The 115,343-nt window shown below is 56.3% G+C and carries 110 protein-coding genes, 2 tRNA genes and 1 pseudogene (2 of these 113 cut by a window edge); 82 read left to right on the top strand and 31 right to left on the bottom strand.

Annotated elements, in window-relative coordinates; genetic code table 11:
- Both KJ970_13525 and KJ970_13520 read right to left on the bottom strand, forming a co-directional pair.
- Positions 1 to 646: the 5' portion of a J domain-containing protein gene (locus KJ970_13525; protein MBU2691934.1), read on the bottom strand. It extends 434 nt beyond the left edge of the window; 646 of the gene's 1,080 nt are visible here — the first part of the coding sequence; its start codon is at positions 644 to 646; its stop codon lies off the left edge, out of view.
- Positions 643 to 999: a hypothetical protein gene (locus KJ970_13520; GenBank protein ID MBU2691933.1), complete on the bottom strand. Its 357-nt coding sequence runs from the start codon at positions 997 to 999 to the stop codon at positions 643 to 645. Before KJ970_13520 ends, KJ970_13525 begins: the two co-directional genes overlap by 4 nt.
- A 346-nt stretch (positions 1,000 to 1,345) precedes the next feature.
- Between KJ970_13520 and KJ970_13515 the strand changes: the two genes are divergently transcribed.
- The 6 genes and pseudogenes from KJ970_13515 to glgP all read left to right on the top strand — a co-directional run bounded on the left by KJ970_13515 (position 1,346) and on the right by glgP (position 7,137).
- The gene (locus KJ970_13515) at positions 1,346 to 1,918 is read left to right on the top strand and encodes an RNB domain-containing ribonuclease (protein ID MBU2691932.1); all 573 of its coding nucleotides are present in this window, start codon (positions 1,346 to 1,348) and stop codon (positions 1,916 to 1,918) included.
- Positions 1,915 to 2,625 carry a response regulator transcription factor gene (locus KJ970_13510; GenBank protein ID MBU2691931.1) on the top strand — a complete coding sequence of 237 codons (711 nt, stop codon included), beginning with the start codon at positions 1,915 to 1,917 and terminating at the stop codon, positions 2,623 to 2,625. Before KJ970_13515 ends, KJ970_13510 begins: the two co-directional genes overlap by 4 nt.
- A 172-nt stretch (positions 2,626 to 2,797) precedes the next feature.
- On the top strand, positions 2,798 to 4,276 hold the full coding sequence (locus KJ970_13505) for a B12-binding domain-containing radical SAM protein (GenBank protein MBU2691930.1): 1,479 nt from the start codon (positions 2,798 to 2,800) through the stop codon (positions 4,274 to 4,276).
- Positions 4,162 to 4,548, top strand: coding sequence for a VIT1/CCC1 transporter family protein (locus tag KJ970_13500; protein MBU2691929.1), 387 nt, complete (start codon positions 4,162 to 4,164; stop codon positions 4,546 to 4,548). Before KJ970_13505 ends, KJ970_13500 begins: the two co-directional genes overlap by 115 nt.
- Positions 4,549 to 4,557: 9 nt before the next feature.
- The gene (pgm, locus tag KJ970_13495; GenBank protein MBU2691928.1) at positions 4,558 to 6,252 is read left to right on the top strand and encodes a phosphoglucomutase (alpha-D-glucose-1,6-bisphosphate-dependent); all 1,695 of its coding nucleotides are present in this window, start codon (positions 4,558 to 4,560) and stop codon (positions 6,250 to 6,252) included.
- Between the two features lie 45 nt (positions 6,253 to 6,297).
- A pseudogene (glgP, locus tag KJ970_13490) lies at positions 6,298 to 7,137 on the top strand (alpha-glucan family phosphorylase).
- A 129-nt stretch (positions 7,138 to 7,266) separates the two neighbouring features.
- Here glgP and KJ970_13485 read toward each other — a convergent pair.
- Positions 7,267 to 9,417, bottom strand: coding sequence for a serine hydrolase (locus tag KJ970_13485; protein ID MBU2691927.1), 2,151 nt, complete (start codon positions 9,415 to 9,417; stop codon positions 7,267 to 7,269).
- A gap of 232 nt (positions 9,418 to 9,649) precedes the next feature.
- On the opposite strand from KJ970_13485, the gene KJ970_13480 reads away from it, so the two are divergent.
- Together KJ970_13480 and KJ970_13475 are read left to right on the top strand one after the other, a co-directional pair.
- The gene (locus KJ970_13480; protein ID MBU2691926.1) at positions 9,650 to 10,372 is read left to right on the top strand and encodes a hypothetical protein; all 723 of its coding nucleotides are present in this window, start codon (positions 9,650 to 9,652) and stop codon (positions 10,370 to 10,372) included.
- Positions 10,369 to 10,524, top strand: a complete 156-nt coding sequence (locus tag KJ970_13475) for a hypothetical protein (protein MBU2691925.1) — start codon at positions 10,369 to 10,371, stop codon at positions 10,522 to 10,524. The genes KJ970_13480 and KJ970_13475 overlap by 4 nt, the downstream gene beginning before the upstream one ends.
- Positions 10,525 to 10,733: 209 nt before the next feature.
- On the opposite strand, the gene KJ970_13470 is transcribed toward KJ970_13475, so the two are convergent.
- A complete protein-coding gene (locus KJ970_13470; GenBank protein ID MBU2691924.1) occupies positions 10,734 to 11,117 on the bottom strand; it encodes a hypothetical protein in 384 nt (127 codons plus the stop codon).
- Positions 11,118 to 11,497: 380 nt separating this feature from the next.
- On the opposite strand from KJ970_13470, the gene KJ970_13465 reads away from it, so the two are divergent.
- The 4 genes from KJ970_13465 to KJ970_13450 all read left to right on the top strand — a co-directional run bounded on the left by KJ970_13465 (position 11,498) and on the right by KJ970_13450 (position 17,115).
- Positions 11,498 to 14,257: a hypothetical protein gene (locus KJ970_13465; protein ID MBU2691923.1), complete on the top strand. Its 2,760-nt coding sequence runs from the start codon at positions 11,498 to 11,500 to the stop codon at positions 14,255 to 14,257.
- A 191-nt stretch (positions 14,258 to 14,448) separates the two neighbouring features.
- Positions 14,449 to 16,071: a T9SS type A sorting domain-containing protein gene (locus KJ970_13460; GenBank protein ID MBU2691922.1), complete on the top strand. Its 1,623-nt coding sequence runs from the start codon at positions 14,449 to 14,451 to the stop codon at positions 16,069 to 16,071.
- Between the two features lie 32 nt (positions 16,072 to 16,103).
- The gene (locus KJ970_13455) at positions 16,104 to 16,316 is read left to right on the top strand and encodes a hypothetical protein (GenBank protein MBU2691921.1); all 213 of its coding nucleotides are present in this window, start codon (positions 16,104 to 16,106) and stop codon (positions 16,314 to 16,316) included.
- Positions 16,317 to 16,350: 34 nt separating this feature from the next.
- Entirely contained in the window at positions 16,351 to 17,115 is a 765-nt protein-coding gene (locus KJ970_13450; protein MBU2691920.1) for a hypothetical protein, read from the top strand.
- Between the two features lie 99 nt (positions 17,116 to 17,214).
- Here KJ970_13450 and KJ970_13445 read toward each other — a convergent pair whose 3' ends face one another.
- The 5 genes from KJ970_13445 to KJ970_13425 all read right to left on the bottom strand — a co-directional run bounded on the left by KJ970_13445 (position 17,215) and on the right by KJ970_13425 (position 23,717).
- On the bottom strand, positions 17,215 to 18,324 hold the full coding sequence (locus KJ970_13445) for a hypothetical protein (GenBank protein ID MBU2691919.1): 1,110 nt from the start codon (positions 18,322 to 18,324) through the stop codon (positions 17,215 to 17,217).
- A 75-nt stretch (positions 18,325 to 18,399) separates the two neighbouring features.
- Positions 18,400 to 19,503 (bottom strand): hypothetical protein, encoded by a 1,104-nt coding sequence (locus tag KJ970_13440; GenBank protein MBU2691918.1) that lies wholly within the window; start codon positions 19,501 to 19,503, stop codon positions 18,400 to 18,402.
- 23 nt (positions 19,504 to 19,526) lie between these two features.
- A complete protein-coding gene (locus KJ970_13435) occupies positions 19,527 to 22,436 on the bottom strand; it encodes a protein kinase (GenBank protein MBU2691917.1) in 2,910 nt (969 codons plus the stop codon).
- Between the two features lie 268 nt (positions 22,437 to 22,704).
- Complete coding sequence (locus KJ970_13430; GenBank protein ID MBU2691916.1) at positions 22,705 to 23,148, bottom strand: hypothetical protein; 444 nt, start codon at positions 23,146 to 23,148, stop codon at positions 22,705 to 22,707.
- A gap of 14 nt (positions 23,149 to 23,162) precedes the next feature.
- On the bottom strand, positions 23,163 to 23,717 hold the full coding sequence (locus KJ970_13425) for a sigma-70 family RNA polymerase sigma factor (protein ID MBU2691915.1): 555 nt from the start codon (positions 23,715 to 23,717) through the stop codon (positions 23,163 to 23,165).
- 413 nt (positions 23,718 to 24,130) lie between these two features.
- On the opposite strand from KJ970_13425, the gene KJ970_13420 reads away from it, so the two are divergent.
- Together KJ970_13420 and KJ970_13415 are read left to right on the top strand one after the other, a co-directional pair.
- A complete protein-coding gene (locus KJ970_13420) occupies positions 24,131 to 24,523 on the top strand; it encodes a BlaI/MecI/CopY family transcriptional regulator (GenBank protein MBU2691914.1) in 393 nt (130 codons plus the stop codon).
- Positions 24,523 to 26,049 carry a hypothetical protein gene (locus tag KJ970_13415; protein MBU2691913.1) on the top strand — a complete coding sequence of 509 codons (1,527 nt, stop codon included), beginning with the start codon at positions 24,523 to 24,525 and terminating at the stop codon, positions 26,047 to 26,049. Before KJ970_13420 ends, KJ970_13415 begins: the two co-directional genes overlap by 1 nt.
- Positions 26,050 to 26,087: 38 nt before the next feature.
- Here KJ970_13415 and KJ970_13410 read toward each other — a convergent pair whose 3' ends face one another.
- The 9 genes from KJ970_13410 to KJ970_13370 all read right to left on the bottom strand — a co-directional run bounded on the left by KJ970_13410 (position 26,088) and on the right by KJ970_13370 (position 39,517).
- A complete protein-coding gene (locus KJ970_13410; GenBank protein ID MBU2691912.1) occupies positions 26,088 to 28,130 on the bottom strand; it encodes an ankyrin repeat domain-containing protein in 2,043 nt (680 codons plus the stop codon).
- 33 nt (positions 28,131 to 28,163) lie between these two features.
- Entirely contained in the window at positions 28,164 to 29,582 is a 1,419-nt protein-coding gene (locus tag KJ970_13405; GenBank protein MBU2691911.1) for a hypothetical protein, read from the bottom strand.
- 266 nt (positions 29,583 to 29,848) lie between these two features.
- Complete coding sequence (locus KJ970_13400; protein MBU2691910.1) at positions 29,849 to 32,029, bottom strand: T9SS type A sorting domain-containing protein; 2,181 nt, start codon at positions 32,027 to 32,029, stop codon at positions 29,849 to 29,851.
- A 141-nt stretch (positions 32,030 to 32,170) separates the two neighbouring features.
- Positions 32,171 to 33,499 carry a sigma-54 dependent transcriptional regulator gene (locus KJ970_13395; protein MBU2691909.1) on the bottom strand — a complete coding sequence of 443 codons (1,329 nt, stop codon included), beginning with the start codon at positions 33,497 to 33,499 and terminating at the stop codon, positions 32,171 to 32,173.
- 4 nt (positions 33,500 to 33,503) lie between these two features.
- Complete coding sequence (locus KJ970_13390; GenBank protein ID MBU2691908.1) at positions 33,504 to 34,838, bottom strand: hypothetical protein; 1,335 nt, start codon at positions 34,836 to 34,838, stop codon at positions 33,504 to 33,506.
- Between the two features lie 42 nt (positions 34,839 to 34,880).
- Positions 34,881 to 36,287 (bottom strand): TolC family protein, encoded by a 1,407-nt coding sequence (locus KJ970_13385; GenBank protein MBU2691907.1) that lies wholly within the window; start codon positions 36,285 to 36,287, stop codon positions 34,881 to 34,883.
- Entirely contained in the window at positions 36,284 to 37,501 is a 1,218-nt protein-coding gene (locus KJ970_13380; protein ID MBU2691906.1) for an ABC transporter permease, read from the bottom strand. The genes KJ970_13385 and KJ970_13380 overlap by 4 nt, the downstream gene beginning before the upstream one ends.
- Positions 37,498 to 38,256, bottom strand: a complete 759-nt coding sequence (locus KJ970_13375) for an ABC transporter ATP-binding protein (GenBank protein ID MBU2691905.1) — start codon at positions 38,254 to 38,256, stop codon at positions 37,498 to 37,500. Before KJ970_13375 ends, KJ970_13380 begins: the two co-directional genes overlap by 4 nt.
- A 13-nt stretch (positions 38,257 to 38,269) precedes the next feature.
- A complete protein-coding gene (locus tag KJ970_13370; GenBank protein MBU2691904.1) occupies positions 38,270 to 39,517 on the bottom strand; it encodes an efflux RND transporter periplasmic adaptor subunit in 1,248 nt (415 codons plus the stop codon).
- A 916-nt stretch (positions 39,518 to 40,433) separates the two neighbouring features.
- Between KJ970_13370 and KJ970_13365 the strand changes: the two genes are divergently transcribed.
- On the top strand, positions 40,434 to 41,624 hold the full coding sequence (locus KJ970_13365) for an ATP-binding protein (GenBank protein ID MBU2691903.1): 1,191 nt from the start codon (positions 40,434 to 40,436) through the stop codon (positions 41,622 to 41,624).
- Positions 41,625 to 42,059: 435 nt separating this feature from the next.
- Here KJ970_13365 and KJ970_13360 read toward each other — a convergent pair whose 3' ends face one another.
- Together KJ970_13360 and KJ970_13355 are read right to left on the bottom strand one after the other, a co-directional pair.
- A complete protein-coding gene (locus KJ970_13360; protein ID MBU2691902.1) occupies positions 42,060 to 42,851 on the bottom strand; it encodes a type IV toxin-antitoxin system AbiEi family antitoxin in 792 nt (263 codons plus the stop codon).
- A 562-nt stretch (positions 42,852 to 43,413) separates the two neighbouring features.
- On the bottom strand, positions 43,414 to 43,923 hold the full coding sequence (locus tag KJ970_13355) for a DinB family protein (GenBank protein MBU2691901.1): 510 nt from the start codon (positions 43,921 to 43,923) through the stop codon (positions 43,414 to 43,416).
- A 115-nt stretch (positions 43,924 to 44,038) separates the two neighbouring features.
- On the opposite strand from KJ970_13355, the gene KJ970_13350 reads away from it, so the two are divergent.
- The 44 genes from KJ970_13350 (at position 44,039) to KJ970_13135 (ending at position 79,462) form a co-directional block, all read left to right on the top strand.
- The gene (locus KJ970_13350) at positions 44,039 to 44,404 is read left to right on the top strand and encodes a hypothetical protein (protein MBU2691900.1); all 366 of its coding nucleotides are present in this window, start codon (positions 44,039 to 44,041) and stop codon (positions 44,402 to 44,404) included.
- A 224-nt stretch (positions 44,405 to 44,628) separates the two neighbouring features.
- Positions 44,629 to 45,234: a type IV toxin-antitoxin system AbiEi family antitoxin domain-containing protein gene (locus KJ970_13345; protein ID MBU2691899.1), complete on the top strand. Its 606-nt coding sequence runs from the start codon at positions 44,629 to 44,631 to the stop codon at positions 45,232 to 45,234.
- A gap of 104 nt (positions 45,235 to 45,338) precedes the next feature.
- Entirely contained in the window at positions 45,339 to 46,151 is an 813-nt protein-coding gene (locus KJ970_13340) for a nucleotidyl transferase AbiEii/AbiGii toxin family protein (protein MBU2691898.1), read from the top strand.
- Positions 46,152 to 46,366: 215 nt separating this feature from the next.
- On the top strand, positions 46,367 to 46,600 hold the full coding sequence (locus tag KJ970_13335) for a hypothetical protein (protein MBU2691897.1): 234 nt from the start codon (positions 46,367 to 46,369) through the stop codon (positions 46,598 to 46,600).
- A 294-nt stretch (positions 46,601 to 46,894) separates the two neighbouring features.
- On the top strand, positions 46,895 to 47,080 hold the full coding sequence (locus KJ970_13330) for a hypothetical protein (protein MBU2691896.1): 186 nt from the start codon (positions 46,895 to 46,897) through the stop codon (positions 47,078 to 47,080).
- 2 nt (positions 47,081 to 47,082) lie between these two features.
- Positions 47,083 to 47,598, top strand: a complete 516-nt coding sequence (locus KJ970_13325; protein ID MBU2691895.1) for a hypothetical protein — start codon at positions 47,083 to 47,085, stop codon at positions 47,596 to 47,598.
- A gap of 263 nt (positions 47,599 to 47,861) precedes the next feature.
- On the top strand, positions 47,862 to 48,221 hold the full coding sequence (locus KJ970_13320) for a hypothetical protein (protein ID MBU2691894.1): 360 nt from the start codon (positions 47,862 to 47,864) through the stop codon (positions 48,219 to 48,221).
- Positions 48,199 to 48,912, top strand: a complete 714-nt coding sequence (locus KJ970_13315; protein MBU2691893.1) for a hypothetical protein — start codon at positions 48,199 to 48,201, stop codon at positions 48,910 to 48,912. The genes KJ970_13320 and KJ970_13315 overlap by 23 nt, the downstream gene beginning before the upstream one ends.
- A 102-nt stretch (positions 48,913 to 49,014) precedes the next feature.
- Positions 49,015 to 49,158, top strand: coding sequence for a hypothetical protein (locus KJ970_13310; protein ID MBU2691892.1), 144 nt, complete (start codon positions 49,015 to 49,017; stop codon positions 49,156 to 49,158).
- A 24-nt stretch (positions 49,159 to 49,182) separates the two neighbouring features.
- Positions 49,183 to 49,302, top strand: a tRNA-OTHER gene (locus KJ970_13305).
- A gap of 62 nt (positions 49,303 to 49,364) precedes the next feature.
- Positions 49,365 to 49,778 (top strand): hypothetical protein, encoded by a 414-nt coding sequence (locus KJ970_13300; protein MBU2691891.1) that lies wholly within the window; start codon positions 49,365 to 49,367, stop codon positions 49,776 to 49,778.
- A 28-nt stretch (positions 49,779 to 49,806) separates the two neighbouring features.
- Positions 49,807 to 50,148, top strand: a complete 342-nt coding sequence (locus KJ970_13295; GenBank protein ID MBU2691890.1) for an ASCH domain-containing protein — start codon at positions 49,807 to 49,809, stop codon at positions 50,146 to 50,148.
- 11 nt (positions 50,149 to 50,159) lie between these two features.
- Positions 50,160 to 50,603, top strand: a complete 444-nt coding sequence (locus KJ970_13290) for a hypothetical protein (protein MBU2691889.1) — start codon at positions 50,160 to 50,162, stop codon at positions 50,601 to 50,603.
- Positions 50,600 to 50,812, top strand: coding sequence for a hypothetical protein (locus KJ970_13285; GenBank protein MBU2691888.1), 213 nt, complete (start codon positions 50,600 to 50,602; stop codon positions 50,810 to 50,812). Before KJ970_13290 ends, KJ970_13285 begins: the two co-directional genes overlap by 4 nt.
- The gene (locus tag KJ970_13280; GenBank protein ID MBU2691887.1) at positions 50,805 to 51,179 is read left to right on the top strand and encodes a hypothetical protein; all 375 of its coding nucleotides are present in this window, start codon (positions 50,805 to 50,807) and stop codon (positions 51,177 to 51,179) included. The genes KJ970_13285 and KJ970_13280 overlap by 8 nt, the downstream gene beginning before the upstream one ends.
- Positions 51,180 to 51,182: 3 nt before the next feature.
- The gene (locus KJ970_13275) at positions 51,183 to 51,389 is read left to right on the top strand and encodes a hypothetical protein (protein MBU2691886.1); all 207 of its coding nucleotides are present in this window, start codon (positions 51,183 to 51,185) and stop codon (positions 51,387 to 51,389) included.
- 274 nt (positions 51,390 to 51,663) lie between these two features.
- Positions 51,664 to 52,641: a hypothetical protein gene (locus tag KJ970_13270; protein ID MBU2691885.1), complete on the top strand. Its 978-nt coding sequence runs from the start codon at positions 51,664 to 51,666 to the stop codon at positions 52,639 to 52,641.
- 413 nt (positions 52,642 to 53,054) lie between these two features.
- Complete coding sequence (locus KJ970_13265; protein ID MBU2691884.1) at positions 53,055 to 54,596, top strand: hypothetical protein; 1,542 nt, start codon at positions 53,055 to 53,057, stop codon at positions 54,594 to 54,596.
- Positions 54,597 to 55,160: 564 nt separating this feature from the next.
- Positions 55,161 to 55,538 (top strand): hypothetical protein, encoded by a 378-nt coding sequence (locus KJ970_13260; GenBank protein ID MBU2691883.1) that lies wholly within the window; start codon positions 55,161 to 55,163, stop codon positions 55,536 to 55,538.
- Entirely contained in the window at positions 55,538 to 55,768 is a 231-nt protein-coding gene (locus KJ970_13255) for a hypothetical protein (protein MBU2691882.1), read from the top strand. Before KJ970_13260 ends, KJ970_13255 begins: the two co-directional genes overlap by 1 nt.
- Complete coding sequence (locus KJ970_13250) at positions 55,765 to 56,541, top strand: phage Gp37/Gp68 family protein (protein MBU2691881.1); 777 nt, start codon at positions 55,765 to 55,767, stop codon at positions 56,539 to 56,541. Before KJ970_13255 ends, KJ970_13250 begins: the two co-directional genes overlap by 4 nt.
- A gap of 11 nt (positions 56,542 to 56,552) precedes the next feature.
- Positions 56,553 to 56,783, top strand: a complete 231-nt coding sequence (locus KJ970_13245) for a helix-turn-helix domain-containing protein (GenBank protein MBU2691880.1) — start codon at positions 56,553 to 56,555, stop codon at positions 56,781 to 56,783.
- A gap of 133 nt (positions 56,784 to 56,916) precedes the next feature.
- Positions 56,917 to 57,366, top strand: a complete 450-nt coding sequence (locus tag KJ970_13240; GenBank protein MBU2691879.1) for a terminase small subunit — start codon at positions 56,917 to 56,919, stop codon at positions 57,364 to 57,366.
- 97 nt (positions 57,367 to 57,463) lie between these two features.
- Positions 57,464 to 59,227, top strand: a complete 1,764-nt coding sequence (locus KJ970_13235) for a phage terminase large subunit family protein (GenBank protein ID MBU2691878.1) — start codon at positions 57,464 to 57,466, stop codon at positions 59,225 to 59,227.
- Between the two features lie 113 nt (positions 59,228 to 59,340).
- Positions 59,341 to 59,907 carry a hypothetical protein gene (locus KJ970_13230; GenBank protein MBU2691877.1) on the top strand — a complete coding sequence of 189 codons (567 nt, stop codon included), beginning with the start codon at positions 59,341 to 59,343 and terminating at the stop codon, positions 59,905 to 59,907.
- Positions 59,904 to 61,469, top strand: coding sequence for a phage portal protein (locus tag KJ970_13225; GenBank protein ID MBU2691876.1), 1,566 nt, complete (start codon positions 59,904 to 59,906; stop codon positions 61,467 to 61,469). Before KJ970_13230 ends, KJ970_13225 begins: the two co-directional genes overlap by 4 nt.
- Positions 61,435 to 63,402 (top strand): phage major capsid protein, encoded by a 1,968-nt coding sequence (locus KJ970_13220; GenBank protein MBU2691875.1) that lies wholly within the window; start codon positions 61,435 to 61,437, stop codon positions 63,400 to 63,402. The genes KJ970_13225 and KJ970_13220 overlap by 35 nt, the downstream gene beginning before the upstream one ends.
- 87 nt (positions 63,403 to 63,489) lie before the next feature.
- Positions 63,490 to 63,885, top strand: a complete 396-nt coding sequence (locus tag KJ970_13215; protein MBU2691874.1) for a hypothetical protein — start codon at positions 63,490 to 63,492, stop codon at positions 63,883 to 63,885.
- Positions 63,886 to 63,933: 48 nt separating this feature from the next.
- Positions 63,934 to 64,437: a hypothetical protein gene (locus tag KJ970_13210; GenBank protein ID MBU2691873.1), complete on the top strand. Its 504-nt coding sequence runs from the start codon at positions 63,934 to 63,936 to the stop codon at positions 64,435 to 64,437.
- Between the two features lie 9 nt (positions 64,438 to 64,446).
- Positions 64,447 to 64,752 (top strand): hypothetical protein, encoded by a 306-nt coding sequence (locus KJ970_13205; protein MBU2691872.1) that lies wholly within the window; start codon positions 64,447 to 64,449, stop codon positions 64,750 to 64,752.
- Between the two features lie 2 nt (positions 64,753 to 64,754).
- On the top strand, positions 64,755 to 65,732 hold the full coding sequence (locus KJ970_13200; protein MBU2691871.1) for a hypothetical protein: 978 nt from the start codon (positions 64,755 to 64,757) through the stop codon (positions 65,730 to 65,732).
- A 2-nt stretch (positions 65,733 to 65,734) separates the two neighbouring features.
- Positions 65,735 to 66,292, top strand: a complete 558-nt coding sequence (locus tag KJ970_13195) for a hypothetical protein (GenBank protein ID MBU2691870.1) — start codon at positions 65,735 to 65,737, stop codon at positions 66,290 to 66,292.
- Complete coding sequence (locus KJ970_13190; protein ID MBU2691869.1) at positions 66,279 to 66,737, top strand: hypothetical protein; 459 nt, start codon at positions 66,279 to 66,281, stop codon at positions 66,735 to 66,737. The genes KJ970_13195 and KJ970_13190 overlap by 14 nt, the downstream gene beginning before the upstream one ends.
- Positions 66,738 to 66,750: 13 nt before the next feature.
- Entirely contained in the window at positions 66,751 to 66,981 is a 231-nt protein-coding gene (locus KJ970_13185; GenBank protein ID MBU2691868.1) for a hypothetical protein, read from the top strand.
- Between the two features lie 2 nt (positions 66,982 to 66,983).
- The gene (locus KJ970_13180) at positions 66,984 to 67,976 is read left to right on the top strand and encodes a hypothetical protein (GenBank protein MBU2691867.1); all 993 of its coding nucleotides are present in this window, start codon (positions 66,984 to 66,986) and stop codon (positions 67,974 to 67,976) included.
- A gap of 52 nt (positions 67,977 to 68,028) precedes the next feature.
- Positions 68,029 to 68,469 (top strand): hypothetical protein, encoded by a 441-nt coding sequence (locus KJ970_13175; GenBank protein MBU2691866.1) that lies wholly within the window; start codon positions 68,029 to 68,031, stop codon positions 68,467 to 68,469.
- Between the two features lie 8 nt (positions 68,470 to 68,477).
- On the top strand, positions 68,478 to 68,816 hold the full coding sequence (locus tag KJ970_13170; GenBank protein ID MBU2691865.1) for a hypothetical protein: 339 nt from the start codon (positions 68,478 to 68,480) through the stop codon (positions 68,814 to 68,816).
- Between the two features lies 1 nt (position 68,817).
- Positions 68,818 to 71,469 carry a phage tail tape measure protein gene (locus KJ970_13165; protein ID MBU2691864.1) on the top strand — a complete coding sequence of 884 codons (2,652 nt, stop codon included), beginning with the start codon at positions 68,818 to 68,820 and terminating at the stop codon, positions 71,467 to 71,469.
- 398 nt (positions 71,470 to 71,867) lie between these two features.
- On the top strand, positions 71,868 to 72,548 hold the full coding sequence (locus KJ970_13160) for a hypothetical protein (GenBank protein ID MBU2691863.1): 681 nt from the start codon (positions 71,868 to 71,870) through the stop codon (positions 72,546 to 72,548).
- Entirely contained in the window at positions 72,548 to 76,498 is a 3,951-nt protein-coding gene (locus KJ970_13155) for a hypothetical protein (GenBank protein MBU2691862.1), read from the top strand. Before KJ970_13160 ends, KJ970_13155 begins: the two co-directional genes overlap by 1 nt.
- Positions 76,498 to 77,919 (top strand): hypothetical protein, encoded by a 1,422-nt coding sequence (locus KJ970_13150; GenBank protein ID MBU2691861.1) that lies wholly within the window; start codon positions 76,498 to 76,500, stop codon positions 77,917 to 77,919. The genes KJ970_13155 and KJ970_13150 overlap by 1 nt, the downstream gene beginning before the upstream one ends.
- Before the next feature lie 12 nt (positions 77,920 to 77,931).
- Complete coding sequence (locus KJ970_13145; protein ID MBU2691860.1) at positions 77,932 to 78,285, top strand: hypothetical protein; 354 nt, start codon at positions 77,932 to 77,934, stop codon at positions 78,283 to 78,285.
- 1 nt (position 78,286) lies between these two features.
- Positions 78,287 to 78,832, top strand: coding sequence for a peptidoglycan-binding protein (locus KJ970_13140; GenBank protein MBU2691859.1), 546 nt, complete (start codon positions 78,287 to 78,289; stop codon positions 78,830 to 78,832).
- A gap of 264 nt (positions 78,833 to 79,096) precedes the next feature.
- A complete protein-coding gene (locus KJ970_13135) occupies positions 79,097 to 79,462 on the top strand; it encodes a hypothetical protein (GenBank protein ID MBU2691858.1) in 366 nt (121 codons plus the stop codon).
- A 168-nt stretch (positions 79,463 to 79,630) separates the two neighbouring features.
- Here KJ970_13135 and KJ970_13130 read toward each other — a convergent pair whose 3' ends face one another.
- Positions 79,631 to 80,350, bottom strand: coding sequence for a hypothetical protein (locus KJ970_13130; GenBank protein ID MBU2691857.1), 720 nt, complete (start codon positions 80,348 to 80,350; stop codon positions 79,631 to 79,633).
- 375 nt (positions 80,351 to 80,725) lie between these two features.
- Here KJ970_13130 and KJ970_13125 point away from each other — a divergent pair, with 375 nt between their 5' ends.
- From KJ970_13125 to KJ970_13115, 3 genes are all read left to right on the top strand, one after another.
- Positions 80,726 to 81,598: a site-specific integrase gene (locus KJ970_13125; GenBank protein ID MBU2691856.1), complete on the top strand. Its 873-nt coding sequence runs from the start codon at positions 80,726 to 80,728 to the stop codon at positions 81,596 to 81,598.
- A gap of 405 nt (positions 81,599 to 82,003) precedes the next feature.
- Positions 82,004 to 82,465 (top strand): DUF2335 domain-containing protein, encoded by a 462-nt coding sequence (locus KJ970_13120; protein MBU2691855.1) that lies wholly within the window; start codon positions 82,004 to 82,006, stop codon positions 82,463 to 82,465.
- 286 nt (positions 82,466 to 82,751) lie between these two features.
- A complete protein-coding gene (locus KJ970_13115; GenBank protein ID MBU2691854.1) occupies positions 82,752 to 83,282 on the top strand; it encodes a hypothetical protein in 531 nt (176 codons plus the stop codon).
- A 292-nt stretch (positions 83,283 to 83,574) separates the two neighbouring features.
- On the opposite strand, the gene KJ970_13110 is transcribed toward KJ970_13115, so the two are convergent.
- The 3 genes from KJ970_13110 to eno form a co-directional block, all read right to left on the bottom strand.
- Positions 83,575 to 83,648, bottom strand: a tRNA-Met gene (locus KJ970_13110).
- A 48-nt stretch (positions 83,649 to 83,696) separates the two neighbouring features.
- Positions 83,697 to 84,161 carry a septum formation initiator family protein gene (locus KJ970_13105; GenBank protein ID MBU2691853.1) on the bottom strand — a complete coding sequence of 155 codons (465 nt, stop codon included), beginning with the start codon at positions 84,159 to 84,161 and terminating at the stop codon, positions 83,697 to 83,699.
- Between the two features lie 4 nt (positions 84,162 to 84,165).
- Positions 84,166 to 85,476 carry a phosphopyruvate hydratase gene (gene eno, locus KJ970_13100; GenBank protein ID MBU2691852.1) on the bottom strand — a complete coding sequence of 437 codons (1,311 nt, stop codon included), beginning with the start codon at positions 85,474 to 85,476 and terminating at the stop codon, positions 84,166 to 84,168.
- Between the two features lie 268 nt (positions 85,477 to 85,744).
- On the opposite strand from eno, the gene KJ970_13095 reads away from it, so the two are divergent.
- The 4 genes from KJ970_13095 to KJ970_13080 all read left to right on the top strand — a co-directional run bounded on the left by KJ970_13095 (position 85,745) and on the right by KJ970_13080 (position 89,488).
- On the top strand, positions 85,745 to 86,311 hold the full coding sequence (locus tag KJ970_13095) for a sigma-70 family RNA polymerase sigma factor (protein ID MBU2691851.1): 567 nt from the start codon (positions 85,745 to 85,747) through the stop codon (positions 86,309 to 86,311).
- 103 nt (positions 86,312 to 86,414) lie between these two features.
- Complete coding sequence (locus KJ970_13090; GenBank protein ID MBU2691850.1) at positions 86,415 to 87,038, top strand: hypothetical protein; 624 nt, start codon at positions 86,415 to 86,417, stop codon at positions 87,036 to 87,038.
- A complete protein-coding gene (locus KJ970_13085; GenBank protein ID MBU2691849.1) occupies positions 87,025 to 88,353 on the top strand; it encodes a hypothetical protein in 1,329 nt (442 codons plus the stop codon). The genes KJ970_13090 and KJ970_13085 overlap by 14 nt, the downstream gene beginning before the upstream one ends.
- A gap of 142 nt (positions 88,354 to 88,495) precedes the next feature.
- Complete coding sequence (locus tag KJ970_13080; GenBank protein ID MBU2691848.1) at positions 88,496 to 89,488, top strand: T9SS type A sorting domain-containing protein; 993 nt, start codon at positions 88,496 to 88,498, stop codon at positions 89,486 to 89,488.
- Here KJ970_13080 and KJ970_13075 read toward each other — a convergent pair.
- The 6 genes from KJ970_13075 to rlmN all read right to left on the bottom strand — a co-directional run bounded on the left by KJ970_13075 (position 89,439) and on the right by rlmN (position 95,790).
- Positions 89,439 to 90,113, bottom strand: coding sequence for a DUF4390 domain-containing protein (locus KJ970_13075; GenBank protein ID MBU2691847.1), 675 nt, complete (start codon positions 90,111 to 90,113; stop codon positions 89,439 to 89,441). The two genes, KJ970_13080 and KJ970_13075, sit on opposite strands and share 50 nt — an antisense overlap.
- 2 nt (positions 90,114 to 90,115) lie before the next feature.
- A complete protein-coding gene (locus KJ970_13070; protein ID MBU2691846.1) occupies positions 90,116 to 91,399 on the bottom strand; it encodes an outer membrane protein assembly factor in 1,284 nt (427 codons plus the stop codon).
- 287 nt (positions 91,400 to 91,686) lie between these two features.
- Complete coding sequence (locus KJ970_13065) at positions 91,687 to 92,622, bottom strand: sigma-54 dependent transcriptional regulator (GenBank protein ID MBU2691845.1); 936 nt, start codon at positions 92,620 to 92,622, stop codon at positions 91,687 to 91,689.
- Entirely contained in the window at positions 92,535 to 93,152 is a 618-nt protein-coding gene (locus KJ970_13060; GenBank protein MBU2691844.1) for a response regulator, read from the bottom strand. Before KJ970_13060 ends, KJ970_13065 begins: the two co-directional genes overlap by 88 nt.
- Positions 93,153 to 93,190: 38 nt before the next feature.
- The gene (locus KJ970_13055; protein MBU2691843.1) at positions 93,191 to 94,759 is read right to left on the bottom strand and encodes a HAMP domain-containing histidine kinase; all 1,569 of its coding nucleotides are present in this window, start codon (positions 94,757 to 94,759) and stop codon (positions 93,191 to 93,193) included.
- Positions 94,696 to 95,790 (bottom strand): 23S rRNA (adenine(2503)-C(2))-methyltransferase RlmN, encoded by a 1,095-nt coding sequence (gene rlmN / locus KJ970_13050; protein ID MBU2691842.1) that lies wholly within the window; start codon positions 95,788 to 95,790, stop codon positions 94,696 to 94,698. Before rlmN ends, KJ970_13055 begins: the two co-directional genes overlap by 64 nt.
- 298 nt (positions 95,791 to 96,088) lie before the next feature.
- Here rlmN and KJ970_13045 point away from each other — a divergent pair, with 298 nt between their 5' ends.
- The 6 genes from KJ970_13045 to KJ970_13020 all read left to right on the top strand — a co-directional run bounded on the left by KJ970_13045 (position 96,089) and on the right by KJ970_13020 (position 104,368).
- Positions 96,089 to 96,505 carry a metalloregulator ArsR/SmtB family transcription factor gene (locus KJ970_13045; protein MBU2691841.1) on the top strand — a complete coding sequence of 139 codons (417 nt, stop codon included), beginning with the start codon at positions 96,089 to 96,091 and terminating at the stop codon, positions 96,503 to 96,505.
- A gap of 205 nt (positions 96,506 to 96,710) precedes the next feature.
- On the top strand, positions 96,711 to 96,980 hold the full coding sequence (locus KJ970_13040) for a hypothetical protein (GenBank protein ID MBU2691840.1): 270 nt from the start codon (positions 96,711 to 96,713) through the stop codon (positions 96,978 to 96,980).
- A 33-nt stretch (positions 96,981 to 97,013) separates the two neighbouring features.
- Entirely contained in the window at positions 97,014 to 100,106 is a 3,093-nt protein-coding gene (locus tag KJ970_13035; protein ID MBU2691839.1) for a sigma 54-interacting transcriptional regulator, read from the top strand.
- 1,020 nt (positions 100,107 to 101,126) lie between these two features.
- Positions 101,127 to 102,023, top strand: a complete 897-nt coding sequence (locus KJ970_13030; GenBank protein ID MBU2691838.1) for a hypothetical protein — start codon at positions 101,127 to 101,129, stop codon at positions 102,021 to 102,023.
- Between the two features lie 71 nt (positions 102,024 to 102,094).
- Positions 102,095 to 103,279, top strand: coding sequence for a hypothetical protein (locus tag KJ970_13025; GenBank protein MBU2691837.1), 1,185 nt, complete (start codon positions 102,095 to 102,097; stop codon positions 103,277 to 103,279).
- Positions 103,280 to 103,429: 150 nt separating this feature from the next.
- Positions 103,430 to 104,368 (top strand): PorV/PorQ family protein, encoded by a 939-nt coding sequence (locus KJ970_13020; GenBank protein MBU2691836.1) that lies wholly within the window; start codon positions 103,430 to 103,432, stop codon positions 104,366 to 104,368.
- Here the strand turns inward: KJ970_13020 and KJ970_13015 are convergent.
- Positions 104,355 to 105,194 (bottom strand): UDP-2,3-diacylglucosamine diphosphatase, encoded by an 840-nt coding sequence (locus KJ970_13015; protein ID MBU2691835.1) that lies wholly within the window; start codon positions 105,192 to 105,194, stop codon positions 104,355 to 104,357. The genes KJ970_13020 and KJ970_13015 overlap by 14 nt on opposite strands.
- A gap of 157 nt (positions 105,195 to 105,351) precedes the next feature.
- Between KJ970_13015 and KJ970_13010 the strand changes: the two genes are divergently transcribed.
- From KJ970_13010 to KJ970_12965, 10 genes are all read left to right on the top strand, one after another.
- Positions 105,352 to 105,810, top strand: a complete 459-nt coding sequence (locus KJ970_13010) for a hypothetical protein (protein MBU2691834.1) — start codon at positions 105,352 to 105,354, stop codon at positions 105,808 to 105,810.
- 30 nt (positions 105,811 to 105,840) lie between these two features.
- Complete coding sequence (locus KJ970_13005; protein MBU2691833.1) at positions 105,841 to 107,499, top strand: trypsin-like peptidase domain-containing protein; 1,659 nt, start codon at positions 105,841 to 105,843, stop codon at positions 107,497 to 107,499.
- 221 nt (positions 107,500 to 107,720) lie between these two features.
- Complete coding sequence (locus tag KJ970_13000; GenBank protein MBU2691832.1) at positions 107,721 to 108,647, top strand: M23 family metallopeptidase; 927 nt, start codon at positions 107,721 to 107,723, stop codon at positions 108,645 to 108,647.
- A 28-nt stretch (positions 108,648 to 108,675) separates the two neighbouring features.
- Positions 108,676 to 109,125: a DUF523 domain-containing protein gene (locus KJ970_12995; GenBank protein MBU2691831.1), complete on the top strand. Its 450-nt coding sequence runs from the start codon at positions 108,676 to 108,678 to the stop codon at positions 109,123 to 109,125.
- A gap of 3 nt (positions 109,126 to 109,128) precedes the next feature.
- Entirely contained in the window at positions 109,129 to 110,238 is a 1,110-nt protein-coding gene (locus KJ970_12990) for an N-acetylmuramoyl-L-alanine amidase (GenBank protein MBU2691830.1), read from the top strand.
- Positions 110,239 to 110,361: 123 nt separating this feature from the next.
- Complete coding sequence (locus KJ970_12985) at positions 110,362 to 111,204, top strand: HDOD domain-containing protein (GenBank protein ID MBU2691829.1); 843 nt, start codon at positions 110,362 to 110,364, stop codon at positions 111,202 to 111,204.
- 110 nt (positions 111,205 to 111,314) lie between these two features.
- Positions 111,315 to 112,910, top strand: a complete 1,596-nt coding sequence (locus tag KJ970_12980) for a PAS domain-containing sensor histidine kinase (protein ID MBU2691828.1) — start codon at positions 111,315 to 111,317, stop codon at positions 112,908 to 112,910.
- Positions 112,911 to 112,978: 68 nt separating this feature from the next.
- Positions 112,979 to 113,764 (top strand): MotA/TolQ/ExbB proton channel family protein, encoded by a 786-nt coding sequence (locus tag KJ970_12975; protein ID MBU2691827.1) that lies wholly within the window; start codon positions 112,979 to 112,981, stop codon positions 113,762 to 113,764.
- 22 nt (positions 113,765 to 113,786) lie between these two features.
- The gene (locus KJ970_12970; protein MBU2691826.1) at positions 113,787 to 114,548 is read left to right on the top strand and encodes an OmpA family protein; all 762 of its coding nucleotides are present in this window, start codon (positions 113,787 to 113,789) and stop codon (positions 114,546 to 114,548) included.
- Positions 114,549 to 114,700: 152 nt separating this feature from the next.
- Positions 114,701 to 115,343: the 5' portion of a tetratricopeptide repeat protein gene (locus tag KJ970_12965; GenBank protein ID MBU2691825.1), read on the top strand. It continues 509 nt past the right edge of the window; the window shows 643 of its 1,152 coding nt (coding positions 1–643); the start codon lies at positions 114,701 to 114,703; its stop codon lies off the right edge, out of view.

Raw genomic sequence — 115,343 nt, 5'->3', positions numbered from 1 at the left:
ACTCCGGGCATTCCTTAGCGGGATCGACGCCGGTGCCGTGACAGGCCGCGCAGGGGCGGGTCATGGTAAAGAACTGCCCCTTATCCCGGGACTGCGCGGTGACCCGCCCACTCCCCCGGCATGTTGTACATTCCGGATGGTCACCCACGGCGCCCCGTCCACGGCAGCGCGGGCAGGCGACCGCGCTTGAGAGTGAGACAGAAACCTTTCCCCCCAGGGCCGCCGTGCGGAAGTCGACCTCGAGTTGGACCTCGGCATCATACCCGGGGCGGGCCGCGCCGCGCGAGCGGTGGATCGTCTCGCCGAACTCTCCGCCGAAAATGCCGCCGAAACGGCGCAGGATCTCGTCGATCGACATCGACGGCGCATCCGACGCGTAAGTGGCCGATCCGTCAGCCCCGAAGGGGCCGCCTTGTCCGGTTCCGGATGGCGCCCGGCCCGCCAAGGTGTCGTCATACTCTCGGCGCTTCTCCGGATCGGAGAGAATCTCGTAAGATCCGGCCAGTTCCTTGAACTTTTCCTCGGCGCTCTTGTCATCAGGGTTTCTGTCCGGATGGTATTTGAGGGCGAGGGTGCGGTACGCCTTCTTGATTTCCGCGGGGGTGGCGGAGCTCGCAACACCAAGGATCTCGTAGTGGGTCTTCATCGCGACCCCCCGGAACGGACGCGCCGGATCCGCACTTCCAGAGTCTCCTCGGTAAATCGGATGATCGGGTGCTCGGGATCGAATCCGGGAGGCACGGGAAGGATACCTATCAGGATCGCGGGTTCGGGCCAGGTCCTGTTGGCGCGAACAATGAGAACTTCACGCGTGATCTCCACGTCGATGTCGGATTCGACCACATCTTCAAGAGGCACAAACCAGCAGAGGCCGGTGGCCTGAGCGGCCCACCGGGCGATGACCTCCCGCACGCCGGTCCTCTCACGCATGAGCATCGCGTACCGGCGGCGCAGCCGTGTGATCTCTCTCTCAATCTCCTCCAGCATCTCCGGTCGCATGCGGGTCCTCCTTGGGTTGCTGTTCCCTTCCTTCATCCTCTACACTAATTTTCGAGGTGAAGAAAGGATTTCACCGAAAGAGGCATTTGAGGATTCCAGCATGATGAGATAAAATCGATCCCATTGAGGGAGGGAGCCTGTACATTAAAGAGGTTGCGATCATAACAAAGCCCGCTGGGCTTTCAGGAGACCGGAAAAGCCGGTGGGTGACGCACCCCTCAAGGGATCGTATGAAGCACAGCAAGTTCCGGCCGACGACAGTCGCGAGAAATCGCTTACCGGACACTTGAACAAATACTACGATGCGATCATCGCTCGCCTGCGTGACGCGGAGTCTATATACATTATGGGTCCCGGAGAAGCAAAGGGCGAGTTCAAGAGACGCATGGAACAAGTCCACCTCGGCGAACGCATCGTTGGTATGGAAACATTTGACCGCATGACGGATCGGCAGGAAATACGCCGGCGCGGGCTCGAACCCGATTTTCCGGCCCCGGCGCTCCCGGGAGGCGGCGTCAAGGTGATGGTGGCCGTTGCTGATGTCAGCACCCTGGTGCCATCGGGCTCGGCGGTGGATGCGCATGCCGCCGCCAACACGACCTCGATCTACACACCGCCCCAGAATTTTCCCATGCTGCCGGAGCGGTTGAGCACGGATCTCATGACGCAAAGGCTGGTCAAGACGGCGGCAGCCTGCCTGCTTGATCGTCGAATCGGACACCTGTTCGACGGCGTCGTCACCGGCACCTCTCCCAAGGGGACGTGGGCGCGCATCTTCAACCCACCGGTGGAGGGGCGCATCACCGAAGGAATGCAGGGGCTCGATGTGGGGGATCGGGTGCGGGTGAAGCTCATCCACACCGATCCGGAGCGCGGCTTTATCGATTTCGCCCGCGCTGGGAGGGAGAATCACTCATGACCAGGATTCGGGTACTGCTGATCGAAGACAATCGCCTGCTGCGCGAAGGGATCACGGCCATGCTCAATGAACAGCCCGACATTAAGGCCGTGGCAACGACCGGCAATGGAGATGCTTTAACAAAGGCGAGGAAACTGAAGCCCCAAGTGGTCCTGCTGGATACCGGTCTAAGGAGCCAGAACAGCGTGCGCGTGGTGCATTCGATCAAGACGGAGTTGCCTGAGACTCAAGTGATCGTGATGGACCTGATCCCTGTCCAGGTTGACGTCGTTACCTTCGTCAAGGCCGGCGTTTCGGGATTCATTCTCAAGGATGCCAGTCTTGATGACTTCCTGCATACCATCAGGGAAGTCGCCACCGGCAAGAAGGTTCTGCCGCCGCCTCTGGCGGGCTCGCTCTTTTCCCAGATCGTGGAGCACGCGATCCAACATGGAAACCCGGACCAGTTGCTGCGGGCGGTCAGGCTGACCAAGCGGGAACGCGAGGTCATGGATCAGATTGCCGGTGGAAAGAGCAACAAAGAGATCGCCGCCAAACTCCACATCGCGGTCCATACGGTCAAGAGCCATGTCCATAATATTCTGGAGAAACTGGCCTTGCATACGCGCTTGGAGCTGGCCAGCTTTGCCCACCGAGAGCGGCTGACCGAAATCCCCGCGGATCGTCCACCGGCGGAATCTGCCGGACCCATCCACCCAAAGGACTAGCTCCTTTATCCATCCTTTGGCCGATTGCCTTCCTCAGCGGCCGCGTCGAAGATTCTTATGGTATGAAGAGTCTTGACGCCGCGCGGCACAACGGGAAAAGGCGCCATGAATGTCTTGCCGACTCACTGTATAAAAGACTCCACCGCCGCGCGGTAAAGCAGGAAAGGGCGCCATGAATGTATTACTGATTTACCCGCAGTTTCCCGACACCTTTTGGAGCTTTAAGTACGCGCTGGCCTTTGTGCGCAAGAAATCCGGTCACCAACCCCTTGGCTTGATCACCGTGGCGGCCCTGCTGCCGAAAGCTTGGAACAAACGCCTGATCGATACCAACGTTACCGGCCTGACCCGGGAAGACCTCGCCTGGGCCGATCTGGCTCTGGTCAGCGCGATGAACATCCAGCGCGAATCGGCCCTCTCCCTGATGACGCGCTGCAGAGAGGCCGGTGTCAAAGTTGTTGCGGGGGGGCCGCTCTTCACCGCTGAGCATGAGACCTTCGAACAGGTTGATCATTTCGTTCTCAATGAGGCCGAGTTGACCTTGCCCCCCTTCATCCGGGATTTCGAGGACGGCTGCGCCAAAGAGATCTACAGCACGAAAGAGTTCGCTGATCTCCGGCAATCGCCCACGCCCCTATGGGATCTCGTCGATTTGAGACATTACGCATCAATGAGCATTCAGTACTCCCGAGGCTGCCCCTTTGGTTGTGAGTTCTGCAATGTCACCACCTTGTTCGGCCATCGTCCCCGCACCAAATCAGCGGCGCAGGTCATCGCTGATCTTCAACACTTGTATGACCGGGGCTGGCGCCGGGGAGTCTTCATTGTCGACGACAACTTCATCGGCAATCGCAAACAACTCAAGCAGGAGCTCCTGCCGGCGCTGATCAGCTGGCGCCGGGGACGAACCGGCATGCCCTTCAATACGGAAGTCTCCATTAATCTGGCTGACGATGAGGAACTGATGGCCATGATGGTGGCGGCTGGTTTCGAAACGGTGTTTGTAGGGATCGAAACGCCCGATGATAGTGCCTTGCGCGAGTGCAACAAGGCTCAAAACCGGAACCGCGACCTGGTTGAAAGCGTCAAGCAGATACAGCGCGCCGGTCTCGAGGTGCAGGGAGGGTTCATCGTCGGCTTCGACAGTGATACGCCTTCGATTTTCCAGCGTCAGATCGATTTCATCCAGCGCAGCGGCGTCGTCACGGCCATGGTGGGCCTGCTCCAGGCGCCCCATGGAACACGACTTTATGAGCGCTTGAAGAAGGAGGGGCGCCTGATTGATGAGATGTCCGGGGATAACACCGATGGATCCACGAATGTTATACCACGGATGACGATGAAGACGCTGAAGGAAGGATACGAGCGCGTCCTGTCTCACATCTACGCGCCGAAACCTTACTACAGGCGCATCCGGACCTTCTTGAAGGAATACAATCCCCCCAAATTCGCCGCCCATCTCGATATGAACGACCTGCTGGCGGTCTGCCGCTGCGCCTATCGACTGGGCATCGCCGGAAAGGGGCGCAAGCAGTATTGGTCCCTGATATTTTCCACGGCCTTCATCCGGCCGCGATCTCTGCCTCTGGCCATCCGGCTGGCCATCTACGGATTCCATTTCCGCCGGATCTGCGAACTGAACATACGGTAGCATGGGATGTGCGCGGATCGGCTCAGCAGGGCACCATCGCCGCCGCGTATATTGCCGGAGGTTTTGTGCTGCTGGGGCCCTATTTTCTTTTCTCCAACGCGCGGACAGGTTTGGTATTCTCAGCAGCGGCGACCCTGGCGGCGCTGGCGGCATTTGGATATATAAAAGGTCGCTTCACTGGTACGCGACTGCTGCGCAGTGCGATTCAGAGCATGCTGATCGGCGCTCTCGCCGCAGCCGCAGCTTTCGCCATAGCCAAGATCATTGCATAGGAGGGCTCGATGAAAGTAAGTCCGCTGGCAGGAAAGCGGCCTTCACCCGGAATGCTGGTTGATGTGACGAAGTTGGTCACAGCTTACTATACGGAGACGCCTGATCCTGCCATTCCTGAGCAGCGCGTGGCGTTCGGTACATCCGGCCATCGCGGCTCCGCATTCGACAGGGCCTTCAATGAACGGCATATCCTAGCCATCACTCAGGCGATCTGCCTGTATCGAATGCGGCAGCAGATCGACGGTCCTCTCTTTATCGGCATCGATACGCATGCGCTCTCAGCGCCGGCGCTCGCGGGCGCGCTTGAAGTGCTTGCCGCCAACGAGGTGGATGTGATGATCGCGGAGGGTGACGAATACACACCGACACCGGCCGTTTCCCACGCGATTCTTATGTACAACCTGGGGCGCAAGACGGGACTTGCCGACGGCATCGTGATCACGCCGTCGCACAATCCGCCCCATGACGGCGGCTTTAAGTACAACCCACCCAATGGCGGTCCGGCGGAGACCACGGTGACCGGCTGGATCGAGGCCAAGGCGAATGAGCTCCTCGAGAATAACCTCCGGGGTGTGAAGAGGATTCCCCATGAGAAGGCTCTTCGCGCCTCAACGACCCATCGGCATAACTATCTCGAAGCGTATATCAGCGACCTCGGATCTGTGATCGACATGGAGGTCATCCGCGACGCGAAGATCAATCTGGGGGTGGATCCGCTCGGCGGCGCCGGCGTTCATTACTGGGGGCGGATTGCCGAACGCTACGGACTGAACTTGACCGTCGTCAATGAAACCGTCGATCCGACCTTCCGGTTCATGACGGTGGATTGGGACGGCCAGATCCGCATGGACCCCTCCTCGCCTTATGCAATGGAGAGCCTGATCGGTCTGAAAGATCGCTTCGATATCGCCTTCGCTTGCGACACCGACCATGACCGGCATGGGATCGTCACCCGAGGGGCGGGATTGCTGCCGCCCAACCACTACCTTGCCGTCGCCATCCATTATCTTTTTCAGCATCGGCCGCGGTGGAACGAGCGGGCGGCGGTGGGAAAAACAGTCGTGAGCAGCCGGATGATCGATCGCGTCGCTGCGCGGCTGGGGCGGAAGCTCCACGAGGTGCCGGTCGGTTTCAAGTGGTTCGTGGATGGTCTCCTCGACGGCTCGCTGGGTTTCGGCGGAGAAGAAAGCGCGGGAGCCTCTTTTGTTCGTCTGAACGGCGGCGTCTGGACGACGGACAAGGATGGTATCGTCGCGGCGCTGCTCGCCGCGGAGATCACGGCGCGGATGGGCCGCAATCCCGGCGAGATTTACCAGGAGCTGACGCGCGAGCTGGGTGAGCCTGTCGCGGAGCGCGTGGAGGCTCCGGCGGACCGCACGCAAAAGGAAATCCTGAAAAATCTATCGGCACAACAAGTCCGGCGTTCCGATCTGGCCGGGGAGAAGATCCAAACCATCCTCACGCAAGCGCCGGGGAACGGCGCTTCTATCGGTGGTTTGAAAGTCGTAACAGAGGGCGGATGGTTTGCGGCGCGTCCGTCGGGCACAGAGGATATTTATAAGATCTATGCGGAGAGTTTCCGTGGAAAGGATCATCTGCATCGGATCATTGAAGAAGCCCAGGCGATTGTCAGCGATGCCTTGGCGATAGTGGTGCGCGGGGCAAAGGCTTCGCCGGGCGCAAAGCCGGAGGAGAAACGATGAGTAAAAGAGCACAAGGTGACGGTTCTATCCGCAAGGCCGCCGCTCCGCAGACAGATCGATGTGCTTGTACAAGCAAGCCGTGAGGCGGCGCAGGCGCCCACCTGGTTCGGCGGAGCGTATCCGCAGGCTCCCTTGAGTTGCGTGGCGTATTTCAGCATGGAATTCATGTTGAGTGAAGCGCTGCCGATCTACTCGGGCGGACTCGGCAATGTGGCAGGCGATCAGCTCAAGGCGGCCAGCGATCTGGGCGTGCCGGTTGTGGGCGTGGGGCTGCTTTGCCAACAGGGATATTTTCGCCAGATCATTGACCAAGACGGCGCGCAACAGGCCCTCTTCCCATATAACGACCCCGGGCAGTTGCCGATCACGCCGTTGCGCCAGCCGAATGGCGAGTGGTTGCGCCTGGAAATCGCCTTGCCCGGTTACAAGGTCTGGCTGCGCGCCTGGCAGGTCCAGGTGGGAAGGGTCAAACTTTTCCTGCTGGACAGTAATGATGCGGCCAACCTCCCCGTTCATCGAGGGATCACCAGTGAGCTCTATGGGGGCGGGCCGGAGCTGCGTCTCAAGCAGGAATTGTTTCTGGGGATCGGCGGATGGCGGCTGCTGAGGGCGCTCGGCATCCAGCCGGAAGTCTGCCACCTGAATGAAGGGCATGCGGCTTTCGCCGTACTGGAGCGCGCCCGCAGTTTTATGGAAGAGAGCGGGCAGCCTTTCGAAGTCGCCCTGGCCGTCACTCGCGCCGGGAACCTCTTCACCACCCACACGGCGGTGGCCGCGGGATTCGACCTGTTCGCCCCGGCTCTTATTGAACAATACCTCGGGGGGTATGCCGAACAGAAACTCGGTATAAAGCTCCAGGAGTTGCTGGCCCTGGGTCGCCGGAATCGATGCCGGGCACATTGTACAATCCGTCCGGGAGTGTTTGCGCATCCTGAACAGATGACAGGGGAGGTCTGGTCATGAACAGGGCTTGCACGCTGGATTTTTGCAGAAGGCTCTGATGGCGCCGAAGGATCACCTCTTCGCCGCCGGCTTGGCCGAGAAGACACCGTTCGGCTGGTTGAAACGCACTTCTTCCACCCTGTCATCCTTGTCCAGGATGAAGGTCACGCTGTATCCGCTAATCCCCTTGAGATTGAATTCGGTGCCGCGGTCCGGAATCAGCTCGTAGGGGGGCTGGCCGGGGACGACCAGGATCAATCCGTTTCCTTTCAACTCGAAGCGGATGGTCTCATCCACCAATGTGTAAGAGCCGGCGAGGTGGGCGAGGAAGGCGGGATCCGAGAGCCGGGCATCGGGCCGCCGGTGAAAGATGATCTCTTCCACCAACGGCTCGAGCGCGATCCGTAATCCGTCGACGTTCCCTTTGAAGTTCATTGTGAACTGGATCTTCGTCTCCTCGAAGACCGGGTCGGAGGCGTCTTTCACGCAGTTGAAGACGTCGTAGTGCCAGTGCTCGAGCGGATTGGCGATGTGGTTGATCACGACGGCGAGGTTCTTGTCCCGCAGGTCGACCTGGATGACGCCGTATCCCGGGTTCTCGTATTCGCCCGCGTAATCGGACAGCGGATGCGACGGTTTGGTCCCCTTGACCCGGATCAGCTCGGCCTTTTCCTCCGCCTCCTTCCCGGCTTGCTCCTCCTGCGTTTTCAGGGTCAGAAACTCCCCGATCCAGTCGCGGCCCTCGAGGTTGAAGATCCGGTCGAGCGCGACTCTTTCCAGCAACACCGGCAAGGTTGCATCGTTCTTATTCGCCAGGAAGACGCATCCGATGCCGTCCTGGGGGAGGAAGGAAACATGCGCGGTGAAACCGTCGATATTGCCGCCGTGCTGCAGCCGGTAGTGCCCTCGATACGGTTGTACAAACCAGCCCATAGCGTAACTCGTCTGCGGAAGCTCCGGGTGCCGCGGGTCGGGCGGCGCCGCGATGACCATCTGCGGCGTCTGCAGATCCGCCAGGGTCGCCTGTTGGATCAGCGGCGCATCTTTATACATTCCCTGCGAGAGCTGCAGCGAAACCCAGTGCGACATCTCATCGATGCTGGAGTTGATCGATCCGGCCGGTCCCATGTTTGTGATGGGGCGGAAGGGCATGCGCAGGATCTGCCCCTCGTCCTCCCGGTAGCCGAGCGCGTAATCCGCACTTTTCTGCGACGCCTCGACCGAGAAGTTGGTGGTGTTCATTTCGAGCGGTTGCAAGATCCGCTCTCTTACACAATCTTCCCAGCTCTGGCCGGTCAGCACTTCGGCCAGGTAGCCGGCGGTGAGATAGGCGAGATTATTGTACTGCCAGCTCTGGCGCAGGTCTTTGTTGGCCTCGAGGGCGGCGAGCCGGCCCACGAGTTCCTTCCGGCTCAGCTCCGTGTTGTTGTACCAGACCAGGTCATGGCGCGGCAGCCCGCAGCGGTGCGTAACCAGATCGCGGGGGGTGACCCTCGATCCGATCTCCATATCCTTCAGACGGAAATCCGGGATGTAATCATAGACCGGCTTATCCCATTCCAGCTTCCCCTCGTCCACCAGGGTGCCGAGGACGAAGGCGGTGAAGGCCTTGGTCGAGGAGCCGATAGCGAAGAGGGTTTCCGTCGTGACCGGGAGATTCCCCTCAACGTCGCGCAGGCCATACCCCTTCATGAGGATAGGCTCGCCTCCGACCAGGATCGCGACCGCGATCCCCGGTACCTTCAGGTCGCTGAGTCCCTTTTCCACCACGGCGTCAAAACCCTCGAGGGAAGCCAGGGCTGCCGCGCCCCGGCCTTGCCGGCTGGCGAGCTTGAAGGGGAAGGTTTGCCCTTCCTGGGTGAAGTCTCCGGCGATGGTTGACTCATCGATGTTTAACATTCCCTTGAAGGTCGGCTCGCCCGGGATATCCGCGATGGCGAAAGAGACCGCCTCTCCATCGAGGGTGATCGCGGTCAGGGGGAGATCCCTCGCGCCCTGCGCCGGGATGGTGATGTCCCCGGTCCAGGCGCCGGGGCTTCCGGCGAAATCGATATCGATCTCGAGCTTCATGCCGGGCAGTTCGATCGAACCGACCCAATGGCCGGTCAGCTCGGCGGCGATGGCGTGTGTCCACAGCGTGGAAAGGCCGAGAAAAACAAGGGCGGTCCGGAGCGCTGCGGCGCCCAAGCGGCGCCGCCAAAGAGGGCAAGGGGGAATCGTCATCGATAGGATCTCCTAATGTTAAAAGAGGTGATCAGCCGGCAGGTGTCGCCGCCTATCAAATCCCCTTTTCCGGTGGCGGTCAATTCCGTATTGCTGTCACTTGGGTTTTGCCAACCCCTCTTCAAATGGCGGTTCGGTCGGTTCGGTGTTAGAATGATGCGGGGGTCTGGAAGCGGTTGACCGGTGAACAATAAGACCGGGTCGCGGCTCGGCGCCCGGCGGGAGGTGCGTTATGATGCGGCGCTTCTGTCAGTACCTATTGTTGGGACTGCCTCTGGTATTCCTTTCACTGGCGGCCCCGCGATCAGCTTTGGCGGCGATCGTCTTCGACGACCATTTCACAGGCGATTCCGGCGGGATGCCGGCGGGCTGGTCTCGCATCGCCGGAATGGGAGCCGTTGTCGAAGCGGGCACGACGGTCACCCTGGGCGGCGGCCCCATTCCGGGAGAGGTCGCCATCAGCAGTGACGCGACCATCGACCCCGGTTCCGGGACGGTAACGATCGAGACCGAATTTGTCGGTATCGCCGGTCAAGGGGCGAGCGGACTCTTTGTCGGTCCTGGTTTTCCGGACGGCGCGCTCTTTTTCTGCGCCATCCAATGGGAAGGCGGCCGGATTGAAGTGAACGCTGCGGATGTCGAAGGGGGCCTCCAATGGTACGACGTCGGCTATCTGGTCGGCTATACCGGCGGGCCGATCCGGCTCACGGTGGTCCTGGGACCGGCGTCGTTCAGTGTCTCCACCGATTCTCCCCCGTTCTCTTCGGGACCGATCGACTACACCACGGCTTTTGCGACCTTTACCCGTGAGGACCTGGGCGCCGCGGCTGCGGTGATGCTGTTCGACTACGGCGAGGGACCTTCGATCTTCGACCGGGTTCTGGTGGAAACGGTGGGGGCGACCCCGGTCGAAGGCATGACGTTCGGGCGGATCAAGGATCTCTACCGCCCATGAATCCGCAGAGATTCGTTGGCTTTCCCGCAGAGGAGTGGTCCAACAAGAACGGACTCTGGAGCGGGAGGGTGGGGGATGGAGCCAAATTGCCGGACGGCCGCTTGACGCTTATAGACTATCCGGCGGAGGCGAGTCCGGCCAGGTCGATCTAAGCCACTCACCGATGTCGGAGGGGACTTGTACACCGACCGTTACGGGTGCCGAGGATCTTTTCTGGAATGACATGGATGGGGCCCTCTGCGAGTTCGAGTTCCATCGACTACAGCGCCCCCGCGGGATATGTCAACGCCGCGGAAGGGCTCTCGGGTGAGCCGCTGCGCGCCGCTCTGCACCTGATCATCAATGACCATTCCGTCCTCAGCTACGACTTTGCCTGGACCGCCTTCTGGATGACGGATGACAAATCCAACGGCTCGTTTGACCGGCCGCGACACCCACGGCGCCTCGCGAGCAGCTGTCTCTCGGGCCGGCGGTGAATGGTGATCTCCTCCAACCCCAGCTCTGGCATGATGCATAATTCGTCGACATTCCCCTTGAAGTCCATTGTGGATTTTTTGTCCTCGAAGACCGGGTCAGAGGCGTCTTTCACGCAGTTGAAGATGTCGTAGGGCCAGTGCTCGTGCGGGTTGCCGATGTGGTCGATGACGACGGCGGTGAAGAACTTGGCCGAGTACCGAATGGTGAAATTGGTTCTCTCCGTGACCGGGAGATTCCCTTCGACGTCGCGCAGGCCATAACCCTTCATGAGGATCGGCTAGCCCCGCACCAAGATCGCAACCGCGATCCTCCGATCTCCCTTTCGGGCTCCACCTGTGTCATAATGAGCGCGGCCTGAATTGAAGTTTTCCAAGGCGAGGAAGTTGAACAAGCCGGGGGAAATTCATCCAACCAAATCAAGGGCGCATTGACGGGATGGAAGAAGCGCTTAACGAAAACAGAGAAGATGCAGTGGGAATGAATCGCTACGCGTCGCCGGCGCTCCGATCGGTGGCCGGCATCACCGGAATCAGTGTCCGATGTCACCGGATGGCGCACCCAATCAGCGGTGCGACCCGATAGACTTGTTCGCAACTTTCGTTCGCCGGCATGCGGGACACGCCGGCAGGGTATGGTGGGAGGTGCGGGATGAGAAATTCATGGGTGATGGCGTTGAGGTTTTCGCTGGCGGCCGGTCTATTCTGCGCGCTCTCCTGCTCGGACCGGGAGCGGTTGAGCGTGGAGGATGACGGCCAGCCCGATCTGACCGAAGTGACGATTACATCGGAGGGGGGGGTGCTCGAGACCGAGGGATTCCGTCTCGTCGTCCCACCGGGAGCCTTTCTCGAACCGGCCACCCTCAAGGTGACGGACGTGACGGCGCAAGCGCCGGAGAATCCACACCGCGCGACGCCGGTATTTCGTGTCATTGGCCTGCCGGAGACGATCGTTCTTCCGTGCTCTTTGCAAATCGTCATGCCCGGAGATCCGCCGCCTGATGGTGAGTACGCCATTCTCATTGAAGAGACCGACACATGGGTCGACAGCGGGGCGGATTTCAGACGCTGCGGGGTCACCCTGGCCGCATCGGCCGGAGAAACCGGCTTGTCCGCCCTTCTGCCGGCCACACCCTCCGAGAAGTCCACCCCAACTCCGGCGCATCCCTTCGTCGACACGGCGGAGGGGACTCTGGATGTCTCCGGCACCTCGGGTATCAAGAGAGATGTGAGCGCCGAGGGACATTTCCATTTCATCACCTACAACTCCGGCCTTCAGGGGACGGTCGCGCAGCTGGGGACGCTACTGGAGAGCGCCTACAGCAAGCTGCGCGATGACCTGCAGCTCTCCTGGGCTAAGCGGACGCGCCCGATTCAGGTGACGATCCAGCCCTTCTCCACCGCCGACACCGAGAAATGGGGACTTCATTCTCCGAGTAAATGGTATGGGGCTGATTACGACGAGATCCTCCTGAACGAGACCAAGGTCATGGCCAGCCCGGGCAGTCAGGAACTGGCAGTCACGGTCGGACACGAGTTGTTCCATCTGATGCAACACCTCTATGATCCGCGCTATCGTATCCTCCAGGGTGCTCCGAATGAGTGGTACTGGATGAACGAGGCGATGTCGACCTGGTTCGAACGCAAGATGGCCGGCACTCAGTATGTGACCCAATCCGTTGTCGAAGCGGATTATCGCTTTCTCTGCTCCCACTCCCTTCAATACTCGCCGACCCTCACCGCCGCCGGCTCCTGCACGGACTGCTGGCTGGTTCAGAATCATGGCTACGGCGCCTCGCTCTTTCTTGGCGCCACCTTTGAGGGGGTCACCGGCGGGGACCGGAGGATAGGAGATGTGTTGAAGCTGAGGCTGGAATCGCGCAACCCCCTAAACGCCGTCAACGAGGTCGTTTCGCAGTACACGGCTGGATTCGAAGCAATCTGGCGCAGCTTCTGCTATGCCTGGATGGACGGGGCCATCTATCAAGATGTGCCGTCCTTCCCCCATCCGGACAAGATCGTGGAGGGCAGGAATGCCACCTACGCCTTCAGCAGCCCCACGGACAGCGGGACAACCTTCAGCTGGTACGCCACAGACTGGACGGCGCACGTCTACACCGTGTTCTTTGCTGAAGGGGCGGCGTTTCCTCAAGGATCTTCCCTCTCCGTGAGTCTGATGGATGAGGAGGGCGGCTGCCAGGTCCTTGCCTACGAATACAAGCGCGGCCAAATGTGGAGCCGTTATGGATCGATCACTCAGAGCGGGCATGAAATGGTCGTTCCCCGGCTGGACGAATGGGCGGCCGACGGCAAGGCCCTGGTCTTGATGGTGAACCGCTCTCAGGGCAGTCAAACCAACTATGTACCCACTACGATCACGGTCACAGCGCGGAGGTGTGAACCGGATTTGCCGGTTGTGCTCAACGGGATAGACATCCCCGAGTCGAAAGTGGTCCGGTCTTCAGGAGGATGCGTGACCGAAATCGATCTCCGGGACATGAACCTGACCGATCTGAACTGCTTGCAAGGAATCGAATACTACGCCGGGGAGCTCAAGAAGCTGAATCTCTATGGAGGCTCCTTCAGCGGGCCGGGCAATCATCTGGATTTGATCAACCTTTCCTGGCTTCGGGTCTGCAAGCGCCTCCAGTCTCTGGACCTGGGTTACCTTGGGTTGGACGCGGTCGATCTGGGCCCGCTCTCCGGATGCACCGATCTACGCGGTTTGTATCTATCCGGCAACAGCCTCGTCTCCTTGGACCTCAACCCGCTGTCCTCGTGCAAGCAACTCCGCCAGCTCTGGGCCACAGACAACTCGATCGGCGGTCTCGATCTGGGGCCGCTGGCGGAATGCGACAGCCTGGAATATCTCATCCTGAGAAGGAATCCTCTCGGCCAAATCGACCTTACCCCTCTGGGGTCGGTGCCCAACCTCCGCAACCTGGAATTCAACGAGTGCGGGCTGGACGCCCTTGATCTCACGCCTTTGGCGACCTGCACACGGCTGATCTTCCTGGCCGCGGGGACGAACAATCTCGACACCATCGATCTCACGCCGCTGGCCTCCTGTCCGCGACTGGATATCGTCGCCTTCAACAGCAATTCGCTCGATCATGTCAGCTTGGCTCCTCTGGGCAACTGCCTGCGGCTCCGGTCGATCAACTTCGGAGACAATGACCTTGTATCCATCGATCTGGCGCCTCTGCAGACCTGTACTAACCTGACATGGTTGGATCTGCCCGACAACGACCTGAACTCGATCAACCTCACGCCCATCATGGCGCATAATTCCATGCAGGATCTGAATGTGCTCAACAACAACCTGGATGTGAACTCTTGCGGGCAGGTCTGCGCCTTCCGGACGGCACATCCCTATTGCCACGTTCAAACCGATTGCGGATGCCGGAAATAGAGGAGGCGGAAGAAGGACAGCGGAGAAGGCGACCCTTGTCGTTTGGTCGTCGCCGCTCCTATAATATTTCTGCCGAGGCCGGGCGCATCAGCTTGCGATGCCATTGCAGGGCGCAGGCGGGTTTCGAGTCGAATGGCTGGACTTTATGTGTTGCGGCGTTTGGATGAGCCGCTTTGCATGGAGGGTGGATTATGGCCACAAGAATTGTACAATCTGCGATGATATTGTCGATGCTGGCGCACCTTTGGACCGTGCCGGCAATGGCGGGGCAACGAGATTTCACATTCGAGCGGTACCTGTCAGGCGGTTTGCCGACGTTAAATGCGTGGATCGTCGAGATGAACGAGACGACGGGCTACGTGCTGGTGAACGGCTGCGACAGCCAGGGCCCTTCGATTCCGTTCACATGGAACTGGGGCGATAATCAGGTTAACGACGGTTGGTTCCCCCAGGACCACACCTACGCTGATATTTCAAGAAACTATATCCTCACGATAACCGCTCACTATGACGGCGATGAAACCGATTCGACGCAGGTTCTCATCCGGTTTGTCCCGCCGGAAATTGATCCACTTCCGATCCCTGAAGAGGTCGCCGTCTCTGTTCCCGATTCCCTCGTGGAACTGACCAGCCGAATGCCCGGTTACGGCATCCCCGACGATCTCGTTTTTTTTGGTGACGAGTTTTTCACCGTCATCTCCAGATCAGCTGTAGAGTATCTTCTCTCCGTCACGGCGTTCATGCAAAAAGGGATGGTGAACGATGACCTGTTCCAGATTGACGGCGGCTTCCGGCAGGTCGTCTTAAGGGATGCGGATTTCCCGGGGATGTATTCGCTCTGGTACACAAGTCCCGTCAGCTTCGCTGCCGCCGATTACGCCTTCCAGGGAACCGTGCAGTGGTCATCCTTTATGCATGAGATGGGACACAACGTAACCCTCAATTTCCCCGCAGGCTTCTATTACGGCGGGAAGATCGACGGATGTGCAAACGCCATTTATTCCGAGACGATGGCGCAGATCTTCCAGCATGCAACGGCCTATGAAATGATAAACCAGGGTGAGGCGTACGGATTGAGCGATGATCTCATCTTCGACATCCAACAGAACGCCATCCAGACGATTGGAGTTGTCAGGAACGCCTACGAACGGTACATCTCCGAAGGCATGAACTTCGCGTCGTGGAATGACCCGGTGACGCCGGAGGATGAAACCTTCGATACGTTTATGACGCTGGCTTACAAATTTTGCGCCCATGCGGAAGGGGCGGGTGAGGGTTATGCCGGACCCGCCGGACGGATGACACGGCTTCTCTCCGTCTTTAATGAAGACCTTCAACAAAGGTACGATCAGCAGAACGACACGGCCGAGGCCGACACTTTCCGGGCGACCCTCATGGTCACGGCTGAATCGTTCGCGTTCGATACCGATCTGCGCGACGAGTTCCGCGACCTCAATTTTCCGATCAGCGATGCGACGTACGAGGAACTCCTGGTGATGGCGGCGGATGTCGATGAAGGGGATGATATCCGCTATCCCTGCCGCGTCGCGCTGGCATGCTCACCGAATCCCCTCCAGGGCCAAACGGAAGTCTGGTTTCAGATGCCCGCCGACGGTCGCGTCTTGCTGGGCGTGTACGATCTGAGGGGGAGAGAGGTATGCGCTCTGGCGGACCGGGTGGAGTCCCCCGGATGGCGCAGGGTCTCCTGGAACGGTATGGATGGGCAGGGCCGCCCTGTCGCATCGGGCGTTTATCTCATCCGTCTGAAGGCCGGAAACCAGGTGGGTATGGCAAAGGTCGTCGTACTTCGTTGATCGAGAACGAGTAAACCGATTCCGGGGTCACATTGAGATTTAAAATTCCATCGGGCATCTACTCTGCGCGGCATGCGTCGGCCGGCGTCGTCGTCGCCGGCATGCTGAACTTGATAAATCAGACGCGCAGGCCGGGGCCGGGATTCGCGCTTTACTTTCGATCCCGCATACCCTATAATGCCTTCTGTCTCCGGGAGCCATTGGCCATGGTGCTGTTTGTCCCGGGGGCGCAACCGGTTGTTTAATACGAACGTATGCATGCACCTTTGGAGGAATCAAATGAGACACTTGGTTCTCGGTTTCCTGTGTATTCTAGTGCTGACCGGTGTGGCTGTCGCCGAACCGGACCATACCGGATATGATCCCGATGTTTGGGTCAACTTCGAAGACAATCACGCCAACAGAGAATGCACAGTTTATTTCTATAATGATCCGTTGAATGAGGTGATTCGCTTCACGGGTCTTGGTTACAGCGTAACCGTGGGCTCAAACCTGAGCTTTGCGAACATCTCGAGCTATGATGTCGTTGTCATTCCCCTTGTTGGTCCTGGGTTCATCGCTTCCTATCAGGCCGATCTAGAAGCCTACGTCGGCGGAGGCGGCGGGTTGTACATTCACCAGCCGGGCGCTGCGACGGGAGCATTGGACTATGCCCCAACGGGGTTTGGGCTTTACATCACGGCTGTTGGATTTTGTATGCCCTGGGACGCAAATGCGATCGTCGAGCCCGGACATCCCACGATGGACGGTCTCAATGCCGTGGATTTGCCGGGGCGCTTCGATACCATCTACACGACGAATCTTGGAGCCGGCTATACCCTGATCGCCCAGGGCACCGGCACCTGCGCTACTGATGTCCACTGCGCCGGCGGTCTGTACAGCAACGGCAAGGTGTTCCTCGACACGTCGAATCTCAGTGCGAACTCGGCCGATCCCGGTTCGAACCAGTATGTGATCAACGTTGTTGAATGGCTCTGCGGTGGCGGCCAGCCGACGCCGGCCGAATCCTCCACCTGGGGGACCATAAAGAGCACCTATCGGTAATCCGAAAATGGAATCGCCACCGGAAACGGTGGGTTTGATTCTTGGACATAAAGGGCGGGCTTTCGGGCCCGCCCTTCCTGTGACTCGCCGTTCCCTGCTCTAGAACGGCCTCGCCAGATACCGGTGGTCTTGAAAAATCGTCTCCGGCGGTGTGAATAGCGCCAGCGGCGGGCAACCGGTCGCCTTCGAGTAATACGGATCCAAGGCCTGCGCCTCTTTCCTCAGCTTATCCACTTTGTCCTGTTCGCCCCTTCCGCGTTTCACCTTCGCGAGCATCTCGAGCGCGTAGGCTCTTATCGGTGCGGGATGTTCGAATTCGAGATAGCGCTGGATCGCCTTCTCGGCGGCCGCCAGATCCGTCTCCACCGATTTCTTATCCTCCGACTCCATGGCCTGTATAACATTGAAGATATGGTACCGTCCCAAATCCATGAAGAGGATGGCTTCTCGGGGATCAATTTTGACGGCCTCTTCGAAGCACTTGCCGGCCTCGACCAAATTATTCTCACGCAGATAAGCCTTTCCCAACTCTTCAATGATGTCGGTGTTGCCGGGATATTTGTCGCGCAATGAGGTCCAGTCTGCGACGCTCACATTTTCAAGCACCGAACGGGCCTTTACTCCAAAGATTTCGTCCTTCTTGGCCAGTTTGGATTGATAAGCTTCGGCTTTGGATCTATCGCCTCCAAACCCCTCCGGCGGGTCTCCGTAGAGTTCAACGAGGTGCAGCATCGCTTCGTAATAATCCGGCTTCAGCCGTACGGCGGTTTCGAAGGCTTCACAACAGCGCGCGGCCTTGATTTTTGCATCCGGTTCTTCCATCGCCATGGCCATATAAGCCCGAGCGAAAGCCACTTTTCCCGCGAAGTACGAATAGATCACATTGTCAGGATCAATCTCTATAGCCCGGTCAATCGATTGCTGGGCCTCCGCTAAGAGAGCGGCGATCTCTCGTGGATTTCCCAGCGCCATGTGAAGCTTCACCCTCGCAAGCTCGAAGTGACCCGCTGCGTAGCCGGGGTTTGCGGCGACGGCGTCATCGAGTATCTTTTTCGCTTCATCGAGCTTGCCGTTCATTCTTAACTCGTACGCCGATTCAGCCACTCCAACCGGATTCGATCCTAAGGCATCAACCGACATTATCACTACAAGCGCCAAGACGGCCCAAAGGAGTGTGCCCGCTCGTCTTCTGCTCAATCGCTGTGTCATGATCCTCTCTCCTTCCCGATTTTATTTGCAACCTGGTGTATGTGTAACTAAGTCGTTCCCCGAGCCGGTGTGAGATTAGAACGGCCTCATCAGATACCGGTGGTCGTGTTCAATCATTCCCGGAGGCGTGAACAGTACTGCCGGCGGATTCCCGGTCGCTCTCGAATGGAAAGGATCCAATGCCTTGGCCTCGGCCTTGAGGTTGTCGCCCTCTCCCTTGTCACCGGTTCCATGCTTCACCTTCGAGAGCATCCTGAGCGCATAGGCCTTCATAGGAGCCGGATGTTCCGATTCAAGGTATCTGAGTATGGCGGATTCGGCAGCCGCCCAGTGCCTTTGTAGTGTTTCCTGCTCTTCGGACTCCATGATTTCCAGGGCGGATCCGAAATGATACCTGCCAAGATCCAAGAAGAGGATCACCTGGCTCGAATCGATCGCGACGGCTTCCTCAAAGAACTTGTCTGCTTCGGCCACATTGCCTTTACGCAGGTAGGCCTTTCCCAGCTCCTCGAGAACATCGGTGTTGCCGGGATGTTTTTCGTAGAGTTCCTTCCAATCCGCGACGCCAACCTCGCTGAGAATCGATCGAGCCTTCATGCCATAAATTTCATCCTTCGCGGCCAGCTCGGTCCTGTAGACCTCAGCTTTGGACCTGTCGCCGCCCATCTCTACCGGTAAAACTCCATAGAGTTCGACGAGATACAGCATCGCCTCGCGATAGTCAGGGTCCAATCGCAGCGCGGCGGTAAAGGAATCGCAGCTGCGGGCGGCTCTTTCGGCCGCATCGGCTTCGCCCATGTGCATCGCAAAAAAAGCGCGTACGAAATGAACATGTCCTGCAAAGAATGTATAAATTACGCTGCTGGAGTCCAGCGCGACCGCCCGGTTAATCGACTGCAGCGCCTCGGTCAATAGATTCTCAGTCTGCCGCGGATCTCCGAACGCCATGTGGGATTTAACTCTGGCGAGCTCATAGTGGCCGTCCGCATAGCCGGGATCTTGCGACAGCGCATCCTCGAGAACCTGTTTTGCTTCATCGAGTTTGCCGTTTATCCTCAATTCGTAGGCCACTTCGGCCGGTCCGCGCTCGGTGGTTGGTGCGCAGGATACGGATAAGAACAGGCAGGCTGCGCAAACAAGGGCCCCGACCAGTTTGCTCATTATTTTCAATATCATCATCCGCCTCCTTCGCAATGGTTCTGTCACTGCGTTGGGATGAACAAATCCGGTCTCTGGGACTCACTGATCCCGCTGAGTCCCGCCGCTTCGGATTCATAAGCACCGACCCGTCGGCACCACAACACGCGGCTGCCCGACAGGACTGCAGACCCATTCCTGGCGATCCAGTCCACACCCCTCCGATACGAAGCGCGGGCTTCTTCTTTTCTGCCCATCTTCCACAGCGCCATCGACAAGACAAAAGACTCGGCGGCCCCCGTCGCGTTCTGGAGAATCTGGGCCGCTTCCTGGTACCGGCCCAACCGGTAATCGGCGTAGGCAACATTGGTTTGATTGTTAAAGATGTTGTCCGGATGCGCGGCCTGCAGATGGCACTCCTCGATGACCGTTTCCCATTCTTCCAAATGTTTAAGGGCCCGGATGCGCCAAATATACTCGCTCGGCTTCGCCGGCCGGGGGAATCGAACAAGGACCTCCCGGAAATCCGCCTGCGCGCGGCTTTTGTCGCCGAGCATCAGATACAGTTCACCGCGGGTGACCAAACAGCCGGGGAAATTCGATTTTGCTTCGACCGCAGAGGAGAGATCCCGCAGGGCGCCATCCATGTCACCCATTGCGGATAGAGCGACGCCCCGGTAGTAGTGGGCAAAGCTTCGCAGGCCCGGGTCGTCGGTCAGTTCCAAGCCCCTGGTGAGATCGGCGATGGCCGCCTCGCGGCCTGACGGTTCGGGAAGCATGCCATGCGCCCCGCGACCGATCCATCCGGCCGCCTCCAGTGGATTGAGGTTGATGCAGATACTCATCGCATGATGGATCCGTCGCTCGGCGAACTCCTCGGCCCATTCGAACGCCAGTCCCCAGGCGTACCAGGTCCAGTAGTCATCGACCTTGAGAGCGATGGCCTTCTCCAGCTCCGCAATCGCCCGTTGCTGATCCGGCCAGAATTTGTTGGCCAGCAGCCAATGATCGAGCCAAGTCGAGGGTTTGACTACCTCGGCACGCGCGGCATCCGCATCGGCCCTTTCGGTGTTGCCGACCTCATCCCAATAAGTGCTTCGGTATTCGTAAAGGGCCTGGAGATTCGGCGCCAGCGCTTCAACCTGATTGAGAAAGCCGATAGCCCGTTGCGCACCGGCGGTGCTGCTCCAAGCGAAGCTGAGTTTTCCAATGCGATGTTGGGTGGTGGCCAGCATAAAGAGCAATTCCGCCGCCTTATCCTGAACGAACCGCGCCTCATTCGGATCCAGAGGAAGTTTCTCGAGTTCGTCCCGCCATTGCGGATTGTCGATCACGCCGAAAATTGTAAGCGCCTCCCGGCAACGATCGCGGGCTTTCAGCAGACGGGTATTCAGTTCTTGATCGGTCCAGCTCCAATACTCAGGCAACAAACCCATCAGGGGTTGGGTCGCGTACCGGGCTGTTTCCACAGACGACTGAAAGCGCCGAAAACGAAGCTTCAACTCCGCCTTGCCGAGAAGGCTGTCCACTTCCGATTGATAGCGGGTTGTGAGAGACTCGCTGTCTTCGAGTTGCACTTTCACAGAGGTCAGCCGGCGCTGAACGGCGCCATAGTCACCCATTGCCATGGCCAGCCGCCCGTCGGCCAAGCCGGTCTCGGCAACACCTCTTAAGCGCTCCAGCTTCTGCCGCTGTTGCAGTGTGAAAACGCCGCCGAACAGGACCGCCAGCAGCACCACCGCGGCCACTGTGGCAAACAATGTCTTATGCCGCCTGACCCGCTTCAAGAGGCGATAGCCAATGCTCGGAGGACCGGCCAAGATCATCTCATTGGCAAGATAGCGACTGATATCAGCCGCCAGTTCATTGGCCGTTGCATAGCGACGCGTGCGATCCTTCTCGAGCGACTTCATGGCGATCCAGTCCAGATCGCCGGCGACCATCTTGCGCAGCCGCCCCGGCTGAGCATGGCGTTGTTTAGCGACCTCGCCGATATCATCACCCAATGTGCTCAATCGTGTGGACGGTTTGGGGAGGTCGGTTTCGCGGATGATTCTGCGGATCTCGTCATAGGCGGCGCCCCGGAGGCGCTTGACCTCGCAGGGGGTGGTGCCGGTGAGAAGCTCATAGAGAAGAACACCGAGCGAGTAGACATCTGTTCGAGTGTCTATATCCAACCCGCTGATCGCGGCTTGTTCGGGGCTCATATATTGCGGTGTGCCGATGAACTGCTGGTACTCCGTGAAAAGCGTTTTCTCGGTAAGGCGCTGCTGGATTGCTTTAGCAATCCCAAAATCAATGACCTTTGGGACCGGAGTGCCGTCAAGGAGTGTGATCATCACGTTGGAGGGTTTGATGTCGCGGTGGATGATCCCCTTGTGATGCGCGTGTTGGACGGCGTTGCACACGTCGAGGAACAATCTTAATCGCTGCTTGGTGTCCAGCTTATTCTCGTCGCAATACTGAGTGATGGGCATACCTTTGACCAGCTCCATCACGAAATAAGGCCGGCCCGTTTCGGTCGCTCCGGCATCCAGCACCTTGGCGATGTTGGGATGATCCATCAGCGCCAGGGCCTGCCGTTCGGCTTCAAAGCGCGCGATGACCTGTTTGGTGTCCATGCCAAGCTTGATGATCTTGAGGGCCACGCGCCGCCGGATCGGCTCTTGCTGCTCGGCCATGTAAACAATACCGAATCCGCCTTCACCGATCACTTGAAGCAGCTTGTAGCGACCGATGGTTGTGCCGGCGCCGTCGTTCAGAAAAATGTCCGACAGGGGAGCCTCCAAGCCGACGGCGGCGGTGTCGAGGAAGTCGCCGGCATCTTCATGGGCACTGAGCAGTGACTCAACTTCCGCGCGCAGGGCGGCATCCTCTCCGCAACATTCGTTCAGGTATGCCGCCCGCTCCGGGGCGGTCTGCAACTTCAGCGCTTCGGCGAAGATCTGCTTGATGTCTTTGGATTCAGGATTCATGGTCGGTTCCTATTGAAAAACGGGCCTCTATGTATCAGTGCGCATTTCCCGGCCGTTTCGGGAACGACTAAATCCCGATCCCGAAATGTACACCCCAGAATGAATCGGCCGGACCGCTGTATGAGGAGACTTGCCGGTACCAGCCCACGCCGACATTGCAGAGGAATCCAAGGGCGCCTCTGACTTCGCCTCCTGGCCCCACGCCGGCATGGCCAGGGCCGGGAGCAAACCGGCGGCGCTCACCATTCGCAGAGTGCCTGAGAATGGGTTAGGCATCCGAACTACGATCCGGTGCGGGCGGGCGATGGTTCCGGGGGGCCATAACAATCGAACCTACCGCGCTGACCATGATCGCGGGAGGGCAGACCAGAACCGCGAGAAGAAAGGCCGCAATGCTGAGTCCTTGCAGCAAGATCTTGATCGCGCCAACAATTTCTGTCATCCCCGCCACAGCCTCGAAAACATTGTGCAGAACGGCCAGTACCACGAAACTGATTACCGATACAAGCAGAAGGAGTCTGAATTGCCTTGCCGTACGCCAGGGGTGGACGAAGGCGAGGATGAGGGCCGCGGCCCCACCAAAGGCCAAGAGAATTCCCGGCAAATTATCGCTGATTCCAACAACGCCGGCAGCCACGACAGAAGCGCAACAGATCGCCAGAAAAACGAATGTCAGGGTACGGTTGTGGGGAGTTGAAAAGGCTTCAAGCATAAGCACCTCACTTTCTACTCTTTGGTCATTTCCCGATGCAACCAAGCACGGGCATAGGCCCAATGATTAACAACGGTGCGCCGGGTGACACCTCGGATCTGAGCGATCTGCTCGAGGGTCAATCCCCCGAAGTAGCGCAGCTTCACCAGCTCCGCGGCCTCCGGATCGACCTCGGTAAACCTGTCGAGAACCTGATTCAACGCGAGGATATCGTCCGACGGACCTTCTATCGCGAGAGTCGCATCGTCGAGTTCTACTCTCCGGCGATCACCGCCGCGTTTGAGGCTTTTCTTGCGGCGGGCGGCTTCAATGAGAATCCTGCGCATCGCCTCGGCCGCGGCGGCGAAGAAGTGTCCCCGGTGGCTCCAATCCTGGTCTCCCGATCCAACGATGCGGAGATAGGCTTCATGCACCAAAGCTGTGGCTTGAAGCGTCTGACCCGGAGTCTCGCGCGCCAGTTTCTGGGCCGCCAGGCGGCGGAGCTCCTGGTAGACCAGGGGTAGAAGCTCGTCCGCGGCGCGGGGATCGCCCTGCTCGAGGGCCGTCAGTATTCTCGTGATCTCATTCATGCTGGGATAATATGTTGAATCCTCTTGGGTAAGATAGTAAAACACCTCTCGGGTTGAGACGTCCTTTCCGCCCGACGCCGGGTGACCCGACTCCGGCAGGCTCCTCCGCCATCAGGCCGGCCCCTATCCCTAAGTGCGTCTTCCGAGGATGAATTGAGAAAGAAAAAGGTGACCGGCGGCGCCGATTCCTACTTTTACAATCTGACGGCTCCCGTGATCCAAAGCCTCATCCGCCCGATGCCAGAGATGAATCTTGACACCTGGCTCCTGAGTGTTAGATCATTAACATGTGATAGAAATCACAGTATCTCCATGTGGCCGGGGTCCAAGGCACTCAACGTGGCGGCCCCCGGCTCGGGCATACCGTCTATTTGATTGATGGGTAAGCGATTAAATCCTGACAGGAGAGATAAATGACCCGGAAACCCAAACTCAGCGATCTCACGCGCCGGGAGCGCCAGATTATGGATATTATCTTCAAATCGGGCGAGGCCACGGCGGTCGAGGTGGTCGAAGGCCTTCCGGGCAGGCCGGTCAATGCAACCGTAAGGACCTTGCTCAACGTATTAGAAACCAAGGGTTATCTACGGCATAAGGTCTTAAAGGGGCGGTTTATCTATTCCCCGACAATCTCCACCGCCGAGGTGCGGAGGAATATGCTCAAACATGTGATAGAGACTTTTTTTAAGGGCGCGGAGGCGAGCGCCGTTATTTCCATTCTCAAGGAATCTGAATTGTCCCTGTCGAAAAAGGATAAAGAGGATATTCTCAAACTTATTAAGGATTCGCGCAATCAAGGACAGTGATGATGGATTCGTGGACCGGCATTCTTCAGATTGTCATCGATTTTGCGTTAAAGGGAGCTGTTATCTGCGCCGCCGCCCGGCTCCTGACGATGCTGCTGCGCAACACATCGGCCTGCATTCGAAACAGGATTTGGGCTTTCACCTTTGTCGGCCTCCTCGTTCTTCCGGTCTTTTCCATCGCAGGACCGGTCCTTAAAATCCCGATTCTCCCGGATCTTCACTCTGTCGGCCTCGCCGGCGGTGTTGACGCGGGCTCATCCCATCTCACCCGACTCGCCCTTGAAGGATTGTCCGGCACGAAGGATCCGGGATCAGATACCGCGGCTGGTGGAGATGCCATACCGAGCTTCGGCACCCATTGGTCTCATTGGGCGCTTCTTTGCCTGGCCATTGGCTCGTGTATCACATTTCTTTGGATTTTAGCCTGGCGTCTGCACATCCGGCGGATTGTCAGAAGCGCTGAAACGCTTCAGGGGTCCTGGAACGAACGGTGCGCCGATCTGTCACGTCATTTTAAACTGAGCCGGAGAGTTCAGGTTTTAAAATCGGAACGAATTAAGACGGGGATGACACTGGGAATCCTCCGGCCGCTCATTATTCTCCCGGAGGATGCAGAGAGTTGGAACGAGCAGCGCCGGCATTTGGTCATAGCGCATGAAATGGCCCATATCAAGAGGCACGATGCCTTGATGGAAGAGCTTGCTTCAATTGTCACCGTTCTCTACTGGTACAATCCGCTTGTTTGGATGGCCCTCTCCCGCCTTCGTATTGAGAGAGAGCGGGACTGCGATAATGCCGTGCTTCGGTCAGGAGTCAAGCCATCCGATTACGCCATGCAGTTGATGGAAATGGCTGAAGATGTCAGCAACAATATCAGCTTGGCATGGCAACCGGTCGGAATCTCGCAAAACTCGAATCTCAAGGATAGGCTCCTCCACATTCTCAATCCAAATATCCGCCGGGGAGCCATGGGGCGCAGGGCGTCGCTCATCACAGGTATTTTGCTCATTCTCCTTATTCTGCCGCTGTCCGTGCTGGGCGTCTGGGGCCGGGGCGAGAGTGAGTTATTGATGTCCCAGGTCGAATTGCCTGCAAAGTCGGCATTGTACTGGTCGGAGGTTGAGAATCCGGACGCGTCGGCGGCTTACAATGTCGAGTGTGTACTGAATGATTCGGGTCTTACAGCCGCCCTACATCTATTAAGAAATCTTGCCGCCCAATCGAAGAGTCATCGGTCGCATTATATTGATGAAAACGAGTTCAACCTGCTGGGTTACCGTTATCTTTATGATAATAAGGTCTCTGAAGCGATTGCGATCTTCGAAATGAATGTATCGATGTTCCCCAAATCCTGGAATGTTTATGACAGCCTGGGTGAAGCTCTTTATCTCGCCGGTGAGTATGAATCCTCGTATGAGAATTTCAAGCAATCGCTGAAAATCGGATCGAAAAACATAAAGGGCGCGCAGAAATTTATGCAGCAAATTGAGGAGACGAGAAGAGCGGCGGTCGAAACCGTTGAATGATGGGTACACGTCCGACCGCCTCTCGAACAATGCGTTTTTTAGGGCCTGAACTTCGAAATAAAATCCGCGGCTGCCCAAAAGACATTGTTCGTATCCAGCCGCTGGCTGATAAAGAAAAGATACCTTCCGTCGGGTGATACCATTGGACAGATTTCCGAAGAAGAGGAATTGATGTCGCCTCCAAGATTCCGCGGAGGCGTCCAATTATTGCCGTCTGTTCGATAGCTGATATAAATATCGCCTTTTCCGAAACCAGTAATCTCATCGTCTCTGATGAAAAGGAGGTAGTCACCCTCGGGGGAGATGTAAGGCGCGCCTTCACTATATTCGGTGTTGATGACGGCCCCCATATTCTCAGCGGGCAGGTACACTCCATTTACAAATTTGGAACAATAAATATCTCCCATGCCGCGCCCTGACGGCCGATTGGCCGAGAAATAAAGGTCTCTATGCTTATCAATGGAAAATTGCCAATGGAAGGAGATGGGGTTGTCGACTCCTCCGGCAAGGGTGGGCTCCGACCAGCCGTTGCCGTCATATTCGGTGATCCAAAGATGCTCGCCGCGGATCGGGCCGCCGGGTTCGTGAGGACGGCGGCTTAAAAAGTAAAGATGCCGGCCGTCAGGTGATACAAACGGGACATCACCACTTTGGTCCCGTTCCCATGTGGGAGCAAATGAAGCCATTTGGGGCGGGGTCCACCGTCCATCGACCATTTTGGATGTTAGGATGCCGCTCCTTGAGTAACCGACATCCGTGGAGAGGAAAGATGACCAGAAGGCTTCTTTGCCATCCGGCGTAAAAGACACCGAGCCGTGCTGCCCCTCATTCGAAGCGACGATATCCAAGGCGAAGAGCTCCGCCTTTGGCCCGGGCGGCCTCTGCCCGAGATAGGGTCCTTCAAGCGCCGGGAATTGTATCGGCGCGGCATCTCCACCGAGCTTTTTCAACAACATGACGTTCTGGTCGCGTCCCATAAAATCCGCAAGATTCAGAGCGGATCTCCCCGAGTGAGTTCTCAAGTTCAAATCGACACCCGCGTTCGATAGGTAATTGATAATATTCGTGCGGCCTCTATACGCGGCATAGTGAAGCGCATTCCATCCGTAACGGTCCCTTTCAAGAGGATCAAGATGCTCCCGATGCAACAACAATTCAACGATTTCAACGGAGCCGGCGGCGGCAGCGGAGTGGAGGAGATTACCGCCGTAGCTATTTCGAATATTCGGGTCGGCGCCTCCCTCGAGCAGGATTGAGAACAATCGATTCAATCCCTTCGCGGCAGCAAAGGTCATGAGGAATTCGCCATTTTTTCCGGAAGTCGGAATATCGGCCCCATATTCGAGAAGGACATCGACAGCGTCGGCGAATCCCCGCCAAGTGGTGAGGGTGAGAGGCGTATCGCCATATTTGTCCACCGCATTGATGTCGGCGCCGTATTTGAGAAGGAGGCGCGCCATGTCGGCATTTCCCGTTTCCCTGGCCGCGAGAAGCAGGGGCGTTCTGCCGTAGTCGTCTCGAATTTCAAGATCCGCGCCCTGCATGAGCAGAACGACGGCGGTATCGAACTGATTTCTCAAGACGGCATAGGTGATGGCAGGTTCGCCGGTATGTGATGGACGATTGATATCAGCGCCGCCTTGCAGGAGCAGCATGACAACCTCAGGATGTCCCCTCATGGCCGCATAATGAAGCGGCGTCTGCTGTTGTTGATTGAGATCATCGACGGGCAGGCCGAGATCAAGAAGACGGGCCGCAATCCCTGCTCTGCCGGCATAGGCGGCCCAATGCAGGGCCCCATCCCCATCAACATCCCGGGCATGGATATCGGCCCCATGTTCAAGAAGGTAATCAACTATTTCACGGTGGCCTCTATCGATGGCGAAGAGCCAGGCTGTGCCATCACGCTCGTCCTTTTCATTAACAAGGCTCGCATCCGCAGAGAGAAGCTCCTCGATTGTTTCAAGATCTCCATCTTTGGCGGCCTGGATGAGATTTTGAGAAAATCCCGAAGCAGCGCTCATCAAAAGCAGGAAGGGAATCAGAATAATGAGCATTTGAGGGCGGTGGCGTTGGGTCATGGGTGTCTCCTTAATCCCGTCATCCGGACAGTCTTATAATTTCTCCAGCTTTTCCAGCATTTCAACGGCGTTTGCGTTCGCCGGATTCAGCTCCAGTGATTTTTTGTAATTGTTGATCGCGAGTTCGTTTTGCCCGTTTGTCATGTAGGCTTCGGCAAGGCTGTCATAAACATTGGCGGATCCGGGATAGGCTTTTACATTCATTTGGAAGACGGCGATGGCTTCCGCTATGCGATCTTCGTTAAGCAGTCGATACCCAAGCGAATTGAACCATTGCTCGGAAACAAAATAGCTGTGACTTTTATCTTTTAGGATTTCTTCAAACTTGGAAAGAGCCTTTTTAATGCCGGCATCATCAAGCGTTTGTTCGATGACCTGCGCCGCCGATTCATGCAGGAGCATCCAATAGGAGTACAGATGCTCTCCATGATCTTCGTAGACCCACCCTTCTTTGTGGTTTTCCCAAATCGGCCATGTCTTGATATCAGGAACAAGATTCTCCACGGCGAGCCTTTCCGTTGCTGTCGTATAATCGAGCCCCTCTTCCGTGGCTTTGACAACGCCGTTCCAGAGGGCCCGGATATAGTCCCGTCTTTTGGCGAGTTGATCCACGGTCAGATCGCCCTGGAGTCCGCAATAAACCTGTTTGATTTCATGCTCACCATCGAGGAGTTCATCGAGGACGGCCAGCCATTTTTCAACGGTTTTATCGTCGCTAAAGTCTCTTAGAATGGGAGACATGTGATGCGGCCCGAATGCCGGCGCCATGAGGAATCCATCTTGAGGAAGCCAGATCATCAGGGAGTTTGAATCGGTCCCTTTGCCGAAATCGATAAGTTCTAGTGTTCCATGCCCGAGATCGATGCTTTTTCTATCCTTGAATGTGATGTCGGGGAGTTTCTGTTTGTATCCGTCGCTCTCGAGATCATCCGCCAGCCGCTTGCAGAACATCATCCAATTGTATTGCCCCTGATCCGCGTCGGGACTATCCGGCGTTTCCTCGAGAATGGTTCGGGAATGATTCTCCTTCCACCGGAAAACTTCGATCTCCTGATCGATGTCTTCTTGAAGCCGCGACGCGCGCGCAAGCATGATCTCGCGGCAGCTTTCATGCGCCAGATTCTCGACACCGGGATAGGCGTCGGTGCCTCCGTTGGAGATGATTCGCGATGTGATATCAATGATGTATCGGAACTTTTCGCTGCCGAATTCCTCTTCAATGACGTGGCGGAATTCCGAGGCGGTTTTGGGATTCCAATGAGTGCCTAAAACAATGATGCCCTGATCGGAGTTTATGGCCAACTGGTTGGGATAACCGGCCACGGTCTTTACGATGATGATGGAGTCGCTGATTTTCTCGACTTTGAGTTCATCAAGCTGGTCTTCGAAGGCCATTTGCGATCCTGCCGGGACCGCCAGACAGAGCATCAGAAAAATAGTCAGGATGATCATGAGTCTCTCCTCCCATGGCAACGCAGGCCCCCCGGCTCTTGCTTGCTATATTTATCACATGTGTATAAATTAACATGTTATGCATCTCGCAGCAAGGAGGAATCGGAAATTCGTCCAACTTTTCATGGAGTCCCAACTGAAGAAACTCCCAATGCCGCCTTCTAGCAGCATTGGGAGTCTGATAAGGGCCTGACCTGGGCGGCACCCGGCGTCAGTTGCAAGGAAGCCAAGGCGGGCAGCGATCCCCACAGCGCTGCGCGCTGAGATTAGCGCACAAGGATCAGCTTCGCCGTCGACGTTCCTTCGCTGGTCCGGCAAGACATGAAATAAACTCCCGGCTTCACCGCGCTTCCCCGGCGATCCTTCCCATTCCAGATGATCTCCGCCTTCCCCGCGGGGTAGGCTCGATCCGCCAGCGTGGTTATACAGCGGCCGGAGGCATCGAAGATTGAGAGGGTCACGTCGGCGGGCCGCCGGAGTTCGAGACGAATCACGCCCGGAGCGGAGAAGGGATTCGGCGCCCGGAAGGCGACCGGCGCATTCCATCCGGCTCCAGCGGGAGCCGCGGCCGCATCGCCGCATTGGGGACGGAGGATCTGAAGACCCTCATCCCACAAGGGAACGAGGAGAAGATCCCCCTCACGGGTCACCGTCCCGGTGTTTCGAGGGAGATCGTACGAGCCGGCGAATGTGAAACCGCCCGGATCATCCACCCGATGGATGACGAGCCCCCCTTCTGCATTCGAGCTGTACACGTACGGCCAGGAAAGCGTCGCGGTCAATGTGTAACTGGGGAGGTCGCATTCGGCGACCTGGAAGGGGTTCGCGGGATCGCGAATGTCCAGAAGGAAGAGACCGCCGTACCCGTTGCTCAGGCACGCGTAGTCGCCGTCGACCGAGATCTCATCGGCGGCTTGGTTCCACTGCCCGACCAGTTTGGGCTTCGGCGGGTTGGTCACATCCAGGATCATGAGGGCATAGCTGTCGACGACGTAGGCGAGATGACCCTGGACGGCGATGTCCAAGGCCCAGCCCGGCGTGTCGTAAACCCACATTGTTTGGGGACCACGGGAGCCGCTGATGTCGATCAAAACCAACCCATTCCCACCGCAGGGGATGAAGGCCCAGCCGCCGGCCAGAATCAGCGAGTAAGGGGACTCCGGAAGGAGCGTCGACGAGAGCAGCACGGGTTCGCTCGGTTCGCTCACGTCGAATGTGTGAAGCTGGCGGGTGTAATCGATGATGCAGCTCCGTGAACCCTCCACGGCGACATTTCGGGCCGAGGTCGAGTTCGGGAGCGAGGCCGTTCCGACAACCACGGGAAGCGCCGGGTCCGCCAGGTCGACCACAGCCAAACCCGCGGTTCCTTCAGCCAAGTACGCAAACCCGCCGCAGGCCGCGACATCTTTCGTATGGTCGAGCGGCGCCAGCTCTCCAAGCGGCTCGGCCGGCCAGTCGTGTTCGATGTTGACGATCTGCACGCCGGCATAACCGCTCGAGACGAAGGCGTAGCCTCCGGCCAGGGTCACCGAGTGGGGAGACTCCGAGAGGGGCACATATCCCAACATGATCGGTGCGGCCGGATCTTCGATGTCGAACAGCGTTAATCCCCGGCCGTCGACGACGTACGCCCTTCCTCCGCACACCGCCGCGCCCTGGGCATATTCCGGCTCCGGCGACCAGCCGACCTGGAACGGCGCGGCCGGATCGCTCACATCGATGACCCCGAAGCCGTACGTCGACCCAGCGAAAGTGACGTACGGGAGGGAAACGGCCAAGCCGCTCGTACGGCAGGTCACATCGAACGAGCCGAGCAAGCGGAGATCGCCTGGATCCTCGATGTCAAAGATCCGGAAACCGCAGCAGTTGCTGGAGACGTAGGCCCGCGTCCCTTCGATGACGATCTGGGAGCAGCCGGGCGCTTCGATCTGGTCCAGGATCACGGGGGATGCCGGCGACGCGACATCGACGGCGTAGAGCGCGTGCGATCCGACCAGGGCGATGGAGCCGGTCAGCGCAACGCATTGAACAAATCCTAGATCCTCAAGCCGCCCGATGATGGAGGGGTCGGCCGGGTTGGCCGCCTCGACGATGGTGAGCCCGCAAGAGCCATCCGCGACGCAGATGACACCTGCCTCCTCGTCGATGTCGAGGGCGAAACCGGGGGTGTAGAGGGTGCTGAGAATCTGGGGGGCCCGGAGAATCGTCATGTCCAGGATGGAGATGCTCCCCCCGTCCCCGTCATCGGATCCGTTGGCGGTATAGCCGAGGTTCCCGTCCAGCGCGACGGCTTCAGCCAGGCCGGTGGTTTCCACAGCGTTGGACCAGTGCAGGGTCTCGGAATAATCCAAACAATTCTGGGCCGTTCCGGCGAAGGGGAGCGCCAGCCCGATGCAAATCAAGAACGCCGTCACCGCAACCCGATACACAGTCGAAAAAAGTAACATGGTTCACCTCCTCGGGAAGAACAAAGACAAATCTCACTTCACAACGAGGATACTCCATCAGGGGGGCGAAAACCAGAAGTTGATGATAAAACCGGTGGCCGACGCCCGGATTTCGGTCTGCCTGGAAATCCGGGATCGGGACTACGAGATCCCGTGCCGCTTGAGCTTTTCGTAAAGCGTGCGGAGGCCGATCCCCAGCCGTTCGGCGGCCAGCCGCCGGTTTCCATCCATATCGTCGAGGGCGCGGCGGATGGCTTCCGCCTCGATCTCAGCCATGGTTCGGACCCCGTCGCTCCCGCGCTTCGGGTTCGGAGTGCTAGGCACAACGCTCTTCCCTTCGATCGTGTCGCCTTCCGCCAGAATGGCCGCACGCTCGAGGGCGTTGGCCAGGCTGCGGATGTTGCCCGGCCAGTACGCGGACCGGATGCGCGCGCGTGCGTCGTCGCTCAGACGCAGCCCGGGGCGCCCCATCTCGGCCGCGATCCGGGCGAGCAGCCCCTCCGCGAGGGGTACGATGTCGGCCGGCCGCTCGCGCAAGGCCGGCAGACGGATCGGAAAAACCGCGAGGCGATGATACAGGTCCTCGCGGAAGGCGCCCGAGGCCACCATCGCTTCAATGTCGCGGTTTGTCGCCGCGATCCAGCGCACGTCGGCCTGAAGAGTCCGGGTCCCTCCGACGCGCTCGAAGCGGCCGTCCTCGATCACACGCAGCAGCTTCGATTGCAGGGATGCCTTCAGCTCGCCGATCTCATCGAGGAATAGGGTGCCGCCGTCGGCCAGTTCGAGCCGTCCGCGGCGGGCCGCGGTGGCGCCTGTGAAAGCCCCTTTCTCGTGGCCGAAGATTTCGCTCTCCATGAGTGATTCGGAGATTGCAGCGCAGTTGATCGGCACGAAGGGACCGTCCCGGCGGGCGCTTAGCCGGTGGAGTGTGCGGGCGACAATTTCCTTCCCCGTCCCGCTGTCACCCAGGATGAGGACCGTGCTCGCAGTGGGGGCGACCTTCTCGACGGCGCGGACCACCGGCTGCATGGCGGGGTCGCTGTAAAACAAAGGAGGCAGGGCGGAGATCTCGCGTGACGTGCGATCCCGAATGGCGAGGAGCCGCCGCCGTTCCAGAGCACGCGACACCACCATCCGGAGCTGCCCCGGGCTTGAGACCGGCTTCTGCAGGTAGTCGAAGGCGCCGAGCTTCATCGCCTCCACCGCCGAATCGACGGTGCCGTGGGCGGTGAGCACGATGATCTCCACATCCGGCTGCTCGGCGCGGAGCATCCGCACCAGCGCCATCCCATCCACCGGCCCCGGCATGCGCAGGTCGGTCAGAACCAGATCGAATCCACGCCGACGGAGTTTCTCGACGGCGGCACTCCCATCCGCGGCCTCAACCGTCAGATACCCCTCCTCGGCCAGGGCTTCGGCGATGAAGGCGCGGATTCCCGCTTCGTCATCGACGATCAAGATGACGGCCATACGCTCAACTCCTCTCCGGGAGCTCGACGCGAAAGACGGCCCCGCCCTTGGGGTGATTGGCGGCGGAGAGCTTCCCGCCATGATGCTCGACGATGCGGCGTGCGACCGCCAGCCCCAAACCGGTCCCGGTGGCCCGAGTGGTGAAGAAGGGGTCGAAGATGTGCTGCTCGTCCCCGGCGGGGAGGCCCGCGCCGTGGTCCCTTACCTCGATGATAAGCCTGCCGGCGGAGGCCGACAGCGTCACCACCGGAGGAGGCGCCTCCGCCGGCGATGATTGGCGCGCGTTGCGCAGGAGGTTTACCATGACCTGCCGCATGCGATCCGCGTCGAAGAGCCAGCTTTCCGGCGCGGCGCCGGCCTGCAGCTCGAATCCGTCGGGATCGACCTCCTCGATGGATGTTTGCACGAGGGCCGTGGGATCGGCCGGCGCGCGTTTGACCGGCCCCAGGCGCACGAAGTCCAGCAGGTCTGAGGTCAGCGCCTCGAGTCGCGTCGCCTCCCGCACAACGGTCTCGGCCTTACGCAGCTCCAATCCGCCCGGTGGGAGCTTCTCGACCAGGAGCTGCGCGTGTCCCTTGAGTGAGGCGAGCGGATTGCGGATTTCGTGGGCCAGCACCGCCGACATCTCACCCAGGAGGCTCAGGCGCCGCTGGTCCTCCATGTGGCGCAGCGCGCGCTCATAGCGGCGCGACATGTTCCACGAGACGAAGGCCACCGCGAGCATGGCGATGGCCGCGGCCATACCGAAGAGCATGAGTCCGCGCGCACGCTCGACGAGCCGCATCGCGGCGACCGGCTCGAACTCGAAGATCACGCCCGCGGGACGGATGTCGCGTCGCCGATGGTCGTCGTCCTCGCGGGGCGCCGGCGTTGCATCGGCGGGGGAGGCCTGTTCCGGCGGCCGTCCATCCGCAGAGTTCGATCCCGACGGATGGCGGAAGAGCGCGACGCGCACGCGCGATCCGATGGTGGTCAGGCGGTATCGGAGTTCTTCGACACCGATAGAGTCGTTCTCGGCGACCGATATTCCCGCGGCCGCTCTCTTATTGTCGGGGCCGATGAGGACGATGTAGCGCAGACCCTCAGTGCTGTAATCAATGAGCAGGCTGTCGGCGGTGGCTTGTAGGTCGGGAGATTCTTCCCGCTCCGCATTGCGCAGTGCGCCGAAGATGGCCCGCTCGAAGACACGGGCCTGGCCGTTATGCAGGGCCTGAGCCGCCTCGCGGGCGCTGCGGTCATTCGACCAGGAGGCGATGATCAGCGCCACGCCCAGGATCACCGCGCTGGCCAGGAGGCCCCAGCTCCACCGAATTTTCCCGCCGGCCGGCTTGCCCATCATTGTTTGCATCCGGTGTTCCACCGTAGCGGCCCGCGCCGCCGGTCAATTTCCCAGCCCGGCATCGGGATCGAGCGTCCCAACGTAGTAGTCGACCAGGCGATTCTGCCACAGAAGACGGTAGCGTGTGCTCACTTCACCGCTCTCCGCGGAGATGAGCTCGGCCTGGGCCAAGGTGACTTCGAAGAGGGTGGACGCGCCCGCGAGATAGCGTTCATTGATATAGGTGAGCGCCTCGCGTGCGGCCGTGACCCGCGCCGTTGCGGCCTTCATCGACTCGCGCGCGGCGTCGCGGTCGAGCACCGCGCGCCGAATTTGCAGGGCGACATCCTGCCGCAGTCCGTCCATTCCGATCTCAGCGTTCTTCAAAGCAATCTTGGCCCGCTGGATCGCATGGCGCGTCTGCATGCGGTTGAAGAGTGGGTAGGAAAGTGAAAGTCCTAACCCGGCCGACTGCCGTTCATCGAATTGCGTGAAGAGCCCTCCCGTCTGGGAATCAGAGTAGCGGCTCGAGAAGCTTCCTGAAAGCGACAGGGTGGGCCACCGGTCCGCCTTGGCCTGAGTCAGCTGCTCTTTGTCCGCCGCGAGATAATTCACCTCGGCGGCGAGATCCGCGCGCACGTGGCTCGCGGTCTCCATCAAGTCCGCGTAGGGTTGCGGTTCCCCGCCGGGCTCGAGGGCGCCGGTGGGGGGAATGATAAACTCGATCTCCGCCAGAGGATCGAGGTGCAATGTCTGAATCAGATCGACGCGGCTCAGTTCGAGGGTGCGTTGCGCCTCCACCAGGGCAAGCCGCGCCGACGCCACATTGGCTTCCTGCTGATACAGCTCGTTGATCGGGCGCTCCCCCTCATCAACCAGGGCGCGCACCTTTTCGATCTGCTCCTCCTGGGCGGCGAGGTTCTCCCGGCGAACCCGCTCCTGCTCCGTTGCTTCGATCAAGGCGAGGTAGTCGCTGATGATTTGGAAAACCGTGGTCTGGCGCGCCCGCTCGTAGTTGAGCTCGCCCGCCGCCTGTTCGAAACGGGCCTGGCGCAGGCTGGAGACGTTGGCGAATCCGTTGAAAAGCGTGATGCCGGATGAGAGACCGGCGCTCATGGAGGTTCCGGTCGACCAGTCCGAGCTTCCACCATCCGTCTGGGATTTGTCGGCCGACAGGCTGCGCGAAAGGCTGAAGCGCAGGTCGGGAAAGAAGCGCCAGCGCGCATCGGAGACGGAAATGTCGTTGAGCTCGCGCTGGTTGTCGGCCAGCAGCAGCGAGAGGTTCCGTTCGAGGGCGATATCGACCGCCTGCTCAAATGTGATCGTGCGCGCCGCGGCCTGAGCGCACGGGGCGATGGCGCTGAGCGCGAACAGGAGCGCGGCGGCGATGCCCGCACAGCGCCGCAGGCCCGGGATCGCCATGATCGCATGGTTTAACAAAAACGTTTTCTCTGCATTTATCTTCATCATTCGTACCTGAGGGCGTCGATGGGGTCGAGGGCCGCCGCGCGTCGCGCCGGGTAGAAGCCGAAGAACACGCCCACCGAGCCCGCGAACGCCAGGGCGATGAGCACGGTGAGGGGGGATATGGCGATGGCCCAGCCGGTGAACGAACCGAGCAGCAGGCCGCCGGCGATCCCCACGGCCACGCCGATGAGGCCGCCCGCGGAGCTCAGCACGATGCTCTCAACGAGGAATTGGGTGAGGATGTCGCTTCCCCGCGCGCCGAGGGCCATGCGCAGTCCGATCTCGCGCGTCCGCTCGGTGACCGAGACGAGCATAATGTTCATGATGCCGATCCCGCCGACGACGAGGGAGATGCCCGCGATGGCCGAGAGCAGCAGCGTCATCACCTGGGTCGTTTGGGCCGCCGTTTCGGCGAGCTCTGCCTGGTTGCGCACGGTGAAATCATCGCCCTGGCTCTCGCTCAATCCGTGCGCGTCACGCATAATCGAGCGGATCTCCTCCTGGCCGGCCTCAATCTCATCCGGCGAAAAGGTGCTGGCCAGGATCTGGGTGATGAACTGATGTCCCGAGAGCCGGTTCTGCACCGTCGTATAGGGAGCGAGAACGATGTCGTCCTGGTCGTCCCCCGATGCGGTTTGCCCCTTCTGCGTGAGCACGCCGACCACCGTGAACGGCACATTGCGGATCCGGATCTGCTGCCCGATGGGATCCTCGTCGCCGAAGAGATTGATCGCCACCGTATTTCCCAAGACGGCGACCTTCCGTATCGCTTTGATGTCGCCTTGATCGAAGAAGACCCCGAACTCCACGGGCCAATCGCGGATGATCTGGTAGTCGGTGTGGACGCCGAAGATGAAGGCGCGCCAATTCCCCTGGCCGCCGACGATCTGACTGCGCGTGGTCACCACCGGGGAGACAGCGGCCAGCAAGTAACTCTGCTCACGGAGCATCTCAGCATCCTCGATGGTGAGACGATTGAAGGTGTTCGCCCCCTGGCTCACGCCGCCGGCGGTGGCCGCGCCGGGAGTGATGACCAGCATGTTGGTGCCGAGCCCCTGCACGGTGGCCTCGATTTGCTTGGTGGCCCCCTGGCCGATGGCGACCATGAGGATGACCGCCCCCACGCCGATCACGATACCGAGCATGGTGAGCAGCGCCCGCATCTTGTTCTTCAAAATGCTGTGGCCGGCGATGCGGATGAGGTTGATCGATTTCACGGCGCGTCTCCTTCGACGACGATGGGTGAATGTGAAAGATCCTCGGAGGCGATGCGTTGCTTTTCCACCGCCGCGTCGCGCAGGATCCGCCCGTCGCGCAGCTCGATGACCCGGCGGGCATATCCGGCGATGTCGTGCTCGTGGGTCACGAGGATGGTCGTCATGCCCTCACGATTCAGTTCCTGGAAGAGGGCCATGACCTCAATCGAAGTGCGGGTGTCGAGGTTGCCCGTTGGTTCATCGGCGAGCAGCAGCGCCGGCCGTGTAACCAGGGCGCGGGCGATGGCCACGCGCTGTTGCTGGCCGCCGGAGAGTTCGGACGGCTCGTGCTCCATCCGGTCGCCGAGCCCAACGCGTTCAAGGGCCGTTGCGGCCGCCGCCCGTGTGATCATCTTGCGTCCGGAGCGGTCGTAGAGGAGCGGCAGTTCTACATTCTCCAGCGCGCTGGTGCGGGGGAGAAGGTTGAAGGTTTGAAAGACGAATCCGATCTTTTGATTGCGGATGTCGGCAAGGCCGCTGCGGCCGAGCTCTTCCACGCGCATCCCGTCGAGCCGGTAGCTCCCCGATGTTGGACGATCGAGGCAGCCGAGGATGTTCATGAGCGTCGACTTGCCCGACCCGGAGGCGCCCATGATGGCGATCATCTCCCCGGGATCCACGCGGAACGAAACCCCGCGCAGGGCCGGCACCTCGGTGCTTCCCATCCGATAGATTTTCACCAGATCCCGGGTTTCGATGACCGCCTGCGATGCCATGGCGCTGATCTCCCTAGAGCCCGGGCGGGGGACGGCGCCCCCCGGACGGTTGTTCTTGTTGGAATGGATTGGTGGAAGCCGTCGCCGCGGACGATTTCACGATCGCCGCGATGAGCTGCGTGCCCTCCTCGATCTTTTGACCCATCAACTCGGTGTACTGACCATCGGTGATTCCCGTGCGGGCGAAGAGAGCAGTGGGTTTGCCGTTCTCGTCGAGGGTCCAAAGCATGGCGCGCTCCGCCGTGCCCTGCGCGTGGGGACGGCGGATTCTGTCGCCGCGGGGCCTTCCGCCCATGCTGCTATCGGCATCCGCCGTCTGCCGGCGCTGGCGCAGCTCGGCCAGCATCTCATCGGTGGCGCGGAAGCGGAGAGCGGCATTGGGGACCCGCAGTACGTTTTTGGCCTCGGCGACGATGAACTCCACGGTGGCGGTCATGCCGGGCAGGAGCCGTCCGGTGGGATTGGCCACCGTGATGGAGACGACGTAGTTGACCACATTCTCCTGGTTTGTCGACTTGAGGCGCACCTGGTTCACCGTTCCCGGAAAGGTCGAGTCGGGATAGGCCTGCACGGTGAACTCCACGGCTTGGCCTTCCTTGATTTTCCCGATGTCGCTCTCGTCCACCGAGGCGAGGATCTCCATCTTGGAGAGATCCTCCGCGATGAGGAAGAGCTGCGGCGCGGAGAGGCTCGCCGCCACCGTTTGCCCCTTATCCACCGTGCGGTCGAGCACGACACCGTCAACGGGGGAGCGGATCTCGCTGTAGCCGAGGTTGCGTCGCGCCCGCTCGAGACCGATCCCGGCCGATTCGAGCGAGGCCTTGGCCACATCGACCCTGTACTGGGCGGTGTTGTACTCGCTCTCGGTGGCGGCCTTGCGCTCGTAGAGCCGCGCGATCCGATCGAACTCGCGCTGGTCCTGGTCGAGCTCGGCCTGATTGCGGGCGAGATCGGCCTGGGCCGAGCGGACCGCCTGCTCCAGGAGCACGGGATCGATGCGGGCGATCAGCTGTCCCTTTGTGACGTGATCGTTAAAGTCTACGTAGATCTCGGAGACCTCCCCCGACACCTGGGTTCCGACCTGAACGGTTGTAATCGCCTGCAAGGTTCCCGTGCTCGTGACGGTGGTGCGCACATCGGCGCGCGTCACCTCGACCAGGCGGTAGTCGATGTCGTCGCGGTGCCGGAAGAACGTCATCCCCACAACGATGAGCGCCGCCGCCACCACCACGACCACTACGGGAATCACAAGTTTTTTCATAAGGTCACTCCTAGCCTAACCAGCCGCCGCTCAGCGTTGCCCGATCCACTGGATGACTCATCTGGATCATTCTAGCGCAGGAAGTATGCCGTCGGGTAATTGATTGTAGTATAAGTGGATGGGGTTTTAGTCGGCACCGCTTCGACTGCGGATTCCGCAGTTTTGGTGCGGGTTTGGCAGTGTGCGGGAATCCGATAGGAGAGACGTAAGAAGTTCTTAATTTATTATAAATCAGTATGATATCAATGTTTCCCGGTGTCTGATGCCTTTTCCTGAGGGGAAAAAAGGTGAAAAGAAGAAAAGAAGAAGAGAAGAAAAGAAGAAAAGAAGAAAAGAAGAATCCGCAGGAGAAAAGGGAAATTTCGAGGATTTCCATCAATTTGAGCTTTTGAGATCAAATTCCTGGAATTTGCCAGCCCCCCGGCAGCCACCCAAACTCCTCCACCTGTGGCCACCCCAAAATCCCCCAGCCTGATTTGACCTGAGCAGGATCTGATCGCCAGCGTCGCGACGGACCGTTACCCTAAGCCCCTCACCAGTAGGAGGGGGGAGAGGAGTGAACATCTTGAAGAATCATTTACGCATAACTATAGAAAGGCTGGTCAGTTGCGGAGTCAGCTGCAGGGAGATCTCCCGGCGTGCGGGGGTAGATCGGAGGACGATTCGATGCTGTGCGCACGTTTTAAAATCCGCCGGGGTGGCCACCGGCTCGCACTCTACCGAGGACCAAAATCCCCCACCCCGGCCACCGGGTCCTCGGGAGAGTTCGCCGGCAGTCACGCCGACAGCACACCCAGCTGCTCCTGCCCCAGAAACGCGAAAGCGGGTGTCCGGGCTTCTTGCTTGCCATTGGGTACTGCGGGGCTAATTGGAAATGCAATTGACAATCAGCCCCGACCGAGATAGCATGCCTTTCATGATTACCCGGACCCTCGAGACTCAATTACGCCGCATGGCCCGGAAGTTTCCTGTCGTCACGATAACCGGGCCGCGTCAGTCAGGTAAGACGACGCTCTGTCGGGAGGTCTTTCCCGAGAAGCCGTATGTGTCGCTCGAGGCGCCAGACATGCAGGATTACGCCCGCGAGGACCCGCGCGGATTCCTTGCCGAGCGCCGCAAGGGTGCGGTGCTGGATGAAATCCACCGCGTTCCTGAATTGCTGTCCTATTTACAGAGCATGGTGGATGAGCGTCCGATTCGGGGAAGTTTCATCCTGACCGGGTCGGCGAACTTCGCGCTCCTGCAGTCGCTAGGGCAATCGCTCGCGGGGAGAACAGCGCTCCTTGAGCTCTTGCCCCTGGGTTTGGATGAGGTGGAGCGTTTTCCCAAGAGTCCACAGGATCTCTATGAACTCTTGCTGCGGGGCAGCTATCCGGCCGTTTACGATCGTCGGCTCGATACACAGGAGTGGTATCCCAGCTATGTCTCCACGTATTTGGAGAGGGATGTCCGATCGGTTCTGAATGTCGGAAACCTGATTGCCTTCCGGACCTTTCTGCGGCTCTGTGCAGGTCGAGCAGGCCAGTTGGTGAATCTGTCTTCGCTGGGCGCGGATGCCGGGGTGACCCACGGAACAGCAAGGTCATGGCTCTCCGTGTTGGAGGCGGGCTACGTGATCTGGCGCCTGCCGCCATTTCATGCCAATGTCTCGAAGCGCCTGATCAAGACTCCCAAGCTGCATTTTCTTGACTCTGGCCTCGTCTGCCATCTGCTTGGCATCCAGACGCCCCGGCAACTCCGCGACCATCCCCTGCGGGGCGCCATCTTTGAAACGTGGGCGGTCTCGGAAATAGTCAAATCCAGGGTCCATCGAGGCCTGCAGCCCCATCTTTCCTTCTTCCGCGATCGGAAGGGACTGGAGGTCGACCTTTTGGTGGAACTCGCCCGGACGATCCTCGCCGTGGAAACCAAGTCAGGCGCCACGATGGCAGCAGACTTCTTCGACGGAATCGAGGCCTTCGCGTCGTGGGTCGCGTCCTCAAGCCTGAGGCGTGCCGTTCGGAGTTTTGTCGTCTATGGAGGAACGGCGCTGCAAAAGCGATCTCGGGGCATGGCCGTCCCATGGTCCGCCGTGCATCGCCAGAAATGGTGGGATTCGAGCAAGTGAGTGCGGAGATGGTTCTAATCCGGCGCTGATGGGAAGTCAGTATTGACGACGGAAGATATCGCCTAGACGAAGGGACGCCCGTGGGTGCCGTTGATGGGGCCGTCTGTCTGCCCAAGCGCCTCTGGAGCGCCCTCTGGTCAAGAGGCGGAATGACCGGGCGCGCAACGGCATCATCCCGCCCCCTTCCATGGCTCGCCAGGCAACCTTGAGATCAACTGGCAGATCAGAAAAATGCTCCCGGGTATTGATCTCGATCTTCAGTCTCATGGTCGTCACCGGCTGAAAGGATGTTTCGAAGGAAGGTGGCTTGGGTGGACACGATCTCTCGCGTGAACATGGACACCAAAGCCCGCGATAGTACCAGGTCTTGTTCGACCTGCTCGTTGGATGGCCAGGGCGCGTGAGTACGCCAGGCGGTGATGTTGGCGCGCGGAATCAAACGTCAACCTCCAATTCGGTATTGGGCAGAATGCGCCACCGGTCATTGATCGCGACTTCCGCTGGCTCTCCGGAACGTAGCGGGACCGTGCGGGGTTTTCGTGCCTTGAGCCATCCCGCTAGTGGACCAGCGAGATCACTTTCGCCGACTGCATCAAGCAAGTACCCGAGGCGCTGGACGTCCGGAAGCCGCACAAGGTGCGCGATCCTGACCAAGGCCTGGGTGTCGATTCGCTCTGCCAGCTCGGCAAGGACCGTTGCTGCATTGCTCAGTTGTCCGGCCCCGGCCTGGTAGCGGACGAGGTCGAACGCGGTGGTCTCGGGAGTGGCGACACGCATCATGCCCGTCTCGGTCTGCCTTTCCGTCACCGGCATCTGCTCGACTTTGCTGTTCATGCAGAACTGGATGGTGACCTTGCCGGCACTCATCTCGCGCGTAGGCTTGCTGGTCACGACCTGAAAGACCATGGGCTGCTGGTGGGACGCGCCATGGATCGCCGCGGCGCTGAGCAGCCCCACGTAGTAGGGCTGGTCGAGGTGGCCCATAAGCTCGTCGATGAACCAGCTGGCTGGTGGCGAACCGGTCGCTCGATACTCTGGAGGAACGATGACGTAGAATCCGCGCCTGGGGGAGACGATTCTCCGTCGCTCCTTCAACCTCCGCAGTGCCGTCTGGGCGGCCACGAACGAGCGTTCCGTTTCAGATTCGGCCCGGGAGCGCGTAAAGGTGTAGCAGCCAATTGATTGAAGCTGCTCCACCCAGGTCGACATGGCAGGTTTCGTCGCCATTCTAGCTATCCCTCCTGTATTCAGGATCGGCAAATTTCTAGCAAAAACTAGCGCATTTCGCTAACTTATGCAAGTGAATCGAGAAACCTGTGCAAAAGAAGCTACAAATCAATGGCAAAAACAAGCATAAAGCGCTAGTTTTTGAGAGTGAATTGCAGACAGAGAATGTTCGTCTCTCTTGATTGAACCGATCTCAGGGAGGATCTCCACATCCGCTTCTGCAGTTATTGAAGTGGTGGGGCTTTCCTGGGGAGGGCGAGTGAGTGGAGAGGGTTAGAGCCTCGGACCAAAAAACTCCCACTGCCGCATGAGAACGGTAGCGGGAGTTTTATGAATGTAGCGGGGGTCCTCTACGAAGTCCAAAAAAGGAGTTTGGGGCGTGAGCCGGATGTGGTCCGGGTGGCGTTTGAGAGGCGAGGGAAGGCGTTGGTGCCGGTGGGGGTGAGATAGCGGAGGACTGAGGTGGGGAATGGTCATCCGGTCGACGGCGAGATCCCAGGGTGTTTCTGCCGACGCATCAGGCGGGGCGTTAGCCCCGCCCATTGCATCCGTCCTCCTGCGACTACCAGTCCCCGGCGTAGTCCGTGCTGAAGGGACCAACCTCGCGGATCGTGAATGCCCAATGAAGCTTCACGAGCTGACGCATGTGCAGCACATCATGCGCCACCCAGGCGGCGAAGACGTCACCAGACTTGATGGGTCCCCAGGGAGCCGGGTAGACCGCCTCCCAATCCGGTGAGGCCAGGGTCCGTAGCCAAGCGACTGACTCCTCCCGCGCCGCCAAGTAGCCCTGCAGGGATTCGGTGAGATCGCGCTCGTTGTATCTGCGCTCAGTCACCCAGGCCTCCGGGGAGATCCGGGGGCGCCGTTCGTTGGGGCGATGGAGGGCAAGATCCAGGAAGGTGCGGAAGTCCGCATGCTCCACGTCATGCATGTGGTTCACTACCTCCAGGATCGACCAGGATTCAGGATCGGGTCTCCAGCGCGCCTGTTCCATCGAGACGGGCTCGGCGAGCGCCCGAATGCGTTGTGCGTTGTCGACCATCTGAGAAACGAGGTGTTCGAATTCCATAGCATTCTCCTCTGTGGTTTCCGATTCATGCCCTGAACGTGTTCTTGTCGATTCTCCAAGCTTCACCTCCTTTCTGGATGACGAACCCGCGATTGATGACAAGCCGACTCGCGGCTTGCTAGTTGGCAAATCGAGAAGTGGCGAAGGTTCACCGTCGACCCTTCAGGGGGGGGGCGTCGGGGAGACGAAAACAGCCTCCCGTTACGGGAAGCTGGCAGACTTGCGGGTCAAAGGGGATCAACCCGATCTCAGCAGTCGTCCTCCCGGGGGCGCAGCCCGGCCCATGCAGCTCGCCGACTCGTTGTCACGCCACGCCTCCTTTCTTCCGAGTGATCTGAAGTCACTCCCAGCACAGGAAGAGAGCATACCGAGTCTCCGCGAGATGTCAATCCTCCTCGCCGTCCTCAGGGTGGTCGCTCCCTCTCTGGTGGGTTTGCCCAGGCCGCCGGAAGAGAAGCTATCTCCCACAGGCGATCTCTGAGAAACATGCAGTCGCAGGAGGCGTGCGGTTGCAGGGTGGGCGCGGTAGACCGTGACCCAGACCGGCGTCGAGCTGGGGTCCGCGAACCACGTGGGGCCCTGTGCGGGCGTCCTTGCTCGGTTGTCCGGTCTTTGCTCCTTGACGGGGGGATTAGGGTGGATAGAATTACCTATGGATATTGATTTCTGTAGGTATTTTTATCCGCTCCGGCTCGAGGTATCCTAATGCAAGCCGACAGGTTCGACAAGGCTGCGGAGATCTTCAAGAAGCATGGGGGGGTACTCCGTACGGCGGAGGCTCTTCGCTCGGGCATCCACCCGCGCACGCTGTACGCTATGCGAGACTCGGGGCTTCTGGAAAGGGTGAGCCGTGGTGCTTATCGCCTCGCGAGCAGCCCGCCACTAGGCAACCCGGACCTTGTGACCGTCGCGACCCGGATACCGGGCGGTGTGATCTGTCTCATATCCGCGCTCTCGTTTCATGAGATGACGACTCAAATTCCCCACGAGGTACACGTGGCGCTCGCGGGCGGATCCGAGGAGCCACGGCTGGAGCATCCTCCCCTCAAAATCTACCGGTTCACCGGCGAGTCGTTCACCGAGGGTGTAGAGATTCACGAGATCGACGGTGTTGATGTGCGCATCTACAGCCCGGAGAAGACGCTCGCCGACTGCTTCAAGTTCCGCAACAGGATTGGCCTCGACACGGTGGTCGAGGCGCTCCGGTCCTATCGCGAACGGGGGAGTATCGGGGTGGATGACCTCATGCACTACGCTTCGATCTGCCGCGTGAAGAAGGTGATCCGGCCCTACCTGGAGGCGATTCTGTAGTGGCGCGGAACGTCACGAACATCGCCGCGTCGGTGCAACAACGCCTCCTGAACAGGGCGAGGGAATCCGGCCGGCCGTTCAATGAGCTGCTCCAGTACTTTGCCATGGAGAGATTCCTGTTCCGGCTGTCGGTGTCCCCGCATGGCGAGCGATTCGTCTTGAAGGGAGCGCTCATGCTGGCGACGTGGGAAATCTCGCTCACGCGCCCTACCAGCGACATCGACCTCCTGGGCAATGTGGCCAACGATGTGGATCGAATCGTGACGATCGTCAAAGAAGTGTGCCGTCAGGAGGTTGAGCCGGATGGCCTGGAGTTCAACACAGACACCGTGATGGGGGCCCGAATCGCAGAGGAGGCCGAGTACGAAGGAGTGCGCGTCCGCTTTCGGGGAAATCTCGGTACGGCTCGAGTGTCAATGCAGATCGACGTGGGCTTCGGCGACGCTGTCGTGCCGGCTCCGGTGATGGTCGTTTATCCAACGCTGCTCGATCTGCCGGCTCCCCGGGTTCGCGCGTACACGAGGGAGAGTGTGATCGCCGAGAAGTTCCACACGATGGTTCGCCGGGGGATTCTCAACAGCCGAATGAGGGATTTCTTTGATGTTTGGTCGCTGTCGCGCCGGTTCGACTTTGACGGTGGTGTCCTGGCGGCGGCCATCCGCGAGACGTTTGCTCGACGGGGCCAGGACTTCGTTCTACGACCGGCGGCCCTGACAGATGAGTTTGCGGCGGATTTGTCGAAAGCCGCGCAATGGCGAGGATTTCTAAGGAAGAATCTGCTATGGGAAGCACCCAGCGAACTGAAGGAAGTGATCCAGGCCCTTTCAGACTTCCTTGGGCCGGTTGCCGAAGCGCTCCATGAGGGTCGGGAGTTCAGAAGCCGCTGGCGGGCCCCGGGCCCGTGGTCTGAAGAATGAGAGCCGATTCTCCCGGACCGAACGGGATAAAGAAACTCCCGATGCCGCAAAACGGCACCGGGAGGTCCTCTTTCAAGAGCTTAGCGGGGGCAGGATTCGAACCTACGACCTTTGGGTTATGAGCCCAACGAGCCCGCATGTGATACGGACGAAGACTATATACCTTCAGCAATATCAATAGGTTAGCGATCCGTGGGGCCTCACAGGAGGCTACCATGGACTCGACAGACTGTATCACCGTCTACAATCCCCAAAGTAAAGACATTCAGCATCACCGAAACCGCCTCTACACCATCGAGCTCTATCTAAAGGCTGCCAGCTGCGTCAAAGACGCCAGAGCTCGGCATAAATTTCTGAAGGAACGTCAAGAAGTCCTCCGGCGCCTGGGCTATTCGCCTGGCAACCTTGCCACCGCGGCCGCGGCCGAACCCTCTCCCACTAGGAAGTAGGAGCCCGAAACAATGACAGCTTTTCCCTCTATCGGTTTCAGCCTCAGAGGAGGGCCCTGCCCATGTGCCTATGAAAGCCCCCATGCGGGGTGAAGCGACATGGTTCATCCACGGGGGCGGGTTTCGTCAACCCGTCCCCAACCCAACCCCGAGGGCGCCGAGCGGTGAAGTTGTGTGGATCTCGGATGGTTCGGGAGTGAAGGAGCGGCGCCCTCCGGGATACGGCTGGAGGCCTCCGAAGGGAAGCGGTCTGAGGGCTTTAGCCTCCAGCCGTGATTAAAGAGGAGAGGAATTATGAAACTTATCGCTGTTCTGCTCATTGCGTTGGTGCTTTTTATGGCGGTCCTGCCAGTGGCCGCTCTCGATTGCAGTAGTCTTCCACACGGCTGGGAGTACGTGCCTGGCCTCCTGCGCATTTGTCTCATGTTGGAATTGTTTGAACAACGCGGTCTGGATCCAGACTGCAATGGATGGGACTAGCCATGCGCAAATCCATAGGCGATGCAGTTCTATTCATTTTGTTTCTTCTCGTCTCGTACATCCTCCTCTGCGCCCTACCGGCGGCACAAGGTCAGTGGTCCGCCACAAACGATGATGGAGTCGTTATAGAGATCGTCTCTGAATATCCCTATGTCGTCCGAGCCGATCTGGAGCAAGACATCGCGGCTTTGCGGGCTGCAAAGAGGCGGGTATGCGGGCATGTCCAACAAGAAATTGTCGCATCCCAAGATACATTAATTTGGTTCAGGTGCAAACTCTGGCAAACCGACGGACTGTTCCGGGCCCCGCGTCTATACATTCAGACCGATACGGAATCCATAGATTTCATCTACTGGCTGTCAGTCACAGGCCCGGAGGAGTGTGGCTTGATGCAGTTTTCGAGCCGAAACCCCAAAGACGTTGCACCACTATGGCACAGGGAGGGCTATACAAAAACCTGGATCGCCTTCCCGCGGGTCTTCAAGCCCGAGCAGATCTTGGAGGTGCGGATCCGATGAAATGGTTCAAGCAGGTTTCTTGTGAATGTGGGTGGTTTGGGATCAGCCGGCGCAAAGACGACACACGGATCCGTTGCGGGAATCCGAGATGCCGAATACCAAGGAGCCTATCCATCCTGAAGTTGCGCCGGAAGTATCACGCCCCAACCCAGAAGATTTGTATCACAGGACCCTCTCGAGCTCGGAGCGGCCGTTCAACAATCTACGTACCCCATCGGAGCGGCTCGAGAATCTTGGTTCCCAAATAGACAGGAGATGAACCCATGTCGAACCCAAAGGAAATGAGTTTGGTTTCACTCGCCGCCGGCGCCGCCGGCGAGCTCTTCGATTATGAACTTGCCAATGTATTGGCGAACATCGATGACCCCAATACGAAGGCTGATGCCGTCCGTAAGATCACGCTCGAGATATCCATCAAGCCATCCAAGGACCGGGAGATGGCGGAAATTCTCATCTCATGCAGGCCCAAGCTCCCGGTCTATCAGCCCGCCACGGCAACCATCTTCATGGGCCGGAAGGCCGGGAAAATGTTGGCGTTTATGCGCAATCCCGCACAAATGGACGCCTTTGACTCTCCAACCGTAATTGAGGGAGGTAAGGATGCTGACTCCAGAAGCCATTGAAAAGATTCTCGAGCTCAAAAAAGAGGATGTCATTGAGGTTGATGGACGGTCCTACGCAACCTGCGAGCTCCGTGCTGTGAGAGATCCACAAATCCCTAATCTCTGTTTGCACACGCTGACTGGGTTGGTTGATTACATCAACTCAGGGATGGACAAGGAACACCCTTCTTATTCCACCCGAGTTATCCAGATTGTTTCGCCTGTAGATGTCAAAGTGATCACTCCGCCGGCCGGGCCGTTCCGCGATCGACAAGTCTTCGCGTCTGTTGGTGCAGCCCTGTATTCCGGAAAGGACATGATCGGGAATTTTATCCCGGTCGAGGAGTTCATCATCTGGCTTCAGGGTTCTTTTCTGCGAACTCCAGCCCGCGATGAATTGCTAAAGCTCGTCAGCAACATCAAAGACGAAGCGATCCGGACCTCGAATGATGATGGATTCAGCCAGCAAGTCACGGTGAAGGCTGGAGCGGCGCTGGTTAGGACCGCAGAAATCAAGAATCCATTCAATCTTAAGCCCTACCGGACTTTTAGAGAGATTGATCAGCCGGCCTCTGATTTCGTCTTGCGAGTAAGACCCGGTATTTCCTGTGCGCTCATCTCAACTGATGGAGATCAATGGAAGCTGGACGCGATCCAGGGCATCAGAGACTACCTGAATACGGAGCTCCCCGACGAGACAATCCTGGCTTAATCGCCGGCGCCGGAGAGGCAAAGAGACAAAAAAACAAGAAGGGGCTCCGATTGGCCCTCGTATCGCTGACGGAGCCCCACACAGGTTAAAGAGATGAGTCATATGGATCTTTATCAAATTCGCCGCTGGGCGGCTTGCGCGGCATTGCTCGCCGCCGGCGCCGGGCTTCTGTGGCTGACTTGTGTTGCCGGGATATGGTTTGCGCACGCCATTTCAGATGCCGTGGCATGGGTGCTCGGATTGTGAACAGTAGGGACGGTATCTGGAGGATGGGCTGTGGCCAAATGGCATAGGCGCGGCGAGCCCTCGTACATCATGGGACGCAAGTGACCATGACAAAGGCGAGCAAGCACCCGGACAGTATTGCAGGTTCGAGTCCTGCCAGCCCGTCCCTTACGAGGAGGATAGAATGAAAGAAGAGCGCGGGAATGGCCAAATAGGAGGGCTTCACAATGATCGTGATCTCAAGAAGTTCCGGCTTCGTTTTAACATTCGAGACTCTCGAAAACCTGCAGGTGCATGTCTCGAATCTCAAAGGCTTCCTCGAGAATGCAGAATCAGGACAACTCGGAGGCCAGCCATTCCTCTATTCGGTCGTCCAAATGTCGCCAGTGTCGTGGGCCGAGGAGGAAAGCGCTCTGGATCGTCTGAAGCAGGCAATGCAGACCGGCAGCTTTGAACGCGATCTGCCCACTGTGGCCGAGGATGTCTGCGGCGCTGTTCTCGTCGACATGGATCAGAGCTCGACGCTGATCCGCTGCAATCGAAGGAAAGGGCACGCCGGCAAGCACAAGGCCGAACTCCCAGAGGGAAACGGAATGACAACCTGGACAAATGCGGGTTTGGTCGAGGATTCCGAGGATTGAGGCTAGGAGTCTGTTAATGCCTAGAAACATGAGCTTTTCCATAACCACCAACCAGGTCCGGAATCAGACGAAGACCGTCACACGCCGGCTGGGTTGGTGGAAGTTGAAGCCTGGAGATGTTGTATGTGCCGTTGAAAAGGGCATGGGCCTCAAGAAAGGCGAAAAGGTTAAACACATCTGCCAGCTCAGAATTATTTCCGTCCGCAAGGAACCCCTCTTCCGCGTCACAGATCTTGAGTGTATTAAGGAAGGCTTCCCAAAATTAACACCTGTTGAATTCATGAGGATGTTCAAAGCCAGCCACAGGTGTGAATTTCATACCGTCGTCAACAGGATCGAATTTGAATACGTGTCGTCAACAAGTTCATAGGGAGGTGGAGAATGGATATAGAACCCGGGAAATCCGAGGAGCTGAAGGTTCCGGCGCCGGTTATGGAATGTATAACACCCTGGCAGGGAGTCTTGCTCACCATAAACAGAGGCTTTGATCTGACGGCCGATCTCATCCAGCACATGCGCGAGATGCCCGAGTACATGTATTACAAGATCCAGAATAGAGAACTGTGTCGGGCGCTGAAACAGGACGAGAAGAAGCGGTTCGTGATAAGAGCACAATTCTTTGATGCTCTCAAGGACATGTCTGCGGGGAAAGTTGCTCGTCCCGCAGGGTGGGATGATTCTCAAGGGCTCGCAATCCGCAAGAGCTGTCTATGTCAAACCTCAAATTGCGGCACGGATTGGGAACCCATTACTCACCACACGTTTTGTGGGCTGTTCTCAATTCGCCATTGGGTGACTTTTGACGAGGAAGGCTGGGCAGAATGACTCCAAAAGAGCTTCAGGAACCCCAACTCGAGATCTGCCGGGAAGTTGCCATATCCATAACCGGTGACGTTGTGGCTCACATGGCGAAGCTCATCCTGTCGAAGAAGGACATCCATTCAGGAGATATGGACGAGTTGAGAGATCTCATTCAGGCGCACATCGAAGAGCTCTATCGCCGCCTCTCACAACAGGAGAAACCAGATGTTTAAGAGATTACTCCAATACGTCATCGACAAAAAGGAGAGCGTCTCCGCGCACTTCGCGTGGGGTTTTGGAATCTATTCTGCTGTTCATGTGAGATGCGGATCTTCCGTTTTGGTTGGCATTTTGATGACCATCGGTTTCGGGATTGCCTGGGAAGTGGTGATGGAGATTGTCACCACCGCCTGGTCTCATCGCCAATCCAGACAAGGCCTGCTTGGATTGGCAGCTTATTCGGCCGCGACCCGGATGGGATACAGGGAAAGGATCATCTGTCAGCTGAAGACCCCGACAGTTTGGAAGGCCTCACTGTTGGATGCCCTGACATTCTGGCCGGGTTGGATCGTCGGGTATTTCGTTTGGAGAGGATGCTGAGGAATGGAACACAAAGGGCGTTTTGATATAAGGATTGGTGAGGTCAGTTGGAGCAGTTCTCCAACGGAAATGGACAAGATCGGATGTGACGGTCTGTACATTGAAGATGTGAAACTTCGGCCATTCAGGCAATGGCCTTTTAAAGAACAACTGCGGTTTATCTGGCGAGTCATTCGCCGCATGGTGTTTTGGGGGCTTTTTGACCGATGAAATCTCCATCTCAAATTGTCTATGAGGCTGTTCTCAGGCGAAAGAGGGACGGCCTGAGTCACCCGGATTGGTTTCAAGCGGCTGAGGTTGAGACGCTTGTCCAGAAAGCTGTCTCAGCTGCCCAGAGAGATGCACAAAACTTCGGAGCGGTCATTCTTCCAAAGGCCAAGTCAAAGGTGGCCATGGCAAGGAAAGATCCATAAATGTCTGCTCCATGGATGGTGATCACGCCAGGGATGGCGCCCCTTATAACTTTCAACACGAGGAGAAAGAAATGAAGACGGCAGTCTATATTGGATCCGGAGTGCCCTACGATCGCGCGACGGAGGAGGAGAAGGACCGCATCTCGAAATTCGATCTCGTTCTCGGCAACGTCGTTCGGCCGGATCACTATGCGGAGATGAAGGCTCGCAACCCTGACCAGGTCCGCCTTCAGATCATTAATTTCGATGTCCTGATCCCACTCGAATTCATTCAGTGGCGCAATCCAAACGACCTGGTCTGGGATCTAAATTACCAGCTGAGCTTCAAAGCCGCCTCCAGTCACCCGGAGTGGTTCACCGGCCGGCGGTCGTATGGTGGGCATTATTGGTTGGCGCGGTTTGAAGATCAAAGCTATGTCGACTACCTGATTGATGCGGTTGCCGATCACGCCGATCGCTGGAAGGGTTTTTTCGATGGTTACATGTTGGAGGCGCTCTATACCAATCCCATATGGATGTGGAAGGGTGCCGATCCTTCGCAATTCAGCCCTTCTGATTGGCATAACAATACATGCCGATTCGCCAAGGCCCTCCGCCTGATCGGCGATTCCAGGGATCTTCTCATGGGATGCCAAGCCGGCTCCCAGTACATGCTCGATAAGAATTGGCTCCGGACGCAATGGGATCTCGTGAAGTTTGAGAATCCTCCTCAGCGCGCCGCCGGCGGCCGGTGGAAACAATGGTGGGATTCTGAGGAATGGGGCGGCCCCGGTTGGTATAGGGAAAATCTCGCCGCTCCGGTGCTGTCAAAGCTGTCCCCTGACGATGTGAAACAATCACCCTTGAGTCTCTCTTTCTTCGAGGTGGTGCGCCGGGAGGTTTTTTCCCAGGAGTATTGGGAAACGCTTCTCAGGCAAGCCATGTTCCACGCCAATCGAGTGGGCGCCTGTATCACCTGGGCTTGGGAGCCCGGTCATCCGTTGGCGCATCGCATCATCCCTGACTTTCCGGAGTTGACGTTGACAGCGAGTGCTGATGCCCATGGATAAGCGGCTTTTCAAATTCCCAGCTCATACCCGACCCAAGTGCTGGGTGAGGGATCGAGACGTATGCCAGGGGCCGAATGACGGGTTGCCGGGATGCGCCGGCTGCGACGCGGAAATATTAACCACATCCATTGAGGATTGGCGAGCTCGGATGAGCCGGTGCATCAAAAGGATGAGACTCTGCTACCCCGGGCGGTGGGAGCGTCATCTCAAGGACGTTGAAAAGGTCAATCGCAGAAACGGGAAATCCAAAGCACGGCAGGGGAGAGCAAGGGGGCTTTCATGAGATCTCGCAGGGATGGCGCGGCATCTCATCCCCAATCAGGTGCCATGGGTCGTCTTTGGCACCGTTCGTGTCTCCTGAGGCCTTACAGGCGGTTTCGGCCACACAATCTTCAAAACATGCTGGGGGCGTGATGGGTATTCATCGGAAAATCGAATCGGGGCAATGGCGTTCTAAAAACTTCCGAGCGTTATCAAAGCCGGAACCCAATGCCCAAACTCTGTATCTCTATCTCCAGACGGGTCCGTGTTCATCGGCAACGCCTGGACTTTTCTCGGCTGGCATCGCTTCCATCTGCGAGGATCTGGACTGGCTTGAAACGTTCGGGGAACGTTACCGGGAACGTTTCATGAACGTCTTTGAAGAGTTACAAAACAGTGGAATGGCGATAGCTGATTGGGAGAATCGCGTCATCTTCCTTCCCGACGAGATCGAGCGGGAATGCAATCGGCCGTACAACCCCAACAAGGTCAAGAGTTGGTTCCCGTACATTGATCAAATCCCGGACTGCGACCTGAAGACGTACGCCATCCAACTTATTGCCTCTAAATTGGATACGATGCTGACAAAAAAGGGAGAGCGGTTCAGTGAGGACTTCAGAGCTCGGTATTTGGAGACGTTAGCCATAACGTTGCCGGAAGGTTTCGGGAACGTTCCCGGAACGTTACATGGAACGTTGGCGGAAGGTTCCAGGAACGTTCCTGGAACGCTACAGGGAACGTTGGCGGAACAGGATAGGGATAGGGATAGGGATAAGAATAGGGAAAAGAAACAGGAGGGGGAGTGTGAGGGGGAGGCGGAGATTACCGCTCCGCCCGCCGCGGTGATTTTGAAGCCGGTGCCTCCGAGCGAACCACCGGGGAAAGAAATCCCGAGGGCCGGCGAGACCTGCACTCTTCCGCGAACGGATGGACCGACATGCTCCCGTTCCCAGGAAAACCATCCGGGCCAGGAGAAAGAAAAACCCCCAGGCGGAAATCATTCAGCCCCGGGAGAAAAAACTCCAGGCAGCGAAAGAAACCAGCACTGCGGAAAAAAACCAGATCAAATTCTGTCGGATTCCACATCGCTCGAGGAGCTGGGTGTTTTTTTGCATTGGGTTAAAGCCACAGGCCTGGACCCTGCAGAAACGAAACTAACGCCAAAGCGGAGGACGCTCATCCGGGAGGCGTTGAAGCACTCCACGAAGGAGGAAGTGTTTGAAGCTCTCGAGGGCTGGGGGTTTTCGTCTTGGCACCAGGGAAAGAACCCAGAAGGCCAGGATGGAAAGGGAAAGATCATTGCCCGCTTGTCTTCCATTCTCGGGAGCCGGGATCAGATCGAGTTCCTGATCTCAAAGGCCCGGGAGAACTCCAGGAAGTCCAGGAAGCCGGCGCCCTGCCGGCGGTGCGGGGATCCTCCGGAAAAACCAAGTGGGATGCTGAAGATACCGGTTTTCAGTTCAAACGGCAGCCCGCCTGCATCGGCGATCTGTTTCTGTGATTGTCCGACCGGCCAAAAATTGGCGCGGGGATCAGGGGGCCCGAAATTTAGGGCTCTCTGTTTCGCTGAGATTTGGGAGAGATGGCGCCATGACCTCGGATCAGTGCCGGTTGGGAAGACAGCGACACAGGGGGAGCTGAGGCAGTGGATGGATGAGTTGGCCAAGGAACATCAAAAGCCAAAGGGGGCATGACATGGGCGATGTAAGATTCAGAACCAATCTCCAACCAGGAGAACCCAGGCAACGACCGAAGGGGACATCTCCGCCATCTTCAGATCGGGTGGATGCGCTGCGCGCTGAGTGGAATGTGAAGAGACGAGCGGCTTCTAGGGCTTCACGCGATTCAGAACAACAACTGATCATCTATGCCCTGGAAGCAGCCGCCTTTGTAGCCGGACAATGCGCCACCGGTGATGAAGCGGCTGAGAGGATCCTTCGCTTAAGGCAAGATTGGTGATGATATGATATTTGACCCACGATTTCCGAATAATGACTTTTCATACGATATTAAAAAGCACTTGTCCTATATCGCCCGATCCCTTGCTATACCATATTCTGCACTTGTGAAGGATATGTCTAAATTCGATATCCAGATGGATGAGACCCTTGTCTGTGTCCGATGCGCTTCAACCTGTGTGATCATGTACAAGAATGTCCGTCTTTCGGAAGATGGGCCGAATGGCCCCCTTGTTAATTTAGGGGAATGTAATAGCTGTGGTTATTCATGGGTTGAGATTCCAAAACAGGAGGCTGGGGATGGATGAACGTTTCAATTTTCGATGCGTAGGATGCGGGCGCGAAGAATACATTGGGGCCAGGTTTGACGCCTATGCAATTGAACTCAAAGCTGAAATTAAACGATTGAAGGACTGGGTTGCAGATCTTCAAAATGGAATGTACATTAACTGCGTTTATTGCGGGCATAGATATGGGCCAAACACAGATGTTCCGGCTTCTATGGCAGATGTCCTAAAGGAACATATCGAACAATGCCCAGATCACCCTATGAGTGCACTAAAGAATCGGATTTCAGAATTGGAACAGGAGCGGGACTCTCGTATGAAAGAGCTCAAAGCGATGCTGAATGGGTTCGACGAGAGTTTCATAGTCGGAAGGACGAGAGGTGGAGATTAATGGGACCGATAACACAGAGACAGATCATTGATCTGGCGATGGTGACGCGACATTCAAAGCAGACAATAAAAGCCGTTGCCGAAGAGGCGGCAGAGATCGGCGAGGATAACAAGAAGGACATTCGGAGTATTTTGGACCTGGCTGATATGAGAAATGTACCGCCTCTGATTGTTGTTAGGGATAAGATCAGACTCGCGAAATATGGTCCAAGAGGAAGCGAGAAGCCATGACAAAGATCGAGTGGACAAATGAGACGTGGAACCCGGTGACGGGGTGCACAAAGATCAGCGTGGGCTGTAAGAACTGTTATGCGGAACGGATGGCAAAGAGGCTTGCCGGCCGGTTTGGGTATCCGAGGGATGAGCCGTTCAAGGTGACACTTCATCCGGAGCGGCTGGAAGAACCTCTGCATAGGAGAAAGCCGCGGATGGTTTTCGTCTGTTCGATGGGCGATTTATTTCATGAGGATGTCCCGTGGGAATTTATTGTTGAGGTGTTTCTAATAATGGCGCGTGCATCGCATCATACATATCAGATATTAACCAAACGCCCGGAACGGATGCGCGAGTTTTGCTCCGCCGAGCAATTCAATGCTGGGCCATTCAAGCATCTCTGGCTTGGGGTTACAGCGGAGAATCAGAAGGCTGCCGATGAACGAATCCCGATCCTGCTGGATACTCCTGCCGCTATTCGGTTTGTGAGCTGTGAGCCGTTGCTTGGGACTATGGACCTGCGTCGGTTCTTCCTCGCGCCGAATGGAGTTCCGCCCCACCACGCTGTTGTAAGAGGGCTTCATGGCGAGGGAGGACAAGGCCTGGATTGGGTCATCGCCGGCGGCGAGACAGGTCCCGGTGCACGCCCGATGCACCCAGACTGGGCGCATGATATTTGCAATCAATGCATTGCCGTTGCCATACCATTCTTCTTCAAGAAGATGGGGCAGGGGCTGCTGACGCCGGGGTATCTGCAGATCAGGGAGTGGCCTCAGAGCAGAAGAGGATAAGGAGGACAAGGATGTCAGCTGGGATGTACCTAACGCCAGAGGAAGTTGTTGAGCGATTCCGGGGACGGGTATCGATGAAGACGCTTACCAATTGGAGAGCTGAAGGGAAAGGGCCCACCTGGATCCGCGTCGGCGGCCGCATCCTTTATCCGTCGAGAAGCTTTGTGGAATGGGAAAAGAGTAGGGGATCTGGAAACATCAAGGAAATGGGAATCAAAACAGGGGATCAAATTGCGGGATAATGATGGAGATTCGTGAAAACCTTAAATAATTATCAGCGTAACTCGTTGGGGTCCTTCCTGAAGCCTGTGGAAAGGGCCATGCTGCGGCGCCGTATCTGGCTAGCTCTAAAACCCCCTAGGGGGCAACAACATCATGGACCTCAATAAAGTACAAGTCGCTGAAGTCTTCAAGGTGAATAGAAGTACCGTGGATACGTGGATCCGGCGCGGCTGCCCCGCTAAAAAAGATGGACGCCAGTGGAGTTTTGATGTTGGGTCCGTGGTTGAATGGCTCATTGAGCGGGAGAAAACACCCCATGAATTGGATCTTTCGCGAGAACGGGCTCGCCTCGCCGCCGCGCAAGCGGAGAAAACAGAACTCGAAATCCAGAAAATTAGAGGCGAAACCGTTTCCACGGAGGAGGTGGAACTTGCTGTATCCGTAATGCTTATGAACTTCCGGACCAGGATGCTATCCATCCCCTCTAAATTATCCCTCCGGCTCACGGGCCTCAAAAACACAGCCAAGATTGAGTTGATGCTGAAGGAAGCAGTCGGTGAGGCCCTTGAAGAAATCTCAGAATACAAAGCCTACCCAGATTAACGATCCGGTCATCCTCGAGCTCGTCGAGAGCCTGGCCACAAGGTTGGCCCCACCTCCAGATATCCTTATCAGTGAATGGGCCGATGAATTCCGATTCTTGAGCCCAGAAAGCAGCGCCTCCCCCGGGAAATGGCATACCCCCGCGGCTCCATATCTCAAAGACATCATGGATGCCATCCTGGAGCCAGACATCGAAGAGGTCGTGGTTATGGGCTGCGCTCAGTTCGGGAAGACCGAAGCGATCCTGAACACCATTGGGTACTTCGCAGAAAATGACCCCAGCCCTATGATGCTCGTCCTGCCAACCCTCATCATGGCAGAGGATTTTAGTAAGGATCGGTTGGATCCAATGATCAGGGATACACCTGTTCTCAGCCGCATCTTCGGCCCTGTCAAATCTCGAGATTCAGGCAATACGCTCCTTCGCAAAGTATTCCCCTGCGGGCAGATCACGCTCTCCGGCGCCAATAGTCCATCCTCCCTGGCGAGCCGGCCAAAACGCATCGTTATCGGGGATGAGGTCGATAGATTCCCGGAATCCGTGGGCGATGAAGGAGATCCACTCGGGGTGATGAAGGTCCGAGCTGACGCCTTTCATAATCGGAAATTTCTCTGGACATCGACCCCAACCATCAGGGGGTTCTCGCGCATCGAAAAGCTGTTCAATGAGAGCGATCAAAGACGATTCCATGTCCCCTGCCCGCATTGCGGCGCCTTCCAAACCCTCAAATGGTGCCAGATCAAATACTGGAAAGATTCGGCCGGCCACCCGAAGAAAATCCGGTACATCTGCGAGCATTGTGAGACAGGCATCCGGGAATCCAGGAAACACTGGATGCTTCGAAATGGGAGGTGGGAGAAAGATAATCCATCCTCCCGCAGCGCTGGATTTCATCTCAATGGTCTCTATAGCCCCTGGCTCAAATGGGAGAAAATCATCATCGAGCACCGCTCAGCCGCCAAGAAGCGGGATCGAGAACGGATGAAGGTCTGGACCAATACTCGCCTCGGTGAAACATGGGAAGATTCCGGCGAGACGGTCGATAACAAAACCCTATTCGCCCGCAGAGAGAAATACCGAGCCGAGGTTCCCGCCGGCGCCCTGCTCCTGACTGCCGGCGTCGATACCCATGACAATCGCTTCGAAATGCAGGTTGACGGGTTTGGGGTTGGTGAAGAGCGGTGGACCATCGACTACAGGATCATCTGGGGAGATCCATCGGATCGAGACACGAAGGATGCTCTGGATGATGCCCTATCCCGAACCTACACAAGTGAGAATGGATTCCCCATGCGGATCTCCGCCGCCTTAATAGATGCCCTGGGCCATAGGACTCAGGCTGTCTATGATTTCTGCAAAGGGAAACAGTATCGCACTATCTTCGCGGCGATTGGGAAAGCTGGTGAAGGCCGGCCGATCGTTACCTCCCCGCTGAAGAAGCGCACAGGTAAAAACCGCCGGCCGGTGGAGCTGGTGATTGTTGGCGTGGATGAAGCTAAACTCTTATTGAAATCACGGCTGGAGCTCAAAGAGCATGGCCCCGCCTATTGGCATTTCCCCTTGCTGAAACAATTTAACGAAGAATATTTTAGGCAACTTGCCTCTGAAAAACTCACCACCCAGTACAATCGAGGTTTCCAGAAACGTGTCTGGGTGAAAACCCGCACTCGAAATGAAGCGTGGGATTGTTCCGTGCTCTCACTCGGTGCCCTTTATGTGCTCGATCCCGATTGGGCCCCGATATTGGCGCGCATGGAAAGGAAAAAAGAGAGCCTGAAAAAACCTGCTGGGAGTTTCACTGAACCCCAAATCCGACCCCGCCGGCGTCAAAACTGGCTAAATTCTTGGCGGAACATGTAAACAATCGGGACATTCCGGGATATAGCGGGACATTCCGGGACATAGCGGGACATCTGCTCTAATCGTCTTGTCGTCTTTTCGTAGGGCCTTACGGTCCCTGCGAGGAGGCGAGTATGCCAGCCGATATCAAAACAGTCGAGCCGGATGAGTTCACAATCGGTGACACTGTACAATTTAAAATCCTTTTATCAGATTATCTTCCATCCGATGGATGGACCCTGACATACTATTTTGTTAAAGACGGCGATCAACAATCCATCGCTGGATCAGACAATGGTGACGGCTACCATTTAATCACTCTTGATGTTACCGCAAGCGGGGCGTTCACGGCTGGATTGTATCGATGGAAAGCCTGTGCCTCGAAGAGGTCTGAGCGATATACCCTTCGCACCGGTAGAATAGAGGCTAAACCAGACTACGCCCTAGCCACCGAAGGCCTCGATGATCTGGAGCACGTCAAGAAAGTTCTGGATGCCCTCGAAGCAACCATCCTCGGAAAAGCCAGCGTCGATCAGCTGGGTTACAGCATCGAAGGGCGATCACTAGACAGGATCCCACCAGAAGATTTGCTTCGCTGGCGGGATCTATATCGTGCTGAATACAACTCCCTTCTGCAATCGGAACGAACCACCAAGGGCCTTGGGCATTCTGGAAGATTTCTTGTGAGGTTCGTTGAATGAAAGCCCTGGGCTTTAATATCGGGTACTCCAACAGAACCCTGTCCGTCTCCAGGCCCGGCGCGCCCCCGCAAAATTCAAGTGAGCGCCGCCCTCGAGGCGGCGCCGGCGCGATGCGGTTGTACGATGGCGCGAAAACGGATCGCCTGGCTACAGGTTGGACGACGCGCCCCTTAACCATCGATGAAGTCGTGAGAATGAGCCTGCGGACCCTTCGCGCACGATCACGGGATGCCGGTGATAAAAACGATTATCAAAAGAAATTCAAGAGCTTGGCGCGATCGAATATCATTGGGCCGCAAGGGATCGGTCTGCAGGCCAGAGCGAAATGGAATAATAAAACGCCGGACATTGATGCCAATGATGCGATTGAGGATGGCTTTAGAAAATGGGGGGAGCCTGGATATTGCGATGTGACCGGGACACTCTCCTGGAAAGTACAACAGAATCTTGTCATTAACACCGTCGTGGAAGACGGTGAGGCCCTGATGATTGAGCATCGCGGCGCCAACGCTGGACCTTATGGATATGCTCTTCAGCATCTCGATCCTGAATTACTTGACGTGAACTATGATCGGGAAGACCTACCGAACGGGAATTACATTCGGATGGGGATTGAGTTTACTCAATTAGGCCGCCCCGTCGCCTACCATCTCATCGACGCAAAATCATCGGACTATTCCTATTCATATTCGAGCCGAAAGTATCGTCCTATTTCCGCCGAGAAAATCATCCATCTCTTTATCGTGGAGCGTGTCGGGCAGAAGCGCGGGCTTCCTTGGAATGCCACATCAATTTTTCACATGAAAATGCTGGATGGATATGACGATGCAGCCTTGGTCAATGCCAGATTCGGCGCCTCACAGATGGGGTTTATCACATCCGAGCATGGACAGCACAAAGGCGACGGTGAAGATGGGCTTGGAAATACCGTCATAGAAGTTGAGCCGGGTGTTTTCCGCCATCTCAATCCCGGCGAGAAAGTAGAAAAATGGGATCCAGAATATCCCAATGGTGAATATGACGGTTTCGAAGCAGCTCAACTTCGCCGCATAGCTGCCGGCCTCGGGGTTTCTTATACATCTTTGAGCGGGAATCTCAAAGATGTGAACTTCTCCTCCATAAGAGCCGGCCTCCTTGAGGAACGCAGTGTCTGGCAAGCCCTCCAGCAATGGATGATCGAATATTTCCACCAACGGGTTTATCGCAATTGGCTCCAGATGGCTTTGTTGAATAGAAAACTATGGGCCGCCGGGGCTCCTTTGAGCCCAGAACGCGAAATGAAATACCGGGAAGTTGTCTGGATGCCGCGGGGCTGGAAATGGGTGGATCCCAAAAAAGAGATGGAAGCCAATGAAAAGGCGATTAATGAAAACGTTAAAACGGCGAGCGCGGTGATTCGCGAAGAAGGCAACGACCCCGATGAGGTCTTCCGGGAGAGAGCCTGGGAACTCAATCGAATGAAGGAACTCGGAATAACGCCCGCCAAAAAGCCAAAAGCCTCGGGAAACCAAAAAGAGGACAAAGACGATGACGACGAAACAGATGACAAAGATGACGAATAGGAAAGTAGAGCAAAAAGGTCTATTTTTCCGCACCGCCGAAATCGACCGCGATTCGATCGACATTGAAAATCGGACTGTGGAACTGGTGTTCAGTACCGAGACGCCGGTGGATCGCTGGTGGGGGATTGAGATTCTTGATCACAATCCGAAATCCGTTCGGATGGAACGAATGAAAAAAGGCTGCGCCGTTCTTGTCAATCACATGGTTACGGAACATGTCGGTGTCGTCGATAGAGCATCGATCGATGCAGACAAGAAGGGTCGGGCCCGTGCGCGTTTCGGCAATAGCGTTAAAGCCAAAGAGGCATTCGATGATGTTGTCAATGATGTTCGAAAATTTTGGAGCATTTATTACCGATTGCATGACGCAATTCTTGAGCGCAAAGGAAAAGACGGGGCCCTCGGTACCTATAGGGTCATCGATTGGGAACCCTATGAACTTTCCCTTGCCTCAATCCCAGCGGATATAAATGCCGAAACCGGTCGAGAGGCCGACAAGTCGTTTACTTTCACAATTAGAGAGGATAGCGATATGACCAAACCAGAAGTGGGACAAGAAGAAGAGGCCAGGAGCGTACAAGACCCTCCTGAGAACAGACATCCGGAGATCTCCGTCCGGGCCCGGGAGGAGATCGAAAGCGCGGCGCGGTCCTCTGAGCAGAAGAGGGCCCGCCAGATCCTGACCTTTGGTGAAATGTTCAAGCTGCCGGACCTGGCTCGGACCTTCATCAACAATGGGAAGAGCGTCGACGACTTTTGCGAAGCCGCAAGAGTCGAGGTCAGTAAGCGGGAGGACAGTCCGATCAGGGAGGTTAATACCCCTCCCACCATCGGGATGTCGGATAAGGAAATCGACACCTACCGGATGATGAAGGCCATCCGGGCGTGCGCCGAACCGCAAAGCAAGAAACTGCAGGATGAAGCCGCCTTCGAGTTCGAGGTAAGCGAGGCCGCGGCTAAGGTCGCCGGCCGATCAGCAAAAAGCTTCTTCGTGCCCATGGACATCCTCAATCGCTGGTCGCGCTCACCCCAACAGCGTGACCTGTCCGTTGGATCGGACCCTGGTGGAGGTTATACGGTCGCAACACAGCTCCTGACCGGGGAGTTCATTGAGCTCCTCAGCAATAAGACCGTTGTCTTCCAACTCGCGCGGCTTCTGCCGGGTTTGGTTGGGGATGTTGCTATCCCCAAACAGACCGGCGGCGCCACCTGCTATTGGGTTGGCGAGCAGACAGCACCCACCGAAAGCGATCAGGCCTTTGGCCAGCTGGCCATGAGACCCAAGTCCGTCGTCGCTCGGACCGATCTCAAGCGGACGTTCATCATGCAGACCTCGCTGGGCGCGGAGCTCTTTGTTCGTGACGACCTCACGGACCGCATGGCCGCGACGGCGGATCTCGCCTGCTTCCAAGGGACCGGCGGCGTACAGCCGCTCGGAATCCTCAACACAACGGGCATCGGTCTCGTCCCGATCGACACCAACGGTGGAGCTCCCACCTGGCCGAAGGTTGTCAGCCTGATCAAAGAAATTGCCGTCGATAACGCTCTTCGCGGAAGCCTCAACTATGTCACGAACCCTCAGGTTATGGCGAAGTTGATGACCACGGAGAAGTTTTCCGGTACCGGGCGGGAGGTCTGGCAGGATCCGCTTCCGGGGAGTAAAGCCGATGGGCGCATAGGAGCGTATCCGGCCTATGCAACCAACCAGGTCACCTCCTCTCTAACAAAGGGATCTGGGACCGATCTGAGCGCCATCCTCTTCGGCAACTGGAAGGATGTTGTCGTTGGCACCTGGGGCGTCCTGGATGTTCTGGTCAATCCCTTCAACCCGGGTGGCGGTGTTATCCGGATTGAGGCGTACTTCGATATGGATCTCATTCTCCGCCACGCTCAGTCGATGGCTGTCATTCTCGACGCCATCACCACGATGTAGGTGGAGGTGGTCAGAAGTTAACCCTTACTCCCGGGCGGATTGAACCCGCCCGGGAGATTCAAAGTTTCAACAGAGGAGATTTGAAGAATGAAAAGGGATTTGTATAGCAATCTGTCACCGGCCGAATCATTGGCGCCGGCGCTTCTGGCAGCCTCGGCCAATGGAACGGGCGTGGATATCAGAGGATTCGATAGCGCTCTGGTGGTCTTCCACATCGGGAACTGGACGGACGGAACCCACACCTTTTCGATCGAGGAAAGCGATGACGACAGCACCTACACGGCTGTGAACTCCGCCTACCTCCAGGGAACGGCGCCCACGGTCACATCCGACGCCAACGATGACCAGATCTACAAGGTCGGGTACGTCGGGGACAAACGGTATATCCGTGCGGTCCAAACCATCACAGGGAGCCCCTCAACGGGTCTCGTTTCCGGTGTGACGGTTCTTCGGGGACACCCGGCCACGGCGCCGGTCTCGTAATCAGTCCGCCCCGAAACCACTGACCTTTAACATTTTTTGAGGTGACTGATGATGAAAAGACAGGTCGAGATAACGCGGCATACTCGGGTGGCTGATGAGGGGGATGTTTCTCCAGGAGATATCATCCTCGTCCCTGAGCATGTGGCGCTTGAAATTCAGAATGCAAACAAGGGGCGAATCCTTCCGCCCCTGAAACCCGTTCCCGCTGAAGAGATCCCCGAAGATGATCTCAAGGGCGGGGAGCTGTCAACAGATCCGGATGGGGATGAAACCAAGGACCCGGATGGGAAGACGACGGAGAAAACCGAAGGTGTGGATTCGGACGGCGTCTTCGCTTCGACGGAGGATGGCGAAGACGAGGATTCCGAAGATGGAGCCTCTCCGGAGGATACCTTGGAGGATGATGACGAGGATGGAGACGATGGGGACGATGGGGACCCGCCTGACATCACTCCCACCGAGGATCCATCGGAGACCGCAAAGAAAGACGAATCGGAGCAAACGTCTGGTGGCAGGCGCTGTAATTTTGGTCGCTCGAGGAAGAATCAGTAAGGATCTGACATGGCCTTTGTAGAAGATCCTTCGGAATTTCTGCGGACTGATGAGTTCGCAGAAGCTGGAACGATCGCCGGGGAGCCTGTTACCGGCATATTCAAGGAACAATTCGTTGAAGTGGAGGAAACCGAGGGGAGACATCCGACTCTCTTTGTCGCAACTAATGCTATCCCCTCCGGAACCGATCATGGGACGGCCGTCAATGTGAAGTCTAAGGATTATACAATTGTCGGGATGCAACCGACTGAATCTGAGGTCTTCACGCTGTTGATTCTGGAAGAGGTGTCGTTAATGCCAATTGGAGAGCTGTAGTTATGCCAATGGAAGAGAACCTTAGGCAATTTTACAATGAGAGTGATGGATTTGCCGTCCCGGTGATCATCAATGGAATAACCCTCTCAGGAATCGCCAGGAAAACCAGCGTGTCAGCACTCAAAACCGAGGGCTATCGGCCTTCAGTGTTATGTCCAAGCGAGGATTTGCCAAGCCTCATTCTTCATGGAGATTCCGCAACGGTTAAAGGGTTGGGTTTCTTTGTCATAGGCATTGAACCCGATGGAACTGGCCAAACGCTTCTCCAGTTGGAAGAGAATGCAACCCCTAACACGAAGATGGTCTCCATATCCGGCCCCGCTGTCGTTTCGGCCGGGTTCCTCGATCAAGAATATATCGTGCAACCCAACTGGGAATACGATCCTCCAGGATACCAGGGAAGGGTTGGAGACGAAGCCAGGATTCGCGGCGCCGGCGAAGAGGAAGGCTATGATGCCCATGCTATCCTGACGATCTACCGAATATTCGGCGACGGGAACCAGATCCCAGCCGATGCCGTTATCTCCGAGGCTGAAATATGGGTGACCGCAAAGGGCACGGCCTATGGGACCGCTCCAGCGTGGATTGCCTATCCCGTTCTAAAAGACGCGGAAGCAATGGGCGAACCGCTGCCGATCCTCCCGAACGGAACCCCGACGCCCGGTTCCTCCTGGAAGGTATACAAATACGAAGGCCCCGGACCGCTTATCCCGCCGTACCAATGGGACACATGGGGATGTCTTAACGGTGCAAGAGATTACGACTTTGGAAATCCAATTGGATCAGGTAATGGATTACCGGCCGGGAGGTCAATCATTCTATCAGGCGCCGCATTGATAACATTCCTCAATCTCTTGAAGCCGGAGGACGCCACTAGGAAATCAATCATCTTTCACAATTCAGAAGAGGGCGGCCCGGTCGAGTTCTATGCAACCGGCGAAAAGCGTCCTTATCTGAGGATCAAGTATACGGAGACCTAGAAATGCCAGGACCCTCATCATTTCGTGAATCTTATGTTGAAATGGGCGAAGCCATGAGGCTGATCGCTGCCGGCGAAAAGGTCTATGAGATGGCCGCTGTCAGCTCATTGAACAAAGCCACTCGATGGGCGAGAACGCGGGTAATCCGCGAGATTGCTATTCTCGCCAAGGTCAGCCCCCAACTATTGGTATCCAAAAGGTTTAAAGTTTGGAGAGCGCGAAGAGGAATGTTGTTTACCACAATGGGTTGTTTTACACGGCCCATATCCGCAAGAAAACTAAAAGGGGCCCGCCAAACAAAAACAGGCGTCTCGGCTTACCAACATTCATGGCCGCATGCATTTATCAGAAGACCCCTGAGACAAGGCTTCCGCGGCGTCGCTCCTGAGAAGGTGTTTCGCCGTTTCACAAAGAAGAACTACAAGATACAGTATATGTCGATCAAAATTCAACCAGTCGCTGAAAAATTAATATTGAAGTGGGCTGACCGTGCTTCGGAACGGGTCATGATTACATTTCCGCATGAGCTGGAGTGGAGGCTTAATAATGCCGCACGCTAGACAACAAATCCGCGCGAAATTCAAGAGCTTGCTCACGGGTCTGACCTATACCGGAAATAATGTCTACGTATCAAAAGTCTATAACAGCAACAAAGCCAAGCTCCCTAATCTGAATATTTGGACAAAAGACGACGAAACCGACCATGACAAAACAACTGTCAACTACAGAACAGAACATGAATTGCTTGTCGTGGTGGAGGTTCGGGCCAGGCCCGTGACTGGTGTTGCCGTGGATGATCGGTGTGATGATATCGCAGCTGAAGTTGAAACAAAGATATCTACTGATCCAACATTGGGCGGATTGGTACAAAGAGCCGTCATCTCATCTTCAAATTTTGACGCCTCGGGAGAGGCGGAGCGTCCTACAGGATTACTCCGAATGATTTTTCGGCTCTCCTACATTATTTATGCGGTGGACCCGACGACGATCGTGGCGACGGGTTAGAGGAGGATATCCGATGCAGGTGATTTATACAGGGACAGAACCCAAATCTTATCGTTTTTGTGATGTGAAACCCAATGGTGTCTATCCCATGTCGGAAGAGTTGTTTCAGCAGCTGGTCCGCCAGGGTGAGCCATTTAAGGAAGTAAAAGGAATCCCCCCAGTAAACCAGCCGCCTGATGAGCCAAAGGAGAAGGTCGCTGCGGCCTCGACCGCGAAAACCCCGAAGGAAAAGAAGGAGACGTAAGTATGGGATACGGAAAACATGAAGGGGCGGTCGCTTTTGTTCGGGCCTCCAGCGCAGCGGACAAACCAGCGACGGGTTATAAATTCTTTGTCTGCGATGACGCTGACATCGAATTGAACCCCCAAACCTACGAAGCCATCAATAACATCACGCCCGACACACCGCGCATCGAGCATGGCGGCTTCGAGCTCCCTTGGCATATCAACGGTATCGAACCCAACGTCAACACCCTTGGATATGCGATGGCCTGCGCGTTGGGCGGTGATACCTGGGATACCGATCATCATGACATCGAGGCAGCCAACAGCTCCCAATACATCAATGCGCTTGTCGATAAGGTACAAGACCTTGGAACCTCCACCCCGACACAGCGGGCGTTCGGCGCCAAGATCAGCGAATGGAGCATCGAGTTCCAACGGAACGCTTTTTTCAAAATGGGATTATCGGGCATGGCCTGTAATACAGAGCTTGGCGCCGCTCTCTCCCCTTCAATGACATACGGCGCTAACAATGCTCCGCTGTCCTGGGCTTGCCTAACAACAGCTCTGGGCGGCTATTTCAAGTATGGAGTCGATGGTGCGGATCCTGCCACTTCAGATCCCGAAGTGCTCGGTTTCAAGATTGCCGGCACTAGGGAGCAGACACCTTCAGGATATGGCCTGGAAAGCGAGCAGCCCACTCGCATGAATGAAGCGGGTCGTGGGATCACCTTCGAGATCACGAAGGAGTTCTGCGGAACGCATGCAAAGGCGCAATGGGAAGCTTTTAAGGCCAAGCAGGTCATCTCCGTCACATGGAAAGCAGTTACCGGAACGAGCTCCGCGATCATGACCAAAGTATTCGGTCAGGTCGTCGGGAAGTTCGGCGAAGCCATCGGGACTGGGGCTGAAACCATCATGGGGACCCTTCAGTGCAAGGCGTTTCGATATGAATCCGCCTCGCCCATCGTCGGGTTCACCATCATTGACGGGACTGTGGGCGCGTACTGGATTTAACCCGGTTCCGATCGCTTTTGAAAAGTAGGACAACAGAAAGGAAAAGTGAAGCATGGATGAGGAAATTCCTGGAGCCCATTCGGCTCCCACGAAACCGCTTGACTACATCGTTAGCGATGAACCGAGAATTAATGTCCTCAAGCTTCAATTCAATGAGGATATGTCGAAGTATGAATCGGATGGGGATGCACCTCCCGCCGGCGAGATGCAACTCGCCTTCCGGCCGATGAACGGCAAAGACGAACGCGTTATATCCGACATGATGGTCACCGGCGGACGCAAGGGGAAACAGAAGTACCAACCCGGAAAAGTCATGCGGGAAAAGGCTGTCCGATCCAATGTCTGGATCAAAGGAGTGCGGGACTCCTCCGGGAACACGGAAAGCAAACTCACATACGATCTGTACGATCGTTTTGAGTCTTGGATCATCACCGCCATCGCCGACCACATCACCAAAATCAACGAATACGATGAGGACGATGAGGAGGAATAAGACAGGCAGTGCGTTTCGTCTTGGAAACTCAAGACGGCGGAGGGGAGATACTCGATTGCGAGACGTGTCAACGCCCCGAAACGTACTGCCACACCTGCCCGGCCTTACATGGTGATCAACCAGAAATAGCGCCATGGGTTTCCATCTATATGAAACTTTGGCGGCGAATGACTACTTGGAAGGGCACTCTGCCAGAAAACGGCGGGGTGCTCGATCAAGATGAGCGGACCATGCACATGCTGGATATCGTGGAAGAGGAAACAAGCGCATGGAAGGAAAGGAAAGAGACGGTCGCCAGACACAAAAGGAACCTTGAGAAGCACCTAAAACCATGGACTCAGGTTTAAAATGTCAGATCGCGAAATAAAAATCTTCCTCAGGCTTCATGGGAAGCAATTCGAGCGCAACCTGAAACGCGCCCAGGCTGATATGCAGCGCTTCCGGCGTAACATGAATCAGCAGATGAAGCGCGTTGCACTCGGGATGGCTGTCGTTGCGATCGCGGCAGCCGGGATCGGCGCCAGCTTTGAACAGTCCATGGCGAATGTGGGGTCCGTGGCCAATGCCTCACAGGTCGAAATGCAGGCCCTCGAGCGGTCTGCTCGTGATATGGGGGCAACCACAGCCTTTGCGGCCAGGGAGGCAGCCGAGGCGCAATATGCCCTTGTCTCAGCCGGTCTGAAGACCAAACAGGTGATACAGGCGCTCCCGGGCGTAATGCGCCTGGCGGGAGCGACACAATCCGAGCTGGGCTATGCCGCGGAGGCGACCACTTCAGCCCTATCACAATTCGCGCTTCAAGCCTCAGATACGAATAGGGTTGTTAATGCCTACGCTGCCGGCATAGCGAATTCCCGCCTCACCCTCGATCGGCTCTTTGAGGGAATGAAGCAGGGTGGCCCCATCGCCGCCACAATGGGGATGAGTCTCGAAGCGACTGTCGCCACGATCGGCGCCTTCGCGAATGCCGGCCTCGATGGCGGCACTTCAGGAACCTATCTCAAAAACGTCCTCCTTGAATTGTCCGATGTCGCCAAGTCCGGGGCCGGAACTTTAGGGGATGTACTCAAGGATTGGGATGTCTCAACAGAGGGGATTATCGGCGCGGTTCGGCGCCTCGAGGAGGCTGGGGTTTCAGCTCAGGTTCCTCTCGAGGAGCTCGGCCGGCGAGCCGGGCCGGGCCTGGCGATCTTGATGAGGCAGGGATCCGGAGCTCTCGAGGAGCTCCAGAGAAGCGTTACCGGTACGGATCAGGCCTTCGCTGCTTATCAGAGACAGATGGATACCACTCAGGGCCGGGTGAAGATCCTTCTGTCAGCCCTCCAGGAAATGGCGTTACGCATATTTGACGTGATGAAGGGGCCGCTGAACCGGGCGATTGTTTGGGCCACCAACCTGATACAAGACAATTACCAGAAAATCCAGGATTACACGGCTCGGATCGTATCAGCTGTTCAAACAGCCATCGAGGTTATCTCAGCTGTTTTCGGATTTCTGGTGCGGCACTGGAATACAGTCACATTCTTTATCGAAGTCCTTGGGATTCTCGCCGGCGCCATCTATATCGTGGCGACCGCTTGGAAAGTCCTAAATATGGTCCAAAGGATGAATCCACTCATGTGGGTTGTGACTGTTATTTACCTTCTGATAGCCGCTATCTTGCTCGTCGTTAAACATTTAGGAGGCTGGCGTGCAGCTTGGATTAAGCTGCAGGCCGGCATGAGAGTTGGCCTTTCATTCCTGATCCTGGAGACCAAGAAATACTGGGAAAACATTAAATATATCGCGGAAGTTTTTGCCAAGGTTGGTGAAACCATATGGGTTGTTCTGAAGGATTCATGGGAAGCGATAAAGACCTTCGGAGGCCTGGTCGTCGAAGTCTTCTCTTCGATCGGGAGATTAATCATGGAGCCATGGAAACGGGGAGAGATTCTCGACGGCCTCAAATCCAGTCTCGCCACGGCACTCGATGGCATGTATGAGACAACCCAGACAAAAGTCGATGGGATCTGGAGTGGCTTGGGGGTCGAACATGCGGCAGAGATGGACCGGTTGCAGGCCGAGCATCAGGCCCGCCTCGAGAGGATCGTCAAGGAAACAAGGGCCGCGTTGGCAGCGACTAAAACCACCAGCACGGCTGGGATCATGGGACCGGAGACGCCCGAGATGACGTTGCCGGATGAAATAATGGGACCGCCGGTACCGGTGGATCTGGGCAGTCTCAGGACGAGCGCCGATGAGGCGATCACCATTGTCGAAGGCATGACGGAGGCCATGACCAGCACCTATCAAACAGCTTGGGATTCCATGATTGATATGGATATGACCGGCACGGAGCGGCGGGAAGCCATCTGGTCATCCATGTCCACGTCGCTGTGGCGCCATCTCGGGAAAATGACCAGCCAATGGATCTTTGCCGAAACCACTCAGGCAGCCGCAACCCAAGCCGGAGAGACGGTTAAAACAACTGCTAAAACCCAGGGCGTCATGGCCCGGATCGCCATCGGTGCAAAGGAGATGGCGAGTGACATCAAACAGGGCGCTATCAACATCTGGAACGCTGTCACGGGTTTCTTCAAGGCCCATGCCGGCATCCCATTTGTTGGGCTCGGGATTGCCGCCGGTTTTATCGCGATTATGTATGCCGCTCTCCGTAAGGCTAAGGCTCAGAAATTCGCCGCGGGAGGTTTTGTTGACGGCCCTTCGGGCCCGGATCAGGTTCCCGCAATGCTGACTCGAGGTGAGTTTGTTGTTCCAGTGCGCGCCGCTAAGCAGTTCAGGCCAATCCTCGGGGCGATGATCGGCAAAGGGACCGGGTTTGGTGGCCTGGTTGGGATGAGAGATGCCGCGTATGCCGGCGCCGGCGCCGGCGGGGAAGGGAGCCGGCTTGAGATCCATATCCACGGCAATGTCTACGATGAGGAGGGATTCAGAAAAGTTGTACGAAAAGAAATAGCGCCAGTTCTGAGAGACGTAAGAAAAGATCGGGATTATGAATAATGGGTTCTATACCTAAAATACATATAGGAATTCCGTTCCCGGACTCGAACTTTAGTTACCCTGGAAATGCATCCTTCGAGGGATTGAGCAAAGGGTGGAGTGCCGGCGCAAACATGACCAATGTGTTTTACGGATTGCATCCTTACGATACTTCCCGGGAAATTCCCATATCCGGCCTTTGGGCGGCAGATCCATCGGGTACCGGGAGATCTCAACAAATTAGATGGCCGGGCTCCTCAACTCACGGCGCGCTGTTTCCAGAGGATGGCTTTTGGTCTCCACCATCTGATTTCGGATTTATCCCGTGGATGGGCAGCGCTCCCAGCACCGCTGAAGATTTGATCTTCGCGACGAAGTATCGGGCCGTCATCGGCAACGATCCTAATGCCTATATCTACTTGTTTTTGCAGCAATATGATCACAATGGTGATTATTTAACGGGTAGTGATATCGGATTAAGAATTTATAAATATGCCGATAATGCACTGTCCTGGACATTTGATCGCGTAGAGATTGCCAACTGCGCCTTCAATATCGCTGCCAAATCTCTGCGCTTATGTGGTGTCATTAGTAGCCAATCAGGAGCGGGGTCGAATTACTTTGCCATGGACAATTTTGGTCTGGGATTCGGAAAAGATGAGTTCCTGCCAACTGATCCATATGAGTTGGATGAGTATCCTGGAAGCAAGGATTTTGACGCCGGCTACAATCAGGAAGCCTTCCTCGATTCCGCGATAGATGGGGAACCGATTGAGTATAACCTCTCCGGGGGCATCCAGCGCGCTTCGGCCTCGTGGCATTTCGACGATCAAGACGGCGAGTTTTATAGAAGAATGCTCTTGTTGTGGCAAATCAATAAGGGTTCTCCGACTCACAGCGACAAAGTGCCATCTGGCTCTGGCTATCTTGGTGGCCGCTGCTGGCCTCTTCTCATTACGCATGAGAGAGAATATTTCAAGCAGGTATGGTATGCCACCATGCTTGGCAAGACATTCCCGATGAAGCCACAAACCTTCGGATGGGTTCCGGATCCTCCCAGATTTCACGGCACCTTCTACTTTGTTGAGAGGTTGCGGTAATGGCGAGCTATGAGCAAATAGCCGCCATCACGGCCGGTGGAATCTCTTATAGACTCGCTGTGGATATCGGTGTCTATGAAGATGGCGGTTGGCGATGGTGCGAGATCACGAAGCTGTACGCGACGAAGCACCCTCCGTTGAGACAGGATCCCGGCGTTGCCCGTCTGGCTGAATATCCTGATATTGAACGGGTCTCAGAGCGGAACGTGTGGGTTTTCGGATCTCAACCCATCACTCTAAAACTGCGAAATGAAGATGGATTCTTTTGCCGGACTAAGTCGGTCCAATTGATCGACTCATCCAACAACATCAGAACCCTTCAATCATTTCATAGGGCTCGAGTCCGCCTACGCTGGGTGCCTGAAACGGATGATACAGGGACCGAACGCACCATCGGGTATTTCTTCATTGATGGTCAGCCTGAAATAAAACGGCCTTATGCCTATGTCACGTTGCAGCCATGGAAGAAGCTCTTCATGTCCGTCAGCCTCAAAAGCCTTAAAGACGGTGACAGGTGGTTCCGGGATGTGCCTGTCGGCTATGCGATGAAGCGCATTTCTTGCTACTGCATCGATGATATTCACTTTGAGGAGGGATCGCCGCCGGCGACGGTGCTGATCGATGGGAAGCCATATACGAGTGAAGAAGACGATGAATATATCGGACCCTATATGAATCGACGGGGTCGTCAGCCTCAATACGATGCATTCAATAAGGACTATATTACAGATCAAAACGATATACCGACCTGCAACAAAGAAGATGATTCGAACACTGATCGAGTCTGGTATTCAACAATGGATGCCAATGGCATTGCCAAGCTCTATCACGTATGTCCAAGCACGAACCAATCCACACTGATTTGGACCGGAACGGATGCCCACCATCCGATTAAGTTCATCAAGCCGGATGGGAATTATGTATGGGTTGCGACTATCGGTAATTCTTACCCGAATAATATGAGGGGATTTTATAACCGCCAGCTTAAAATTTGGAGAATTGCGAAGTCAGGCATTTCTTCGGTCAATTATGTAGACGATTATTGCTGGACTTGCAATGACACAGTTCAAAAATCCGAGGAAGGGTATAATGGTTTTTATTGGATCGGCTATCATGATGATGCCCTGGGTGGACCTCGAGGCGAACAGCTGACAATTCCCTTCTCGCAGGCCATTATGGGTATTTATGAGAACCCTGGATCCGGCATGACTTATTATGACCGGCTATCGGGGATCTGGCCAAACCTGCGGCAAAAAGGAGGCCACGATGATTACGACGAGCCGGTTTCTACGCAATCATCACCGGTATTCATTAAAGATCATGCCGGATGGAGTCTTTGCGGAACCGGTTTAAACCAACCTGGAGCAGCCTGGAATCATCTCAATTCACATCCGGAACCGTGTCACTGGTTGGATCTGCATAAGTGGATCGTATGGCTCAGATGGAATGATGTCCTCCAAAAATGGCAACATGTCAGATATCTCACCTCATCACCAACAATTCCCCCCTCCGGGTTTGACCTAAATTTTAGCGGTGTCTCCGGCGAAGTGTTCTATCAGCGGCAACCTACCGGAACTTGTGTTTATGATGCCGCCGATCAACAGCTCGGCACAGTGAATTATATGTATATTGCCACGATTGGCTTCCAATGGCTTCCGGAGTATGCCCACCAGACCCGCCTCTTCAGAATCAATCTCTCATCCGGAGCACAAACTCCGGTACAACTTCATTCCGTTGCCCCGGTTAATACCGATCAGGAATTCCCAACCTTCTTAAGCATGTGCGTCGTTCCGAGCGCTACTGGAATTCCGAATGTGGGGGACCCATGGCTCGTCGGGGTGAAACTAAATCGCAAAAACCGCACATATCGAATGTTTATGTTTAATCTCCGAACCTCCACCATGATGGATGATTCGACCGGAGAGTATTTTGGCCCGTCATCTTCAGCGCCCCTCGTCGGCCTTCGTCCATATATGAAATCTACAGCTGTCCCTGGCTTTCAAGCAGTCTACTTTGTCAACTGCGCCGATGGCACCCTATGGAGAATGGATTGCAATGGAGGTAGAGCTCGGATTGAAGGCCAAGGTCAAAGGATTGCGGAATCCGACACATGGCTTGCATGCTCTCAGCTCGTTATTCTTCCCGCGTCAACTCAAGATGGAACCGATGCCAAGATTTTAGGGTTCAGCGCGCCGGGCCCGCCTGTAACTAATTTCCCGGTGAGGGAATCAGATGGTTATCCAAAATACAATACCGAAGGGAATTACAACCTCTGGAACCTGGATGACAAAATTGAGGTCCGCGTTCCGATCTGCGACTATTCAGAGGAAAATGTTGAAACGGCTTATGATGCGTTAAAACTGCATCTCCAGTCCTGTGGCCCGAACTGGGTATTCGACTTCAATGATGACGGGGAATTCTATATCAAGAAACGCGACACAGAATCAGAACCGGAACTCACTCTTGTCGCATCCGATGAGGACTCGTCCGATTGGTCTGATAGGAAAATCCACCTTTTAAATCTTCATCGGAAACCCCTTGCAGGGGATGATGTCCAGAATCAGATCTCAATTGTCCCCTATATCGCTGATATCCCGACAGTCGGTGTAAAGCTTTCTCTGGTTGCTCGCCGTGAGGATATAAACCCATGCGTGCAGGTCTCCGCTCACGCCCTCTCCGATTCCGCACGAAGGGTTGTGCTGACCTGTGTTCGGGATGGTATTGCTGGAATTCTTGAAGGCGAAATCTCAGGGGTACCTGTAGGGCGTGAGGGCGATTGGGCGAGCTCTGTACTCTTCTCTGTCGCTGAGGATACTCAGGAATTCCTCACTGAACTGGCAGCTGATTTTGATACAGCCTCCAACATCTGCAGCCTCGTTGGTCTCCGATATCACCCCGACGGATATAATCGCCATCGACTATTGGGAGATGCTGAGATTTGGTCAACCCGCGATCTCGGGAATACCATGCCGCCGGCAGGGGACTATATTTTCATCGGTGATGAAGCCCGGGCTACCATTAAACGCTTCACGACAGTAAACGAAATGCAATTGACACCAAGCGCTGAGTGGGTAGCTCCAATTATCCCTCGAGGAACAACCGTTAAGATCGTTCCCATGCGCGGCTATAAGGCGGTGCAGGAATACCAAACCGGCCTTGAGGGGCACGGCCAGATTATTGACACGATCCCGGCCACTGGCAATCCAGTCACGATTTATGTCACCCCGACAGAATTTCCATATACGGGGTACGTGGCGGAAATCGGATATGAGGCCTTTCTGATTACCAGAGTCAGTCGGCTCGATAGTGCTGATGGGTATTACCCCGGTCAGAAAGAACTTTTGGCCACCAGGGCCTACTTTGATACGGAGATGGCCATCCATTATGGAGGCGCTCCCATACGCTTTTATCTGCATCCTATCCACGGCCGACCCGTCTACATTGGGAACACCGGACTCGTCGCTCAATTCAATGTGGAGAATACCGACAATATCGAGGAAAGACGCTGGCTTGTTGGTGACGTTGTGGAATTGGACTTTACCGGCGCGAGAGCGGTGAAGGCTGAGTTTTTCACGGCCACCTCGGACAGCCCATCGAGCATTCTGAGATCCGGGAAGAAGAAGCTGACGCTCGATGAGAATTATTATATCTCAACATTGGTTGCCCCTCATCTCGCCTATGCCCTGACTCAATATCTGAAGGATCCAAAGCTGCCTTTTGATGCAGAGATTCCCTATGCCCCTTGGATTTCAGGGGTCAATCGAATCCGCGTGAGATCTGAATACGATCTCCCGGATGAACCGAATAATGAAATCATCTGTGTCCTGAGGGGATACGCGCATTACTCGTCTCAGCGCAAAACAATATTGAACCTCATCTCAGAAACGGCAGCCGCCGGCGATCCCGAAGCGGCTACAGGGATGGGAGTACCGGAGGGGGGAATTGTCTAATGAATCGCTTATTATTCTATCTATTGGGGATCCTAATAATTGTCGGCTTGTGCTTGACGGACTTCCTACCGGCCGGAGCGGTAGGCTATGGCGATGTCACTGGGCGGCATTGCTTCAGCTTCCGATACCCGAGCGGAATCTTCCGCAGGGTTATAGATTCCTACGTGATGATCATTACCGATGTTGAGGGTGACACTCTCCATCCTGATCTGATGTGGGACTACTCCGATGAAGACGGCGATACAATCGGAGTATGGGCGTTTGATAGTCCCCCAACGACCAAAGCGTCATTCTGGGACACGGTTGGCGTTGACAGTCTGTGCTCGTCCAATTATCGATTTATACCGATCTGGGGAGATACGCTTCCGGCTGAATCCATCGGCCAATCGGCATTTCAGGTTGCCATTATCCCATCCTGGGCATTCACCGACTCGATCATCAATGATAGCAAGTTTTTGCAGAGCAGAATCATTCAAGGGAAGCATGTCGTCACGAGCACACTCACCGGTGCGCATATCCTGAATAATAGCGTGCCTGGCGCTGACCTGATCGATTGGTCTATACCCGGATCCAAAATCGATACCATGGAGGTCGACACCATCCATATGGCTACGGGCGCGGCGACCAAACGAGTCATCGGCGCCGGCGCCGTAGGAACCGAAGAGATTATCGATGGAACCCTTCTTGGCGTCGATTGCTCCCCTGGGTTCATTAACAATTCGAACCTTCTTGTTACGAAGCTCATTCCGGAAAGCAAGTTTCTTTCTTATGATATGGATTCCTTGTGGAGCTTTAAAACGATGACGGTGCGTGAAACCCTATTCGTTTTAGATACCAAACGAAGAGAGGTTATCTTTCGACCGCCCCACGCGACTTATTCGGTCGACGGCTTAACAACTCAACCGATTATTTTTTGGGACGATGCGTCATCGGCTGGACCTGGCGGCGGCGGTGATATGCTGAAAGATGGCACAGGAACAGATACGAACGTCCCGTGCATTCTGCTTACAACGGCCGATGCGATTAACTTCGATTGGTACATCCCGCCAGAATTCGACATTTCAGAAGACCTAGAATTCTATATTGTCTATTCGCCGGTAGATGTTACGGCGGCAAACTGGGAAGTGCGATTTGATCTCTCATACAAACAATATGGCTATGGCGAATCAGCGACCAAGATCACCTCGACGATGGTGACGACGGGGGTGACTGACGCGGCCGATTATATCCTCGATGACACGACGACGTACGACTACAGAAGGCAGGAGCATGGGCCCTTTGTTATAGCAGGAGGGACCTTGCCATCGGATGCCCCCGGAACAGATATGACGATAAAGCTTACACTCACATTGTCAGGGACAAGCTTCACTTATATCCAGCTCGTGCACGTCGACGCGGTCTACAATATAACAAGGTTTTAGGGGGGCTTTGGAATGCCATTGGGTAACGCGACAGAGATCGGCGCACTGGGTTTGGGCGGGCTTTTTGCCCTCAAGATACTGGAACTCGTGTTTGGATTCGTGAAGGGATACAAACCGAAGAGCCTAAACGGGAATGAGGGATCGTCCAATCAAAAGTGCGACGAGGTTGTCGGGTTGGTGCGCTCCATCAAAGAATCTCGAGTCGCAGAGAGCGAGAGGGCAAAATCATTTCGCGAAACTGTCCTCCGCGATCATCGGGATATGTTTCAGCTTCTGCGCGAATCCAATGATAAACAGATTGCGGCGATGCGCGCATTGCCGGCCGAGTTTGCCAAAGAGATTAAAAAGGCGAACGGGGGCAGTTGAGATGAGCCGGGAGATCAAAAGAATCGTCTCCGTTTCCACGGAGGAGCAGGGCGTGATGAGCAGGGTGCTATTTGAGCAGGCGATCGAATTCGTCCTCGAGCACGAGGGCGAGGTCCTCAATGATCACCCGGAAGACCGCGGCGGGCCCACGAAATTCGGGATCTCGCAGCAGTGGAACCCCGATGTGAACGTGCGGGAGCTCACCCGCGAGCAGGCGATCGATATCTACTGGCAGCGCTACTGGTTGGGCCACGGTTACGAGCAGCTGCCCGAGCCAGTGGCCAGCAAGGTCTTCGACCTCGCCGTGAACCTCGGGGATCAGACAGCAGTCATCTGCCTCCAGCGTGCCCTGCGCGCCTGCGGCCTCCGGGTCAAGGTCGATGGCCTTCTCGGGCTCAAGACCTGCGGGGCTTCCAGGCGCGCCGACGCGGCTGCGCTCATGGCCGCGCTTCGCTCCGAGGCCGCCGGCGAGTACCGACTCAGGGTGGCGCGCGACGCCGATCAAGCGGCGTTCCGGGACGGCTGGCTCAACCGGGCATACTCCTGAGGGTGGACTTTGCCATCTGGTCAGAGGACGGATCAGTCACCTGGGAGGCTCCAGATGCACTGGGGTTCGGTCCAAGAGGTCCGCTGGAGATGTGCCACTTCGATTTCAGGATGGGTCTCGAGATCAGCGAGGCGTATCGAGGGGGAGCTCGTCGCCGCCACAAAGAAAAACAAATAGAATCCGTTGGCTCTGGGCTGGTGGGCTGCGCTCTTGTCCCTCTCCGTAGCCCACCCCGGGGCCGGTCAGTTCACACAAGGAGGATTTATGTCAAAAGAGATACTGTTGGAAAACGGTGATCTTGAAAAAAAGATCAAGGATGAGTGGGAAAAGATGATGGCGGATGGGCGGATAACCGGGGGTGAGGCTATAGACCTCATCGAGTTGATCGTGACGGAGACCGGCGCGAGAGCGGCAATCCTCGCGGCCGACGGAACGATCGACAAGGAGGACATCTACCGGCTCATCACGGAGACCGCTGAAGCGATCTACTTCGGCATCGACCCGAACCTCCCGATCGTTGGGGGAATTCTCGAGTCGAAGCTCGAGCACATGTTTGTTCCGAGGTTCATCAGGGGGCTCGCAATGTTCTTCTGCAAGCCTTCACCCACGGAGCTTCCAGAGGCGGCATAAGGAAAGTAAAAAAGCGGGGGAGCAATCCCCCGCTTGATCAGAACCGTAATTGCACTCCCAAACCGGGCGCACCACCTATGGATCCGAACAGGAATCCCAATGCTGTTTCTGACACTTCCGCTTTTTACCCTTCTTTTGAGGGACCCTATCGTTCTCTCCATAATGGCCCTACCGGACAATGTTGTTAATTAGGCGCTTGATCTCACGGGCACCATACGGCTTGTCAATGCTGGTCCACGCCCTCCGCTCCAGATCATACTCTGTGCAATTCACCGGACCGGTGTATTGCTTTGGAGCATCCCTTGGTTGTCTCTCTCTGGAGAACACTTTCACTCCTGACCAACTCGGGCTGAATCCGATTAATACAGGAGTTGTGTCGAAAATCTGACGTTGATAGAGGAAATGTGGGACTCCGCCTCTACCTCCACTCTCCTCCAAGAGCTCTGCAAGGAACTCATCTTCATCACAAATTACATCGAGATTCCTCAAAAATCTCGCGAGATGCTTGCAGGCTCTTCGGACATCATTGGGCTTATAGTTTGCCCTCCTATCAACAAAATCAGGGCATGTGCACGTCATCTCATAAGGGTTTATTTTATAAGACGCTCCCTTTGCCGTGTCGCTGAATGCATCGTATATCTTATTTATAGATTCAGGCCGTTGTGGGACTTTGATGTAGTCCGGGGATTGCCTGACACTTCTACTCTCCCCCTTCCGGGCATTTGACCGCGCTTTCAGTCCCAAAGCGATCAGCAGAATTCCGGCGAGAGTAAACATAACAATGGCTCCAATCATAATTCCCCTCCCGACAATGTTGGTTGAGAGAAAAGGGTCGCTGCTGAATGGCAAAATAAAAATAGGGGCTTCACAGCCGGCTTTCAATCCCATAATCTAATTACCAACGAGGCAAGTGTTTACATACGATATTGGAATGATTCATGCGAGGTTTAATGCTCTGATTGGTAACTGTCCGGGGTGCGCACAACTGAGTTATTCAACAGCTGAGGAGGAGACATGATCCACCTTTGGTGCTGGACTTCGGGGTTAACCATGCATTCCGTTTTCCGCTGATATAAATTACAGCCGCCCTATTTTAGGCCTTCCCAGTATTCTGGTTAGACCACGGGGGTTGACTGCGTCTAAAAAATAGACTATGATATTTGGCAGCCCTTGGACCGTTTCCCGCGGAGGCTCCTCACTGGATGTGTGGAGCAACCAGGGGGCAGCGGATGGACCCGCCCCAGGGAAATGATTATCCAAAATATGGCGTCGGTAATCCGACGCAATGCAAAGACCAACGGATCCCTGACATTCGGTGATTTGGCCGAACGGTGGCTTGAAGATTGGAGCCGCCATCATTGTCGGAGTCATGGCGCCAATGCCTCCAGGCTTCGATGTCATATCATACCGTTGATTGGTGATATGACGCCGGACGGGCTCACAGAATATGAGCTCGATCGACTGGCGGGCAAATTCTTAAATCGTGGCCTCTCTGCGAAGTCGGTGAACAATTGCCTTCTTCTCGTCTCATCGATTCTCAATCGCTCCTCTCGGTGGAAGCTCATTACAAAACGAACGGTGAGGTGTCAATTGCTATCGGTGCCAGAACCGCCCATCAGTGTCTTGAGCGAAGACGAACTCAGGGCAGTCTTCAAAGCCGCTGAGATTGAGTACAAGGGCATCTTTGAATTCATCTATCTCACTGGCCGGCGGAAGCGCGAGGTGCTTGATCTGACGGCGGAGCAGGTAGATTTCCACGGCAAGGCCATCCGACTCACGGCCTCAAAATCGCTGAGGCTGGTGAGTGTCCCCCTGATTGAGCCCGCGATGGAGATCATTCAAGAGCGATACGGATCCGCCAACCCATGGATTTTCCCCAGTCCACGGACCGGGATGCCATATGCCGATATCCGGAAGCCCTGGAGGCGAGCCCTCCGGGAGGCCCGGATCGAGAAGCCCTACACGATCCACCATCTCAGGCACAGTTGTGCATCCCATCTCCTATTCAAAACCGGGGATTTGAGGTTGGTACAGCAGATGCTCGGTCATCGGAGCATCCAGACAACGACCCGGTATGCCCGGCTGAATATTGAGTGGATGAGGGAGAAGATGGAAGTGTTGAGTTTAGGGTTGTGATGGATGAACCAATATAGCCCGTATCTTGTTGTAAAATAATGATCTATACATTTTGTGCGCAAAAACATGAATCATTCTCACTGAATAGGGGTTGTAATAATGACGTAAATTATTGCAGGGTTGCTTGAAAGTGGCCGATAGATGCGATAAACTTATCGATATCAATTGCTATGGGGGACAGATGGATCAATTATTTTCAAATTTACGGTCAGATTTTCTCTTTGCGCAGCCCTCTGGGCTATTCGGAGCGGCTCGACTATTGGATCTCGGGGGCAACTTTGACTCATATAACCGTAGTCGAACAGGTGAAGAAGCGGATCAACGCGCATTGACCTCGGATTGGATGATGATGAGTAAGGATTTCGATTCAGGATTGGATGTATTTTTGGGCAGCCATCCCGAGTTGTGCTCAAAACACTAAAAATGGGTAGCAAGAAGAATAAAAATCCCAAACATCCCAAAGTGCATGACGGATTTCACCCATCAAAGCGAGGGCAAGAGGTTGTAGTAGCGACATTTACCGGAAAACACTTCACTGGTCCAATACCCCCGCCTGAAATGCTTGCAGATTATGAAAAACTTTTGCCCGGCGCCGCTGATCGGATATTGGGTATGGCCGAAGAACAATCGCGCCATCGAAGAGGTCTTGAGTCTTCAGTTGTTACGTCAAATAATCAGTTGGCAAAGTGGGGTCAACGTATGGGATTTTTCCTGGCGCTTGTTGTGTTTTCGGGCTCGCTGGTTTTGCTTTATCAGGGGAAAAGCACGACCGGACTGGCGACCTTAATCACTACTCTCGGCTCTCTAGTAACGGTATTTGTTGTTGGCAAGCGGAAGCAAACACAGGAACTTGATCGAAAGAGATAAAAATACTTTTGGGCTTTAATTGAATCCTAGATAATTAGTTGCGCATCTTTTAATACCCTTCCGCTGTCTTTCTCCAAAGAATTTCTCCCCATTTCGTTGACATCTTCCTCAGTTTGGAAATAAAATAGTGCGTGCTCAGCTAAGGGGGATTTCTCCTGAAAAGAGTCGAGGCCATGAGTCGCTGTCGGTGGGAATCTCCCACTGAGCACACCGGCGAATATTTGTGGCCTCGATTTTTTTTACCCTGAAAAGATTGGCGTTAAACTGGTTAAGGAGGCTGAATAGTATGAATTACAAGACCGTTGGAATAATGGTTTGCCTTTCCATTTTCGTATTATCGCTTTCAATTCCCGCATCGGCTGAATGGAAAACCGGCGTCTCAAAAGATGAAATGACGGGGGAGAAAACTTGCTTTACAAGGTCCCCGGGCGCGCAACCTACTAAACCGATGGGCTTTCCCTATGGGGATATCATGGCTTGGTTGTGGATAGCGTCAGATGGGCAGAAGGAATGGGTTTATATTGAATTCACTGATTCCCCAAATCTGGTAGATACAGAGCTCAAAGATGGATACAACCTTATCAATACACGCATTAAGTGGGACGACAACTTAGAAAATACCACGCTGATTCAGAAATGGGGCGCGAATGGCCTTCATTTCAGCGATGGCAGCCAAGCGATCTCTAAGATCGCTCAATCGGGTACCGTGTTGCTTGAATTGGATTGGTTTAGTGAAGGGAGAATCTACTTCAAATTCTCTCTAACTGGATCCACGGCAGCGATTAATGAGATGCGAAGTAATTGCAGCAAGGAGTAATTTCCGAGAACTGAGTAACAGCAAACAAAATAATTTCTTTATCCTCCTTGACTTCTCTCGCGAGTTGTCCGAATAATGGTTCGTGTATCGGAAGGAGAGGATTATGAAAAGAGTCGAGGTCACAGGCGTCGGTGAAGGGATTTTCTCCTTTCGATACACAACCGGCGGTTTTTTGTGGCCTCGACTTTTTTTATTCTAACCAAAAAAAACGGACGGTCGGTGTTGACAGCACCGACCGCCCCACGGACCGAAACCATTGATGTGTAAAGGTCTACCATTAACGGTCCGTCTGTAGCGGGGGCAGGATTCGAACCTACGACCTTTGGGTTATGAGCCCAACGAGCTACCAGACTGCTCCACCCCGCGATCAGTTCACCTTTATCGCACTTGGACTTGGATCTGTCAAGAGCGCCGTCACGGCTCCTGATCCTCCATTTGGGGGATGATCCGGCCCGGCTGCACCTCTTTATGCGCCCCATCCGTCGATTCGTAATAGATCAGCTCATCCTTCCGGGCCATTCCATACGTTTCCCGCGCGGTCTTTTCGCGCAGAAAGTAATCAGTATCGAGCTGATGCAGCTGGGTCTTTACCGAGTCGAGCTGGGCGGCGAGCAGGTTGACCTCATTCTCCACCGATTTCTCATACTGCTTCACTTCGATCAGACGAACGAGCCCCTGCGGTCCGGCCAGAGCGGTGTAACCGGCCCACAAGAAGAGCACCAGGATCAGACAGACCTGCCAGTTGAGACCCCGTCTTTCATCCCGCTGCCGATAGTGGTGGTGCAACGGTTCCGGCGCCGGGCGGTTCTTATCAGGGGGACGGAAGGCCGCCGTCGAACGCCACCGGGGTGGATTCAGCGATGTCCGGTTCAGGGTCAAGGAATCACACCTCTTCGTCCAAATCGTCCAATCCCCAGCGGGCGAAAAGGCTTCGCCCCGGATACCGCGCGTCTTCTCCCAGCTCTTCCTCAATCCGCAGGAGTTGATTGTACTTGGCGACCCGCTCTGAACGGGAAGCCGATCCGGACTTTATCATTCCGGCGTTCATGCCGACGGCCAGGTCGGCGATAAAGGTGTCTTCCGTCTCGCCCGACCGGTGGCTGATCATTGTTGTATAACCATTCTCGCGGGCCAGGTCGATCGCTTGAAGCGTTTCGGTGACACTCCCGATCTGATTCAACTTGATCAAAATGGAGTTCGCCACGCCCTCGTCAATCCCTTGCTGGAAGATTTGCGTATTGGTGACGAAGATATCATCCCCCACCAGCTGAATCCGGTCGCTGAGCCGTTCGGTCATCGCCTGCCAGCCGCTCCAATCGTTCTCGGCCAGCCCGTCTTCGATGGAGATGATGGGGAATTTTTCGACCAGTTCCGTGTAAAAGTCGATCAAGTCGCCGGCCGAAAACTCTGTCTTTGGATCGGCCTTCAAAATGTATTTTCCGTCAATGAAGAACTCGCTGGCGGCGCAATCGAGCGCCAGATAGACTTGCTGTCCCGGTTCGTAGCCGGCCTTCTCGCAGGCCTCGGTCAGCAGCGCCAGGGCTTCCTCGTTCGATCCGAGATTCGGCGCGAATCCGCCTTCATCACCCACGGATGTTGTATAACCTCTGTGATCCAAGACCTTCTTCAGGGCATGGAATACTTCAGCGCCGCACCTCAGCGCTTCGGTGAAATTGGGGAAACCGATGGGCGCCAGCATGAATTCCTGAATGTCCAAGTTGTTGTCCGCATGCGCGCCGCCATTGAGGAGATTCAGGAAGGGGATGGGGAGCAGGCGGGCGCGTACGCCGCCGAGGTAACGCCAGAGGGGAAGCCCCTGCGCCTCCGCCGCCGCGCGCGCCACCGCCATCGAAACACCGAGAATAGCATTGGCGCCGAGGTTGCTCTTGTTTTCGGTTCCATCCAGATCGCAGAGAATCCGATCAATGAGGATCTGGTTGAGGGCGTCTTCCCCGACAAGTTCGGGCGCGATCCGGTCATTGACGTTCTCAATAGCCCGGCGAACACCTTTGCCACCAAATCGCTCGATGTCACCGTCTCTGAGTTCCAATGCCTCCCGCTCCCCAGTCGAGGCTCCGGAGGGAACAGCGGCCCGAGATCGGATACCGCTGGTCAGTTGAATCTCCACCTCAATGGTTGGATTCCCCCTGGAATCGAAGATTTCTCGAGCATGGATGATCTCTATGGTGTTCATGGCGGGCTCCTTCCCTTCGGTCTTTTCCCGGTATGGCAACCCCATTTGGGGGACGTCCGGGCATCATGAGGACGCTCGGGAGCCTAGATGGCCCCCACATCCCTGTCAAGCGAAGAAGCCGGAGGGGGATTCTGAAGATTGACCCAACTCCCTCATGGACCTAGGGTTGCCTCGATGCCCCCTGGTGACGCCCCTCAATGTGGGCTCTGTCCGCAACCCCCGATGCGATCATTCCGTAAGTGGGGGTAGGACGAAACCGGAGAGAAAGATGAATACAGAAGATCTCTCCCTCGTCCAAAAGATCCTGAAGGGTGATGAGATCGCCTTTCAGAAACTGGTGGTGAAATACCAGCGGGCTGTCTACAACATCGCTTGGAGGATGGTTCGAAACGAAGAGGATGCGAGAGATCTGACGCAGGAGGTCTTCATTCGGGTCTTTCGGGGCCTGAAAACCTTCGATGCGACGCGCACCTTTTCGACCTGGTTGTACAGGATCGCGACGAATCTGTGTATTGACCACCATAGAAAGAGGCGGTTGCGCACGATTTCGATCGACGCGGATTCACCGGCTGGAGACCGAAAGGAACCGATGGCGCTCCCCGGCAAGGAACCGCGGCCCGACCGGCTGCATGAGGTTACAACACTCGCGGAGACGGTCGAAACCTATTTGGAGAGACTGCCGCCGATTTACCGTTTGATCCTGCATCTGCGGTATCGGGAGCAGCTCACCTATGAAGAGATGGCGGAGATTTTGGGGACTCCTTTGGGAACGGTGAAAGCCAGGCTTCATCGGGCGCACCGGCATCTCAAGAACCTGATGGAAAAGAGAGGATAGGAATCCTCCCATCCTTGCGGGCCGGAGTTCTGAAACGGGCGGAGACGGGGTAACTCCCGAAAAAACCGGAATTCTTATTCCGGGTTGAAGGACATCAGACAGGATGACTTGTCGCTATAAAGTAAAAGAGCATTGGGAGTACCTCACCGGTGAAATGGACGAAGCCTCCCGAAGCGTCATGGACGGACATGTTGCGACATGCACGCGTTGCCGGGCGGAATTGGCGGCCTATAGCCGTCTCTTGCAAGGATTGCAGAATCTTCCTTATAAAGAGACACCCAAGGATTTAACCGAATCGATTGTCAGAACCGTATTTCAGCGCCCCACCGCGGTTTCACGACGGGAATCGGCTTCGCGCCGGGCCATTCGGATCTTGGCGGCGGCCGCCTTGGTCATCTCGTTTCTCCTTGCCGGCGGGCAGCTGGCCGGTCGCGCCGGCTCTCTCGCCTGGTCGGTTGTCAGCGTGGGATGGGATCGTCTGACGGAACTTGGAATGGATGCCGTCGTCGTCCTTGTCTCTTTCTCGAAGATTGTCGATATCGCCGCCCGTCTCTTTAACATTGTCGGACGGGTCTTAAATCCGGAAGCGTTGCTCCGCGCGGCCTTTCCTGTTGAATCAATCCTCCTCATCTTTGGGTTCATGCTTTTATCCGTCGCGATACTTTGGCGCATTGTGGGTCATCCCGAATCCAAAACGCAGAGGGAGGTGCATCATGTCCACTCATAATGTGAGCCTTAGGGCCCTCATGATGAACATTTCCGCATCGGTTCTCGCCGTAGCATTGGGCCTTCTGGCGGGCTTCGTTGCGCATTATCTCCTCGTGTCGCCGGCTCACGCGCAGGAAAGCACTGATGCAAAGGATGTGGGGCGCTACTCTGTAGAATACGATTCCGACGATATGACACGGGTCTGGGTCCGCCTTCCGTCCGGTGAAGATTCCCTCGCGATGATGCTCAAGGGGGATCTGACCGCCGATCTCGACTCGCTGATCGCATTGATCGGCCATGAAGAGCTTAGAAAAGATTTGAAAAAGCGGGTGACGGTCCGCAGTTCCCAAAACAACCGGACGACGGGCGACATCATTCGGATGGGGGAAAATGTTGTTATTGAAGAAGGGGACCGGATTGACGGTTCCGTGGTTTGCATCGGCGGCTCGATTCGTGTCCGAGGCGTGGTCGAGGGGGACGTCGTCGCCGTCGGCGGTGATGTCGTCCTTTTGGCCACCGCCGTCGTTGATGGTGACTGTGTTTCGGTTGGGGGAGGGGTAGACTCGGATCCGGACGCCGTGGTCGGCGGCAAGGAGATCTCAATCGGCGCTTTCAGTCCAATTTTCACGCCCCAAATCTTCCGCACCAAATTCCATCAGGGTCCTCCCCCCGGCCTCCGCTCCATCCTGATCATGGCGCTGTTTATCGGAGCGTTTCTCTTCGGATGGCTCTTCCAAGCGATCAGCTCCCGGCGCATGGAGAATATACGGATCACGGTTGAACAAAAGTTTTTCCCCTCTCTCTTTCTCGGGATAATTACCATTCCGGGATCGGTACTGCTGTTCATTCTTCTTCTCATCACGATCATTGGCATTCCCGCGGCCATTTTGCTGCCCTTTGTCATGGCGATTCTCACCTTTATGGGTTTTTGCGCCGTTCTCTGGTCGATTGGGCGGACGCTGCTCTTCTCGATGCGGAAAAAGGAATCAGGTTTTGAGATGAGTTATGCGCTTGGCCTGGCGTTGCTCTTTGTCATTGTTGAGATCGTCAATATTTGGCAGTACGTCAATATCCCCGGCGCCGCCGCCCTGGGATTTCTGCTGGTCGCACTGAAGCTCGTCATCACCTCCGTGGGGATGGGCGCCGTGCTCCTCAGCCGTATCGGCAGCCGGCCGAATCCGGGCCCGGCGGCGGCCTACCCTCCGGCCGCCTCTCGAGGTCTCCCTCAAGGTATGTCTCAAATAGAAACACACATGGAAACGCAGCCGTTCCAACCGCCGAATAAACCACCTGATCCTCAACAACCTGGAGCGAATCCGACCATCAATGGGTGATTTGACCCAACTTATATAAAAAACTCGGCAAATAATTTTTCATCGTCCGATCAGGGCCGGAGTCTGTTAAAATGTATACATGACTCACACGGCGATTGGACATATTTCGACCAGTAGGGGATCGGCTCAGCGGCATTCCGCAATGACGGGCGGATGGATTCTTGCCGCCGCGATCGGGCTGCTTCTGTCAACGTCCGCTCTGCTGTATCCGGCGCATGCCGCCGTTCAAGTCATTGCACCCGATGAGATCCTTCGCTCTTCGACCCTCACCTTGAATGGCGATCTTCATTTCATGCAGGAAGATGGATCAACGGTCCGCTTTATCACTGATGTCAAGGATTCCGAGATTGCGAATCCCGGAGACGGTCTTTTTCACCCCGCCTCCATCGAGACGGTCGATGAGGCCCTTTCGGCTTTAGATCTGCGGTTTGCTCATGCACTGAACATCAGGGTTTTTATCCTCCCCTATCCGCGTTCCGGTCAACTCCGGTCGACGGCGAGTAGAGGCGCGGTTTATATTTCCCCCGGCGTTCTGGAATACACCGAAGAACAGATTCATTTTCTGGTGGCGCATGAGGCGGGACATGTGATCCATCAGCTCTACTTGAAAGATCAAAATGCCGAGGGATGGGAAATGTATCGAAGGATACGGGGCATTGAAGACTATACGATCTATAACGCCCAGGCGGAGCACGCCAACAGGCCTCACGAGATCTTCGCCGAAGATTTCCGGATTCTTTTCGGAGGGTCCAGGGCGCGGGCGACGGGTCACGAGAATCGCAACCTGGCGGATCCGAGAGATGTGTCCGGTTTGGCCGACTTCATGGCGTCGCTGCTGCCGCTGGTGAGTGCGGCGCCCGCGATAGAACCGCTGGTGATCGGCCCGAACCCCTTCCGGCCGGGCCAGCATTTGACGTTTCGCATCCCTGAGCAGGGCAAGGGGACGGTCGAGATTCTGGATATCAGCGGCCGCAGGGTCTATGAACGGGATTTTCAGGCTGACGGGCGGGATCGTTTCACCATTGTGTGGGATGGATGCGACGCCGCGGGCCGGGTCCTTTCCGCGGGAGCCTACTTTGTTAAACTCACGACGGCGACGCAGGGATTCTGTGGACGTATAACCCTTCTGCGCTAATCTCGATCCGGAACCTGCCCGAATTCGCCCTTGCTGTTCGATCACCCAACCCCGACGCTTCCTTCAAGATTCCCAACAGGCTGAAGGGTATCCCGAGCGGCGATTTGCGCCGTTTGAGATGGCCGCCGAGCCAATCCTCCACCTCCCGGATATCGTCGACGGTTAGGAGCTTCAATGTCGCCTGCACGGTGAGATAGTAGACGCGGGAAGAGTCGGGGGGAGGATTCCAGGGAAAGGTCAATTTCTGCCTTTCAACCAAAGATTTTACAATCAGTGTATCGGTCTCGCGGTACTCTCTCTCTGTGTTTCTAAGAAGAAATTCCTGGTTCCACGTGTCGTAGTCCATTTTCAGCAGATAGGCGTTCCGGAGGATCCGGCTGTCGAACCAGGTTGATCGATTCTTCCAAAGCTCGCATTCCATGACAATGGTGGCAGGCAGTCCCTGCAACAAACGCTCATGCAGCGGCGCATAGAGATCAGGAAATTCCAGCCCGATGACCAATCCCGTCGAATCGATCTGTATCGACTCGAATTCAACATTCAACGCGGGGGATGGGGAAGCCATGGCGCCCAGGGTTAGGGCGCAAAACAATGTGCAAATCGTGGTGCGGTTCTTTTTATACAAAATTAAAAGGCTCGCTGTAACCTCAGTGTAAACCTCGGATCCTTGTCCATATCCCGGAGGTTTTGACCCATTTGCACGCGGACACCGCCGTTCGCCATCTCGACCCCAAGGCCGCCATCCCACTCCAGCTGCCCTTTGCCGAAGAACCCCTCGCCGGCATAGGGGGCAGAGTCTTGATACCATGCTTTCCCTAAATCTGTGAACAAATAGATTTCGAATGACCTTTCGGGCCGGATGGCGTATTCCAAGTTCGCCAAGAGGAGTTGATCCCCCACGAATTCCTTCTCATCATGACCCCTGAGAGTCCCGATCCCGCCGGCATGAAAGGTCCATTGGGGTGGGACTCTTCCGGGACCGGTGAGGAAAGAGTCCCCACCCGGTTCCGCCACCAGTGTCCCTTCCCGGCCGGGGTAAATCGGAAAGCCGAAGCCTTCGCGGTTCCCATGGGGAGTCCAGCCGACCGCGGCGCGGGCCCTCAATTTAACAAACCGGTTCAGCGCCAGGTGAAAACGGCCTTCGACCAGGTGGCGGGAAAGGTTCATCTTTCCTCCCAGATCGGGGTGCGCCCACCAGCCCTCCCATGTCATCCAGAGACCGGAATCGCGGTTGTTCCAAACCTCACGGCTCCAGGGTGTCCAACCGCCGGGGATTCTCCAATCATACCTAGCCTTAAGGAGGATCGGCTCCATTTCCGAGGCCATCGCATTAGGCGGGAAAACCTTGTGGCCGCCGAAGAGCCCGGAGAGCTGCGTCACCCGGTTCATTGACCGGTGGCGCTCGCTCGTCATCCCCAAAGAGAGCGACTGATCGGCAAAGGGGCCGATCCGCAGACCGCCGGCAACCCGGCGCACTTCTACATAATCCATAAAATCTTCACGAATAAAAAAGGCGGCGGCGGTGTTTTCTGCGCGTGTCAGGATATGATCGTCAAAGCCGAACGGTTGGGCCTCTTTTCCATAATCCACCCAGAGATTTAACAAACCGGAAGAGATAAAGGGCTGTTCGGCATAGATCCCGGGATACCAGACTTTTGTGCCGGTGCTGTAGAGCGTCGATATCTTGAGATTGGGATAATATGATTCCTCATTTAAAAGTTTCCAGGTGGCGCCAAAACTGTAGTCTTGTACCCTATTCATGATAAAAAGAGGCTCAAAATCATCTCTTTCCCAGCCTGTCTCCAAATCAAAGGGGAGTGGAGATTGCTGAGCCGCCTCAATAGACGAGTTCATCAGGCCAAGGCACAGCAGGAGGACCGGGATCCAGAAGAGGCATGAAGGCTGTCTCATCTCTTTGTCTCCTTGCGAGAAACCAATATCAGAGTCTTGTGGGCGGGGATTCCACGGGATACGATGCTCCCCCGGTTCTCCTCTATAGCATGCTTCATGCCGGTTCCCGTTGGCGATACCCTGATCCAACCTGTTGCTGGGCCCTTGCTTGGAAAGGCCTCTCCCGGCAACTCCATTGACCCCGATGGAGTGTGGCAGTCTTGTAACGTTCAACTTGCAACCGATGGTACATCTCTGCCGCACATTGTTGCGCCGGCGGTATCAGCCCTGAATCCAGAATGGGTGACTCAATCGGAGGCATCGGGCCGGGGCCGCTGAACACCTAAGCGGCGGGTTCGCCGATGCAGGGTCGCCCGGTCGACGCCCAACTCCTCGGCCGCCCGCGTAACATTCCAACCCCAGCGCTGCAGAACATCCTCGATGATCTTTTTCTCCGCCTCTTCCAACCGCTCTTTAAGAAGGGCGGACGATTCGGAATCGGCGTCGGGAGCCGCATGGCCGGCCGCCGGCGCAGGACCCAAATCCTCATCCGCCAAAGCCGCCTGTTCTCCTCGCGGCGTTCCCGCGCCGAGGGCGCTGGACGGCCCGGCCGGCGGGAGATAATTGTACAATCCCTCCGCGCTAACAATGTTGGTTGGATGCATGATGGCGAGCCGTTCCATCAGATTCCTCAACTCCCTGACATTCCCGGGCCATTGATGCTCCTGTAAGACCCGCCGGGCGTCGGCCTCCAATTGAAGGGGGGGACGGCCGTTTTCCGCGCAACACCTCGCGAGGAAGTGCTCCGCCAGTTCAAGGATATCGCCATTGCGATCCCTCAGCGCGGGAACCGCAATGGGGATGACGCAGATTCGGAAATAGAGATCCTCGCGGAAACGCCCCGCGTCAACCTCAGCCCGCAGATTGCGGTTGGTGGCGCAAACAAGACGGACATCAACATGCAGGATCTCCGATCCGCCGACCCGCTCCACCTCACCTGTTCCCAGGGCCCGCAGCAGTTTTGCCTGCGCGGCCAGATCCATATCAGCGACCTCATCCAAAAAAAGGGTCCCTTCATGGGCCTGCTCCAGCTTGCCCTTTCTGCGTTTTGTAGCACCGGTGAAAGCGCCCGCCTCATGACCAAAAAGTTCACTCTCTACCAGCTCAGTGGGGAGGGCGGCGCTGTTGAGACGGATGAAGGGCTGGTCCCGCCGCGCGCTCTCTTCATGGATAAGACGCGCCACCAGTTCCTCCCCGTTCCATTTTCACCTTCGATCAAGACCCATCCTGTACTGGGCGCGGACCTGGAAATTTCGGCCTTGAGTTTTTTCATGGCAGGGCAGGATCCCACCAGTTGCCATTCCCGGCGTATTTCATCCCGGTGCGCTTTCAGTTCATTGAGGATCTTGTGGTGGCGTAGAGCCTTCTCAATAGTTACCGCGAGGCGATTGGGCTGGACCGGCTTCTCGATAAAATCAAAGGCGCCGAGTTGAACGGCGCGAACCGCATCGGCGATGCCGCCCTGTCCGGAAATCATGATACAGGGGATTTGGGGATGATCCCGCACGATCCTTTCCAAAGCCTCGATGCCGTTCATTCCGGGAAGGTAAAGATCCATGAGGATGATATTGATAGAGTGGCTCTGCAGAGCCTCCAATCCCTCTTCCGCGCTGCCGGCGCAAACAACCTCCAGGCCCATCGGCTCCAACACCAATTGAAGGCCTTCCCGAATCCGTTCCTCATCATCCACGATGAGGAGCTGTGGTTTTTGCATTCTCGGTTCCTCAAAATGTCTGTCACAGAGTGTCTATCTCAAAGTGTCAGTCGCAAGACGACATGCGCCCGCGCTCCCCCCTGGGGATCCGGTTCAAGTTTCAGGTCACCGCCGGCCGCCCGCAGCAAGAGCCGGGAAACATAGAGACCCAATCCCGATCCCTCATTCTTGGTTGTATAGCCCGGTTCAAAGAGCCGGGTTTCACCCCCCTTGGGCAGGCCGGGACCGCTGTCGATTAAAACGATATGTAAAGACGGATGTTCATCCTCGCCATCATTCCATATTTCCAGACGGATTGATCCTCCTTCCGGCATCGCTTCCGCGGCGTTTTTCACCAAATTGACCCAAACAGCATCAAGGCTTTCGGGATCGATGAGAACCCGGCTCATTCCGGGTCCCGCCCCGGTGAGATTTCCCAAATCATCTGGAGTGATGGAAATGGCGGGTGGGAGATAGAGACTCAGCGCCCGGCGCAGGGAATCGATGGGGTTGATCCATTGGGGTTGGGGAGGGGGGAGATGCCCCAAACGCGAAAAGGCCGCAGCCAGCCGCTCCAATCGCGCTGCTTCCGCCTCAATAAGTCTCAGCGCCCGGTTCGGCGCCTCTCCCGCCGGCTCCAAGTGGGGCTTTAGAACACCCAAGGCGCTGAGGATCGGTGTTAAGGCGTTTTTTGTCTCGTGCGCCACATGGCGGGCCGAATCACGAAACCCCAATGATCGGCTCTGCGCGGCCAATCGAGCCTGTGCCTCTTTCAGCTGCGATGAGAGACGGTTGAAGGCGATGGCGAGGAACCGGACCTCTGTGGCGCCGCGGGGATGGACCGGTGGCAAGGGATCCCCTTCGCCCAGCTGCGCCATACCCCGCGCCAATTCTTCCACCGGCCGCGTCACGCTGCGTGCCAAGAAAAAGGCGAGAAGGATGGCCACGATCGCGGCCAGCGACGCAATGGCGAGAACCATAATACCCAGCGCCGTGCCCGCGACGGCGGTGATCTCCTCCAAGCGATTGAGATAGGCGATATCCCGTCCCAACTCCTCAAGGCGTTCAAGGGTGCCCGCCGGAAAGCGGCGGGCGATGAGAGTCCAATCCGGAGCCGTCGGGGGATCCGTTCTGTTTCTGGCGGCGGCGACCAGGTAATCCCCATCGGGCGCCGGCAGATATAGAATGCGGAAAGGGGGTTCGGGCCCGGTCAATCCCGGCCGGTCTGCCGGCAGGCGCTCCTCGACGCGCCCGGCCAGCGTGGGCGGGAGGGTCTGCGCTCCACGGGGGCTCTGGATCAAATAACCGGCAGGAATCGATGCGGAGTCGATGCCGCCCGAAGCCAGCCGCTCCACCCAATTCCCCTGGGTTTCTCCCTGTGTGTTTAACAATATCCTCTGCGTTTCCAGGGAGGCGGACAGGCCGCGGTTGAGCCGGATCGGCTGCCAGAGTGTCAACAAATCCTTTGTCTCGCGCGCCAGGACGAACGAGAGCAGGGTGAGCGGAAGGAGCGCCGACGCCAGAACCAAGGCCAGGATGCGCGATCGGAGTGAGCTGAAGAGCCTCATGGTGACGGTGTTTCCGCGCCCGGCAAAAACCCCGTCGTCTCCGCGAGCAATTGTCCGCACGCCGCTTGGATGCGGCTGCCGCGGCTATGCCGGACGGTGACCGGCGAGTGCAAGGGTTTTAGGACCTCCAAAAAAGCTTCCATAACCTCAGGAAGAGGTGTTTCATGTTTTGTCAAAGCATGGGCGTTGAAGGCGATGACATTAACCTTGGCGCCCGTTTCTTCCGCGATCCTTCGTAAGCGCGCCGCATCGTCCCGAGCGTCGTTGACATCTTTTATCAAGACATACTCCAATGTAATCCGCTGGCCCGTGGCCTTTTTGTATTCTCTCATCGCATTTAAAACTTCCGTAAAGGAATACTTTTTCTCCACCGGCATCAATTCCCGGCGTGTTTCGGGGGTCGTGGCCGAGAGAGAAAAGGCCAGCCGTGGAGCCACTGGTTCCTGCGAGAGTTTGCGGATTTCATGGGGAAGCCCCACCGTGGAGATCGTAATCCGCCGCCGCCCGATCGCGAATCCGGAGGGATCCTGAAGGATGCGCAGAGATTGTATAACTTCCGTCAGATTGGCCAGAGGTTCCCCCATCCCCATAAAAACGAGGTTGAAGCTGTCGGTCCGGCCCTGTTTGCGGATTTCATCCCGCAATTGAAGAACCTGGGAGATGATCTCCGCCGCGGTCAGATTGCGCCCCGGCCCCATCTTGGCGGTGGCGCAGAATGTACAACCATAGGCGCACCCCGCTTGACTGCTGACGCAGAAGGTTTGACGGCGTCCCTGGATGAGGACCGCCTCAACAGATCGATGGTCCCGTAATTGGATAAGGAATTTGACCGCTTCCCCATTTGGATCTTCCGTTCGCAGGACGACCGGATCGCGGGAGATGTCGAGACTCCGGGAGAGTCGATCCCGCAGCGAGCGGGGCAGGTCGGTCATATCGTCCCAGCGCTGGACCCCCCTCGCGAAGAGCCAGGAACCAAGTTGTCCGGATCGATAGTCCGGTTGGCCCTCCAGTTCGGGTAGGCCGGCGATCTCGGATAGGGTCAATCCCAAGAGACGGATCGGGCGGGATCCTGAAACAACCGGCCTTGTCATACGAGCCACCTTCCTTTGGGCGATCCAACTTTTAGCCGCTCAACTTCCATCATTTTGCTATCACCAGCCATCCCGGGCCCGATCGAAATCTATTTCCCCAAGCTCCATCTTGGACATCTTAGACATCACGGGGGCAAGCGTCCAGAATGCTGCATCTCTCATGATCTTCCTTGCTTGAAGAGACTAGCCGATCCAACTAGCTTGGTAGTGGGTTCGGTCGCCGCATCAGTATAGAAACCTGTCACGGGTTTTTGTGTCCGGGCGTTTCGTATCCAGTGGAGGTTGGAGCGTTGACATCATGGCGAACCAGATGGCAGATAATTTACTGAAGAGCGAAACGGAAACCATCCTCCAGATCCTAAGGGCGATGGGAGATCCCATCCGGTTGCGGATTCTGCACGCTGTTTTTGAGCGGCCGCGTCCCGTCGGCGAACTGGTGGAATTGTTTGAAGTCAGTCAACCCGATGTCTCGCATCATCTTAAAAGGCTGCGAGACGCCGGTCTGGTTCAAGGCAAGAGGAAGGGACGGCAAATCCTGTATGGACCTGCCGAAAAGCCGGCGCCGGAGGCCGGGATTCTATTATCCGCCTTGAGCGGTATTTGGCAGGGTAAGGAGGCGGAAGACCCCTTACAGCGAAGAGCGGCATTTCTGGGGAAATCGATCCAGCGGGCCGAAAAACAAAGAAGAGGGGACATCGAAGATTATCTGCTGTAAGGATTCTTGCCTCTTTTGATAGGTGGAAAAAGCTTTGCTAATCCGATGAACGGGACTATAATAATTATGAGTGTCACAGGAGTGTTATCCTCTGGTGGTCGCGGAGAGGCCCCATTGACGCTTTGATCGAGTCCCCCCTCGTCGAACCTGCTTGGTGCGTGGCAGGTAGTTGATTCGTTCTATTTTCCGCCTGGGAGTGGACGCCATGCTTAATAAATCCAGAAAATCCCACCTTCATCTCATTGGTATACTTCTCATACTGAGTTTCATGCTGGCAGGGTACATGGCGCCCGTGTGGGCCGCCGGTATCCCGCCTGGCTTGGGAGATGACGCCTCGCCGACGGATACTGTCGGCCATGGGCCCGATGAGATCGGGTCAGGGCATGACAACCATGACGGTGATCCGGATGAGGATGAACTCACCGTGATCATTGCTGTCACTCTGATTCGAATCGTAAGAGTTCTCGGACTGTAGCCATGGATGGTTGTTGGAAAGGGTCCCCCCTGCATGGACGAGAAAGGCACCATATTTGGGCCTGGAGAGACTGAAGGCTCCTCCGGCCGGCCGAGCTCTCCGAGCAGCCCTCAACGGGATGTTCGAGAACTGGGTGAGGGCGTCCGGCTTGTACGTTTAGGTGATCTTCATTTCTCAGCCGATCAATTCTCAAACGCCCAGACGTATTATGAGCGTGCTCTCGCCCTCCTGGATTCAACCGAAGAGTTCGATTATCTTACCCAGACCGAATTGAAGATTGCTGAATGTCTCCGCCGCCGGGGCCAGTTGGACAATGCCCTCGTAGCGATCCGCAGGGCTCAGGAATCCCTTGGGGCTTCACCCGATCCGGTTCTTGAAGGAAAAATCTGGGCGCGAGAGGCGCAGATTTGCGTTGTACGCGGCGATTATCAGGGTTCGCTCCGTCTCGGTCTGCAAGCCTACGAGCGTCTCCGCTCCTCGAACGAACATGAGGAACTGGCCGTCCTTGAACATACCCTGGGACGAGCCTACAACCGGCTGGGAGAGGTTGAAAAAGCGCAAGAGGCTTTCAAAAGCGCGCTTTATTCTTTCCGCCGGATCGGCCATCGCGAGGGCGTCGCGAGGTGTTTGAACAATCTTGGATTGTTATTAAAGAACACGCCCCGTTGGAATGAAGCGAAGGATGCCTTTTCACGGGCGTTAACGATTTCCGAAGAACTGGGCCACTATGCGAGGGTGGGGTTCTGTTCGCTGAATCTCGCCATCCTTGAGACCAAGATAGGCGAGTGGGCGCAAGCACAAACACATATTAACAGAGCTTTCACAATCGCAAAGGATATCAACAATCTCGCCTTCCTGACCAAGGTCCATTTGGCCGCCGGATGGTTGCGTCACCGGCTGGGTCAGGCGGCGCAGGCCGAGTATCATTTTGGCGAGGCGCTGACCCTCGCGACACAGCACGCCTTTCATCGTGAACGTCTCCTGGCGATCGAATTTCAATCGGATCTCCATCTTGAGCGCAGCAGTATAAAGGAGGCGGGAGATCTCCTCGTCCCCGCTTTGGCGGATGCAAGAAAGCTGGCGCCAAGGGGCGATATGGTCGCGGAGCTTGCCCATCGCCTTGCGCACGTTGAAGTGGAGCGGGGGAATTTACGCGACGCCTACAGTCTGGCCTGGGAAAGCATTTCCATCAGTCACCATCTGGAATATATGCCCGACATGGGAGCGGGGATGGGCGTTTTGGCGCAGGTTCTGGAACAGAGCGGCGTTCTCGAATCAGCCGGGCGGATCTATGCCGCCGCCGTCGAGATCCTTGAAAATGGTCCCGATATCCTCGAACGGACTATCCTTCAGGTCCGATATGCGAAATTCATCATCCGGTCGGTGCGTCTATTCGGCGCATCCGACGAAGGCCAAGAACTTCACCGGGCCTGGCGGCTGCTCGACGCCGCCTTCCGGGCGATGGAGAAGATGGACCTCTCTCCCAAGTCGGTTGAACTCATGGCGGAAATCGCGAGTCTCGAGGGTGACGCCGGCCGGCTGGCGGGCGCCCTGGAGAAATTGTCCCGCGCCTATCAAGCCGCAGAACGGATCGGGCGCGTCGAACTTGTTGAATCTCTTGAAAAGATCCGGACTCGATTGGAAGAACAATCGGCCGAAGATGCTCTCCTCGATGCGCCCGAATTGCGCGCGGCGGAGGAGTGGAATCTTGTCTGGATGGGATCCTCGGGGTCTGAACGGATCAGCCGCGTCTTGGAATTCGCCCTTGGTCATATCCGCTCGGACCGCGGTTTCCTCGCCTTTTATGATCATGGAAAACCGATGGTCGAAAACGTCTCCGGGCTTCCTCGGAGGACGGCGGAGCAGATTTCACAAAGGATTTGGGAGTATATCCGGCCTGAGGCGGGCCGGCATCTTTGCCTCGCCACCGATCTCACACATGATCCCCGGTTTGTTCAGTATGCCGGCAGCCACTTCGCCGATGTCCGTTCGCTGGTCGCCCTACGTTTGGATATTGCCGGCCAGCATCAGGGGCTTCTCTATCTTGATAGGGGACTGAAGAATCTTCGCGGGTCGTACGGCGATTCCGATGTTCGTCTTCTCTCTCTTGTCGGAAGTTTGGCCTCTATGGCGCTGGCCGACAGGGTAAGGCAACGCGAGACGGCGAATGATCGGGAGAATCACTTCTTCACCGATTTTATCACGCGCGATCCGAAACTCCGCCGCTCTCTGAAGCTGCTGGAGAGGATCCAGTCTTCCGATGTCACTATTCTCCTCATGGGCGAAACGGGAACGGGCAAGGGCCTATTAGCGCGGTGCATTCATGACGCCAATCCAACGAGAAGAGACGGGCCGTTCCTGCAAGTGAATTGCGCGGCGCTGCCCGAAACCCTTCTGGAAAGCGAGCTGTTTGGTTTTGTGAAGGGAGCTTTCACCGGCGCCACTCAATCCCGGAAGGGTCTTTTTGAAGAGGCGGAAGGTGGAACATTGTTCCTGGATGAGGTCGATAAGACGTCACCGACCCTCCAGGCAAAATTGCTGCATGTTCTCGATCAGCGGGAGATTCGTCCTGTCGGGTCGAATAAATGGTCAAAGGTCAACGCGCGTGTTCTATGCGCCACCAATGCGCAGCTTCGCGAATCAATCGAGAAGGGCGAGTTCCTGGAAGATCTCTACTATCGGATGAACGATTTTATCGTGACAATCCCGCCCCTTCGCGACCGGCGGGAGGATATTCCTTTGCTGGTCGAACATTTCTTCCAGCGGTCCGTCGCGGAGATGCACCGCGCCCCTCGCGGCATCTCCCGCAAGCTTCTGCGTCTTTTTATGGATGCGCCCTGGCGGGGGAATGTCCGCGAACTGGAGAAAATGGTCAAGCGCCTTGTCGTTCTGGCGGAAGACGGAGCGGTCATTGCTCCTGATCTGCTTCCCGCTGATTTTATCAATGAGCCGGTTGAACTTTCCGGCGAAGGTCTCAAAGGGGAACTCTCGAGATTGGAACGCCGGGTGATTGAGGGTTGTCTCAGAGAAGTCGATTGGAACCGATCCGAGGCCGCACGACGTCTGAAGATCAGCTATCCAAATCTGCTGAAAAAGATTAAAATTTATAAGATTCGCAAAGGGTAAGCATCAATCCCTCAAATCCGTCTTTTTTTTGTGCCGGCCGATCCTCGCGCCGGCTTTTTGGCAGATCTTTCGATTTTATTCGCTGAGTGACAAATGTGATTATAAATAAAGTTTATTGGTTAACATATTGTTCTACAAAACATTACAGGATCATCTCTAAAATTGGACTATTTCTTTTGTTTTTTTGAGACCGGTATCACGGGACGGGTCCTCATGCCGCGTCTAAGGATCTTTGTAACTTTATGTCATATAAGACGTTGAAGATCCAACGCTTTTACAAATCGTTTTGGCACAATCATCGCTTATGTTAATGAGCGGAGGGGGGACCTCCAGACAGCCGGAACCGAGCCGATTGAAACCTTCCGATCATAACCGAAAATTTCGGTTCTTCGGATCCAGACCTCGCGCGTTTTAGATGTTTCGATCGGCCGGTCAACCGGCTTCAACCGCCGGGCCCCCGGCGGTTTTAAAATAGGTTTTCGGACGATGCCAGGGGCGCCTGGATCCCCGTCTTCCTTTCCGGGGATCATAAAATTCCGCCCGCAATCGCTTCCCTTGGTGTCGTCCCGTTTTGGTGGGCGATTTCAACCGGCGTTGCAGACCAGTACATGGGGGATGTCCAGGCTGTCGTCGGAACTGAAGCGCCCACCAATTTAATTCATCCCCTTTGTTTCAGCCCATTGTGCCGCAGATGCCACGCCCTGTCGCAAGGATCGAATCCTGTGTCACACCATCACCACAACCGCACCATGGGCCATCCTCAATGGGGCCCTTGTATTTACGGCCGCTCCGAACCCTTTTCAGCGCAGATCCAGAGGAGTGGCCGAAGAGCCGTTTCATAACGTTCAGCATGACAATCTACTAACGGGTGTATTCTCATCTCTGAGGCTTGCCGTGAATAAAGGATCATTTTATTGCGAAGATGGTAGAAAGCGGCACGAGGCTTGTATTAGTCAACAGATAGATGCCCGAGGGCGGGCATGACGCCGGCGCCCATGCGGCACACCAGGAGGTACTATCATGAAACGGGTCGGAGAATTCAAAGGGCGTATCTTCAACGAAGGCTCCATGTGGCGGTGGGCCCTGTCGTTCGGACTGATCATCCTCATCTCTTCATTGGCCGGCTGTGACGATTGCGACGATATCATCGTCGATTCATGCGGCGGATGGGAACCGGCGCCGCCCCAAGGAGCGTTCACGGTCACGGGGAATGAAGAGGTTTACATTTATTGGTATCCCAATACCGAGCCGGATCTCCGGGGGTACCGGATCTATCGAAACCCCCGACCGGATGGTCACTACCGGCTCATCGGCGAGGTCGGTTTGAGTGGGAATAGTTGCCCTGATGGGGGCTTCATCTGTTTCATTGATGATCAAGTCGACAACGGGGATACCTGGTATTACGGCATCAAAGCCTACGACCGGGAAGGCCTGGAGAGTGACTTTAACGAAGAGCTTCTCATGGACACACCGCGCCCCGATGGGTCCGTGACGCTTTGGAATGCCATGGTCCGCCCGGGCTCCAGTGGGTTTGATTTCTCGGAATTGGGCGGGCGCGTCGCGTGGGATGATCCCGGCGCCGACATCTTCTTTGAATATACCAGTCAAGGCGGATACCGTATCTATGCGGCGGATGAGGGTCATGATGTACCGACCGATTTGCAGGATGCCGGATATATTGATCCGGACATCATCGGCTGGGCTCCAGCCGACGGCTGGTCCACCAATGGCTGGGTGGAAGCGATCCCGAAACATACCTATGTCATTTGGACCCGCAACGACCGCTACGCCAAAATCTTCATTAATGATATGACGCAGGAGGAAGTCGATCTCTATTGGGCCTATCAGCTCGAGCCCGGGAATCAGGAGTTGAGTCTATCCCCCGGCGTGCAGCGTGCGCCGAAAAGCGCTCCGTGACATCGATGGCCAATCCCGAGTCTGGCGACCGATGCTGCAGCTCGATGCTACAAAGACAGGAGGAGAAAGTCATGAAATCGAAGAATGTGAAACGAAACAATGAGGGAGGCCGGCGTCAGGCGCCGGCAACCAAGCTGGCGGCCATCCTGTCCTTCCCGATTCTTGTGCTCATCCTGGGTTTGATTTGGACTGGAACCTCCCTGGGATCCGATGTCGTCATCTCCGGTGGCGTCGAGGTGGGGGCCTCTCTCGATTGGGGTTCGCCATACGATCCCGACAACATAGAGACGTTCAGCACATCGAGTGTCGATATCCGTGTCATTCCCGATTGGTATGGAGACCGGTGGGAAAATGACAGCAATCCCACCATCACGATCCATGTCCGCCCCTATGAACCGTCGCATCTATTGATCTTCGGGATCACCGAATGGGGTGAGCTGATCCTGCTGTACCCAGCGACTCCGACCGAACGGATATTCTATGAACCGGCGCTGCTCCACATCTCGATGGCCGATCATCCCTGGGTGACCGCGGAGGATATGACGATTTTCGCTGTGAGCGCCCCGTATCCTCTGCTGCCCACCATGCCGAGATATCTGGTTCCGGAACGCTGGTTCCGTTTGGGATACACTTGTTCCACTTATCAACAGAGAGCCCTCCAATTGGGCTTCATCTATGAATGGACCGGGTTCTATTGGGTGATGGGAGACTCCCATGAGACGGCCTGGTATATTTGCAACGATTTCTGGTGGGGCGGCGGGCGCCACCATCAGAGACCGGCGCTCGGCCATAGGGTTTTTCACCCCCTGAGGTATAAACATCCGGTGCGGCATTATCCAAACCGGCCGCGGCCTCCCCACATCCGTCATAGGTCTCGGGAACCATATCAGGATAGACCAGGCCGTGAACGTCCGGGGGATGTGAGGGGACGACCCGACCGGCCCAATCCGGACAAACCGAATCCCGTGCGTATCAGTCCGGAGCGGCCGAAGGAAAAGCCGGAGCGGATTGATGGGAAGCTTCCGCAAAAGAAGCCGGAAAAACAGAAATTAGAGCCGATAAAAGTGGAGAAGAAGAAGCGGGTGACGGTAAAAGATAAGACCCGGATCGAAAAGCCTGCGAAACCAGAAATCAAAAGAGAGGTTCAGAAACCGGAGCCACCTAAGAAAGCGAAGAAACCACAAAAGCAAGAGACACAGAAGAAACCTAAAAAGGACGATAAAAAAGACCAGAAGGGCAAGCCCCGCAGCCGCTGACCGGAAGCCTCCCCATCACCGGAGGGCTCGCCGGTTTGCCGCGCGGGCTCTCCGGGGTCGATTGACCCCTCCGCCTGAAAAGAATTATGCTGGGGCAAGGTGTGAGTCAGCCACTGGCATCCGTTGAATCAAAGGTTTGAGGAGAATTTCATGTCCCGATCGTCCCGCCATTCCATCAGGATCAGAATGATCATTGCCGCATGCTTGGCCCTCTTCTTTCTCGCCGCCGCCGGGTCCACCGGTTGGGCTGAGATGACAGGGATGGCATGGCTGGCCAATCAACCGGATGTCCGTTCCGCCCTTCTCGGCGGTGCGGTGGTATCGAATGTTGCGGATGCTTCCGCGACCCTGTGGAACCCCGCCGGTTTAGCGGGGATCGACGGAGGTGAAGGGCTTGTGACGCATGCCGCGTCCTTTGCCGATATCCGCCGGGAATTCGCCGCCATCGCCAGAAATTACGGATCGGTGGCGCTGGGCGCCCATTTCGAGGGTGTTTGGACCGACGATCTGGACGGATATGATGGCAGCGGTACGTTTGAGGGGAGCTTCGGCTATTACGGGATGGCCGCGGGGTTGGCCGCCGGAATGCCCTTGGGGGATCATTTCCGCGTCGGGGCCGGGGTGAAATATCTGCGCGAAGCGATCGATGTCTATTCGGCCACCGGATGGGCCGTCGATCTGGGAGCGCAGTGGATGGCGGGGACCATGCCCTTGCAGCTGGGCGCGGCGGTCCTTAATCTTGGATCGGATCCGACTTTTATCGACGAATCGTTTCCCATCCCGACGATCTTTCAAGCCGGTGGAAGTTATACATTCCCATTGAATTCGCTCTCCGGCGGTCTCATGGTTTCCGCTGATGTCCGTTCGGCGAAAGATAGGGACACGTCGATACGTTATGGAGTGGAGTATCAGCACCTTCAAATGGTGAGTCTTGGTGTTGGATACCGGACCGCTCTCGACAGCCAGGATCTGAGTTTTGGTTTCACCTTTCACCGGGATCGCGTCGAGCTTCAGTATGCTTTCCTGCCGCAATCAGACAGCCTTCTGGGGGACTCGCATCGGTTCGGCCTGGGCGTCAAGCTCTGGTAGGCGTTTTAATGGGCGGGCTTTCCGGAGCGCAGAGTCTCGATTCTCCCTGAGGATTCCATCGCATGAGACGGAACCGCCCGCCTTCCATCTCCATGTATGTGAAATTCTTTATCCAATCACCCAGAATGATATACTCTTTTTCACCGAGGGGGTCTTTTCTCCTGATGTGGGCCGGAGCATGGACGTGGCCCATGACAACCGCGTCGTAGCCGGCTTCAAAACGGGGCAGCGCGATATCTTGGTACAGCCGGGGCAGTAAGATTTCTCTGACTAATTTATGGCGCCGGCTGATATTTGAAACCCAATGGGCAAAGGGTATGCCGAGATCCGGATGGAGCAAGCGGTAGAGCGCGATGCAGAACCTGTTCTTCAGGATTTTATTCAGCACCCGGTAAAGATTGTCACCCCGCGCTAATCCGTCCCCATGCGCCAGAAAGATCCGGCGGCCCTGAATTTGCCTCTCCACCGGACGATCGAAGACCTCGATCCCGAGTTCCCTCTCGAGATAGGGGCCTACCCAAAAATCGTGGTTCCCACCGAGATAGGTGACGGGGATGCCTTCATCCACCAATGCCGATAAAGCTCGCAAAAAGTGAAAATACCCCTTGGGAATGGCGCGGTGGTACTCGAACCAGAAATCAAAGAGATCGCCCAGCAGGTAGACCTCCGAAACCCGGTGCCGCGCCTGGTGTAAAAGATCAAGCAGCCAGGCGACCCTTTCCGGGACATCGGAAGCCACGCCCAGGTGGAGATCACTGAGGAAAAGGGCTATCCCATTGGACCGGACCGGCTTCGATGAACCTTCTGTCCTCGATTGGTGCGTCATGATGCAACAGCGTAGCAGATCATCAACCGGGGCAAAAGATAAGCACTGGGTATCAATAGAACCGGGATGGGCGTTGTGCTAGGTTTACCGGAAGCGGGAGTAGGCCGTACCCCAGAACCAGTCTTTTGCGTTGCCGTCCGCGATGAAAGGAAGTCTCATGGAAAAGTCCGCGAGTGAAGATAAGCTTGGGGATCGTCTAAAAAGACAAATCCGGGAAATCTACTCTGTTGCCAGCGTGAAAACGGAGGAGTATGCCCGGATCGGGAAAAAGCGGTTGGATATCCTCAGTCTGAGCCGTGATGTCGCCCGCGAAAAGCGCTCACTGGGCGAAAGGGTGTACGAGCTAAGTCAGCGCGATGATACCGAGTCGATTCTCCCGGATGTCACCGTCAAAGCGATTATCGGACGTATCCGGAAATTGGAAGTTGAGATCGGTGAACTGGAGGCTGAGATTTCCAAAATCCGCGAGGAAGCCCGCAAGGCCCGTGAGGAGGAAACGAAGGCCGGTGCCGGCACGCTCCACGAGAAGGGCTCTGATGGGGTGGCGCGCCCCGAGGAAAAGCCGGAAGCATCCACCGCAACCGAGGATGACGACTCCCAACCGGACGGGGTCTGATCTTTCACACATTCTTGAAGAGAGCGTGAAATGAGCCGATTGCCGCTGGGAAGTTACCTTGGAGCGATTTTGTTACTCCTGGCCGCCCTGGGTCTGGGTGTCGGGCTCTTTTGGGGTATCGGCCGTCTCGAATCAGATGCGGCCTCAAACCAGACCCCCATCAAATGGGGGCTGTGGCTTTCGGAAGGCCATGATTCCACCGGACTCGCGGAGAAGACCACACCCCGCGTCGGATTTCCTCTCTTCTCACAAAAACACACACAGCCAGATCAGCGGGAAATGGAATCACCAGTTTGGCCCTCTCCCGATTCGAGAACTTATCCGGATGAAACCGGCATCTCCGAGGCGCCGGGCCGCAGCCCCTTTGTCGCCGTCGCTGAGAAAGTCCTGCCGGCTGTCGTCAATATCGATGCAGAGAGACTTTTCAGACATGGTGATCTGGGCGGATCAGCTGACGACCCGATGCGGCAGCTCTTCCCGGAACTTGAAGGGGAGGAGATTGAAATACCATCGACCGGTTCCGGGTTTCTGATCAGTTCTCAAGGTTATGTCGTGACCAACTTCCATGTTGTCTACGATGCCCAAAATATCTCGGTCACCCTGGCGGATGGGAGCAGCCATGATGCCGAATTGGTGGGCGCCGATCCGCCGTCGGATATCGCCGTTCTAAAAATCGCCGCCGGCCGCGATCTTCCCTATGTTGAACTTGGGAATGCAGAAGATTTGAAAATCGGGGACTGGGTCGCGGCGATTGGGAATCCCTTTGGGAATCTGGAGGGCACGCTCACCGTCGGCGTTGTCAGCGCCAAGGGCCGGAATGAATTGGCGATCGCGGGGGGAAGCCCCGTTTATCAGGATTTCATCCAAACCGACGCCTCGATCAATTTCGGCAACAGCGGCGGCCCCCTGGTCAACACCCGGGGCGAAGTGGTTGGAATCAATACCGCCTTTAATGCGCCGGGCCGAGGGATCAGCTTCGCCATTTCGATGCGGATGGCGGAACGGATTATCAGCGATCTGATCACAAACGGACATGTCATACGCGGTTATCTTGGTGTGACGTTGCAGGCTCTGGATTCCCAACTCGCGGAGGCCTGGGGTCTGGAGGGCAGGACCGGTGTGATCGTTTCGGATGTCATCGACGGAACACCGGCCTCCGATGCCGGCTTCCAGGCCGGCGATGTTCTTCTTCAGTTCGATGGAAAGCCTGTTCTCGATGTCCAGCCCTTTCGATTATTGGTTGCGCAAACACTGGTAGAGAAAAAGGTCGAGGTCATCTTTTGGCGGGACGGGAAAATCGAATCGACGCATGTTGTCCTGGCGGAACGGCCCGATGTTGTCGCGGCTCTTCATCCGACCCAGCCCGAGTCGCAAGAACCGGCTTCGCCGGAATCGACCGGGGACCGCATCTGGGATCTCCTGGGTGTCGCGGTCGATATGGTGGCGGATGGTCCCGGGGGAGAGCGTTCGCTTCAAGTGATACGTCTTCGGATCACCGGACCGGCCTTCCGGGCCGGGATTCGCGAAGGTGATTTTCTGGTCGAAGCGGATAACACTTTCTTAGGGAGTGGGATGGATGACTTGGCCCAGGCCCTGGAGCGGGCGCACCAAGGCGGAAAGGCGATGATTCTCCGAGTTTTCCGCAATGGGGCCTATTCGTATATTGCCATCACACCAGATCAACCCTAATCACGTCTGGTATTAGTGACGATAATAGGTGAGGGGAGATTAATCGCCGATGAAGAGCGACTAATCTCCGGCCACGATGCAGGTTGGGGGAGGCAGCAACCGGCCGGTTGTTTTCTTGACAGGGGTACAGAACCTTGTTAGGTTAACACGCGATGTGCGTTGTTTATGATTCGTGGCAGAGTTGCCCGCCCATGGTGGGTTCACAAGGATGTGGGGGTAGGATGGCCAGAAAGAGCCTGGATATTATCGTTGTCCCTAGCGATGGGAATGCAATCCGCCGTTTTCGTTTACCTGTTTTCTCCGCCTATATACTTAGCATCACCGCCACCGGATTTCTCGGTCTTATCATGTGTGCCGTTGGCATTTATTGGAATGCGCATCAGGTCCACAAAAAGTATACACTGGTTGCCCAGGAAAACACCGTCCTTAACTCCGATCTCGAGATCTTTCAAAAGAGTCTGACCGATTTGGAATGTCGCCTCGACACGACCATCGAAATGGAAAACAAAGCCCGCCTCCTGGCCGGGCTCAATCCGCTCGATGATGAGACGCGCCAATTGGGTATTGGTGGACCTGATCTGGCCTACCGGCATAAGGGAGTTGATAAGGAGCTGGGGAATCAATTGGCCGGTGTCAGCCAGCGGTTAGCCGCCCTCGATCGGCATCTTTCGTTCCAAGAACAAAGTTATGATCTCATCCTCAGCGAGTTGAGAATTCGAACCGAAGAGCTCGATCACATTCCAACGATCAATCCGGTTGTGGGAGAGTTTTATCTTTCCAGCGGTTTCGGGCGCCGTCCCGATCCCTTCACCGGCCGGATGTCGATGCACGAGGGTTTTGATTTTTGTGCCGCACACGGCACACCCTTCCAAGCCGCCGCTCGCGGCCGGGTGATCTTTGCGGGGCGGAGTGGAGACTTCGGCAAGGTCATAAAGATCGATCATGGTAATGGAATCGTCACGATTTTTGGGCATGCCGACAAAATCCTCGTCAAACTCAATGATGAGGTTGAACGGGGCCAGATCATCGGCCATATCGGAGCCACCGGTCGGACGACGGGACCGCACCTGCATTATGAAATCCAGAAGAATGGCTGCCCGGTCAACCCCGCCAAGTATCTCTTGGATGAGGAACGCATCGTCGATTAGGGGGTAAGGGACCCCCTGGAGGTCAGTGGTGGTCCGAACCCTCCTCAGCGCCTGTCTATTGGGAATCCCCTGCCGATATGACGGCGCTTCTTTAAAATGCCCGGCGCTTATCCCATCCAAGAATAATCTTTGGATTCCCGTCTGCCCCGAACAACTCGGTGGCTTATCGACGCCCCGTGAGCCGGCTGACATCCAAGGCGGAGATGGGAATCAGGTGCTCGATGGGGAGACGCTTGTCCTGACCCGGTCGGGACTCGACGTAACCGCCGCCTATATCAGGGGAGCGGAAGCCACTTTAACAATATGCCGGGAACTTTCCATACAGGTTGCGGTTCTAAAAGCTCGAAGCCCTTCTTGCGGCTGCCGGCGTATCTACCGCGGGGGGGACCTCGTTTCAGGGGTTGGAGTGACGACGGCTTTGCTGCTTCGCAACGGGGTCAGTGTGCAGAACGAAGAAGAATTCGCCGGGCTGGATTGAGTCATGAGACGTCTGATTCGTTTGTCACTGATACTTCAAATCGTTCTGTGCGGCGCCGGTCATGCCGTTCTTAACGTCGAGCAGATTCGGACGGGTGTGACCGAAGGCCGCGTTCGGGTTGTGATCGATCTGTCCGAAGCTCCCAAGTACCGTATCTGGACTCCCGACGATCCCCACCGCATCGCGATCAATATAGCGAACTCCGTTTTCAACAATAATGTAAAACCAATCGCTCTGGATGATGACCTGGTTCAGCGCATCCGCTTGAACTCCCTTTCGGGTCCCAAAGCCCAGATTGTCCTCGATTTGAGCCGCGAGGCGCGTTTCGAGGTCTTTACCCTTCCTCCTGAGGGCGGGAAGGGGTACCGGCTGGTCTGTGATGTCTATCGGAGCGGGAAGGGGACGCTCCCCGTGGGACGGCCCTGGATCGTCGTTCTCGATCCAGGTCATGGCGGGCAAGATCCCGGGGCGACCACGCGTGAGGGAGACCGCGAATCGGAAATCGTTCTGGATGTCGCCAAACGGGTCAAAAGCCTTCTCGATGCCAAATCCGGCATCAAGACCTATTTGACCCGCGATAAAAATCATGCGATGGGTCTTCGGTCCAGAATCCAGAAAGCGCAAGACGTTGAGGCCGACGTTTTCATCAGCATTCATGTCAATGCGGCAAAGGCCCGGCAGGCTCACGGGGTAGAGGTCTTTTTCCTGAGCCTCAAAGGGGCGACCGATGAGGCCTCGAGAGAACTAGCCCTCCTGGAGAACCAGGCCGATTATGAGATTGATGCTCCCATCGATGAATCGGTCCGGGATTTGCCATTTTCTTTTGATCTGATTCAATCTGATACTATATTGCGTTCCAGTCTGTTAGCCGAATCACTTCTGAAATCCGTTGAGGCGGAGGGATTGGCCGCCAGTCGCGGCGTCAAGCAGGCTCGGTTTGTCGTCCTTAAGTCGTATCATATCCCATCCGCCCTGGTGGAATTGGGATTTATCTCCAACTCCAGCGATTGCCATCGGCTTCGCCAGCCATCCCACCGGCAGTTGCTGGCCAAAACCCTCTTCGATGGGATCATCGGTTACCACGAAAAATATGCTCCACAGCGGGTTGACTGATCCCTCTCAGTTTTCAAGGAAGCCTCATGACGTCCCGATAGATAGGGCAACGGCTCGAAAGCCGGCAGGGCTTTAACGCCCCTCATTCATCCAAAATATTCTGTGGCGAAGGAGGCTGTTTCAATGATTCACAAGCGGCTGAATGTGGTGGAGAATATTCCCACTTTGCCTGAAATCCTGACCAAGGTCATGACGATGGTGGATGATCCTGATGCGTCCGCCTACGATATCGCGAATGTCATTTCCAAGGATCCCAGCCTGGTTTCTACCATCTTGAAGGTCGTGAATTCACCATTCTACGGACTGAGCCGCAAAGTCTCTTCCGTTGGACAGGGTGTGATTTTTCTGGGATTCAGGGCCATCAGGAATCTGGTTTTCAGTGCGCAACTTCTGAAGACCTTTGGCGGCCCCGGGAGAAATCGGCGGTTTAATAGGAAGGCTTTGTGGAAGCACGCCATCGCCACTGGCGCAGCAGCCAAGCAACTGGCCCTTCGCGTGGAAGCCGACCCCGAGACAGCCTTTCTAACCGGCCTCATGCACGATCTGGGTTGTATTGTTCTCGATCAGTACTTCCCAGAAGAGTTTGGCGCTGTGCTCGATCTCCTGGATGAAAAGGAGATCTCATTGATTGAGGCGGAATGCCAAATTGTCGGAATCGATCACGCCGAAATAGGCCGCCTCATCTGCCGGAAGTGGAATTTCCCGGAAGCGATGGCGGATGCGATCGGAAACCATCACCAGCCGGAAAAGGCCGTTGTCGACAAGCTGGGAACCTGTGTGATTCATGTCGCCGATCACATTGCCCGCACCCTGGGATTGGATAGTGGATTGGGTCGCTCCGGAAATCAGCTTAGTCCAGAGGCCCTTTTACTCCTCGATCTTGAAGATCCGGTGCCCAGTGAAATTCTAGAGCAAGCGCTTACGGAATATGAACGCGCAAACATTTTTGTGGGACTCATTACTTGAAATCGCGCCGCCCGACAGGTCCGCGGGAAATCCGAAAGGTCGCGGGATCCATATCTCCCCAGGCTCATAAAGACGTGAGGATGCTGCCCGCTGCGAATTCTTCAGAGGAGTTGCCGATCTCATTGCTGATTCAGGGGATTCTCTCCAAGAGGTCCCGGCGGGAAGAGCTCTCCTCGACCCTGGCTCCGGCCGTCCGGACGATTCTTGGCTCAGATGAGCCGGCCCTTATCACGGTTTTTGCCCGCCAGCTTCATGACGACTCCTATCAGGCGGTCTCTATCTGGCCGGGTAGCGGCTACGCCCCGGATGGATTGAGCGCATCATCGTCGCCGTTCGGCATCGGAATGGATGTTCCCACCGGTCATGCCTTGCCGCGTCTGCCGGCCCTGCCGCTTGTCGCGGCCTCATGGCGGAAGGAAGCCTCTATTCAGTGGATGGATCATGACAACCTGTCATTGCTGATCCCGGCTCACGGATTCAAGGATCTCTGCGGTTTTCTGGAAATAGTCCCGGTACAAATGGATCTGATTCTCACCCCGCTGCAGTCCGATAACCTGCTTCTCGTGGGGCAAGCCGCGGGACTCTGTCTCGAACGGGATATGGACACGATTCGTTCGACGTTGAGAGAAGACGCCCTTCAGGCTCAGATTGGATTTTTGAACCGCTTCGCTGATCGCCTCTCCGATGGAATTCTCATTATCTCGGATGACGGCGTTCTCTTGCACCTCAACCGATCCGCGGAACGTCTCACCGGTCTCCTCGGTATTAATACGGTCGGTCTGGAGATATCGCACATTCTTCCCGCGCCGGCGGCGAGGGCGATTCAGGTGGCCAAAGATGAACTGGTGAAGCGAGGCCACACGATCCCCCGCACCGTCGATTTTGACACGAGCCAGGGACCGATGCGCTGGCAGATCGATGTCGAACTCATTCGGGCGGGAAGAGAGGTCACTTCCTGCGTCGCCACGCTCCGCGATCTCCATCACCGGCAATACCTCTCCAAGCTGCTGGAAGTGGACCGGCTGAAGAACGATTTTCTAAGCACCTTGTCACATGAGCTGAGAACACCCATCACAACCCTCAGGGGATATGCCTGGCTGCTGCACCAGGAAAGAGACAAATTACCTGAACATTTAAGGGATGCGGTTTCCTCTATGGAGCAGGAAACGGTCGGGTTGTGCGGCATGGTGGAGAACCTCCTCTTTCTTGCCGACCCTGAACAACCCCTGCCCGCCGATGCCGATCCGATCCCGCTGGGAACTGTCATCGGCGACGTGATTCAGGAGTATAACGGTTGGGTTGGGAAGAGGGGCATAACGATCGAAAGCGACATCGCTGAAGATCCTCTATTTGTTAACGGTGAAACCGAGCGGCTCCGGCTGATGGTGATCAATATCATCGACAATGCGGTCAAGTTCAGTCCGGATGGAAGCCTCATTAAGATTTCCTGGCGAAGGGTGGATGGTGGCAACGGCGAGCTGCGGGTGGAGGATCAGGGGCCGGGGATGACCACGCTTGCGGGAACCGCGGCCTTCGATCCGTTCCAGCAGGGCGGGGATGCGCTTGTCGGAAAGCCGCCGGGATTGGGTCTGGGGCTGGCGATTGTCCGGCGGGTTGTTGAGGAGCTTTCCGGGCGGATTGAAACACAGGCGGGAGCCGACGGCGGCACTCGGATGAATCTGATCCTGCCGCTGGCCGGTGATTAGGGATTGTTGAAGAGGATTGTCGATGAGGATCTTCGATTCATGAATCAAGAGGTGAGGAAGGGACAACGATGGATATAGCCACAGTTATCGGCATCTGTTTGGGGATTTTTCTTATCGGGGGCTCTATCGCCATCGGACCCAGTCCCATCGCTTTTGCCAACGCGCCGTCCGCCATGATTGTCATCGGTGGCACGATTGCCGCCACTCTGATACGGTTTCCCCTCGCATCGGTTCTTCGCACTTCGAGCGTGGCAAAAAATGCATTTTTGTATAAGGCTCAAGCGCCGGATGTATTGATAAAGACAATCGTCTCGCTGGCCGAGAAGGCGCGGCGGGAATCGTTTTTGGCGCTGGAGGATGAAAAAGTCGATGATGCTTTCCTGGCCCGCGGAATCCAATTTTGCGTTGATGGAACCGAGCCCGATGTTGTCGCCAATCTCATGGTGACCGAAATGAATCAGGTCATTGGACGCCATCAAAACGGACAGAAGATCCTAAAGGGCATGGGCGCCGCAGCTCCGGCTTTTGGGATGATCGGCACCTTGATCGGACTGGTCCAAATGCTTGTTAAAATGGATGATCCCAGCAAGATCGGTCCGTCGATGGCCGTGGCCATTCTCACCACATTTTATGGCGCCTTCATGGCCAACCTCCTCTTTCTCCCCATGGCCGACAAATTGGCCGGACGAACGGCGGAAGAGATGTTAAACCGCCAGATCATTATCCACGGGATCCAATCGATCCTCTCCGGTCATCATCCCCGTGTCATTGAAGCCGGTCTCCTCGGGTATATGGATCCCAAAAGCCGGGAATTGATGAGTCGGGAAAGGAACGAAATGAAGGCTGCCGCTTAAAAAGCAAAGCGAGGGAAACAGCGTGTCACCAATGCCCGACAATGGTCCTCCCAAGGAAGAACCGGAAGAAGGGGCGCCGGAATGGATGGTAACATTCGGTGACATGATGAGTCTTCTCATGGTTTTCTTCATTCTTATCGTTTCTTTCTCCACGATGGATGTCATAAAGTACCGGGCCCTGGTCGGCAGTTTGAAAACGGCATTCGGCGCCAAGGAAGCCAGCTTCATGGCGGGCAAGACAGGGAGTCCGAACTTTATCAATGTCGCTCCGACGAGGAAAAATTCAGATGCCGAGGAGAGAGCGGAGACCGAGGAGAAGGCCAAGAGTGACGTCAAATCGATGGGGATGGAGGATGATGTGGAGGTGAGGCAAACCGAACAGGGCGTGGCTCTGCGCGTGAAGGGTAACATCCTCTTTGATGTCGGGAACGCTTCATTGCGGACGGAAGCCAATGAACTGCTCGGCAAAATCGCTGTCATCCTGAAGAAACATCCCAATACCGTTCTTGTGGAAGGCCACACGGATAATGTCCCGATCTCAACGGCGCTCTTCAAATCCAACTGGGAATTGTCGGCCGCGCGCGCCGCATCCGTCGTTCGGTACCTTATCGAAAGGGAGGGGATGGCTCCCACCCACCTAGGCGTCATGGGATTGTCTGATACGCGGCCTGTTGCTTCCAATTATACGCCCGAGGGGCGCTCCCGGAACCGGCGGGTTGATTTTGTCCTCTCCAATGTCCCTCCGGCTGGAGATATCTCGTCCTCTGAAATTACCTACCAATGAGCTTTCTCGTGGTAAGATTATGATATCGATCCCACCCTTCAGAGCCCGGCTCGTGGGGTCGGCCGTCGATTCACTGTTGGTGAAAATCCACACCGGCGTGAAGGCAGGCCGGCGTGAAGGCAGGCCGGCGAGTACCAGAGGATGATGCGTTTATGACCGCCCTTTTCCCGATCCTCTCCCTTTTCCTGGCCTTCTCCACGGCCACGTCGACGCCGCCGGACTCCGTCGATGCATGGCTGCAGCGCGCCCAGAACGCCGTGGCCTGCGGAGATTGGAATGGGAGTGTCATCTGGTACGGCCGCGTCATCGAGACCGATTCCCTCTCGGCGGAAGCGTATCGAGGCCTCGGGCAAACCTATCTTTTCATGGGGATCCCAAGGGAAGCCCGCCGTTTCCTGAGCCGCTCATTAGAATTGGCGGATGTGTGGGAGACGCGTCTCGCATTGGGAAAACTTTCCTTTGAAATGGAGGAGCGGGAGGCCGCGCAGGCTCATTTGGAGGCTGTGATCAAGGAACAACCCCGCTCCACAGAGGCATTGGGACTTCTGGGTGAACTGGCTCTCGAGGCGGATGACTTTCAGACGGCGCAGTTCTATTTCCGTCAGATTCTCTTAATTGAGGGAGAGACAGAGAAGACCCTGACCGATCTGGGTGTCGTTGCACAAAGGGCGGGTGAAACACGGCAGGCGATTGAATTCTTCCGCCTGGCCGCAAAGATCTCTCCGATGAGCTTGTCCGCTCATTACAACCTCGCCATCGCCCAGGCCCAGGCCGGTAATTTTCATGAGGCCCTTC

This window comes from Candidatus Eisenbacteria bacterium, assembly GCA_018831195.1.
Lineage (GTDB): Bacteria > Eisenbacteria > RBG-16-71-46 > CAIMUX01 > JAHJDP01 > JAHJDP01.
This window is presented reverse-complemented; position numbering and strand designations above follow the sequence as displayed.

Excerpts from the sequence above, each read along its gene's own strand:
- KJ970_13175 (MBU2691866.1), top strand. The coding sequence starts at position 68,029 with ATGGATGAGGAAATTCCTGGAGCCCATTCGGCTCCCACGAAACCGCTT.
- KJ970_13355 (MBU2691901.1), bottom strand. The coding sequence starts at position 43,923 with ATGGAATTCGAACACCTCGTTTCTCAGATGGTCGACAACGCACAACGC.
- KJ970_13330 (MBU2691896.1), top strand. The coding sequence starts at position 46,895 with ATGAAACTTATCGCTGTTCTGCTCATTGCGTTGGTGCTTTTTATGGCG.
- KJ970_13230 (MBU2691877.1), top strand. The coding sequence starts at position 59,341 with ATGCCAGCCGATATCAAAACAGTCGAGCCGGATGAGTTCACAATCGGT.
- KJ970_13130 (MBU2691857.1), bottom strand. The coding sequence starts at position 80,350 with ATGGGATTGAAAGCCGGCTGTGAAGCCCCTATTTTTATTTTGCCATTC.
- KJ970_13340 (MBU2691898.1), top strand. The coding sequence starts at position 45,339 with ATGGAGAGATTCCTGTTCCGGCTGTCGGTGTCCCCGCATGGCGAGCGA.
- KJ970_13370 (MBU2691904.1), bottom strand. The coding sequence starts at position 39,517 with ATGAAAAAACTTGTGATTCCCGTAGTGGTCGTGGTGGTGGCGGCGGCG.
- KJ970_13485 (MBU2691927.1), bottom strand. The coding sequence starts at position 9,417 with ATGACGATTCCCCCTTGCCCTCTTTGGCGGCGCCGCTTGGGCGCCGCA.
- KJ970_13000 (MBU2691832.1), top strand. The coding sequence starts at position 107,721 with ATGGCCAGAAAGAGCCTGGATATTATCGTTGTCCCTAGCGATGGGAAT.
- KJ970_13250 (MBU2691881.1), top strand. The coding sequence starts at position 55,765 with ATGACAAAGATCGAGTGGACAAATGAGACGTGGAACCCGGTGACGGGG.
- KJ970_13260 (MBU2691883.1), top strand. The coding sequence starts at position 55,161 with ATGGATGAACGTTTCAATTTTCGATGCGTAGGATGCGGGCGCGAAGAA.
- KJ970_13205 (MBU2691872.1), top strand. The coding sequence starts at position 64,447 with ATGGCCTTTGTAGAAGATCCTTCGGAATTTCTGCGGACTGATGAGTTC.
- KJ970_13155 (MBU2691862.1), top strand. The coding sequence starts at position 72,548 with ATGGCGAGCTATGAGCAAATAGCCGCCATCACGGCCGGTGGAATCTCT.
- KJ970_13265 (MBU2691884.1), top strand. The coding sequence starts at position 53,055 with ATGGGTATTCATCGGAAAATCGAATCGGGGCAATGGCGTTCTAAAAAC.
- KJ970_13035 (MBU2691839.1), top strand. The coding sequence starts at position 97,014 with ATGGACGAGAAAGGCACCATATTTGGGCCTGGAGAGACTGAAGGCTCC.
- rlmN (MBU2691842.1), bottom strand. The coding sequence starts at position 95,790 with ATGACAAGGCCGGTTGTTTCAGGATCCCGCCCGATCCGTCTCTTGGGA.
- KJ970_13045 (MBU2691841.1), top strand. The coding sequence starts at position 96,089 with ATGGCGAACCAGATGGCAGATAATTTACTGAAGAGCGAAACGGAAACC.
- KJ970_13225 (MBU2691876.1), top strand. The coding sequence starts at position 59,904 with ATGAAAGCCCTGGGCTTTAATATCGGGTACTCCAACAGAACCCTGTCC.
- KJ970_12985 (MBU2691829.1), top strand. The coding sequence starts at position 110,362 with ATGATTCACAAGCGGCTGAATGTGGTGGAGAATATTCCCACTTTGCCT.
- KJ970_13090 (MBU2691850.1), top strand. The coding sequence starts at position 86,415 with ATGACTTGTCGCTATAAAGTAAAAGAGCATTGGGAGTACCTCACCGGT.
- KJ970_13190 (MBU2691869.1), top strand. The coding sequence starts at position 66,279 with ATGCCGCACGCTAGACAACAAATCCGCGCGAAATTCAAGAGCTTGCTC.
- KJ970_13180 (MBU2691867.1), top strand. The coding sequence starts at position 66,984 with ATGGGATACGGAAAACATGAAGGGGCGGTCGCTTTTGTTCGGGCCTCC.
- KJ970_13405 (MBU2691911.1), bottom strand. The coding sequence starts at position 29,582 with ATGATCATCCTGACTATTTTTCTGATGCTCTGTCTGGCGGTCCCGGCA.
- KJ970_13135 (MBU2691858.1), top strand. The coding sequence starts at position 79,097 with ATGTCAAAAGAGATACTGTTGGAAAACGGTGATCTTGAAAAAAAGATC.
- KJ970_13420 (MBU2691914.1), top strand. The coding sequence starts at position 24,131 with ATGACCCGGAAACCCAAACTCAGCGATCTCACGCGCCGGGAGCGCCAG.
- KJ970_13025 (MBU2691837.1), top strand. The coding sequence starts at position 102,095 with ATGAAATCGAAGAATGTGAAACGAAACAATGAGGGAGGCCGGCGTCAG.
- KJ970_13095 (MBU2691851.1), top strand. The coding sequence starts at position 85,745 with ATGAATACAGAAGATCTCTCCCTCGTCCAAAAGATCCTGAAGGGTGAT.
- KJ970_13360 (MBU2691902.1), bottom strand. The coding sequence starts at position 42,851 with ATGGCGACGAAACCTGCCATGTCGACCTGGGTGGAGCAGCTTCAATCA.
- KJ970_13030 (MBU2691838.1), top strand. The coding sequence starts at position 101,127 with ATGAAACGGGTCGGAGAATTCAAAGGGCGTATCTTCAACGAAGGCTCC.
- KJ970_13390 (MBU2691908.1), bottom strand. The coding sequence starts at position 34,838 with ATGATGGGCAAGCCGGCCGGCGGGAAAATTCGGTGGAGCTGGGGCCTC.
- KJ970_13015 (MBU2691835.1), bottom strand. The coding sequence starts at position 105,194 with ATGACGCACCAATCGAGGACAGAAGGTTCATCGAAGCCGGTCCGGTCC.
- KJ970_13185 (MBU2691868.1), top strand. The coding sequence starts at position 66,751 with ATGCAGGTGATTTATACAGGGACAGAACCCAAATCTTATCGTTTTTGT.
- KJ970_13440 (MBU2691918.1), bottom strand. The coding sequence starts at position 19,503 with ATGATGATATTGAAAATAATGAGCAAACTGGTCGGGGCCCTTGTTTGC.
- eno (MBU2691852.1), bottom strand. The coding sequence starts at position 85,476 with ATGAACACCATAGAGATCATCCATGCTCGAGAAATCTTCGATTCCAGG.
- KJ970_13255 (MBU2691882.1), top strand. The coding sequence starts at position 55,538 with ATGGGACCGATAACACAGAGACAGATCATTGATCTGGCGATGGTGACG.
- KJ970_13165 (MBU2691864.1), top strand. The coding sequence starts at position 68,818 with ATGTCAGATCGCGAAATAAAAATCTTCCTCAGGCTTCATGGGAAGCAA.
- KJ970_13115 (MBU2691854.1), top strand. The coding sequence starts at position 82,752 with ATGAATTACAAGACCGTTGGAATAATGGTTTGCCTTTCCATTTTCGTA.
- KJ970_13145 (MBU2691860.1), top strand. The coding sequence starts at position 77,932 with ATGCCATTGGGTAACGCGACAGAGATCGGCGCACTGGGTTTGGGCGGG.
- KJ970_13005 (MBU2691833.1), top strand. The coding sequence starts at position 105,841 with ATGAGCCGATTGCCGCTGGGAAGTTACCTTGGAGCGATTTTGTTACTC.
- KJ970_13475 (MBU2691925.1), top strand. The coding sequence starts at position 10,369 with ATGAATCCGCAGAGATTCGTTGGCTTTCCCGCAGAGGAGTGGTCCAAC.
- KJ970_13400 (MBU2691910.1), bottom strand. The coding sequence starts at position 32,029 with ATGTTACTTTTTTCGACTGTGTATCGGGTTGCGGTGACGGCGTTCTTG.
- KJ970_13315 (MBU2691893.1), top strand. The coding sequence starts at position 48,199 with ATGCTGACTCCAGAAGCCATTGAAAAGATTCTCGAGCTCAAAAAAGAG.
- KJ970_13295 (MBU2691890.1), top strand. The coding sequence starts at position 49,807 with ATGAGCTTTTCCATAACCACCAACCAGGTCCGGAATCAGACGAAGACC.
- KJ970_13240 (MBU2691879.1), top strand. The coding sequence starts at position 56,917 with ATGGACCTCAATAAAGTACAAGTCGCTGAAGTCTTCAAGGTGAATAGA.
- KJ970_13020 (MBU2691836.1), top strand. The coding sequence starts at position 103,430 with ATGTCCCGATCGTCCCGCCATTCCATCAGGATCAGAATGATCATTGCC.
- KJ970_13445 (MBU2691919.1), bottom strand. The coding sequence starts at position 18,324 with ATGACACAGCGATTGAGCAGAAGACGAGCGGGCACACTCCTTTGGGCC.
- KJ970_13410 (MBU2691912.1), bottom strand. The coding sequence starts at position 28,130 with ATGACCCAACGCCACCGCCCTCAAATGCTCATTATTCTGATTCCCTTC.
- KJ970_13060 (MBU2691844.1), bottom strand. The coding sequence starts at position 93,152 with ATGCAAAAACCACAGCTCCTCATCGTGGATGATGAGGAACGGATTCGG.
- KJ970_13290 (MBU2691889.1), top strand. The coding sequence starts at position 50,160 with ATGGATATAGAACCCGGGAAATCCGAGGAGCTGAAGGTTCCGGCGCCG.
- KJ970_13470 (MBU2691924.1), bottom strand. The coding sequence starts at position 11,117 with ATGAAGGGTTATGGCCTGCGCGACGTCGAAGGGAATCTCCCGGTCACG.
- KJ970_13510 (MBU2691931.1), top strand. The coding sequence starts at position 1,915 with ATGACCAGGATTCGGGTACTGCTGATCGAAGACAATCGCCTGCTGCGC.
- KJ970_13335 (MBU2691897.1), top strand. The coding sequence starts at position 46,367 with ATGGACTCGACAGACTGTATCACCGTCTACAATCCCCAAAGTAAAGAC.
- KJ970_13450 (MBU2691920.1), top strand. The coding sequence starts at position 16,351 with ATGAGACACTTGGTTCTCGGTTTCCTGTGTATTCTAGTGCTGACCGGT.
- KJ970_13435 (MBU2691917.1), bottom strand. The coding sequence starts at position 22,436 with ATGAATCCTGAATCCAAAGACATCAAGCAGATCTTCGCCGAAGCGCTG.
- KJ970_13515 (MBU2691932.1), top strand. The coding sequence starts at position 1,346 with ATGGGTCCCGGAGAAGCAAAGGGCGAGTTCAAGAGACGCATGGAACAA.
- KJ970_13460 (MBU2691922.1), top strand. The coding sequence starts at position 14,449 with ATGGCCACAAGAATTGTACAATCTGCGATGATATTGTCGATGCTGGCG.
- KJ970_13385 (MBU2691907.1), bottom strand. The coding sequence starts at position 36,287 with ATGATGAAGATAAATGCAGAGAAAACGTTTTTGTTAAACCATGCGATC.
- KJ970_13285 (MBU2691888.1), top strand. The coding sequence starts at position 50,600 with ATGACTCCAAAAGAGCTTCAGGAACCCCAACTCGAGATCTGCCGGGAA.
- KJ970_12990 (MBU2691830.1), top strand. The coding sequence starts at position 109,129 with ATGAGACGTCTGATTCGTTTGTCACTGATACTTCAAATCGTTCTGTGC.
- KJ970_13280 (MBU2691887.1), top strand. The coding sequence starts at position 50,805 with ATGTTTAAGAGATTACTCCAATACGTCATCGACAAAAAGGAGAGCGTC.
- KJ970_13310 (MBU2691892.1), top strand. The coding sequence starts at position 49,015 with ATGGATCTTTATCAAATTCGCCGCTGGGCGGCTTGCGCGGCATTGCTC.
- KJ970_13345 (MBU2691899.1), top strand. The coding sequence starts at position 44,629 with ATGCAAGCCGACAGGTTCGACAAGGCTGCGGAGATCTTCAAGAAGCAT.
- KJ970_13200 (MBU2691871.1), top strand. The coding sequence starts at position 64,755 with ATGCCAATGGAAGAGAACCTTAGGCAATTTTACAATGAGAGTGATGGA.
- KJ970_13010 (MBU2691834.1), top strand. The coding sequence starts at position 105,352 with ATGGAAAAGTCCGCGAGTGAAGATAAGCTTGGGGATCGTCTAAAAAGA.
- KJ970_13040 (MBU2691840.1), top strand. The coding sequence starts at position 96,711 with ATGCTTAATAAATCCAGAAAATCCCACCTTCATCTCATTGGTATACTT.
- KJ970_13215 (MBU2691874.1), top strand. The coding sequence starts at position 63,490 with ATGAAAAGGGATTTGTATAGCAATCTGTCACCGGCCGAATCATTGGCG.
- KJ970_12975 (MBU2691827.1), top strand. The coding sequence starts at position 112,979 with ATGGATATAGCCACAGTTATCGGCATCTGTTTGGGGATTTTTCTTATC.
- KJ970_13270 (MBU2691885.1), top strand. The coding sequence starts at position 51,664 with ATGAAGACGGCAGTCTATATTGGATCCGGAGTGCCCTACGATCGCGCG.
- KJ970_13415 (MBU2691913.1), top strand. The coding sequence starts at position 24,523 with ATGATGGATTCGTGGACCGGCATTCTTCAGATTGTCATCGATTTTGCG.
- KJ970_13325 (MBU2691895.1), top strand. The coding sequence starts at position 47,083 with ATGCGCAAATCCATAGGCGATGCAGTTCTATTCATTTTGTTTCTTCTC.
- KJ970_13140 (MBU2691859.1), top strand. The coding sequence starts at position 78,287 with ATGAGCCGGGAGATCAAAAGAATCGTCTCCGTTTCCACGGAGGAGCAG.
- KJ970_13070 (MBU2691846.1), bottom strand. The coding sequence starts at position 91,399 with ATGAGACAGCCTTCATGCCTCTTCTGGATCCCGGTCCTCCTGCTGTGC.
- KJ970_13520 (MBU2691933.1), bottom strand. The coding sequence starts at position 999 with ATGCGACCGGAGATGCTGGAGGAGATTGAGAGAGAGATCACACGGCTG.
- KJ970_13300 (MBU2691891.1), top strand. The coding sequence starts at position 49,365 with ATGATCGTGATCTCAAGAAGTTCCGGCTTCGTTTTAACATTCGAGACT.
- KJ970_13085 (MBU2691849.1), top strand. The coding sequence starts at position 87,025 with ATGTCCACTCATAATGTGAGCCTTAGGGCCCTCATGATGAACATTTCC.
- KJ970_13220 (MBU2691875.1), top strand. The coding sequence starts at position 61,435 with ATGACGACGAAACAGATGACAAAGATGACGAATAGGAAAGTAGAGCAA.
- KJ970_13275 (MBU2691886.1), top strand. The coding sequence starts at position 51,183 with ATGGAACACAAAGGGCGTTTTGATATAAGGATTGGTGAGGTCAGTTGG.
- pgm (MBU2691928.1), top strand. The coding sequence starts at position 4,558 with ATGAAAGTAAGTCCGCTGGCAGGAAAGCGGCCTTCACCCGGAATGCTG.
- KJ970_13505 (MBU2691930.1), top strand. The coding sequence starts at position 2,798 with ATGAATGTATTACTGATTTACCCGCAGTTTCCCGACACCTTTTGGAGC.
- KJ970_13395 (MBU2691909.1), bottom strand. The coding sequence starts at position 33,499 with ATGGCCGTCATCTTGATCGTCGATGACGAAGCGGGAATCCGCGCCTTC.
- KJ970_13465 (MBU2691923.1), top strand. The coding sequence starts at position 11,498 with ATGAGAAATTCATGGGTGATGGCGTTGAGGTTTTCGCTGGCGGCCGGT.
- KJ970_13365 (MBU2691903.1), top strand. The coding sequence starts at position 40,434 with ATGATTACCCGGACCCTCGAGACTCAATTACGCCGCATGGCCCGGAAG.
- KJ970_13195 (MBU2691870.1), top strand. The coding sequence starts at position 65,735 with ATGCCAGGACCCTCATCATTTCGTGAATCTTATGTTGAAATGGGCGAA.
- KJ970_13480 (MBU2691926.1), top strand. The coding sequence starts at position 9,650 with ATGATGCGGCGCTTCTGTCAGTACCTATTGTTGGGACTGCCTCTGGTA.
- KJ970_13430 (MBU2691916.1), bottom strand. The coding sequence starts at position 23,148 with ATGCTTGAAGCCTTTTCAACTCCCCACAACCGTACCCTGACATTCGTT.
- KJ970_13125 (MBU2691856.1), top strand. The coding sequence starts at position 80,726 with ATGGCGTCGGTAATCCGACGCAATGCAAAGACCAACGGATCCCTGACA.
- KJ970_13425 (MBU2691915.1), bottom strand. The coding sequence starts at position 23,717 with ATGAATGAGATCACGAGAATACTGACGGCCCTCGAGCAGGGCGATCCC.
- KJ970_13245 (MBU2691880.1), top strand. The coding sequence starts at position 56,553 with ATGTCAGCTGGGATGTACCTAACGCCAGAGGAAGTTGTTGAGCGATTC.
- KJ970_13210 (MBU2691873.1), top strand. The coding sequence starts at position 63,934 with ATGATGAAAAGACAGGTCGAGATAACGCGGCATACTCGGGTGGCTGAT.
- KJ970_13375 (MBU2691905.1), bottom strand. The coding sequence starts at position 38,256 with ATGGCATCGCAGGCGGTCATCGAAACCCGGGATCTGGTGAAAATCTAT.
- KJ970_13080 (MBU2691848.1), top strand. The coding sequence starts at position 88,496 with ATGACGGGCGGATGGATTCTTGCCGCCGCGATCGGGCTGCTTCTGTCA.
- KJ970_13320 (MBU2691894.1), top strand. The coding sequence starts at position 47,862 with ATGTCGAACCCAAAGGAAATGAGTTTGGTTTCACTCGCCGCCGGCGCC.
- KJ970_13150 (MBU2691861.1), top strand. The coding sequence starts at position 76,498 with ATGAATCGCTTATTATTCTATCTATTGGGGATCCTAATAATTGTCGGC.